The organism is Actinokineospora diospyrosa (assembly GCF_024171925.1).
Lineage (GTDB): Bacteria > Actinomycetota > Actinomycetes > Mycobacteriales > Pseudonocardiaceae > Actinokineospora > Actinokineospora diospyrosa.
Map to the genome: position 1 here is coordinate 55,882 of NZ_JAMTCO010000003.1, position 115,343 is coordinate 171,224.

Below are 115,343 nucleotides of genomic sequence, written 5' to 3' on the forward strand. Positions count from 1 at the left end.
CGGGGTTGTTGTCGACGAAGGCGCGCATGCGGTCGGCGAGCCAGGCGAAGGTTACTTCTTCCTCGCCCCGGCGGGTCTCGAGTTCCTCGATGCCGCGGTCGGTGAAGTACATGGCGGGTCCCCTGGGAATGGAAGGGGCCGCCGGGGTGGAAACCGGCGGCCCCGCTGTCGAACGGGTGTTACTCGAAGGCCTTCTCGATCAGGGAGCGCTGCTCCAGCTCGTGCACCTTGCTCGACCCGGCCGACGGCGCCGACATGGGGCGGCGGGAGACGCGGGTGATGCGGGTGACGCGGTCCGGGAACAGCTCCGGCAGGGCCAGGCCGTAGAACGGCCAGGAACCCTGGTTGGCCGGTTCCTCCTGCACCCAGCGGATGTCGGCGGCGTTCGGGTAGCGGTCGAAGATGGCGCCGATCTTGCGCTGCGGCACCGGGTACAGCTGCTCGACCCGCACCACCGCGACGTCCTTGATGCCGCGCTTGGCCTGCTCGGCGGCCAGCTCGTAGTACAGCTTGCCGGACACGAACAGGATCTTGCGCACGCCGGCCGGGTCCGGCGCGGTCGGGTCGTCGATGATCGACTCGAAGCGGGTGTCGCCGATGAAGTCCTCGACCGGGGAGACCGCGGCCTTGTTGCGCAGCATGGACTTCGGGGTGAACACCACCAGCGGCCGCTGGACGCCGTCGAGGGCGTGCCTACGCAGCAGGTGGAAGTAGTTCGCGGGCGTCGACGGGACCGAGACGGTCATCGAGCCCTCGGCGCACAGCTGCAGCCAGCGCTCGATGCGGCCGGAGGTGTGGTCCGGGCCCTGGCCCTCGTGCCCGTGCGGCAGCAGCACCACCACGTCCGACACCTGGCCCCACTTGGCCTCCGACGAGGAGATGTACTCGTCGATCACCGACTGGGCGCCGTTGACGAAGTCGCCGAACTGGGCCTCCCACAGCACCAGCGCCTCGGGGTTGGCCACCGAGTAGCCGTACTCGAAGCCCAGCGCCGCGTACTCCGAGAGCGCCGAGTCGTAGACCATGAACTTGCCCTGGTCGGCGGACAGGTTCTGCAGCGGCAGGTACTCGCGGCCGCTCTTGCGGTCGATCACCGCGGCGTGCCGCTGGGTGAAGGTGCCCCGGCGCGAGTCCTGACCGGCCAGCCGCACCATGCGGCCCTCCAGGGTCAGCGACCCGAACGCCAGCAGTTCGCCGTAGGCCCAGTCGATGCCGCCCTCGCGCGACATCTTCTCCCGGCGCTCCAGCACCGGCTTGACCCTGGGGTGCACGGTGAAGCCGTCCGGCAGGTTCACGTGCGCGTCGGCGATGCGCTCGAGCACCGAGCGGTCCACACCGGTCGACAGCTTCGCCGGGACCTGCTGGTCGCGCTCGACCGACGGGCTCGGCGAGATCGGGTGCTTCTCCAGCTCGCGCACCTCGTTGAACACGTGCTCGAGCTGGCTGGAGAAGTCCCGCAGCGCCTTCTCGGCCTCTTCCACCGAGATGTCACCGCGGCCGATGAGCGCCTCGGTGTATCCCTTTCGGACACTGCGCTTGGTGTCGATGATGTCGTACATCCCGGGCTGCGTCATCGAGGGGTCGTCGCCCTCGTTGTGGCCGCGGCGGCGGTAGCAGACCAGGTCGACCACGACGTCCTTGTTGAACGTCTGCCGGTAGTCCATCGCCAGCCGCGCCACCCAGTAGCACGCCTCCGGGTCGTCGCCGTTCACGTGGAACACCGGCGCCTGGATCATCTTCGCCACGTCGGTCGCGTACTGCGAGGAGCGCGAGTGCTCCGGCGCGGTGGTGAACCCGACCTGGTTGTTGATGACCACGTGCACGGTGCCGCCGGTGCGGTAACCGCGCAGCAGCGCCAGGTTCAGCGTCTCGGCGACCACGCCCTGACCGGCGAACGCGGCGTCGCCGTGCAGCGCGACCGGCAGCACGGAGAACCCGACGCCGCTCTCGTCGCCCTTGTCCAGCAGGTCCTGCTTGGCCCGCACGATGCCCTCGAGCACCGGGTCCACGGTCTCCAGGTGCGACGGGTTCGCCGTCAGCGACACCCGGGTCTCACCGTCGCCGAACATCCGGAAGTACTTGCCCTCGGCGCCCAGGTGGTACTTCACGTCGCCGGAACCGTGCGCCTGCCCCGGGTCCAGGTTGCCCTCGAACTCCTGGAAGATCTGCGCGATCGGCTTGCCGACGATGTTGGCCAGCACGTTGAGCCGACCCCGGTGCGGCATGCCGATGACGACCTCGTCGAGCTCGTACTCGGCCGCCTTGTCCAGCAGCGTGTCCAGCAGCGGGATGACCGACTCGCCGCCCTCGAGCGAGAACCGCTTCTGCCCCACGTACTTGGTCTGCAGGAAGGTCTCGAACGCCTCGGCCGCGTTGAGCTTGCTCAGCACGTACTTCTGCACCGCGGCGGCGGGCTTCTCGTGCGCGACCTCGACCCGCTCCTGGATCCAGCGCCGCTCGGCCGGGTCGAGGATGTAGGTGTACTCCACACCGACGGTGCGGCAGTAGGAGTCGCGCAGGACGCCGAGCACGTCGCGCAGCTTCATCCGCTCCTTGCCCGCGAACCCGCCGACCGGGAACTCGCGGTCGAGGTCCCACAGGGTCAACCCGTGCGAGCGGACGTCGAGGTCCTCGTGCTTGCGCTGGCGGTAGTTCAGCGGGTCGGTGTCGGCCATCAGGTGGCCGCGGGTGCGGTAGGCGTCGATCAGCCCGATCACCCGCGCGGTCTTGTCGACCGGGCCCTCGGCGAGGTCCGCGGTCCACCGGATCGGCTCGTAGGGGATCCGCAGCGAGGTGAAGATGTCGTCGTAGAAGCCGTCCTCGCCCAGTAGCAACCGGTGGATCTCGCGCAGGAACTCGCCGGACTCGGCGCCCTGGATGATCCGGTGGTCGTAGGTGGAGGTCAGCGTGATGATCTTGCTGATGCCCATCTCGATCAGCGTCTTGTCGCTGGCGCCCTGGAACGGCGCGGGGTACTCCATCGCGCCGACGCCCAGGATCGCGCCCTGGCCGACCGACAGCCGCGGCACCGAGTGGTTGGTGCCGATGCCGCCCGGGTTGGTCAGCGAGATCGTGGTGCCCGCGAAGTCGTCGGTGGTGAGGGTGCCGCCGCGGGCCTTGCGGATCAGGTCCTCGTAGGCCTGCCAGAACTGCTGGAAGGACATCCCCTCGCAGCCCTTGATGGAGGCGACCACCAGGTTGCGGGTGCCGTCCTTGCCGGGCAGGTCGATCGCCAGGCCCAGGTTGACGTGCGCCGGGGTGACCCCCTGCGGCTTGCCGTCGGTCTCGGCGTAGTGCCGGTTCATGTTCGGGTACGCCTCGAGCGCCCGGATCATGGCGTAGCCGATGAGGTGGGTGAAGGAGACCTTCCCGCCCCTGGTCCGCTTCAGGTGGTTGTTGATCACGATGCGGTTGTCCGCGAGCAGCTTCGCGGGCACCGCGCGCACGCTGGTGGCGGTCGGCAGCGCGAGCGAGGCGTTCATGTTCTTCGCGATCGCGGCAGCTGCTCCGCGCAGGGGCTTGCGCTCCTCTTCACCGCTGGCGGCGGGCTTCGCCGCGGGCGCCTTGGCGGCGGGCGGCGGGCTGGCCGGTGCCTTGCCGTTGCCCGAGGACCGCGGCGGCTCCGCTGCCGGGGTGGCCTGCTTGGGGGCCTGCGTCTGCTGCGCGGCCTGCTTGGGCGCCGGTTGTGCGGCTGCCTTCGCTGCGCCCGCGTCGGCCGCGGTCTTGGCCTTCGCGGCACCCTGGGTCGCGGCCCGGGGTGTTGGCTTGTAGTCCGCGAAGAAGTCGTGCCACGCGGGGTCTACTGACGAGGGGTCCGCGAGGAACTGCTCGTACATCTCCTCGACGAGCCACTCGTTCGCACCGAACTGTGACGCGGGACTGCTGCTGGACACGGCTGGCTCTCGCCTCTATCCATCTCGATCTCGACTTGAACACACTCCCCGTCAGGTTAGTCCCCCGGTCAGGACGGTGGTCACTCAACCAACCGGCCGTGGCGCAGCTCATGTGTGGCGCCGCCAACTGAATCGTTTGAGGAACCGATCATGTGCGGTAAGTCGCCCTCGGAACCGGCACCGGCTCCCGCCTGGTGGACCCCTCTTTGGTGCCGTTTCACCCCCTTGAGTGATCGCCGAACGGTCGCCGAGTGGTCCGCGGGCAAACGCCAGACATCCAGGAGCGGAAGCCGAACGGTCACCACCCGCCGCGGGCCGTCCCGCGGGCGCGGGCACCACCGGGTTTCCCCGCCACCGCACCGGAAAACCCCACGCGCAGGTGACTGAACGAGGTGAATAGTCGACCACCCGATCTCTCGCCGACCGTTCCCTTCGCCGACCGGGCCGACCCCTCCGGTCGCGCAGGTGACTGGGCGAGGTGAATAGTCGACCACCCGATCTCTCGCCGACCGTTCCCTTCGCCGACCGGGCCGACCCGGAGAACCGACCCGCGGTTCGGTTCCCACCGGTGGTTCACGGGCCGTGGGTCTGCCCGGTTAACGGGCCCACCGCTGCGGCGGGGGACTGGTGGGGGTCGAGGGTGCCCAAGTCCCAGAGCCGGGCGTAGTGGCCACCGGCGGCGAGGAGGTCGGTGTGGTGGCCCTCCTCGATGATGCGCCCGTTGGCCAGGACCAGGATCCGGTCGGCCTGGGCGGCGGTGGCGAGCCGGTGGGCGACGACGAAGGTGGTCCGGTGGCTGGCGAGGTGTTGGCTGGCCCGCAAGACCGCGGACTCCGTCGCCGGGTCCAGGGCGGCGGTGGCCTCGTCCAGCAGCAGGATGTCCGGGCCGACCAACTCGGCGCGGGCGAGCGCGATGAGCTGGCGCTGACCGGCGGACAGGCCCTGGCCGCGTTCGCCGACCGGGTGGCGGAAACCGCTGGGCAGCGTGGCGACCATCGGTAGCGCGCCGACATCGCGGGTGGCGGACTCGATGGTCGCGGGCGGGGAGTCGGGACGCCCGTAGGCGACGTTGCGGGCTATGTCGCCGGTGAACAGGTGGGCTTCTTGCGGCACGACCCCCAGCCGGGAGCGGTACGCGGAGGGGTCGTAGGACCGCAGGTCGACGCCGTCGACGAGGACGGCACCCTCAGTGGGGTCGTAGAAGCGGGCGATCAGCTTGACCAGAGTGGACTTGCCCGCCCCGGTCGCGCCGACCAGCGCGACCGTCTCACCCGGACGAACCCGCAGCGACACGTCCGACACCGCGGGCAGGTCGGTGCCCTGGTAGGTGAAGGTCACGTTCCGCAACTCCACCGCCCCGGCGAGCCGGTCCGGCACCGGAACCGGGTCGGTGGGCGGCACCACCGAGGTCGGCGTGCGCAACAGGTCGGCGATCCGGCGCAACCCCACCCTGGCCTGCTGGTACCCGTCGAACACCGACGACAGCTGCTGCACCGGCGCGAAGAACAGGCCCAGGTACAGCAAGAACGCCAGCAGCACCCCCGGGCTCAGGTCCCCGGCCGCCACCCGGTTCGCGCCCACCACCAGCACGGCCGTCTGCCCCAGGCCGGACAGCATGGTCACGAACGGGAAGTACGTCGCGATGTAGCGCTGCGCCCGCAGCCTGGTCCGCCGATAAGCGTCGCTGCGCTCGGCGAAGCGGCGCGCCGACACCTCCTCGCGGGTGTACGCCTGCGCCACCCGCAGCCCGGTCACGTTCTCCTGCATGTCCGCGTTGACCGCGCTGACCTGCTCCCGGGCCTGCGTGTACGCGTCCGAGGACAGCCGCTGGAACACCGCCGTGGCCACCGCGAGCACCGGCAGCACGGCCAGCGCCACCAGCGCCAGCGACAGGTCGGTCACCAGCAGCGCCACGGTCACCGCGACCACGGTCACCACGCTGGCCACCGCCGTCGTCAGCCCGGTCTGCAGGAACGTCGACAACGCGTCCACGTCCGTGGTCATCCGGGTCATGATCCGACCGGCCAGCTCGCGCTCGTAGTAGTCGAGCCCGAGCCGCTGCAGGTGGGCATAGCTGCGCACCCGCAGCAGGTAGAGCAACCGCTCGCCGACCCGCGCGGTCAGCACCGTCGTCGCCGCGGTGTTCAGCCACATCACCACGACGAGCCCGGCCGCGAGCGCGGTGACCACGAACAGCACCCCGGTCGCCCCGGTCAGCACGCCCGCGTCGATCCCGTGCCGGAACAGCGCGGGCATCGCCACCGCCGTCACCGAGTCCAGCACGACCAACCCCAGCACCAGCCCCAACGCCCACCGCGCGGGCCGCAGCAGCCCCCGCAGCCGGAACCCGGGATCGGGCGCCGTCGGGTCCTCGCCGCGCAGGTCCGGCACCTCGACCGCCGGTGGCAGCGCCCGGACCGCAGCCAGCAACTCCTCCGTCGCGGGCGTCCCGCTCACGGCAGCGGCGGCAGCACCGCCACCCATCCGCCCCCCGGGCCCCGCCCCGGGCCGCATCACGGACTCGGTCGCCCGGACCGCCGCCGGGGCCTCAGGTGCCGTGTCCGGCCACAGCGCGGGGGTGATCCCGTCCGGGCCCGGCGCCGAGTCGGTGCTGGGCCCGGCGGGCTGCTCGATCGCCTCACCCGGCCCGGCCAGCAGCGACCGGTACAGCGCGCACCGCGCCGTCAGCTCCGCGTGCGTGCCGACGTCGACCAACTCGCCCCCGTCGAGCACCGCGATCCGGTCGGCCAGCGCCAACGTCGACCGCCGGTGCGCGATCAGCAGCGTCGTGCGCTCCGCGGTCACCGCGCGCAGCGTGTCGTGGATCGCCGACTCCGTCAGCGTGTCCACCGCCGAGGTCGCGTCGTCGAGCACCAGCACCCTCGGGTCCGACAGCAGCGCCCTGGCCAGGGCCACCCGCTGCCGCTGCCCGCCCGACAGCGTCAACCCGCGCTCACCGACCACGGTGTCGTACCCGTTGGGCAGCGCCTCGATGAACTCGTGCGCCTGCGCCGCCCGCGCCGCCGCCTCGATGTCCACGGCGGTGGCCTCGGGTCTGCCGTAGGCGATGTTGGCGCCCACCGTGTCCGAGAACAGGAACGCCTCCTCGAACACCACCCCCACCGCGCGGCGCAACGACGCCAGCCGCAGCTCCCGCAGGTCGACCCCGCCGACCCGGATCGCGCCGGACTGCACGTCGTAGAACCGGGGCAGCAGCAGCGACACCGTCGACTTGCCCGACCCGGCGGTGCCCACCAGCGCCACCGTCTCCCCGGGCGAGATCCGCAGGCTCACCCCGGCGAGCACCGGCTCACTGCGCGTGTACCCGAACCGCACGTCTTCCAGCTCGACCGCGACCGGACCGGCGGGCACGTCCACCGCGTCCGGCTTCTCGGTCACGTCCGGCTGCGAGTCGACCAGCTCGAAGACCCGCTCCACCCCGGCCCTGGCCAGCTGCGCGTTCACCAGCAGCCCGGCCAACATCCTGGTCGGCCCCACCAGGTTCGCCACGTACCCGGCGAACGCCAGGAACGTGCCCAGCGTGACCTGCCCGCGCAGCGCCATGTACCCGCCGAGCGCCAGCACCGCCACCTGCCCCGCCGCGGGCATCGCCACCAGCGTCGCCGCGGGCCGCGAGGTGATCCTGGCGCTGCGCATCCGCTCCGCGAACAGCCGCCGCGCCGCCTTCTCCAGCCGGGTGACCTCCTTGGCCTCCTGGCCGAACCCCTTCACCACGCGCACCCCGGTGACGGTCTCCTCGACCCGCTGCGCCACGTCGGCCGCGCTCTGCTGCGCCGACCAGGTCGCCGGGAACAGCCGCTTCCTGCTCCGCGCGGCCACCACCGCCACCACCGGCGTCACCACCAGCGCGACGATCGTCAGCAGCGGCGAGAGCCACAACATCGCCGCCAGCGCCAGCAGCGCGAACACCACCGTGCCCACCGACAGCGGCACCATCATCAGCAGGCCCTGCACCAGCTGCAGGTCGGTGATCGACCGGGACACCACCTGCCCGGTGCGCAGCGCGTCCTGCTTGCCGCCATCGAGGCGCTGAACCGCCCCGAACACCGCTTGCCGCAGGTCGTGCTGCACGTCCAGGGCGAGCCTGCCGCCCAGGTAGCGGCGCAGGAAGGCACTCGCGAAGCTCAGCACCTCCATCGCGACCAGCCCGGCCGCCAACCCGGCCAGCCCGTCGGTGTGCCCGGCCACCGCGCCGTCGACGACGAACTTGACCAGCAGCGGACCCGCCGCCTGGAAGCCGACGCCGACCACCGAGGCGGCCATGGCGAGCAGCACCAGGGTGCGGTGCCGCCAGCAGGCGGCGCTGAGTCGGCGGATCCAGCCGGGGGAGGTGCTCACCTGGCCAGCGTAGGCAGGTGGCCGCCCGCTGCGGGGATGGCGGCTTCGGGCTGTGGGTGGCTCGGGGGGTTGTGGATAACTCCCGGGCCTGATCCGGGGGGCGGTGGATGAGGGGACGGGTGGTGCGTGGGGGTGTGACACACGTGCGGGACCGCGAAGTAGGGCGGGGCCGTGCGTGTGGCTCGATGGGGCGAGCTCGTGGTGCGTGGAGCTCTTATGGCGCCTGCGTGGGCTGCAGCGGTGTGGCCGTGCTGGGGCTGGGAGTGCGGTCGGCTCGGTGGCGCCGAGCATCGACGTGGTCTGCGGTGGTTGCTAGTGCGGTGGGCTCGATGGGGCGAACTTGTTTTGCGCGGGGCCCCTACAACACCCGTGGCAGGTCCGCACAGCAGGGGCCGAAAAGACTGGCCCTGCCGCGAGGAAACGCTACGGGTGTTGTCCCCCCGCGCAAAACAAGTCCGCCCCATCGAGCAGGGGTGGGGTGGTGGGGTTGGTGGGGGGTGTGCACAGCTGCTCTATCGAGCAGGGGGGTGGTGCCGCAGCTTCTAAGCACAACGGTGCCTACCGCGAGCGGTAGGCACCGTTGACCTCGTATAGCCGGAGGGGTGGATCAGGTGATGTCGCGGCGGGCGTTGCGCAGCAGGCCTAGGCCGAACAGCAGGGCGGTCCAGCCGAGGAAGATCAAGCCGCTGATCCACAGGGAGAACGCGCCTGGTGCGCCTGCGATGACCCGCATTGCGGTCTCGATCCGGTCGTGCGCGGTCGCGGTGATCTCGCCGCCGCGGTCGAGCACTAGCGACTGCAGTTGGTCGACCAGCAGTGCCGACGCCGTGGAGCCGGTGAGGCCGTTCGCCGAGCCGTTGGGCAGGATGCCTGCCAGGTGCGGCGCGTCGGTGCTCGCTGCGAGCAGGAGCTCGCCGAAGGGGCCGACGACCAGGGAGTAGACCAGCAGGATCACGATCGCGCCGGTTGTGGAGCCCATCAGCGCGCCGACGCCGAGGCCGATGAGGGTCCACAGCACGATCTGGATGATCCCGGCGAGCACGATCAGGAACCACTGCTTGCCCTCGGGCAGGTAGTTGCTGCTGGAGCCGACCGCGGTGCCCGCGCTGACCAGCAGTGCCACCGCGACGCCGTAGATCAGGCCCCAGATGACGTAGGTGACCGCCTTGGCACTGAGCACCGCGGCCTTGGTCGGACCGGTCAGGAACGTGGTGGTGATCGTGCGGTGCCGCAGCTCGGAGGCGATGCCGATCGCGCCGAAGATCATCGGGAAGATCGAGGCGAGGTTCATCGCCCTGGTCAGCGCGACCACCGACCAGGAGATCTCGTCGATGGACACCCCGAAGCCGCGGAAGGTCGAGTCGTTGGTGACCTCGTCGGCCAGTTCGGTGGCCAGCGCGGCCCAGCCCCACGCGGCCAGGAACGCCACGGCGAGCGCCGGGATCAGCAGCGCCCACCACAGCTTGGTGGTGAGGATCTTGCGGAACTCCGCGGTGATCAAGTTGCCCATCAGGCCTTGCCCCCCTCGCCGGTCGAGTCCTGGCCGGGGGCCTCGCCACTGGGTGTGTCCGGTGTTGTCGGTGGTTGCGCGTCCGGGGGCGGCGGCGCGGGCGCGACCTCCACCGGCTTCGGCTGCTCGGCAACCGCCTGGGTGGGCTGCTCCTCGCTCAACGCGCTCGGCGGCTGCGACTCAGCCGGTGGCGCTACCGGAGCTACTGGCGCTACCGGAGCCTGCGGCGCAGGCGGAGGTACTGGAGCCTGGTAGGGCGAGGTGGGCTGCGGCGCCTGGTAGGGCGAAGTCTGCTGGTACGGCTGCTGCACCTGCTGCTGGTACGGCTGCTGGTACTGCGGCGCTTGCGGCGCCACCGGAGCCTGGTACGCCCCGTACTGCGGAGCCTGCTGCTGGTAGCCCTGCTGCGGGTACCCCTGCTGGTACGGCTGCTGCTGCGGGAACTGCACAGCCTGCGGACCGGCCTGGTAGGGCGAGGCCTGCGGCACCGGCGAACCGAAGCCGGACACCTGCTGCCCGCTGTCGAACCCGGGTGGCGCGTACCCCTGCTGCCCGGTCCACTGCCCACTGGTCAGCCGGAAGAACAGCTGCTCCAGATCGGCCTGCTCCTCCTGCACCCCGTACAGCGCGATGCCCGCCTTGCTGGCGATGTCGCCGACCTGCTGCACCGTGGCGTCCACGACCGCGAGCCGACCATCCGGCAGCGGCGTCACAGCGGTGATCCCGGCCTCTTGTAGCGCGGCCGCGAGGGCTTGAGCGTCAGCGGGCTGCACAAGTACGCGGCTCTGCTGCGAACGCCGCAGTTCGTCGAGGGCGCCGTAGTACACCGTCTGACCGCGGCTGACGATCACGACCTGGTCGATCGTCTGCTCGACCTCGGCCAGCAAGTGGCTCGAGATCAGCACCGTCCGCCCGGTCGCGGCGAAGGACTTCAAGAACGTCCGCAGCCAGGCGATGCCTTCCGGGTCCAACCCGTTGGCTGGCTCGTCGAGCACCAAGACCTGCGGATCCCCCAGGAGCGCGGTCGCCAGTGCCAGCCGCTGCTTCATGCCGAGGGAGAACCCGCCCGCCTTGCGCATGCCCGCCCCGGCGAGGCCGACCAGCTGCAACACCTCGATCGCCCGCTGGTCGGGCAGCCCCATCGCGGCCGCGTACACCCGCAGGTGGTTGATCGCGGAGCGCTTCGGGTGGAAGCCCTGGGCCTCCAACACCGCGCCCACCACGCGACCCGGGTTGCCCAACCGGTGGAAGGGCTGACCGTTGATGGTCGCCTCACCCGCCGTCGGGTTCACCAACCCCAACAGCATCCGCAGCGTCGTCGTCTTACCGGCGCCGTTGGGCCCGAGGAACCCCGTCACCGACCCCGGCTCCACCTGGAAGCTCAGGTTCTGCACCGCTGCCACCTGACCGAAGTTCTTGGTCAGGCCACGCACCACGATGCGGCCACTACCGTCCTGCACAGGCTCCTCCAGCTCGCCGACCCTGTCGTGGCGGACATCTTGCCCCATGCCCACCCCGGCCGGTGACGACCTGGCCAACAAAACCGGCAGACCCGCCCGAACCGTTCACCCAGGTCCGCCCGGACGTCACCCCGCGTCAGCGCGCCGTTCGCCGTGGTGCCCGTCGCGCACAACGGGTATCCGAGCGGTCACCTCGCACGGCGACTCCGGCGGCACCAACCTGGCCTGCCTCGCGAAGGGGTTGCGCAGCGGCTTCTTGCGCTCACGATGCGGGACACCCTCGCCGATCAAGTGTTCGTGGGCCATCCGCCACACCTGGCAGGGCCACCGCTTCCCGCGCAGACCCGCCGGGCACGCCTCGCAGCGGCTCTCCTCGTCCGGCTGGTGCACCGTCAACAACAGCCGCCACCCGTCGGCCAACCTGCTGATCTCCGCCCGCGCCAGCGGCAACAACGTCGTCGCGTCGGCCGAGTCCGCGGCCTCGTCCAGCAACGCCAACCTGCGCAACACCGCGGCCCGCAGCGGATCGCCCCCGTCCTCGGGCGCGCCACCACCCCGCTCGCGGTCGGCACCCCCCGAGCGCCACATGACCCGGATCAGCCCGCCGCGCCGTCGAGCGCCCGGCCCGCCGCCTGGTCCAGGACCAATCCCAACGACCGGGTCTGCTGGGCCGACAACACCGCGGAGGCCCCCGGCGGCGGCACCAGCACGACCCGGTCGTCCTCGACCAGCACGGTCAACGCGCGGTCCCTGCCGAAGGGGTCGTGGCACCCGACACACCACCGAGGCTCAGTCACTGATCAAACATCGACCGAACCCGGCCCGCACCCAAGCCGCCACCGGCGGATTCACCCCATCGCGAGCATTCTCACCCGATGGGGCTCAATGTCGTTCGACAAGTAATCGCGACACACCCACCCCCCGATGCGGCACAACCGGGCGAATGCGCATAAGCTAGGAACCGGTGGCCCGCTCCCAGTGACCCCCAGGCTGGTTGAGCGGGCCGCCTCCACAACAGGCAACCCATGCCCGCGAAGAGCGCGGGCGTGGGTTGTTTCGTCATTTCACCCGGGGGCCGAGCCCCCGGACCCCCACGGTGCGGAAACGGCGCCCAACCAGCGTGGTCCAGGGGGTTGACGGGGGAACCTGTGGGCCCTGGCGGGCCCACGGTTCGTCAGGGGAGAGGGCTGGGGGCGGTGGCCGGGGGGCGGGGAGTGGGGGGCGGGGAGTGAGGGTGGGATTGTCACCCGTGGGGGTGAAATTTGTGTGGGGGTGGGTGGGGGTTGTTGGGGCGGGGGAATGTTTACTTCTGCAAGAGGATGGCGTTTTTCTGCCATGTGTATGCATTGTTTAGCGATCCACTTCCCTGGGGGAAGGGGCGAGGCGGCGTACCGGCGCTCTGATCCCTGCTTGCAGAGGGCCGGTACGCCTCGCTAGCCGACCGGTGGGGTGTTGCTCGGCACCGAGGGCACCGGGGCCGGGCGGCATTGGGGGTTGGGGCACCGTGGCCCGGGGGGCCAGGTGCGGTGGGGGGTGAGAGGGGTGAGGCGGGGTGGTGAAGAGGGAGTGGGTCCTCGGGGGGGGCTCTTAGACGAGGACGGACTCTAGGGGGGTGCTGGGGAGGTTGTGGGCCTCGGCGACGGGGGTGTTGGTGAGGTGGCCCTGGTGGGTGTTGAGGCCGAGGGCGAGGGCCTTGTCGCCGTTGAGGGCCTTGTGCCAGCCCTGGTTGGCCAGCGCGACGGCGTAGGGCAGCGTCACGTTGGTGAGGGCGTAGGTCGAGGTGTTCGGGACCGCGCCGGGCATGTTGGCCACGCAGTAGAAGATCGAGTTGTGCACCGGGTAGGTGGGCTCGGCGTGCGTGGTCGGGCGGGAGTCCTCGAAGCAGCCGCCCTGGTCGATGGCGATGTCGACGAGCACCGAGCCCGGCTTCATCTGCGCGACCAGCGCGTTGGAGATCAGCGTCGGCGCCTTGGCGCCGGGCACCAGCACGGCGCCGATGACCAGGTCCGCCTCCTTGGCCGACTGCTCGACGGCGTACCGGTTGGACGCCAGGGTGCGCACCCGGCCGTTGAACTGCGCGTCCAGCTGGCGCAGCCGGTCGACGTTGGTGTCGAGCACGGTGACGTCCGCGCCGAGGCCGAGGGCGATGGTGGCCGCGTTGACGCCGGACACGCCGCCGCCGATGACGACGACCTTCGCGGGCAGCACGCCGGGCACGCCACCGGGCAGCACGCCGCGGCCGCCGGAGGGCTTCATCAGCGCGAACGCGCCGACCTGCGGGGCCAGCCGACCGGCCACCTCGGACATCGGGGCCAGCAGCGGCAGCGCGCCGTTGGCGGTCTGCACGGTCTCGTAGGCGATCGCGGTGGTGCCCGCGGCCAGCAGCGCCCGGGTCAGCGCCTCGTCGGCGGCCAGGTGCAGGTAGGTGAAGAGGGTCTGGCCCGCGCGCAGCCGCGGGTACTCGACCGCGATGGGCTCCTTGACCTTGAGCACGAGCTCGCCCTCGGACCACACGTCGTCCGCGGTGGCCAGCACCTTGGCACCCGCGGCCAGGTACTCCTCGTCGGTGATGGCCGAGCCGAGGCCCGCGCCCGCCTCGACGAACACGTCGTGGCCGCGAGAGGTCAGCTCGTGCGCCCCAGCGGGCGTCAGCGCCACCCGGTACTCGTGGTTCTTGATCTCACGGGGAACGGCGATCTTCACCGGGGCTGTCCTCTCGGGTCCGTGGCTAGGCCATCTGGGGTGTTGTGTACCACGGTCGTGCAGCGCAGAGCGCCTGTCATCGTTCTGCGGCACCGAGAGTATTCGTGCTCCGTTGTGCTCGCAGCACAATCACCGACGGGCTACCCCGTCCGGTCGGGGATCAGCCCCAGCGCAGCGCGATGAGCTGGATGAGCAACGCCAGCCGGGTGTTCGGGTCACCCAGGTCGACGTCCACCGCCGCGGTGATGCGGGCCATCCGGTACCGCAGCGTGTTCGGGTGGATGGTCAGCGCGGCGGCCGCGGCCCGCGGATCGCCGGGGTGGCGCAACCACTCGTAAAGCGTGTCCAAGTACCAGTCGGCGTCCTCGCGGGAACGCAGGTAGGCCAAGGGCCCCACGTGGGCGACACCCGCTCCGGTAGAGACAACTGCGGTGCGGTGCAAAACCAGCACTGTCCACACTTCGTCGTGCGCGGCGACCGGGCCCGTGACAAGCCCGGCGCGCAACAGGCTCAACGCCTCGTCGGCCTCGGCTCGCGACCGCGCCAAGTCGTTCACCGGCACCGACCCGCCCGCGGCGGCAAGCGGACCGGCCAGCTCAGCAAGGGCCTCACGCAGCGCGCGCCAGCCACCGCGCCCGTCGGTGTCCGGCACGATCGCGTAGAGCACGCCGTGCAGGTCGGCCACCGCCGGACGCCGCCCTACGCCCTCGGTCAACCGCTCTAGCAACGCCAGCCGCACCCCCTCGGCAAGCGGGTCGTCGGACTGAGCGTCGATCGCCACCACCCGGTGCGGCTCGTCGGCGAGGTCCAGCTCGGCGGCGACCAGCCGTGCGCTGCCGGTGCCCTCGAGCACCGAGCGGACCAGTTCGGCCGAGCGCCCGCGGTCGGTGTCCTCGCGGGCCCGCCGCCGCAGCAGGTGCAGCGCCACCACCGGCGCGATGTCGGCGAACGCGGCGGCGCGCTCGTCGGTCACCGGGCCGGGCACGACCGCCCACATCGACCCGAGCAGCTCCCCGCCCATCCGCACCGGCACGATCAGCCGGGGCAGCGTGCCGTCCTTCTGCGCGGGCACGAAGATCGCGGTCCGGCCCCGGCTCAGCTCCCGGAACACCCCGCGCGAGCGGAACCGGGCCAGCACGTCGTCGGGCACCCGGCGGCCCATGATCGTCGACACCCTGGCCGAGTCGGTGCGGTCCTGGCGGGCGGAGTAGGCCAGCACCCGCGAGTTGGCGTCCTCGACGGTCACCGGCGCGTCCACCACGGCCGCCGCGGCGTCGGCGAGCCGGAACAGGTCGCCGAACGGGCCGGGGTTGAGCGCGTCGGTCGCCTCGTCGGCCGCGGCGTCGAGCACCGACCGCAGCAGCCACACCAGTTGCGCCCACGCGGTCGCGGAGTGCACCTCGACCAGGGCGGTCCCGGCCTTCTGCGCGGCGGTGCGGACCGCGGTGCGCGCGGCGTGCGGCGGCTTGAGCAGGACCGCGGCCGCCCCGTGCGCCGCGCAGTGGCGCACCAGCTCCACCGCGTCGGCCGTCGTGCCGACCGCGACGCCGAGCACCAGGTCGCCCGCGGACACCGGGGTCCGCTTGACCGTCTCGGCGATCACCACGTCGGTCACCGCCAGCGCCGGGCCCGCGGCGTGCACGGTGCGCAGCAGCGTGGGACCCATCCGGTCGACCACCCCGGGCACCGTGATCATCCGCGCCACCTCCTGGCGCCACGGTAGCGGCCGGGGCGGGTCGCCTGTGGACTCCTCAGCGCGCGGTGACCGCCGACAGCCAGGTCAGGCCCGCCACCGCGGCCATGCCCGGTTCGTTCGGGTGCATCGGCACCGACGGCGACGCCGGGCGCAGCGGCTCGACCCAGCGGCGGTGCTCGGGCTGGCAGGCGTCGTGGGTCACCGAGAACAGGTACGGGTTCACGAACCGCGCGCCCGCCGCCCTGGCCCGCTCGCCGAGCACCTGGTTGAGCGCCTTCTCGGTGCGGTCGAAGTAGGCGGTGTCCCCGGCGGCGAACGGGACCTGCGGCCAGCAGCCCCTGGTCGGCGGCAGGATCCGCAGGTAGCCGACGACGATCACGGTTGCCCGCGGCGAGCGCGCGCTGACCTGCGCCAACACCTGGTCCACCAGCGTGCCCGCCCGGCCGATCCGGTCGAGCAGCTCGTCCCCGCCGCCCGCGGTGTAGTGCTCGCGGCAGGGAGCGCCAGCCGGGTCCTGCGCGCCGAGGCGGGCACAGGTGCCCAGGATCTCGCCGAACCCCATGTCGTTGCCGCCGATGGTGAGCGTCACCAGATCGGTGTCGGGGCGCAGTGCGTCCAGTTGCGGCGGGTTTTGCCCGTCCTGCACCGGTTGTGGGCGTGTCATGTGCACAGTGGTCGCCCCGCCGCAAGTGACGTCGGTGAAGCGGGTGACGCGCAGCCAGCGGGCGAGCTTGCCCGGGTAGTTCGCTGAGGAACGTCCACAGCCCAATGGGGTTCCGTTTTGCTCGGGGATCCCGGGGCCGGAAGCGTAAGAGTCGCCGAGCGCGACGTAGTGCTGGAAGCTCGGTTTATAGGTCGTCGCCGTCGCGGGAGTCGCGGCAGCACCGACCAATAACAGCGTCAGAGCCAGGGCAGCGGCACGCATGATCCGATCCTCACCCGAGCGGGTGGAATCAGCAACCGTTTCGGATATTCCAGACTGTGGACGGTCTGCCGGTGATCCGGTCGGCGCAGCTAGCTTCCTCCGTACGGCTGTCCGCTAGACGAGCATTCCCGAGGAGACCGAACATGACCGACTCCGCCGCCGCCTGGTCGTTCGAGACCAAGCAGGTGCACGCCGGTGCCGCGCCGGACCCGGCGACCGGTGCCAGGGCGACCCCGATCTACCAGACCACGTCCTACGTCTTCCGCGACAGCCAGCACGGCGCCGACCTGTTCGCCCTCGTCGAGCCGGGCAACATCTACACCCGGATCATGAACCCGACCCAGGACGTGCTCGAGCAGCGCGTTGCGGCGCTGGAGGGCGGCGTCGCCGGTCTCGCGTTCGCCTCCGGCTCGGCGGCCACCACCGCGGCCATCCTCAACCTGGCCGAGTCCGGCGACCACATCGTGTCCAGCCCGTCGCTCTACGGCGGCACCTACAACCTGTTCCACTACACGCTGCCCAAGCTCGGCATCGAGGTCAGCTTCGTGCAGGACCAGGACGACCCCGAGCAGTGGCGCGCGGCGGCGCGGCCCAACACCAAGGCGTTCTTCGCCGAGACGCTGGCCAACCCGGGCAGCAACGTGCTCGACGTGCGCACCGTCGCCGACGTGGCGCACTCGGTCGGCGTGCCGCTGATCGTGGACAACACGGTGCCCACCCCGTTCCTGCTGCGCCCGATCGAGCACGGCGCCGACATCGTGGTGCACTCCGCCACCAAGTACCTGGGCGGGCACGGCACCACCATCGCCGGCGTGCTCGTCGACGGCGGCACCTTCGACTTCGGCAAGGACCCGGGCCGCTTCCCCGGCTTCAACGAGCCGGACCCGAGCTACCACGGCCTCAAGTACTGGGAGGCCCTCGGCCCGGGTGCCTACGCGGCCAAGGCCCGCATCCAGGGCCTGCGCGACACCGGCGCGTCGATCTCGCCGTTCAGCGCTTTCCTGATCCTGCAGGGCATCGAGACGCTGTCGCTGCGCATCGAGCGGCACGTGGCCAACGCGCAGGCGATCGCCGAGTGGCTGGAGCAGCGCGACGAGGTCGAGAAGGTCTACTACGCCGGTCTGCCCTCGAGCCCGTTCCACGCCGCGGCCCAGAAGTACCTGCCGCGCGGCGCGGGCGCGATCGTCTCCTTCGAGCTGCGCGGCGGCGTCGAGGCGGGCCGCAAGTTCGTCGACGGCACCGAGCTGTTCAGCCAGCTGGTCAACATCGGCGACGTGCGCAGCCTGATCGTGCACCCGGCCAGCACCACGCACAGCCAGCTGGTCGAGCAGGAGCAGCTGTCCTCCGGCGTCACCCCGGGCCTGGTCCGGCTGTCGGTCGGCATCGAGAACGTCGAGGACCTCAAGGCCGACCTGGAGGCTGGCTTCCGGGCCGCCAAGGCCGCCCTGTGAGTACCGCTCCCCTTCCCGCCACCGGTGCGTGGCGGGAAGGGGACCCCGCCGGCGGGCGCCGGTGGGTCCCGCTCGACGGACCCGTCCCCGGGGCGCGGATCGCCTACGAGACCTGGGGAACGCTCGCGCCGGACGCGTCCAACGCGGTCCTCGTCGAACACGCCCTGACCGGCGACAGCCACGTCGTGGGCCCCGCGGGCCCTGGCCACCCGACGCCGGGGTGGTGGGACGGGCTGATCGGCCCGGGCCGCGCGGTCGACACCGACCGGTACTTCGTGGTGTGCCCCAACGTCCTCGGCGGTTGCCAGGGGACGACCGGCCCCGCGAGCACCGCCCCGGACGGGAAGGCTTGGGGGAGCAGGTTTCCGTCCGTGGGGATCCGCGAGCAGGTGGCGGCCGAGGTCGCCCTCGCCGACGCGCTGGGGATCACGCGCTGGGCGGCCGTGCTCGGCGGTTCCATGGGCGGCATGCGCGCACTGGAGTGGGCCTTGGCCACCCCGGACCGGGTCGCCGCCCTCCTCCTGCTCGCCTGCCCCGCCGCGGCCTCCGCCGAACAGATCGCTTGGGCCAGCCCACAACTGCACGCCATCCGCGCCGACCCCGGCTGGCAAGGCGGCGACTACCACGACACCCCGGTAGGCCCCTGGGCAGGCTTGGGAGTGGCCCGCCGGATCGCCCACGTGACCTACCGCAGCGAACCAGAACTAGCGACCCGCTTCGGCCGCACCCGCCAACCCGACGGCCGCTTCAGCATCGAGTCCTATCTGGACTACCACGCCGCCAAACTCGCCCACCGCTTCGACGCTGCCAGTTACATCCTGCTCACCGAAGCCATGAACGGCCACGACGTGGGCGCGGATCGAGGCGGAGTGGAAGCGGCCCTGTCCCGCATCACCGCCCGCACCGTGGTGGCAGGCGTGGACAGCGACCGCCTCTACCCCCTTGCGCAACAAAAACTCCTAGCCGACCACATCCCCACCGCAGACTCTCTGCGAATCATCACCTCCCCCTCCGGCCACGACGGCTTCCTCACCGAGACGAGCCAGCTGTCGGCCTTGCTCAAGGAATTGCTCTAGCGGCGGCAGCGCTATCACGGGCAGCGGTTCCGGGTGTAGGTACACGGTGCGACCTCGACCACCAGCACCTCCACGGACGTACCCTCGTCCACTACGGTCCCAGCTCCGGGGACGGTCTTTGCGACCTCGCCCGGTGCGCCGCCGCCCCGCACGCCCGCGCGTCGAACCGGAACCAGGCCGATGCCGTTGAGCACCGCTGCGGCTTCGGCGTAGCTGGTCCGATTCAGAGCCGGGACCGCCACCTGCTGCGCGCAGACGTCCAGCCGGACCTCGCTCTCCCGTTCCACCTCGGCCCCAGCTGTGGGAACCGTCGCGACGACTGTGCCCCGTGTGCAGCCCGCCGGCGGTACCGTGGCCGTTCTCGGCTTCAGTCCCGCGCCGACGACCAGGGCGCGCGCGTCGGCGACCCGCTGGCCGACCACGTCGGGAACCAGTACGGCATCCCCCGCGACAATGGACCGCAGCAGCAGCAAGGAGATCGTCACGGTGGTGGCGGCCGTGATGAGCGTCGCGAGCAACCACAGGCGGACGCGCCCGGCGGTGGCCGGGGTGTCGACAGCGGAGCCCGCAGGCGTGCCCGGACTCCGATCGGTCACCGATGTACCCGTGACCGTGGACCGCAGCGTGAAGGAATCCGCTGCTACGGGCCGGAACTCGGCTTCCGCGAGCAGGAACCGCCGGTACGCCGCGGTGGCGGCCGACCACGCCCGTTGGACATCGCTGTCCGCGATCTCGGTGAACAGCGGCGTCCGTGCCACGAAGCCGTAGGTGAGCACGAGTGGTCTGCCCGCGTGGTCGAGCACGCGGTCCCCGTCGAGCCCGATGTCCGGGGGTGTGATCCTTCTGGTTCGGTAGACCGCGCTCAGTTCCGCGTCCACCCGCACCACGCGGGGTGGTTCGGAGTCCGGCACTGTGGCGTCCACAGTAGACACCAGCGCGCCTGCACTTCCCCCGCGCAGGACGAAGTCGGGCGCCAGCACGACCCGGTATCCCGCGACGCGGCCGCGGGCGACCAGGAACGGCCACCCGACCGTCATCGCACGGCCCGGGTGAGGTCGGAGGACGGGTACTTGATCTTGAGTGCGCTCCCCATCTCCTGGAACTCCTCGATGACCGCGCGCCGGGCCAGGTCCGACTCGTCGGCGGCCACCGTGTTGCGCCCGAGTTGTTCGTTGCGGGCGAACCAGTCGAGGAACATCTCGGCGAGGCGGTCGTTGATGACGTCCACCCCCACCACCACCGCGAGCACCGCGCGCAGCCCCTCGCCCGCCGGGCTGCGCAACAGCTTCTTGGCGGACTTCGCCGCCCGCCCCCGCCCGCGGACACCGCGGTGGCGCTCCAGCCGATCGACGAGGTCCGCGTGGTGCTCGGGCTTGAGCCGGGCCCCCACCTGGGCGAACAGGTCCGGGATCACCATGCACAGCGGGAACTCCACGTTGAACGGTCGGACCTTCTCACCAGGACACTTGGTCATCACCCGCGTGTGCTCGTCGAAGCGGGCGAACCGGCGACCCACGGCGCTGACCGGGATCAGCCGGACGCTCTGGTGGCGCTCGCGGCTCTGGTGGACGAGCCGCCCGATGGCGGGCTGGTCGAGCAGTGCGCCGCGCACCCGCCGGAGCTGGTCCTCGTCTTCGTCCTCGTGCCTGGCGATCAGGTCCCAGCGGCTGACGATGAAGTAGACCGGGCACCCGACGTCCTGCATGCTGTCGACCATCGGCAGGATCACGTGCTGGACGTAGTGCCTGCCCGCTTCCTCTTTGTCGAGGTACTGCCGGATCCGGTAGGCGTCGATGATCCCGAAGACCGCGTCCGCCGCCTTGATGTGCCGGTCCAGCTCTTCCCGCCCCGGCCGCTGGGCGTCGGTGGCGTCGTGCGCGTCGTGACCGCCGTCGACGATCTCGCCCGCGAGGTCGATGAACTCGAACCTGGCGACCGGGTACTCGTTGCCGCCCGCCAACCCCTTGCAGTCGAAGGAGAACTTCTGCAGCGGTCCCAGCTTGGTCGCCTCCGGCCAGCCCGCGTCCGGTGCCGACACGGTGGCCCACACCCGGGTGAGCGCGTTGCCGCGCACCCCGTCGACGGCGCTGAGCCGCAGCCGCTCGCCCTTGTTCCGGAAGTGGTCGAACATCCCTGCCAGCAGGACCGTCTTGCCCACCGCGGTCGCGCCGAGCGTCACGATCCGCAACACCGGCGGCGGCGCGCTCACCACGGTCTTGCGCCGGACGCGGCGGACCATCAGCCCCAGCAGCATTGTCATGATCACGCCCAGTGCGGCCACTCCGCCGAGGACCGTCTGGGTTTCGGTCAACGGCGAAGCCGTCATCGAGGACATGGACCACCTTTTCCGCGCGGGCCGAGAGATCGGCGGCATCGAAACGCGATCCGCCACCCTGGATCGGACCGGTCGTTGATGACCACAGGGTCGCCTAGGACACGCGACGCGTTACGGAGAGTGGTGACGCGCGCCGGAAAGCGACTTCACCGGTCGACCGCCAGGTCGCGCTCTCTACCCTGCCCGCAGCCAAGAAGGCACCGGCAACCCCCGACTCAAGCACTCGTCCGACAACCGCAACGTCCACCGCAGCGCCTGCACCATCAGGGTTGCCATCTCTTCCGGTGCCGCGTTCGTCAGCGCGATTTCGATCTGCGCCTTGGCCCCATCCGTGTCCCCATGCACCTGCGCCAGCAACGTCCGCACGGCGGTACGCACCGGGGGGTCGGCTTCGTCGATCGGGACCTCGTGGCCGTCGTCGTCGTAGACCTGCATCTTGACCGGGGTGGTGCCGCCGGAGCCGAGGGCGGAGACCATGGCGCTGCACTCGTGGAACAGCAGCAGCATGAGCTCGCGCGCGTCGACGTGGCTGTCCGGGGCGGAGCGGACGGCGGCGGCGACCCGGTCGAGGGCGCCGTCGTCCTCGCCCGCGCGCATGGCGGCCAGTGCGCCCGCGGCGGCCTCGGTGAGGCGCCGCTTGCGCGCCGGGTCCGACTCGTCCACGTCCCTCATCCTGCAACAGCGGGCGCTCGCGCGGGGAGATCAGCCGTGCTCGATTCGCTCAGTTGGCGGCGAGCGGTCACCGCCCGGTGATGTCACCGACGCCGCCGGGACCGCCGAACGCGGGGCCCTCGGCCGTGCGGACGCCCTGCTCGGCCCACCAGGTCGCCTCCGCGTGGTCGCGCACGCCGAGCACCCCCACCGACGCCCCGACCGAGCGCAGCGCCGCGATCAGCTCCAACGTCGCCCGCACCGGCACCGCCTCGCGCGGCAACCAGTCCGGCCGCCAGCCCTCGAACGGGTCGGCCAGCAGGACGGTCCGCACGCCGAACCGCTCGACCATGGCGATCTCGCGCGGGCCGCCGGTGAACCCGTGCAGCGCGGTGACCACGCCGATGTCGCTCAGCGTGCGCAGGTTGTCCTGCGCGTCGCCGCGGCCGGTCAGGACCGCGGCGGTGTCCAGGCCGATCTCCAGCGCCCCGGTGGGCACGCAGGTCGAGGTCAGCACGTCGTTCACGGTCGCCGACAGGTCGCCGTCGGCCGACTGCAGCCCCGACAGCAGCACCCGGTGCACCGCCTCGCCCTCCTCGGCGACCGGGCCGAACAGCGTCCGCCAGCGCGGCAGGTGCGTACCGGACTGCGCCAGCAGCCACGGTCCCAGCGGCACCGACAGCCCGGTCGACTCGGCGAGCTCGGCGGTGTCGCGGTCGGTGGGCAGGTGGACCAGCGCCCGCACGCGCACCGGCACCAGGTCCGAGAGCCGCACCACCGGCTGGTAGGCGACCCGCAGCTCGCCGTTCTCCCAGGCCGCGGGCAGCCCGGTGGCGAGCGTGCCGACCTTGCGGGTCGCCCGGTCGGCGTGCCCGTCGAACTCCGCCCACTGGTGGCGGCCCAGCGAGCGGGCGTAGCGGTGCGCGGCGTCGGCGGCCCGGAACAGCTCCGCGCTCGACATCTCCGCCGGGGTGCGGCGCACGGCGCCGACGGTCGCGCTGACCGCCAAGCCGACGCCTGCGTCGTAGTCCGGTTCGGACAACTCGGCCAGCAGCGCGGTGACCAGCGTCGACACCGGCGGCGGGGCGGTGTCGTGCGCGATGAGCACCGCGAACTCGTCGCCGCCGACCCGGGCGACCAGCGCCTGCCTGCCCGCGACCGCCGAGGTGAGCCGGTTGGCCGTGGTCCGCAGCACCCGGTCCCCGGTCGCGTGCCCGTAGGTGGTGTTGACCAGGGAGAACGCGTCCAGGTCGAGGCAGAGCAGGGTGAGCGGGCGGTGCGGCGGGGCCTGCGCGTGCATGGCCTCCAGCCGCGACTCGAAGTGCAGCCGGTTGGGCAGACCCGTCAGCGCGTCGTGCAGGCTCTGGTGGCTGAGCTGGTTGCCCAGCAGCTGCAACTCGGACAGGTCCTGCACCATGGTCACCCGGTAGCGCGCGACGCCGCTGTCGTCGCGCAGCATCGACGTCGTGAGGTACACCCAGGCGGTGTCGCCGCCGGGTCTGACCACCCGGCGCCGGTCGGCCTCGCCGACCGCGAGCGGCGGCTCGTCCTCGTCGGCGATGAACTCGGCCAGGGTGCGGTACCGCAGGTCCTCGGTGGGCCTGCCCAGGATCGTGGCCAGTGCGGGGTTCGTCTCGACAAAGGTGCCATCCAGTTCGGTGATCGCGATGCCCACCGCGGAGGCGTCGAACACCTCCCGGAACCGGCTCTCGGTGGCCCTGCGGTCGCGTTCGGCGCGCTGCTTGGCGGTCAGCAGCGCGAGCTTCATGTTCTCCTGCTGCGCCAACGTGCGTTTGCGCAGCGCGGCGGCGTAACCGGCGGCGACGTAGGCGAGCAGCCGGGCCACCGGTCGCGCCCCGAACCCGGCGTCGGCGAGCCCGTCGGCCAGCACGCCGAGCGAGCCCTCCAGGGTGGTCTCGCCGGTCAGCGCCCCCTCGACCATCAGCTCGCCGACCCGCAGCCCGACCACGACGTCCGGCGGGGTCGCGGTGAGCGCTTCGGTGAGCCTGCGCAGCAGCGACGCGAGCAGGGCGTGCACCTCGGTCGAGGAGCGCGGGACGTAGGCGGTGGCGGCGACCACGCGCAACCAGGACAGGACGAGATCCGCTTGGTCGCCTTCCGGGTCGGGCGGCGCGTCAGACATGGTTCACGGCATCAGTGCTTGCGGCCGACGCCCGCGTAGATGCCCGCCCGGTCCGGGTCGCCGCCGTCGTCGAAACCCGGGTCCGGGCGCCACTTCGCTGTCGGCACGATCCCCGGCTCGACCAGGTCGAACCCGGCGAACAGGGCGGTGATCTCGGCGTGCGAGCGCGGGTACATCGGGTCCCGGCTGGACTTCATCACCTCGACGATCCGGTCCATCTCGGTCGGCATCAGGTCCCTGGTGAACTGCGAGAACGCCAGGTACGAGCCAGCCCCGATGGCGTCGCGGTAGCGGGCCACCAGCCGCGCGGGGTCCTTCTCCGGCGGCACGAAGTGGAACACCCCGGCCATCAGCAGCCCGATCGGGTGGTCGAAGTCGAGCAGTTCGCGGGTCTGCGGGGCGTCGAGGATGTCGTCCGGGCGGGTCAGGTCGGCCTGCACGATGGTCGCCAGCGGGTTGTCGGCGAGCATCAGCGTGCTGTGCGCGTAGGCGACCTCCTCGTAGTCCACGTAGACCACCTTGGCGCGCGGGTCGGCGGCCTGGGCGATCTCGTGCACGTTGCCCACGGTCGGGATGCCCGAGCCGAGGTCGAGGAACTGGCGCACGCCGCGCTCGACCATGAACAGCACCGAGCGGCGCAGGAACGAGCGGTTGTGCCGGGCGATCTCCCTGGCGTTGGGCTGGGCCTTGATGAACCGCTCGGCGAGCTCCCGGTCGTGGGCGAAGTTGTGCGCGCCGCCGAGCAGGTAGTCGTAGAGCCGCGCCGCGCTCGGCCGCTCCAGGTCGATCCCCTCCGGGACCCAGCTGGTCACGTCCGACCGGCCCATGCCAGGCACGCTCACGTCGCCGCCCCGTCCCATCGGTCTAGTCCACGTCCGTCTTCCGCTCGGTGATCGGAAGGTTACTCACCCGGCACGGCGGTGCGACAGGAGCCGAACGTCTTGCGCTGACCGGGACGTTCGGCTTTGCGCGCGGCGTTCGCACGTGCAGTCGACCGTGCCCGTAAGGGCAACTGGTCTGGACCGGTGGACGGAAGCGGGGGGCCTGTCCGGAGTTGGTGGGGGGCGTGCCCGGAACTACCGGGGGCCGTGCCCGAGCGCGCCGAGGGCCATCCCGGCGAGCAGGTCGGCCATCTGCGCGCGGTCGAGGTGCCTGCTGTGCGGGGTGGAGTTGATCAAGCCGAACACCGCGTGCGCCGCGGCCCGCGCGCTGGGCTCCTCGGTCGCCGGGACCGCGCCGCGGATGACCTCGACCCACAGCTCGACGTAGCGGCGCTGCAGCGCGCGCACCTTGCGCCGGTCCGGGTCGGTCAGGTTGCCCAGGTTGCGCTCCTGCACGGTGATCAGCGCCGGGTTGTCCAGCGCGAAGTCGACGTGGAAGCGCACCAGGTCCTGCAGGGTGTCGCCCGCCGCGCGCTCGGCACCGACCCTGGACTGCCCGCCGTCGAGCAGCACCTCGCTGATCGCGGTGAGCATCTCCCCGAGCATCGCGTCCTTGGACCGGAAGTGCCGGTAGAGCGCCGGTCCGGAGATGCCGACGGCCGAGCCGATGTCGTCGATCCCCACCCCGTGGAACCCGTGTCTTGCGAACAGCTCGGCCGCCGCGGCGAGGATCTGCTCCCGCCTGCTCGGCTTGTCGGCGACGGGCTCCGCTGCTGGTGACACGGTTACATCGTATGGCAGGGGTGGCTAGGGGGTTAGCGGCCACTAACCTCACCCGGTTCACCAACTGGTAAGAGGGAATAAGTTACCGGACAGTTCCGTGTTCGCGTTGTTGCTGGTAGTGATGATCCTGTCGGGAATCCCTCCTGCCCCGGAGGCTTGTCATGCGTGTCCCCCACTCCCTCTCCCTGGTCCTTCTCGCCGCACTGGCGGTATTCGGCCTGGCGACCCCCGCCTCGGCCGCCGTCGGCAAGTACGTCGCCCTCGGTGACTCCTACTCGTCCGGCCTCGGTGCTGGCAGCTACGGCAGCAGCGGCTCCTGCAAGCGCAGTGCCAACGCCTACCCGCAACTGTGGGCCAACGCCCACGGCCCGTCCGCGTTCGCCTTCGTCGCCTGCTCCGGCGCGGTCACCCAGGACGTGCTCACCAGCCAGGTCGGATCGATCACCGCCGACACCGCCCTGGTCACCCTGTCGGTCGGCGGCAACGACGCGGGCTTCGCCAACGTCATGACCGAGTGCAACCTGAGCTCCGACTCCGCCTGCGTGAGCCGGAACCAGACCGCGCAGAACTTCGCCCGCACGACCCTGCCCACCCGCCTGGACAACGTCTACCGCGCCATCCGCGACCGGGCCCCGTCGGCCAAGGTCGTCGTGCTCGGCTACCCCCGCATCTACAAGACCAGCGGCTCCTGCGTGGTGGGCCTGAGCGAGGCCAAGCGCGCCGCGATCAACCAGTCCGCCGACGTGCTCGCGTCGGTCACCGCGGGCCGCGCCGCCGCCTTCGGCTTCACCTTCGTCGACGCCCGCACCGCGTTCACCGGCCACGAGATCTGCGCCTCCGGTGCCCGCTGGCTCAACAGCATCACCTGGCCGGTGGAGGAGTCCTACCACCCCAACACCGCGGGCCAGGCCAGCGGCTACTACTCCGCCCTGCGCGCCGTCACCGGCTGACCCGCGGGCTGATCCAGCCAGGTCGAACGGGCCGTCCCCAGTCGGGGGCGGCCCGTTTCGCCGTGCGCTCGAACCAGTGCTCGAACCGGTGGTCGACCCGGCGAACTCGCGCGCGCGGGCGGACGATGGGTTCGGGTGGACCGCGCGTGTTAGTGAGCGCTAACATCGCCGGTGTAGTTAACGGTGACTAACAGCTCGAGGAGCGGGATGGACGCACCGAGGTTGCGCAGTGCCGTGGACCCGGCTGACGAGGCGTTCGCGCGCAACGCCAAGTCGCACGGCGAGCTGGTGCAGGACCTGCGGGACCGGCTCGACCAGGCTGCGCTCGGCGGGCCGGAGAAGGCCAGGGCCCGGCACGTCAGCCGCGGGAAGTTGCTGCCCCGGGACCGGGTGGACGCCCTGCTCGACCCCGGGTCGCCGTTCCTGGAGCTGTCGCCGCTGGCCGCCACCGGGCTCTACGGCGACGACGCCCCCGCCGCCGGGATCATCACCGGGGTCGGGCGGGTGTCCGGGCGCGAGGTCGTGGTCGTGGCCAACGACGCGACCGTCAAGGGCGGCACCTACTACCCGATGACGGTCAAGAAGCACCTGCGGGCCCAGGAGGTGGCGCTGCAGAACAACCTGCCCTGCGTCTACCTGGTCGACTCCGGCGGTGCCTTCCTGCCCAAGCAGGACGACGTCTTCCCCGACCGCGACCACTTCGGGCGGATCTTCTTCAACCAGGCCACCATGTCGGCCAAGGGCGTCGCGCAGGTCGCGGCCGTGCTCGGCTCCTGCACCGCGGGCGGCGCCTACGTCCCGGCGATGAGCGACGAGGCCGTCATCGTGCGCGAGCAGGGCACGATCTTCCTCGGCGGCCCGCCGCTGGTGAAGGCCGCGACCGGGGAGGTCGTCACCGCCGAGGAACTGGGCGGCGGCGACGTGCACTCCCGGGTCTCCGGGGTCACCGACCACCTCGCCGACGACGACGCGCACGCGCTGCGCATCGTCCGCTCCATCGTCTCCACCCTGGGCCCGCGCGCCCCCCGCCCGTGGGACGTCGCCGAGGTCGAGGAGCCCGCGGTCGACCCGTCGACCCTCTACGGCGTGGTGCCGACCGACTCGCGCACCCCCTACGACGTGCGCGAGGTCATCGCCCGCATCGTGGACGGCAGCCGGTTCCGCGAGTTCAAGAAGGAGTACGGCTCGACCCTGGTCACCGGGTTCGCCCGGATCCACGGTCACCCGGTCGGGATCGTGGCCAACAACGGCGTGCTGTTCGCCGAGTCGGCGATGAAGGGCGCGCACTTCATCGAGCTGTGCGACCAGCGGTCCATCCCGCTGCTGTACCTGCAGAACATCACCGGCTTCATGGTCGGGCGCGACTACGAGGCGGGCGGCATCGCCAAGCACGGCGCCAAGATGGTCACCGCGACCGCCTGCGCCAGGGTCCCGAAGTTCACCGTCGTCATCGGCGGCTCGTTCGGTGCGGGCAACTACTCGATGTGCGGCCGGGCGTACTCGCCCCGCTTCCTGTGGATGTGGCCGAACGCGCGGATCAGCGTGATGGGCGGCGAGCAGGCCGCCTCCGTGCTGTCCACCGTGCGCCGCGACCAGATCGAGGGCTCCGGCGGTGAGTGGTCGGCCGAGGACGAGGAGACCTTCAAGGCACCGATCCGCGACCAGTACGAGGAACAGGGCAACCCGTACTACTCGACCGCCCGGCTGTGGGACGACGGGGTCATCGACCCCGCCGACACCCGGCAGGTGCTCGGTCTCGCGCTGTCGGCCGCGGCCAACGCGCCCCTGGAACCTGTCCGCTACGGCGTCTTCCGGATGTGAGCATGTTCTCCAGCGTTCTGATCGCCAACCGGGGCGAGATCGCCGTCCGGGTCATCACCACCCTGCGCCGCATGGGCATCCGCTCCGTCGCGGTCTATAGCGACGCCGACGCGGGCGCTAGGCACGTGCGTGAGGCCGATGTGGCCGTGCGCATTGGGCCCGCCGCCGCGCGGGAGAGCTACCTGGCCATCGACAAGGTCGTCGCGGCGGCTCTAGAGACCGGTGCTGAGGCCGTGCACCCGGGGTACGGCTTCCTCGCGGAGAACGTCGAGTTCGCGCGTGCTTGTGCTGCCGCGGGTCTCGTGTTCATCGGACCGCCCGCGTCGGCGATCGATGCCATGGGCGACAAGATTCGGGCGAAGCTGACTGTTAGCGCTGCCGGGGTACCTGTGGTGCCCGGGCGCACAGAGCCAGGTATGTCTGACGACGACCTGGTAGCCGCGGCAGAGGAAGTCGGCTACCCGGTTCTGCTTAAGCCATCTGCTGGCGGCGGCGGTAAGGGCATGCGGTTGGTCGAGGCCGCAGACGGGCTGCGGGCCGCGATCGAGTCGGCGCGGCGTGAGGCGCGCGGGTCCTTCGGTGACGAGACGCTGCTGATCGAGCGGTTCGTGCTGCGGCCCCGGCACATCGAGATCCAGGTGCTCGCCGACTCGCACGGGCACGCGATCCACCTCGGCGAGCGCGAGTGCAGCCTGCAGCGGCGGCACCAGAAGATCATCGAGGAGGCGCCGTCCCCGCTGCTGGACGCGGCTACCCGGGCGCGGATGGGCGCGGCGGCGGTCGAGGCGGCCAAGGCCGTCGACTACAGCGGCGCGGGCACGGTCGAGTTCATCGTCTCCGCGGACCGCCCGGACGAGTTCTTCTTCATGGAGATGAACACCCGGCTGCAGGTCGAGCACCCGGTCACCGAGCAGGTCACCGGCCTGGACCTGGTCGAGCAGCAGGTCCGGGTCGCCGCGGGTGAGCGGCTCGCGCTGACCCAGGACGAGGTGGTCCTGCGCGGGCACGCCGTCGAGGCCCGGGTGTACGCCGAGGACCCGACGACCGGGTTCCTGCCCACCGGCGGTCGGGTCCTCGGCGTCCGCTCGGCCAGCGCGGACTGGGCGCGGCTGGACTCCGGTCTGCTCGCCGGGTCGGTGGTGGGCTCCGACTACGACCCGATGCTGGCCAAGGTGATCACCTGGGGCGCCGACCGGGCGCAGGCGATCGATCGGCTGTCCGCGGCGCTGGCCTCGACCGCGGTGCTCGGGGTGGGCACGAACATCGCGTTCCTGCGGGCCCTGCTCGCCGACGCGGACGTGCGCGCGGGCAGGCTCGACACGCAGTTGGTCGAGCGCAGGCTCGACGAGCTGACCAAGGCCGAGCCGGTGCCCGACGAGGTCTTCGCGGCGGCCGCGCTCGACGAGTTCCTGTCGCTGCAACCCGGCGCGGGCGTGGTCGACCCGTGGTCGGTGCCCAACGGGTGGCGCGTCGGCCGGGCCGCGGCGATCCCGTTCCGGTTGACCTGCGGTGACCGCGACGTGACCGTGCTGGTGAGCGGGACGCCCGCCGCGGCGCGGGTCCAGGTCGGCGACGAGTCCCCTGTGGACGCTTCTGTGTCGCGTGTGGACGATGAACTGCTGGTCGCCGTCGGCGGCCGGAACTCGCGCTACGCCAGGGCTCTGGACGGGGACACGCTGTGGTTGGCCGCGGGCGGCCGGACCTGGGCGGTCGCCGAGCACTCCGCGCTCGAGGGTGCCGCGGCCGCCGCGGGCGGTGGCGGTCCGGTGACCAGCCCGATGCCCGGCACCGTGCTGGTCGTGAAGGTCTCGGCGGGGGAGCGGGTGGTCGCGGGTGCGCCGCTGCTGGTCGTCGAGGCGATGAAGATGGAGCACACCATCACCGCGAAGGTCGATGGCGTGGTCACCGAACTGCTGGTCCAGGCGGGCAACCAGGTCGCGCTGAACCAAACCCTTGCCGTGGTAACCCCATCGGAGGCCTGACGTGATCGACCTGACCCTTCCCGAGGAGCACGAGGCGCTGCGCAAGACCGTGCAGGAGTTCGCCCGCGAGGAGGTCGCCCCGGTCATCGGCGACTTCTACGAGCGCGAGGAGTTCCCGTACGGCATCGTCGCCAAGATGGGCGCGATGGGCCTGTTCGGCCTGCCCATCGGCGAGGAGTACGGCGGCATGGGCGGCGACTACTTCGCGCTGTGCCTGGCGCTGGAGGAGCTCGCCAGGGTCGACTCGTCGGTCGCGATCACCCTGGAGGCCGGGGTCTCGCTCGGTGCGATGCCGCTGTACCGGTTCGGCACCGACGAGCAGAAGCAGCGCTGGCTGCCCGCGCTGGCCGCCGGTGAGCGCCTGGCCGCGTTCGGCCTGACCGAGCCGGGCGGCGGCTCCGACGCGGGCGCCACCCGCACCACCGCCCGGTTGGACGGCGACGAGTGGGTCATCAACGGCTCCAAGGCGTTCATCACCAACTCCGGCACCGACATCACCTCGCACGTCACCGTCACCGCGGTGACCGGCGTGCGCGACAACGGCCGCAAGGAGATCTCGGCGATCATCGTGCCGCTGGGCACGCCGGGCTTCACGGTGGCCAAGAAGTACTCCAAGGTCGGCTGGAACGCCTCCGACACCCACGAGCTGGCGTTCTCGGACGTGCGCGTGCCCGAGGAGAACACCCTGGGCCAGCGCGGCCGCGGGTACGCCCAGTTCCTGTCCACTCTGGACGAGGGCCGGGTGGCGATCGCCGCCCTGGCCGTGGGTCTGGCCCAGGGCTGCGTGGACGAGTCGCTGAAGTACGTGCGCGAGCGCGAGGCCTTCGGCCGCAAGATCGGCGAGTACCAGGCCATCCAGTTCAAGATCGCCGACATGGAGACCCGCGTCCACACCGCCCGCCTCGCCTACTACGCCGCCGCCGCCAAAATGCTGCGCGGCCAGCCCTTCAAGCGCGAAGCCGCCATCGCCAAACTCGTCGCCTCCAACGCCGCCATGGACAACTCCCGAGAAGCCACCCAAATCTACGGCGGCTACGGCTTCATGAACGAGTTCCCAGTCGGCCGCTTCTACCGCGACGCCAAGATCCTGGAAATCGGCGAAGGCACCAGCGAAGTCCAGCGCATGCTCATCGCCCGCGAACTGGGCCTGGTCTGAACAGCTCCGACCCGCTGAACCACCACGCTCTTCGCCGAGCCCAGGACCCAACACGCTCAATATCAAGGACGCCCCGCCGAGGTGCGGGTGGTCGACGTACCGTGCGCCCCAATCACGCACAAGATCATCGCTGGTTGGGGTTGCTCGACCTATTGACCGGGACTTGGCGTGCAGAACCGCTGATAGCAGGGCATTTCGCGTCGCCTGCGCGGCGCGACACCTGCCAACCTGGTTAGTGAGAGGTGCCGCGGGCAAGAGCAGAGCGAGAGCCTGCGCCGTGGCGCGCCGGACACCGGACCACGGTGACAGGCCCACCGGTGCCGCTCCGCGCATGCAACGCGGTCTTGACCCTATAGAGCCAAACTCGGCAAGGGTGTGAGCGCTAGGATCGCACGATGACCTGGGGCGACCTTAAAGACCTCTCAGCTGTGGTGTTTCCGGCAGCCACCCTAGTTTTGACGATCGTCCTCTTCCGAAGGACAGGGAACAGGCAGCGACAAGACGAGAATTGGAAGGCTTCAAGGTCTCAAGCCGGTGAGGCTTTGAAGATCGTGCACACGATAGAAGACTGTCTGGTTTCGCTGCCATCCAGGACTTTGGTTTTCGCCGAAATATCAGATACTCCGATATCTGACTTGCTTAAAAGTATGGAGCGTGAACTCGGCCTCACCCTAAAGAAGGACGTGGCCCTCTATCAGGTGGTTCAGAACGCGAAACGAGCGCATTCACTCTGGCGCACCACGCCGGTAGGCGGAGACTACGGATTTCGCGGACACATGGAAGCGCTCATCAACTCCCACGCAGCGCTTGTAAAGGCTGATGAAGAAAGCTTCAACGCACGCTACGAAGCGCTCGATAACGCAATTAGATCTACGTACTCCTGGCTGTCGCAGGAGATCAGATCAGGCGCCAGCCAGTATGTCTCGCTCACAAATTTTCGCGAGGCACTTGCTAACCTGAGAAAAGAACTGGAGGCGCGGATCTCATAGGCAGCGGCGTTTGTCACCTACCGGTACCACGGGAGCATCATCAACGCCGACCACAGACCTGCGTCTCCTGCCCGATGCCGTCGAGTGGCGAACGAGTTCGACGGGCCACGACACTGTCTTCCAACCCAGGCTGCCTTGACTCCGCCAAAGCAGCCTGGCCGGGCCCTGAACGTGAATCTGGTCGGGGTTCTGCGGGCCGCGATGCGGAGGTCGTGTGAACAGACCCCGGGTCGCCGTGCGGAACTTGTTGCTACAGCGTTACCTCAGCTCAGAGGACGACTTTCCCAGCAGTCGGCGGGCGACGATGAGTTGTTGGATCTGTTGGGTGCCCTCGAAGATGTCGAGGATCTTCGAGTCGCGGGCCCACTTCTCCAGCAGGGAGTTCTCGCTGTAGCCCAGTGACCCGGTGAGTTCCACGCAGCGGAGGGTGATGTCCGATGCGGAGCGGCCCGCTTTGGCCTTGGCCATGCTGGCCTGCAGGGAGTTCGGCTTCCGGTTGTCGGCCATCCACGCGGCTTCCAGGGAGAGCAGGTAGGCGGCTTCCCAGTCGGCCTCCAACTGGAGGAAGGTGGCGGCTGCGGCGGGTTGGGAGAAGGCCGGGCGGTCGTAGTCGATGGTTATGCCCGCGTCGGTGAGGATGCGGCGGGTCTCTTCCAGGGCGGCCCGGGCCACGCCCACGGCCATGGCGGCCACGAGGGGGCGGGTGTTGTCGAAGGTCTGCATGACGCCCGCGAAGCCCTGGGTGGGGTTGATCTCGGGGCTGCCGAGCAGGTTGTCGCGGTGGACGCGGACGTTGTCGAGGCGGAAGTGGGCGGTGTCGGAGGCCCGGATGCCGAGCTTGTGCTCCAGGCGCACGAGGTCGAAGCCGGGGGTGCCCCGGTCGACCACGAAGGACTTGATGGCGGCCTTGCCGAGGGCGCGGTCGAGGGTCGCCCAGACGACCACGCAGTCGGCTCGTTCGCCCGCGGTGACGAAGATCTTCTCGCCGTTGAGCACGTAGTGGTCGCCGTCGAGCACGGCGGTGGTGCGGATGGCGCCCGAGTCGGACCCCGTGTCCGGCTCGGTGATCGCCATGGCCGCCCATTTTCCTTGGTAGCGCGCCAACTGCTCGTCATTGGCGACCGAGGCGATCGCCGCGTTCCCCAGGCCCTGACGCGGCATCGACAGCAGGAGGCCCACGTCGCCCCAGCACATCTCGATGGTGCCGAGCAGCAGCCGCAGGTTCGCCCCGTTCTGGTTGCCCGCGGCGGCCGCCCCACCCCGGCGCACACCACCGGCGCCCGCACCCCCGCCCGACGCCGATAAACCGTCCAGCAGCGCGGCGAGCATGTCCAACTCGCGGGGGTAGGTGTGCTCGGCTTGGTCGTACTTGCGCGAATGCGGCCGGAAGAACTCCGCCGCCGCCTGGTGGGCTTGGTCGACGAGCTGCTTGAACTTCGCCGGGACCTCAAGGTTGATCATTGTGCTCCTCCCTCAGACGAGGACGATTCCCTCGACCAGGCCAACCGCGCGCAAGTCTCGGTACCAGCGCTCCACCGGGTGCTCCTTGACGAACCCGTGCCCGCCCAACAACTGCACACCGTCGTTCCCGATCAGCATCCCCTTCTCCGCGCACAGCCGACGCGCCAACGCCGCCTCCCTCGCGAAGGACTTCCCCCGCTCGGCCCGTGCGGCGGCGCGATAAGTCAGCAGCCGCATACCTTCCAACTCAATCCCGATGTCCGCCACCTTGAACGCCACACCCTGCCGGTGGCTGATCGGCTCACCGAAAGCGACACGGTCGTTGACATACGGGATGACGTAGTCCAACACGGCCTGCGCGGTACCCACAGCCAAGGCGCACCAACCGATCCGCGCCAACCGCACACACTCAACATAGGCGTCGGCTCCGCCGAGTAGGGCTCCGGCAGGCACCTTGACCTGGTCCAACCGCAACCTACCGAGCCCAGCAGCGCGAAGTCCCATCGCGGGCTCGGACTCCACGGACACACCGGAAGTTCCAGACTCCACAATGAACAGCGCAGGCCCACGACCGTCCACATCGGCCGCAACGATGAACAGCTCGGCCTGCGTCGCCCGAGGAACCATCGACTTCACGCCGTCGAGAACGAACCCATCCGTCGTGCGGTATGCCTTGGTTTGCAAGGAGAACGGGTCGAACAGCGCCCGCGGCTCTTGAATGACCAGGGCGGCCGCCGGGACGTTGGATCCCAGGAATGCAGGGAGATAGGTCGCCTGCTGTTGCTCATCGCCCCAGAGCACCAACGCCGTGCTGACCGCTGCCGGCGCAAGACAAGCCACGGCCAACCCCATGTCACCATGCGCCATCGCTTCCGCGACCAGCACGTTGGTCACGGCAGACCGCTCGTCACCCACACCACCCAGCGCCTCCGGGATGCCGACGAGCGCGACCCCCATGTCTGCGACAGTGGCCAGGACCTCGTCTGGAGCCGCACACCGCGCATCCGCCTCAGCAGCAACCGGCCGCAACCGCTCAGCGGCGAACTCCGCCACGGTGTCCCGGATCATCGCCTGCTCATCAGTGGGCGTCAGGTCGAACAGGCCATCGTCGCCCGCGGGCCTGGGCCGCTGAGGAGCGGACTGCCGAGCAACAACGAACGTCCGACTAGCCGCCCCAGCAGCCGTAAACCCCGCCTTAGTCGCCTGGTAGACGGTGCGCTCGAGCGGTTTCCGCAGCTTGAGCCGGTCCAACACGGCAGTGCTCGCCAACCGGTTGAGGACAGCCAACGCCGCACCCATCGCCCCTCGGCGGCTGCCGTCCACATTGCGCTGATCGCCCGTCATGGTGCTCCTCGGCTGGGTGTCGTCAGCTACCTACTCTAGAGTAGGAACGGGTCCGAGGGCGAGACCACCTGCAGCCGTGGAACCGCGTGGGCGGCCGCGTGAGCGATTGGTTACCGGGAGGTGCGGGTTTTGTCGACGAGGTTGGTGAGGGGGCGGCCGCTTGTGTAGTTGTCCAGGTTGGCCGCGAAGCGCCGGACCATTTCTTCTCGCCAGCCTCGGACGTCGCCTGACATGTGGGCGGAGATCAGCACGTTCGGCATGTCCCACAGGGGGGAGGACGGGGGGAGGGGTTCGTCGGGGAAGACCGTGAAGGCGGCGCCGGAGAGGCGGCCCGCGTCGAGGATGTCGATGAGGTCCGGGGTGACGACCAGGGCGGAGCGGCCGATGTTGACCAGGCGGGCGGTGGGCTTGCAGGCGCGCAGGAGGTCGGCGTCGAACAGGCCGGTGGTCTGGGGGGTGAGGGCGAGCGCCAGGATCAGCCAGTCCTGGGTGGGCACGGTTGCTCGCAGTTGTGACATCGGGACTATGTCGCCCAGGTCGGGGTCACCGGATCGGGCGGAAGGGCCGACAGAAGAGATGTGCACGCCGACGGCCTTGAGGGTGCGGGCGATGGCCCGGGCGATCGGGCCGGTGCCGACCAGGAGCGCGCGGGACCCGGCGAGGCGGTCGGTCTCGCGGTGTTGCCAGCGGCGGCGGGACTGGTCGCGCAGCGTGTTCGGCAGTTCCTTGGCGAACGCGAGCACCAGGCCCAGCACGTACTCGGCCATCGGCTCGTCGAACACCCCGGCCGAGTTGGTCAGCCGGACCTCGCTCTCGCGCAGCGCGGGGAACAGCAGGTGCCCCACCGCAGGACCCGCGACGTGCACCCAGCGCAACCGCTCGGCGGCGGGCCAGACGCGGGCCAGGGCGGTGGACTTGACGTCCCAGGCGAACAGGACGTCGGCGCCGTCGAGCGCGCCGCCGAGGCGGTCCGCGGTGGTGTAGCGCACGGTCGCGGTCGCCTCGATCCCGGCCATGCCCGGGGGGCGGTCGGTGCCGTGCAGGACCACGATGGTCGGCCGTGCGCGGGTGTCCATTCGAGTGATGTTCCCCGTTCGAGTGGTGCAGGGCCGGACAGGTTGGCAACGCTAGGAACCGGCGGGGTGGGGTGTCAAACGACCCGCTGCCGGGGCACGTTTGTGCAGGTCAGCCGGGCTGTGCTGCACGATAGAGTGAAGCAAGCGAGGGATCATGCTCGTCTCTGTAGACCAGTCTTACTCCATTCGTGACGATGACTACCCGAACGGGCTAACGGAGATCGTTACCGTCCAGTATCGCCCCGCGCCCACCTTGATCAAGGTTGCCTCGCCGGCGGGAAAACGACCACCCGATGGAGGTTCCCGGATCGGGGCGTCCCCGCTACAGTACGTCTCACCTGGGGATTTCCCGCAGAATCGCGACCGCGCACCGAGGAGGTCCGCTGAGCGGGCCCGGCGCACGGCGAGCCGGGCTGCTCGGCCAGCGGATCAAGGACGCGCGGCGAATAGGGGCGTTGTGCTCTTACCGCTGTGAGGTTGAATACGAAAACATCGCCCGTATGCAGCAGCGATACCCCTGGTGCACAGCCTCCAGCCCGGCTATCCTCACTCTGCGTCAGGGCCACCATCGAATCCGACTGTTTCGCGGACGGATGGGACGGTGAGCCGCGACAACCGCGCCGTTCCGGACCTCGACGGCGTACCTCCACCACTCGGTGCGCCGCAACATCTGGGGGCTCATGTGACAGCGACAGCTTCCTCGCCCGCGTCGGAGACAGCTCCGCCGCGCATGCCGGGAACCCAGCCCGCCAACCGGAACCCCACGACCGACGCCGTGTTCGCCCGGCTCAAGAGCTCCGCCTTCCACGAGCTCGTCGCGGCCTCGCTGGCCGGTGACCAGGACGCCATCGGCACCCTGTTCACCTGGATCAACCCCGCCATCGTGCGCTACTGCCGCGCTCGCATCGGCCGCACCGGGTCCGCCTTCTCCTCCGCCGACGACGTCGCCCAGGAGATCCTGCTCGCCGTGCTCGGCGCCCTCCCGCGCTACTCCGACGACCGCGAGTCGTTCCTGCCGTTCGTCTACGGCATCGCCTCCCACAAGGTCGCCGACTACTACCGCCGCTCCGGCCGCGACCGCTCCGACCCCGTCGCCGACGTGCCCGACACCGTCGACCACGGCCTCGGCCCCGAGCAGATCACCCTGCGCGCCGAGATGCGCGGGCGCCTCGCGAGCCTGCTCGACACCCTCGCGCCCCGCCAGCGCGAGATCCTCGTGCTCCGCCTGGTCGTCGGCCTCTCCGCGCAGGAGACCGCCGCCGCCATCGGCCTCACCGCCACCGCCGTGCGGGTCGCCCAGCACCGGGCTCTGACCCGGCTGCGCGGCAGCCTCACCGCGACCGACTGGCTCTGAGTACCCGGGTAGCTCCCAAGTAGACCTCTCACCAAAGACCGCTGGGTCGCGTTGTGTGCCGCGACCCAGCGGTCGCTGGTTTTAAGAGGCCCGCGCGCGCAGGTAGAGCTGCACCTCGATCCGACCGGGCTCGGCCTCGGCCTCGAACTCGCGCAGCGACACGTCGGTGAACCCGGCGTCGGCCACGACCTGCCGCAGCTGGTCCGGCGGGTACGCCGACACGGTGGTCGGGGAGCCGAGGAAGTTCACCGGGAACGTGTCGAAGTCGCCCTGCACCATGCTCACCAGCAGCAGCCGGGGCCCGGTCAGCACCGAGTGGATCGCGCGCAGGGTGGACTCGATCTCGGCCTTGGGCAGCATCAGCAGCGCGAAGAACGCCACCACCGCGTCGAACTCGCCGAGCCCGTCGAGCTCGCGCAGGTCCCCGAGCCGGTAGTCGGCACCGGGTGCCTGCTCGCGGGCGAGCTCGAGCATGACCGGGGACTCGTCGACCCCGACCACCGACAGCCCGGCTGCCAGGAGTTGGCGCGCGGTGGGCAGGCCGCTGCCGCAGCCCAGGTCGAGCACGCGCGACCCGGGCGTGAGCCGCTCGGCGAGCCACGCCGCCTCGGCGATCTGGACGTCGCGCTCCACGAAGGACTCGTCGTAGCGCTTACCGATCAGGTCGAACGCTGGGTTCTGGGTAGCCACGCCGCACAGCATGCCGCCGTCGCCGCCGCGTGGTCCAGCACCTAACCGGATGAGATCAACGGCTCACACCCGCGACGAGCTGATGGCCGCCATGAGCTCGGTGTGCGAGACCCGGTTCGGGTGCAGCGGGCTCACCCCCGGCGCGCGGATGCCGTCGAGGACCAGGGCCAGGTACCGCCGCCACAGCTGGGGGTCCGCGGCGCGGGTGGCGTCACCGACCGCGGAGAGCATGACGATCACCGGGCCGATGTCGGTCCCGGTGACGTCCGCGCGCACCTGCCCGGCCGCCTTGGCCCGGGTGATCAGCGCCTCGACCGCGGGGACGTAGTGCGCGGAGATCCGTTCCAAGTGGCCGAAGTCCGCCTTGGTGCAGATCTCGAACACGCCCCGGTCGCCGGACTGGCGCTGCAGCACGTCGGTGATCAGCGCGACCAGGCCCGCCCACGGGTCCTGGTTGGCCGCGTGCCGGTCGACCTCGTCGGTGATCTCGACGACCACCTGGTCGAACACCGCCGACAGCAGCGCCTCCTTGGTGGGGAAGCGCCGGTAGAGGGTGCCGATGCCCACCCCCGCGGTGCGCGCGACGTCGTCGAGGGAGGCGGCGAGGCCGTGCGCGGCGAACACCTCGCGAGCGGCCTCGACGATCCGGCCGCGGTTGCGCTCAGCATCGGCGCGCAGCGGTCGATTCCCGTGCTCGGTGTCAGACGTCACGCTCTCAGCTTAGCGTAGAAGCGGAGGGAACACCTCCGCTTCTGTGTTAGCGTCGCCACGACACCACAGTGGACATCCAGTGCAGGGGGGAACCTTGACTTTGTCGGACCCGGCGGTGCCGGACACCGAACTGCCCAACGCCAGTAAACCCGCGGGCCCGTCCGGGCGGCCACCGGGTCCCGACACCGACCACGGCCACTCGAAGCGCTGGCTGATCCTCGCGGTCATCGCCATCGCGCAGGTCATGGTCATCCTGGACGCCACGGTCGTCAACATCGCACTGCCCTCGGCGCAGAAGGCGCTGCAGTTCACCGACGACCAGCGGCAGTGGCTGATCACCGGCTACGCGCTGAGCTTCGGCAGCCTGCTGCTCATCGGCGGGCGCGTCGCCGACCTGTTCGGCCGCAAGATCACCTTCCTGGTCGGCGTCGCGGGCTTCGCGCTCGCCTCCGCGGTCGGTGGCGCCGCCAACGGCTTCGAGGTGCTCGTCGCGGCCCGCGTCGGGCAGGGCGTGTTCGCCGCGCTGCTGGCCCCCGCCGCGCTGTCGCTGCTGACCACCACGTTCACCGACCCGGCCGAGCGCGGCAAGGCGTTCGGCATCTTCGGCGCCATCTCCGGCGCGGGCGGCGCGATCGGCCTGCTGCTCGGCGGCGTGCTCACCGAGTACCTCGACTGGCGCTGGTGCATGTACGTCAACCTGATCTTCGCGGGCATCGGCTTCCTCGGCGGCGTCTCGCTGCTGGGCAAGGGCGGCGCGACCGAGCGGCCGAAGATCGACTGGCTGGGCGTGGTCACCGCGACCGCGGGCATGTTCGCCCTCGTCTACGGCCTGGGCAACGCCGAGTCCCAGTCCTGGGGCTCGCCGAGCACCTGGGGCTTCCTGGTCGCCGGTGGCGTGCTGCTGATCGGCTTCGTCGCCTGGCAGACCCGCTCGCCGCACCCGTTGCTGCCGCTGCGGATCCTGTTGCACCGCAACCGGGGCGGCTCGTTCCTGGCCATCTTCGTGCTGTGCGCGGGGATGTTCGTGATCTTCCTGTTCCTGACCTACTTCATGCAGGTCAACCTGCGCTTCACCCCGGTGACCAGCGGCCTGTCGTTCCTGCCGATGATCGGCACGCTGATGGTCGGCGCCACGCTAGCCACGACCGTGCTGCTGCCCAAGATCGGGCCGCGGCTGCTGGTGACCGTCGGCATGCTGGTCGCGGGTGCGGGCATCGGCCTGCTCGCGCTGCTGGAGGCCGACAGCACCTACGCCGCCTCCGTGCTGCCCGCGCTGCTCATCGCGGGCTTCGGCATCGGGCTCACCATGGCCTCGGGCATGAACGTCGGCATCGCCGGTGTCGACGCGCAGGACTCCGGGGTCGCCTCGGCGGCGATCAACGCCGTGCAGCAGATCGGCGGCTCGATCGGCACCGCGCTGTTCAGCACCATCGCCGCGAGCGCGGTCACCTCCGCGCTCGGCGACGGCAAGAACCCGATGGCCGCCGCGGTGTCGGGCTACAGCGCCGCGTTCACCTGGAGCGCCATCCTGTTCGCCGTCGGCGGCATCGTCTGCGCGTTCGTGCTGCGCCCCGGCGTGCCCGACGAGCTCAAGACCGCGGGGCCCACTGTCCACATGTGACAGTTAGGCACCGTTTCGCCGCCACAGCGGGCCCCCGGCGCACCAGCCGGGGGCCCGCTGTGTTCCGGGCGGCGCCGCCGTGGACCGCCGGCTACGATCTTTCGGGTAGCAGGCAAGCAATACCGTGGGCCAAGACAGCGCAGTGGGCCAAGACAGCAGAGCGGGCCAAGACAGCAGAGCGGGCGGGGAGGACTGACGTGGCCGAGATCGACCCGGATCGACCGCACCCGGCGCGGATCTACGACTACCTGCTCGGTGGCGCGTGCAACTTCGAGCCCGACCGCGCCTTCGCCGAGCAGTTCCTGCGCGTGATGCCGAGCGCGGCCGACGCGGCCCGGCTGAACCGGGCGTTCCTGCGCCGCGCGGTGCGCTACTGCGTCGACAACGGCGTCACCCAGTTCCTCGACCTCGGTTCCGGCATCCCCACGGTCGGCAACGTGCACGAGACCGCCCCCGAGGCGCGGGTCCTGTACGTCGACAACGACCCCATCGCCATCGCGCACAGCGAGATCGAACTCGCGGGCGTGACCAACGCCAGAGCCGTGCTCGGCGACCTGCGGGAGCCGGACGCGGTGCTGGCCGCCGCGGCCGAGGTGCTCGACTTCGACCGGCCGATCGGCCTGCTCATGCTGGCGGTGCTGCACTTCGTCGCCGAACCCGAGGAGCCGCTGCGGCGCTACACCGAAGCGGTGGTCCCGGGCAGCTTCGTCGCCATCACCCACGGCACCGCCGACGAGGCGCCCGACAAGCGCGAGGACGTCCTGCGCCTCTACGCCAGCAGCGGGTCACCGGCGCACCCGCGCACCCGCGCGGGGGTCGGCGCCCTCGTCGCCGGGCTGGAGGTCGTCGACCCCGGTGTCGTCTGGACCTCCCAGTGGCGCCCCGACACCCCCGCCGCCGCCGACCCGGCCGCGGCGCTGACCTACGCGGTCGTCGCCCGCAAGCCCTAGCCCCGGGCGGCCGACCCGCAGCGCCTCGGCCGTGGTCAGCGCCGCGTGCGCCTGGTCGAGCGGGGTCGTCAGCGGGGACTGGTCCACCGGCAGCCGGATCGGCACGGCCCGCGGGCCCGGCTGGGTCATCGCGAGCTCGCGGCCCAGCAGGATCGCCCGGTGCGCGGGCAGGTAGTAGCGGGCGACCCTGGCCAGCACCCGGGTGTGCTCGCGGCGCAGCCGGGCCTCCCACCGGCGCGCGCGGGTGAGCGAGCGGTCCGCGAGCCGGAGGTTGCGGTCGTTCTCCTTGCCCGCACGGGCGATCACCCGGGTGAGGGACCCTGCCCTCCTGGTCAGCGGCGAGCCGTCGAAGGCCTCCTGCTGGACGATGATCCACGGCGCGACCACGGCGCACCCGGCCAATACCAGACCGAGCGCGGTCGCCAGTCCCGCTTGATCTATTTGGGCCCCCTCGTGCCGCACGCGCAGCAGGATTGACAGCCCCGCGCAGGCACTCACCGCGAACAGCGGCACGGCCGTCCAGGTGATGACGGCGCCACCGGTGCGCGCCACCCGCCACGTCCAGAGCCTGCGGCCGAGTTCCAGCGCGAGTTTCGCCTGGATCCCCGCACCGAATAGCGAGAACGCGACGACCGTGGTCACTTCCGGCGTTGACGTCCAGTTGATGTTCAGCAGCAGCGCGAAAACCGTGAATAGCGCCACCGCGTCAACTGCCAACAACAGGTACGCGATCGCGGATATCAGCCGGCTGCGCGACTGGTGGTGCGCCGTTATCCCCGCCGACACCTCTTCATCTATGCGGCGCAGAGTCTCCGCCAGCAGCGGGCGGGCCTGCCCAGCGGTGATAGCCCAACCTTTCGCGGCGGTCGTATGGTGGGAACCGTCGAGGATTCGGGTCTTGTTCTCCGCGGCCATCGCGATCCGGCAGGAAGCGGTTGCCGCCGCGGCGGCCGTGCACGCCTTCGCGCTCCACCTACCCATACGCCGAGAACGGCGGTGGACGAGCTTGGTGGCTTTGGTCAAGCCCCGGACCTCGTGGGCCAGTTCGCCGTGTTCGGCGCCCTGGGACAAGAAGGTGGCGTTCGCCGAGACGATCGGGTGGCGTAGCCACATCGACAGTGGCAGGTGGCGGGTTCGCATGGCAGATCTCCCTACGGGCGGGCGACAACGAGCTCGACGGACCGGTTGCGTTGCGCGGCGGCGGGGATGAGGGCGCCCGCCGCGTCGCGATCGGCTACCAGGGGGCGGTCGTACCCGAGTCCCTCGACGCTGAGAGACAAGGCAGGCACACCTTGGGCGGTCAAGCCGTCGCGGACAGCGCTAGCGCGTCGCGAACTCAACGCGCGGGCGGACTCCGGCGGGCCTACCGATGCGGTGCGGCCGATGAGGTGCACTTGTGAACCTGCAGGTAGTGCCTTTGCGACCTGTGCGAGCAGCGGCTCGGCCTCCGGTAAGAGGTCTGCGGAGTCCGGCCCGAAGAGGATGTCGCTAGGCAGCTCGACGGGACTGGCTGCTGCTGGGGTTGTGATGGCTGGAAGTTGCGGTACCGGGACGGTGGGGACTGGCGTCGTCGACTTGGGCTCACCGCCGACGACAGGCTCACTGTCTATAGAGCAGTCGCCGCCACCTGCCTGGCAGAAGCGCAACCACATCTGGGCGAGTCGATCGCGCAGCGGCGGCGGTAGTGCTTCCTGCGGCCGGTTGACCTCGCCGATCCCGCTCAGCACCACGCGCTTGCCGCTCAGGTCCGGCACCAGCCCGTCGCGTTTCGCCTGGTCGACGACCTCGGCCGAGCCGACCCGGTCCCAGCCCAGGGCCGCGATCGCCAGCGGGCCCGAGGTCTGCAGCCCGGAGCTGATCACCACCGCCGTGCCGGGGCCCGGCGTCCTGGCGATCACGTCGAGCAGGCCTGCCAGGTCCAGCCGGGGCGCCTGGCTGGCCGCCTCGGCGAGCACCGACTCGATCCGGCGCACTTCGCCGCTGGTCAACTCGGCCCGGCGCGCGGTGTCGTGCTCGACCCGGGCACCCCGGCGCAATCGCAGTTCGCCGTCCTCGAGGACCCGCGGGCGGTCCGCCCCGCTGATCACGATCCGCAATCGGGCCCGATCGGTGCCCAGGGCGCTCGCCACCGCCGCGCGGGCCGTCGAGGTCAGTGTCGGCCGCTGCTCGGTGGCGACCGCGGTGGCCGCCAGCACCAGGGTCGTCGCGCCGCCCGGCTGCTCGGCGCCGGTGCCGCAGCCCACCGCGGCCGCGCCGATCGCGGTGATCATGATCAGCGTCTTCGCGGCTTTCGGTCGTGGTCGGTTCGTCGTCCTCCCGTGCCGTCGTCGTCCGGTCATCGCGCGCTCCCCTCCCGACGGGGCCGCCCGGGCGGGCGGCTACGCAAGTTCGTCTCCAGATTCCGAGATTCAAGACCGTGGCGCAAGCCCTCCATGCACTTGCAAGGAGCAAGTGCGACGAAATTCAGCCACTCGCCGTCGCGTCGTACACCGTTCGGGTCACCCCCGTGTGGGTGTCTTGCACTTGCATGCTGCAAGTCCGCGTGCTTCCGTCCTCAGTGGAGCGAGCCTGGTCGTGACGGGCGGAAACGGGCCATCCGCTGGTCGTGCTGAGTTCAACGAGTGGTACGGTCGAGCATCAGTCCGAACGAGCAATCCCGTTCGGCAATTGCATGGCGCGAGGAGGCGTTGATGCCGTCGCAAACGCCGCTCATCCCGCGGCGCCGCCTGGGGCAGGAACTGCGCAGGCTCCGCGAGTTGCGCGGGCTGCACCTCGAGGACGCGGCCGACCACCTGGAGTGCTCGCCGTCCAAGATCAGCAGGCTCGAGACGGGACAGGGGGTGCCCAAGGCGCGGGATGTGCGCGACTTGCTCGACCTCTACGGGGTCGGCGACCAGAAGTTGCGCGACCAGTTGCTGCGGCTGGCCGGGGACGGCCGCAGGCAGGCGTGGTGGCAGGACCTGGCGGATGTGGTGTCCACCGCGATGGACACGTTCATCTCGCTGGAGTCCGAGGCGTCCAACATCCGCTATTACGTCCAATCGACGTTTCCCGGAATGTTCCAAACGGAGGAGTACGCGCGCGAACTGTTCCGCGCGATCTACCCCCGTGATGACGACATCGAACGGGAAAAGCGGGTCCGACTGCGCCTCAAGCGCCAGGATATTCTCGTCGAGCGCGAGGACCAGCCCAGGATCGGAGTCATCCTCGACGAGGCGACGCTGCACCGCGTTGTCGGCTCGCCGAAGGTGATGGCCGACCAGTTGGCCGCGTTGCTGCAGGCGAGTGAGCGTCAAGGTGTCACCCTGCGCGTCTACCCCTTCGCGGCAGGGCCCGATATTGCCATCCAGTGCACGTTCGTGGTTTTCACGTTCGAGAGCGAGTACGACCGCAACTCGGTCCACATCGAACTCAGCGCTGGTGATCGGTGGCTCGAGCAGGAGAGCGACATCACCCGCTACACGCGGATCTTTGATGACCTCAGCCGGAAGTGCCTCTCCGTGGAGGCGAGCCGGGACTCGATTCGTTCGATGCTGGAACACTATTCGAGCAAGGAAGAAAGACCCCGATGAACACCATTTACCAGCAGAGCAGCTTCTGTTCCACCGGTGGTTGCGTCCAGGTGGCCGTCCTCGCCGACGGCTCCATCTCGCTGCGCGACTCCAAAGATCTGTCCATTCCCGCGCACACCTACACCGTCGAGGAGTGGGTGGCCTTCACCGCGGGGGTCAAGAACGGCGAGTTCGATCTCGTACCTGGTGGATTGCTGGCCAGCTGACGTCCAGGATTTGTCCGCCGGACCCTCCGCGAATGCGCACGCGGGGGGTCCTGGCGCACCCCGTAACCTTACGGTAACCTGGGGTGACAAGATCGCTCGGCGCCACGTGCCGGACCAGGGCAGCGGTGTCGCGGACCATTTCGCACAGCTGAGGCGCTGCCGCGCGCCCACTGCCGGGTGCGGGGTGCCGGGTGGGGGGAGGGGGCGATCATGTCGGCGACCACGCCAGCGGCGCCAACCGGATCAGCCGGGGTGGACCTGTTCGGCTCGGCACCGGGGTTCCGCCGCAGCTCGCGCTGCACCACGGGGGCCTGCGTGCTGATCCGGTTGACCGGGGGCTCGCTCGCCGTGCGCGGCAACGCGCCCGACCGCGGGCTCGACTTCCCCGCCGCCGCGGCGGCGCACCTCGTGCGCGCCATCGCCGCCGGGACCCTCAGACCGGCTGACTGACCCGATCGGGCACTGACCCGATCGCGCGGCCGAACACGCGCCCCCCCGGCCAGTTCCGGGCAAAACACGAACTCGCTGTGACCAAAAGGTCCCGTGGAATCACCTCCCGTGGACGGATGATCGCCCGTCGGTGTGATTCGCTAGTCTCGGCTCCTCCACTCGGGGGGCCCGAGGTCCACGCACGCGAGGAGTACCTGGTCATCGAACAGGGTGAGTTGATCGCCGGGCGCTATCGGCTCGAGGAGCCGGTCGGCAGCGGGGCCATGGGCGTGGTGTGGCGCGCCCGCGACGAGCGGCTGGAGCGGGTCATCGCGCTCAAGCGGCTGATCATCCGGCCCGGTCTGACCTCGGCGCAGGCCGACGAGGCCAGGCGCAGGGCGATGCGCGAGGCGCGCATCGCCGCCCGGCTGCAGCACCGCAACGCCATCGCCATGCTCGACGTGGCCGAGCACGACGGCGACCCCTGCCTGGTGATGGAGTTCCTGCCCTCGCGCAGCCTCTCCGCGGTGCTCGCCGAGGACGGCACGCTGCCCCCGGACCAGGTCGCCGCGATCGGCTCGCAGGTCGCCGCCGCCCTGGCCGCCGCGCACGCCGCCGGGATCGTGCACCGCGACGTCAAACCGGGCAACATCCTGCTCGGCGACAACGGCACGGTGAAGATCACCGACTTCGGCATCTCCCGGGCCATCGACGACGGCACCGTCACCGAGACCGGCATGCTCGCGGGCACCCCCGCCTACCTGGCCCCCGAGATCGCCCGCGGCCACGACCCCAGCCAGGCCTCCGACGTGTTCTCCCTCGGCGCGACGCTCTACCACGCCGTCGAGGGCGCGCCGCCGTTCGGCCTGAACCCCAACCCGTTGGCCCTGCTGCACGCGGTGGCCTCCGGCGAGATCACCCCGCCGCGCGGCGCAGGCGCGCTCACCCCGACCCTGATGACCCTGCTGCGCGCCGAGCCGACCGACCGCCCGACGATGGACGACGCCGCGTCCGTGCTGGCGCTGCCGACCGCGCCGCTGCGGGTGCCCGCGTTCGAGCAGCGCACGGTCCCGGTCAAGCCCAACCCGATCCGCCGCCAGCCCGCCCCGCCGCGGCAGGCGCCCGCCGCCGTCCCCCCGAACGATCCGCCGCCGGGTCCCAAGCGCGGCGTGCTCATCGCCCTGCTGCTCGGCGTGGTCGTGCTCGCCGCCGCGGTCACCCTCGTGCTGACCAGCTCGCGCACCGGCACCCCGACCAACACGGTCACCACCTCCATCGTCACCGTCAGCCAGGACCCGCCCAGCCCGGCGCCCACCACCCCCTCGGCGGCACCGGTGGCCTCGCAGAAGATCACCGACTTCTCCTCGGCCGGGCGCGCGGTCATCGCCTACTACGGCAGCGACAGCGCGCCGCAGGCCCGCTGGGAGATGCTCGGCCCCAACGGCAAGGCGGTCTTCGGCGACTACGCCGGGTTCGAGCGGCACTGGGGCCAGTTCCAGTACATCTCCTCCCGCAACGCCAACGGGGTGACCTCCAACCAGGACGGGTCGGTCAACGTGCCGGTCGACGTCACGGTGAAGGGCGCCGCGGGCGAGGTCGCCGGGAAGCGGACGGTGAAGGTCGTGCTCGTGGGTGGTAAGTACCTCATCGACTCCGACTCGCGCTGAGGTCCACCTGGGACTGATTGCGCGAGCCGGTCACCAGTGGCAGCGTTCGCCGCAGCCAGAGCCGAAGGAGGCGCGGCCGTGCCGCTGATGCCCGTGACCGAGTCGATGTTCCTGCTCGGCGAGTCCCGCGAGCACCCGCTGCACGTCGGCGGCCTGCAGCTGTTCTCGCTCCCGGAGGGCGCCGGGCCGGACTACGTCGGTGAGCTGCACCGCGCGCTGCTGGCGACCACCGACATCAACCCGCTGCTGCGCAGGCGCCCGCGCGGCCCGGTCAGCACCGTCGGCCAGTGGGTGTGGACCGACGATGCCCGGCTCGACCTCGAGTACCACGTGCGGCTCTCCGCGCTGCCCACCCCCGGCCGGGTCCGCGAACTGCTGGAACTGGTGTCGCGGCTGCACGGCTCGCTGCTCGACCGGCACCGCCCGCTGTGGGAGGCGCACCTGGTCGAAGGCTTGCGGGACAACAGGTTCGCCCTCTACACGAAGGTCCACCACGCCCTGCTCGACGGCGTGTCCGCGCTGCGGCTGCTGCAGCGCTCGCTGAGCACCGACCCCGCGGTGCGCGACCCCCGCCCGCCGTGGGCCGCCCGCGACACCGAACCCGCCCCGCGTCCGCGCGGCGCGGGCGTCGGCGCGGTGCTGCGCGACCTGGCGGGCCTGGGCCCGGCGTTCGCCCGCTACGCCAACGAGGTCTTCCGCGCCCAGACCGCGACGCTGCCCTTCGCCGCCCCGCGCTCGATCCTCAACGTCCCCATCACCGGTGCCCGCCGCTTCGCCGCCCAGGGCTGGCCGCTCGCGCGCGTCCGGGCCGTCGGCGACGCGACGGGGTCGACGGTCAACGACGTCATGCTGGCGATGTGCGCCGGGGCGCTGCGCCGGTACCTGCTGGAACTCGACGCCCTGCCCGAGCGCCCCCTCGTCGCCGCCGTCCCGATGTCACTGCGCTCGGACGACTCCACCGGCGGCAACGCGCTCGGCATGATCCTGTGCACCCTCGCCACCGACCGCGCGGACCCGGCCGAGCGCCTGGCCGCCATCGCCGACTCCACCCGCCGCGGCAAGGACGTCTACCGGGGGATGAGCCAACTGCAGGTCACCGCCCTGAGCGCGATCCCGTTCGCCCCGCTGGCCCTGGGCCTGCTGCCCGGCGCCGTGCGGCTCACCCCACCCGCGTTCAACCTGATGATCAGCAACGTCCCCGGCCCGGCGGCCCCCCTCTACTGGAACGGCGCCCGCATGCTCGGCGTCTACCCGGTCTCGATCCCGTACGAGGGCCAGGCGCTCAACATCACGGTCACCAGCTACAACGGCTCCCTGGAGTTCGGCCTCACCGGCTGCCGCCGCACCGTCCCGCACCTGCAGCGCCTGCTCACCCACCTCGACACCGAACTGGCGGCACTGGAGAGCAGCACCTCCGACCACGGCTGAGGCCCTGCTGCCCGGCGTTCTCCGCGCGACGTGGTGGCCACGGGGAGCTCGTCCGGGCGGCGTACCGGGCCCGGACACGGCTGAGGCCCCGCGATCTCGGGTTCGCGGGGCCTCAGGTCGACTGTCGGGGGATCAGCCGCTCTTGCGGCGGAACTGGCGCTTGCTCCCCGCGCGGCCGTGCGCGTCGTGGACCTTGGAGCCCGCGGTGGCGTGGCCTTCGCCGGACTTGCTCAGGGCCTGCTTGCGGGCGAGGGCCTCGCGGAAGCGGGCCTTCACGTCGCCGCTGTCGGCGGTGTCCGCGGCGGCGGGGTCCGAGCCAGGGGCGTCCTCGCCAGGGGGGTCCTCGGTCTGGCGGGGCTGTTCGGACATGGTGCTGACCTCCACGGCGAATCGAGTGGTGGTCCCAGCCTCGCACGTGCGCGGCCAGGGGACGAATCGATTATCCCCGCACGCCCTCGGCGCGGGCCTTGAGGCCCTCGGCCTCCAGCGCCAGGTACCGGTCGGTGAGCCCGGCGGTGAGCTTGGCGACGAGCAGCCCCAGCGGGCCGGTCATCTCCAGCGACAACTCCGCCCGCGCGCCGTCCCCGCGCGGCTCGACCACGTGCGTGGCGACCGTGCGGGCACCGGGACCGCCCGCCACCCAGGTCCACGCCCGGCCGTCGTCGAGTTCGGTGATGGTCCAGACCGTGGCGGGCAGCCGAGGCTGGCGGATCCGCGCCCTGGTCCCGATCCGCAGCGGACCGGGGTCCAGCGCGGTGATCGAGGTCACCGACGCCGTCCACTCCGGCCACCGCTCGATGTCGCGGTAGATCTCCCACACCCGCGCCGCGGGCGCGGCGATGTCAACCCCGGTACCGAACCGCATCGGGTGAGGGTAGCGCCGATGATCAGCACGGGGCACCAGCGGACTATCCTCGGCGGCGGATCTTTCTCGGCGGAGGACGTACGGTGAACCTGCTGGACCACATCGCGGCTGTGGCGGATCTGGCGGAGTGCACCGAACACGACCCGCGCGCGCTCAGCGCCGACGCGGGCCTGCGGTTCGCCTGGTACCGCGCGGCCGACCCCTCCGACGAGGCCGCGTTCCTCGCCGCCGTCCTGCGCGACCCCGACCCGCCCACCGCCACCGCGGCCGCGATCGCGCGCATCGACGACCGGGCCCAGCGCGGCCCCGGTTTCGCCCGCTGGGCCGCCCGGGTACGCCCCGCCGTGGCCGCCGCGGAGCCGGTCGCCGCGCGGCTCGCCGAGTGGTGCCTGCTGCACGACGCGTTCGCGGGCAGGCCCGTCGCCCCCGGCGCGGTGCTGGCCGCTTCCGACTGGGCGCAACGCACACTGGCGACCACCGTCGACGGCGAACTGCTCGCGCTGCTGGCCGAACACGGCCGCACCAGGCGGGTCCGCGCGCTGACCCGGGTGCCCCGCCCGGTCCGCGCCAGGCGCCTCGCCTGCGACGACTGAGATCCCCGGCGGTCCTCACCGGAGCGCGCCGGTGCCGGCACAGTGGAGGTCCCTGGCGAGAGGAGACCCATGTCGTACCTCGGGACAACCGGTGAGCTCAGCGCGCGCTGGCGCCCGGTCGAGGAGATCACCGTGCTCGACCGGCCGCGCACCTCGGCGCACTTCATCGCGCCGGGCAGCCTCACCAATGGCCAGTACGGGATGTTCCGCTGGGACATGGCGCCGGGCGCGAGCGGGCCGCGGCCGCATTTCCACCGGACCTTCTCCGAGTCGTTCTACATCCTCGACGGGGCCGTTCGGCTATTCGACGGGCAGCGGTGGGTCACCGCGACCGCGGGCGATTTCCTGTACGTCCCGGAAGGCGGTGTGCACGCCTTCGGCAACGAGTCCGACGAACCGGCGTCGATGCTGATCCTGTTCGCCCCCGGAACGGCGCGGGAGGACTTCTTCGTCGAACTCGCCGAGCGGTTGGAATCCGGCCGGGAACTGCCCGCCGACGACTGGGCCGAGTTCTACGCCAGGCACGACCAATACCACGTGTGATCGGCAGCATCCCCCGAATGCCGCGCCCGCGGGTGTAGCGCGGCGCTCGTCGGCCGCGATTCCCAGCACATGGTGCGAAGATCGCCGCTGCCCCTGCTCGCGGTGGCCTCGGCGCTCGTGGCGGGCACCGCCTGCCAGGCCGAGGGCGACGACGGGTCCTGCTCGCAGATCCGCTGCGAGGTGACGATCACCGGTTCGCCGACCCTGGAGGTGTTCGACATCCGGTTCAAGGCCGATGTCGGCCCGGACCGGGTGCGGGTGGCCGGTGGTGGGGTCGACGTCACGCTCAACCCGGGGGACGCCGCCGTGGTCGAGGGCGTGCGGGTTGAGCTGCGCGAGGTCGCCCAGGAGCGCGCCCGGCTGGTGCTCGTCCCGGTCGACGCCCGTTTCGCCCGGCTCGACGAGGGGTAGTCCACTGTCGGGAGCACCCCACAGACCCGGCCGTTGACCGCGCCCTTCCGCCAACCCCCCAGGCACGGGCAGCGCGACGGTCGGCCGGGCAGGCCCCGGCAATCCCCCCAGCCGGGGCCTGCCGCTCCCACCTCGTGGGACGCCACCGCGGGGGACTCCAGCTCGGGGAAACCGACCGGGTGCGGCCGTTCGGTGGGAGCGATCCCGGCGCCGACCGCACCGCGACCCGCGGCTGGGGCACCCGGACGCGGCCCCGTTCCCCGTGTCGGCCGCATAATCCGTGGCCATAACATGTGGACCATGGAACTGGAGTTCCGACACCTGCGGATCGTCATCGCGGTGGCCGATGAGGGCAGTATCACCAAGGCCGCCGCGGCGCTCGGCTTGTCCCAACCTTCGTTGACATCTCAACTGCAGCGGATCGAGCGGGCCATGGGCGCGCCCCTGTTCGAACGGGCCAGAACCGGGGTGGTGCCCACCTCCTTCGGGCGCACGGTGCTGGCCAAGGCGCGCTCGGTGGTCAACGAGATGGCCGACCTGCGCGGCGAGGCGGCCGCGGCCACCCCGACCGGCCCGGTCGAACTGAAGATCGGCGGACGGCCGAGCCCCCTGCTCTCCGCCGTCGTGCCGCTGCTGAGCGCCGCCTACGCCGCGCTGCACGGCCCGGACGCGCCACCGCTGGGCGTCCAGGTGCACACCGACCCGTCGGCGGCCGCCCTGCAGGGCCGGGTCCGCGCGGGCCGCCTGGACGCCGCCGTCCTGTGCGACGTCATCGGGTTCGAGATCGGCGCGGCCGAGGGCGTGCGGCGCGAGGTCGTGGTCGAGGTCGAGCCGGAGTTCGTCGCCCTCTCCGAGCGCCACCCGCTCGCCGAGCGCGACGTGATCGACCTGGCCGACCTGGCAGGCGAGAACTGGATGATCGACCCGCAGGAGGACCACGGCGGTGTCGGCCCGCTGCGCGCGGCCTGCCGGGCGGCCGGGTTCGAGCCCCGGATCACCCACGAGATCAGCGACTCGAGCTCGGCCCGCGAGTTCGTCATCACCGGCCAGTGCGTCAGCCTCGCCCAGCCGACCTCCAACGAGGGCCGCGGCCTGGTCGTGCGCCCGCTGGTCGGCGACCCCATCAGCAACCGGCTCGAGCTCGCCTGGAAGGACCTCGGTCCGATCGACCCCGCGGTGCTGCGCGACACCGTGGTCGAGGGCTACCGCAGCCTGGTGGCCCGCAACCCGCACTACCCGAAGTGGTGGGCCCGCCACCACGGGTGAGCGCGGATGGCCGGGGCCGGGCGGCGTCCCCCGATCGGGCCTTAACGCAACAAAGGTTTCTTTGTGGGATGCGCGACTGCCCGTTGGTCCCGATTCGGTCGTCCAACCCCGCCCGAGCGCCCGGATCGTCCGATTCGACCGCGCCGAGTGGCCCGGATGCTGGGCCGAATGAGTGTAGTCGACCGCTCGCCCCCGGTGAGTTAAGAATTTTGATGACCGCTAAGTGATGGACGTCGTTGCCGGATGCCCGATAACCGGGGACCATTGCCGTCGGAACGGTGGACCGCGCCGTGCAGGGTCGGCAGCGGATCACCGTCCGTCCGCATCGCCTCTGCGGTCGCCGCGGCCGGGACACCGCGCACCGCGCCCTCGCGCGATGGGGACGGCGGGCCCCGGAGGTCGGGTGGAGCCGACGCCGGGGCCTGTCACGCATCTTGGGGTGGCAGGCGTGCGGGGCGCTGCGGGGATCGTCGGGGCTTGCGGGTCGGGCTCGCGGCTGCGGGTTTGCTGATGGGTGGGTGCTGGGGCGCCGGGTTGTCCACAACGTCTGTTGCTGTCCACAGGCGCTGGTTGCTGCTCCTGTTTTGTCTGTGCCTATCGGTAGGCTGTATATCGGGGGCTCTTATGGCGGATGATCTTGTGGTGGCCCTTTTGTGGGGTTGAGTTGTCCACAACGTCTGCTGTTGTCCACAGGCTCTGTTCGCCGCTACTGTTTTGTCGGGGTGCGGCGGTAGGCTGTTTATTTGGGGGCTTTCGATCAGGTTGATCTTGACGTCAGCCGTTGCTGGGAGTGCGGAGCAAGAACTTCGGTGCCTCCGCCTTCGGCTCCGGTAGACGGCTCGCCTTCGGCATTGCATCTGATCCGCGATTTTCGAGCTTTGCTCGATGGGGTGGACCTGTTTTGCGCGGGGCCCCTACGACACCCGTGGCAGAACCGCAAAGCAGGGGCCGAAAAGACTGGCCCTGCCGCGCGGAAACGCTACGGGTGCCGTCCCCCCACACAAAACAGGTCCACCCCATCGAGCACCTGGCACCAGCGAGTCCGACTGTCCAGGCGCTGAGTAGGTGGGCTGGGGCGGACCTGACGGCAGGCGAGTTGGCACCGACGGGTCCGAGTGTCCAGGGGCTGGGTTGGCAGGGCCGACGAGGGCGGGCTGGGATGGCACCGGACCTTCCGGTGTCCACGGCTGGTCAGGTGGGCTGAGGCGGACCTGACGGGGCTGGGGTGGCACCGTCGCGTCCGGGTGTCCAAGGGGTGATCAGGTGGTTTGGGGCGGGCCTGACGGCAGCCGGGATGGGTACGGGAGGATCCGAGTGTCTAGGGCGGGTTGGCAGGGCTGACTCGGTGGGTTGGGCTGGCACCAACGGGGTTCCGGGTGTTCAGTGGCTGGCAAGGCTGTCGATGTAGGCGGTGGCAGCACCAGCGCGATCAGCGGGCTGAGGTGGTGTCCTCGGGTTCGTCGTAGTCGCCGTGGTCTCGGTTGCCCCGGGGCCAGAGGGGTTGCTCCGGGGCGTCAGACACGGGGAGGGCTTTTCTGTCCTCTTCGGACTGGGTGTTGAGCCGGGGCCAGCCGACGGCGCTGAGGGTTGGGCGGTCGTCCAGGCGTTCGGCGTATTGGGGGGCTATTTCGGTTTTGGTGACGGCCGCGCTGATGCGGGCGAAGGTGGGGATGAGGTCGGCGGCTTCGCGGACCTGTTCGGGGTGGCGGGCCAGCCACCAGACGACGGCGGTGCCGGGGTCCACCAGGATCTCGTCGGCCAGGTAGGCCCTGGTGCGCTGCTCCAGTTCCTGCTCGTGGTGGCGGACCTGCTTCTCCTTGCGCAGCTGCGTCAACCGGTCCAGGCGGCGGGCGTCCTCCTCCGGTACCGCCAGGCCGACGTTCTCCGCCCAGGTGATGATCTGGCCGGAGCGGTCCTGGGCCATCGCGCCCAGTTCGGCGGCGAGGCGGGTCTGCACGACCTCGGCCTCGGTCGGGGAGCCGGTGACGGTGACCGCGCGGGCGCGTTCGAGGATCGAGTGGACCGCGAGGCCGCGCAGGTTGCCGTGCTGGGGCAGGCCCGCGCTGGGCTGCCAGCACACCGTGCAGGTGAGGATGAACCGGTAGTACGGCTCCGCGCTGTCGACCGGGATGGCTGGCACGTGGTGTTCGGCGTGCGGTGCCGGTTCCGCCTTGGGTTTGGCGCGCTCGCGGGCCGCCTCGGCGCGCAGTTCGCGCTGTTCGCGGTAGAACAGCACCTGCTTGACGACCAGTCCCGCGATGGCGAGCGCGACCAGCATGACCGGGACGGTCACCCAGTTCGCCCAGCCGAGCGCGAGGCCTGCCACGAGGGGGGCGAGCGCGGCCACGCCGAGGATGGCGGCGGGCGCGCGCCAACGCGCTGCAGTGTCCACACCTAGGTGGGTACCTCTTGCGGCTGCCGAGTTGGTAGACCGATCAAGCGGATTCGCTCGAACATACGAACGCCCGGGTGCCGACGGTGATCACCCTGCTCTGGTCAGGGGAACGCCGGTGCGCCCGTCTTGCCCCACCTGGGCAGGCCCGTCCAGCGCACCGCGGGCGCGCCGGTCGTGCCCGGCGCGCAGGCGTGCACGGTCCCGTCGGCCGAGGTGATCAACAGGGTGGGGCCCGCGAAGCAGCAGTCGACGGCGACGGCGTCGGTCAAGCGGACGATCGTGTACGCGACGCCGGTGTGGTCGACCCGGCGGACGGTGTTGCCGCCCGCGACCCAGGCGAACCCGTCGACGTCGACCGCGACGCCGCGGGCGGCCGACACCAGCGGTCTGGCGCGGCCGGTCGTGCCGTTGGCGAGGTCGAACTCGTGGGCGATCAGGCCGCCGTCGCTGACCCGGTACATGGTCCTGGTGTCCGGGCTCCAGGCGAGCCCGCCGGTCGGGCCGTCGAGCACCGTGCGCACGCGCCCGCCCAGGTCGACCCGGTGCAGGCCGTGCTCGGTGCCCAGCCACAGCCGCCCGGCCGGGTCGCACCAGATGCCGTCGGAGGCGGGCAGGTCGAGCGGGGCGACGCGGCCGTCGCGGCGCAGGAACACCGGGTCGCCGCCGACCACCCAGCCGCCCTCGGCCGGGACGGCGCCGACGACGCGGCCGTCTAGCACCAGGGTCGCGATGTGCCGCGGGCCCAGCGATGTCATGCGCCCCAACTGGACCCGGCCGCGCTCGGTGTCCACCCAGGACAGGGTGCGGCCGGTCCAGCGCGGGCCGCTGACCCGTCTGCCGAGCAGCCCGACGCACATCCCGGCGGTCAGCTCGGTCGGCCTGATCATCGCCATGGCGCCCCCTCTTTGGTCTGAACCACTAAGTGGTCTGAACCAATGTGTCCGGCGGCGGGGCAGAATGCAAGGCCCGGATGTCCCCATTTTCCGGCTCGTCCCACCGGTGGCCCTCACGCACGGTAGCCGATGGTGCCGCGCCCGGGGTCGGGTTCGCCCGGAATTCCCGCACCCCGGTGAGCGGGTGTCCCACGTCGAGGGGGACGCGCTAGGCCAGCCGCGCGCGGATCCTGGCCGCGTACTCCTCGGCGGGGTGCTCGGCGTCGTAGGGGTGGCGCGGCCCGAGCCAGAACCGCAGGCCGTCCTTGCGGTGGCGCGGGATGACGTGCAGGTGCAGGTGGGGCACCGACTGGCTGACGATGTTGTTGATCAGCACCAGCGAGCCGTCCGCCCCGAGACCGTCCTCGACCGCCCGCTCGAGCCGCTGCGCCATCCCGAAGAACGGCACGAGCTGATCGGCGGGCAGGTCGCTGAGAACGGTCACGTGCGTGCGCGGGACCAGCAGGACGTGGCCGCGAAAGAGCGGGCGGTGGTCGAGGAAAGCGACCACGTCAGTGTCCTGGTGAACCATGACAGCGGGCAATTCCCCGGTCATGATTCGGCAGAACACGCATGTTTCCGACAAGGATTCCTCCTCCTGGGCCGAACGTCCGAATCCTTCTGGGCACAATGGCCCGCGTGACCGTTCCAGACACGCCCTACCGGGTCCGGCGCACGCCCACCCAGTATCGGGCCAGCCGCCAGATCGAGCGGATCCTCGACGCCGCGGCCAGGGTCGTGGCCACCAAGGGGTACGCCGCGACCACCACCGCGGACATCGCCAAGGCGGCCACCGTCTCGATTGGATCGGTGTACCGGTACTTCCCGGACAAGACCGCCGTCATGCGCGCGGTCGTCGAGCGCAACACCCGCCGCTTCCAGGACCGGGTCCTCGCCGACCGGACCCCGGTGCGCGGCTGGCGCGCCGGGCTCGACCGCGCCTACGCGGTCTATGTGGACATGTGCCGCACCGAGGACGGCTTCCGCGCCATCAGCGGCGCCGGGCTGGCCGCGGGCGAGCTCGAACCGCAGGACGACGCCAAGGACCCGCTCGCGGAGGCGTTCGCGACCCTGCTGGTCCGCCACTTCGCGTTCACCGACACCCCGGCGCTGCGCACCACGCTGCTGCAGTGCGTCACCCTCGCCGACGTGCTCACCCGGCTGGCGTTCCGGCTCGCGCGGACCGGGCACCAGGACACCCTGGAGCGGACGCGGGGCATCATCGAGCAACTCCTCGCCGCGCACGAGCCCGCCGCCCGCGAGCCTGCCGTCGACGGGCCCGCTGTCGACGGGCCCGCAGGCCACGAGACCGCGGCCCAGGAGCCCGCGGTCCCCGAACCGGCCACCGAGGACCGGGTCGCTGTGGATCCGGTCGCGGCTGAACCGACCACCGTGGACCCGGCCACTGGCGATTTGACTGCAGGCGACCCGACTGCTGGCGACCCGACTGCTGGTGACCCGACCGCAGGGGACTCGGCGGAGCGGGAGTCGGCCGCCTGCTGATCGGCGAAAAGCGAAGCGGATTCGGGGAACCCGCGCCGGATCCACCGCCGCCATGGCGAATCGGATTCGGTTCCGGGGGCTGAACGGTGGCCCGCCGCCGAACTGGCGGCGGGCCGGTGCGCCAATTCGCGGTCGCGTTTCGACGGCCGGTCCGCCGTCGTCGCGGACCGCTCATCCTGGGCCCGACCTTTGAGGAGGGTGCGGGATGACCAGTCTGGCCACGGTGGCAGTGCACGCGGGACGCGAAGACCTCGCGGGGCTCGGGGTGCACGTGCCCCCGATCGATCTCTCCACGACCAACCCAATCCCCGACATCGACTCCGGCGGGGCCGCTTACGAGGCCCTCGCCACCGGCGGGTTACCCCCTGCCGAGGGTGGCCTCGTCTACCAGCGACTGTGGAACCCGACCGTCGCCCGGTTCGAGTCGGCTCTAGCGCGGTTGGAGGATGCCGAGCAAGCGGTCGCATTCGGCTCTGGCATGGCGGCGCTCGCTGCCTGCCTCACGGCCACGGTCGCCGCGGGAAAACCCCACATCGTCGCCGTCAGGCCCCTCTATGGCGGTTCTGATCACGTGCTCGCCACCGGCCTTCTGGGAACCTCGGTCACTTGGGCCACCCCGGACGGCATCGCGGCGGCGTTGCGTAAGGACACCGGGTTCGTCTTGGTCGAGACTCCCGCCAACCCCACCCTGGACCTGATCGACCTGGCCTCTGTCGCCGAGCAGGCGAACGGGGTGCCCGTCATCGTGGACAACACCTTCGCCACGCCCGTCTTGCAGCGTCCTCTTGAGCACGGTGCGGCCTTGGTCCTCCACTCGGCGACGAAGTACCTAGGCGGGCACGGCGACGTCATTGGCGGCGTTGTGGCCACCTCCGCGGATTGGGCTACCAAGCTCAGGCAGGTCCGAGCGGTCACCGGCGGGCTCATGCACCCCCTCGCCGCCTACCTGCTCCACCGAGGCCTGCAGACCCTGCCGATCCGCGTGCTGACCCAGCAGGACAACGCCAAGAGGATCGCGGCGTGGCTGTCGGACCACGAGTACGTGCGCGAGGTCCACTTCCCGTCCGGCCCGCTCGTCGGCACCCAGATGTCCGGCCCCGGCGCGATGATCGCCTTCGCCGTGGCGGGCCCGGACGAGGCGGCGCGCACGGTGGCGGGCGTCCGGCTGATCACCCACGCGGTGTCCCTCGGCGGCGTCGACACCCTGATCCAGCACCCGGCCTCGCTCACCCACCGCCCGGTGGCGCCCTCCGCCAAACCGCACGCCGCTGTGCTGCGAATATCGGTTGGGCTTGAGCACCCGGACGACATCCAGGCCGATCTGGACTACGCGCTCAAGGATGCCCACCGCTGACATAGGTTCGGAAGGACCGACCTGCGGCAGAGAGATACGGACACCATGGGCCAGCCAGCCGACATCGACGCAACCGACCTCGCCATCCTGCGCGAACTGCAACGCGACGCACGGGTGCAGAACAAGGAACTCGCCTCCATAGTCGGCGTAGCCCCGTCGACGGCACTAGAGCGGGTCCGGTCCTTGCGGCGACGCGGTGTGCTCACCGGATTCCACGCCACGGTCAGCCTCGCCGCGCTCGGTAGGCCTATAAGCGCTCTGCTGTCCGTCCGGGTAAGACCGCACCGGCAGCGCGTAGTGGAGGAGTTCAAGGCCTTCGTCCTAGAGCAGCCGGAGACGGTGTCGCTGCTGCACGTGGCGGGCCCGGATGACTACCTGATCCAGGTAGCCGTGCCGGACACCACGCACCTCCAGCAGCTGCTCATCTCCCGGCTGCTCAACCGGACGGAGGTGGTCTCGGTGAACACGCTGCTGGTCTTCGAGGCCATCACCAGCCCGGTGCAGACCCCCATCATCTAGAAACTTCCGTCTAAAACGCCGAACGGCCGGACCCGATGGGCCCGGCCGTTCGGCGTTCAACGGACTAGTTGCTGCTGCGCTTGCGGCGCGCGATGACCAGCGCGCCGCCGCCACCCAGCACCAGCAGGCCGCCGATGGCCAGCGGCACACCGACGTTGGAGCCGGTGTCGGGCAGGTCGTTCGGGTTCGGCGCGACCGTGGTGGTCGGCGAGATCACCGTGCTGGCGGTGGTCGGCGCGGTCGAGGACGGCGTCGTCGACACCGTGGTGCTCGGCGTGGTGGTGGTCGTCGTCGAGGTGTTGGTCGGCTTGGTCGTCTCGGTCTTGCACGCCTTCACGTTCTCGACCTCGTGCAGCTCCCAGTCGGGCTTGTTGGGGTCCGGCACGATGTCGACGTCGAAGGTGAGCTTGTGGTCGACGGTGCCGTCGAGCTCCCAGGTCTTCTTCTCGAGCGCGCTCTTGAACGTGGTGTCGAGCAGCGTCTTGTCGCCGTCCTTGACGACCGCCTTGTTCGTGACGTCCTTCGAGTCCTGGTACGAGTCGGCCTTGATCCAGACCGTGAGCACGCCGGTCTCGCGGTCGCAGTTGACCCCGTAGGTCGGGGTGTGCGCGCTCGCGCTGCCTGCGAACAGCGACAGGGCCGCGGCGGCGAGGGTCGTGACAACGGCGACGCGGCCCGCGGAGCGGAGCCAATCGCGGGAGAGGGACGTGCGCAAGGGGACTCCAACCTCAGCAGGGGGCGACTGCGGCGCCGACACGAACGAATGACGGTCGAGCCACCGACGGTGGTGCGGCGTGAGAGTAGTCACCCCTTTGGGTGGAACTTTCGGCGGGTAGGCACTGTTTGTGTCGCGGTTACCCAGCTGATACCTCGCGACCATCACCTGCAGGTGTGAACCCCATCGATATGTGTCCTGTTTGTGTCAGTGACATCACTCGTTACCCATGACTCATTCGGGTGATGTAGACAGGCGGTACGAGCACAACGTGTCATCGACAGTCGAGTCCGCTCGGCGGTGGCACCGGCCAATCGGGTGATCACGATGAGCCAGCCTTGCCAACAGTCACATCCGTCCGACCCGGCAGACTTGTCGGATCCCGCAGACTTGTCCGACCCCACAAACCTGCGCGAGATCGATGACCTCCTGCGCGCGGTCGTCGCGGACGGCTTCACCGTGTTCCTGTGCGGTGGGTCCGACCAGCCGGAGGCGATCGTGGCCACCTACGCGTGGGAGACCCACGTCGACTACGTGGTCATCAAGGACGCGCACGACGTCACCGCGGCGAGATCGCGGCTGGTGCGGGACTGGGACGTGTTCACCGCCGAGTCCGTGGTCTGGTCCTACCAGGGCCACGCCCGCTGGGCGCTGCGCGCGATCCTCGACCTGCTGCCCCCCGAGCACCCGAACGCCCCGGGGGAGGACTACCCGGCGCCCGCGGGCCTGCGGGTCGAGCCGGGGTTCTTGACCTCGGTGTCGGTCCGCACGCCCCGCCCCGGCCTGGTCGCCCGCCGCGCCATGCGGCTGCGCCTCGCCGCCCGGGAGCGCTAGGCACCGGGAGCGCTGGTCACCCGGTGCGGGTGGGATCGCGAGGGGTCTGAGAGCGCTCACAGGCTGCCGCGAGGATTATCAAGGGATGAAACGAGTCCTGACCGCGCTAGCAGTGGCCGCCGCGGCTGCCTGGGTCGCCTGGGATGTGCCTATCGCGCTCGGACGCCGACCCCGTGGCGAGAGGGTTACCCGATCGCCCCAGTACCGGGATGGCGCCTTCCGCAACCAAGCCACGCCCAAGCCGGTGGAGCCGGGTGCCATGCGCAACACGCTGCGCACGCTGGTTCGCGAGAACGCCGGGCGTAAGCCCGCCGGTCCGATCCCGGTCGTCGGGCCTCTAGCGCCCATCGACACCGGGCTGCACATCACGTGGCACGGACACGCCACTAGCTTGATTGAGCTAGACGGCGCCCGGGTGCTGCTGGACCCCGTGTGGAGCGAGCGCGTCTCCCCGTCCCGGTTGGTCGGGCCGCGTCGGTTGCACCAACCGCCGCAGCCGATCGAGGCACTACCCCGCCTGGACGCCGTAGTCATCTCGCACGACCACTACGACCACCTCGACCTCGGTGCCATCCGTGCTCTCGTGCGCACTCAAGAGGCGCCGTTCGTGGTCCCGCTCGGCATCGGCGCGCACCTGGAGCGCTGGCGGGTGCCCGCGAACCGGATCATCGAACTCGACTGGCACGAGTCCGTCGAGATCGGCGCGGTAACCCTGACCGCGACCCCCGCGCAGCACTTCTCCGGCAGGGGGTTCAAGCGCGACGGCACCCTATGGGCCTCTTGGGTGATCAGTGCTGAGCAGAAGGGCGGCCAAGAGAACGGCGGCCAGGAGAACAACGTCTTCTACACCGGCGACTCCGGCTACTTCGCGGGTTACCGGGAGATCGGCGCCCAGTACGGCCCGTTCGACGCCACCCTCGTGCAGATCGGTGCCTACGCGCCGGGCTGGCCCGACATCCACATGACACCGGAAGAGGGCGTCGCCTCCCACGTCGACGTGCGTGGTGGGTTGCTGATCCCGGTGCACTGGGCGACCTTCAGCCTGGCTCCGCACCCGTGGACGGACCCCGTGGACCGCCTCTTGGTCGAGGCCGACAAACAGGGCGTCACGGTAGCCATACCGAAGCCGGGCGAGCGGGTAGACGTATCGGCCCCGCCCAAGCTGGACTACTGGTGGAGCGACTGCTAGCTCGACGGCTAGATGGTGACGCCCAACCGGACCAGGGCCCGGGCGTAGGCGTGCTCGCCGCTGTAGGACCACGGCAGCGATGACGGCCGGTTGCCCACCTTGGCCAGGTGCCACCGCGCCCGGTCGAGGTCACCGGACTCCAACATCGCCCAGCCGAACAGGTTGTGGACCTCTTTCGCGAAGACGCCGGAGGCGGACCCCTTGGTGTCCGCCTCCGCCAACTCCGCCTTCAACCGCGGGGTGAAGTACCGGGCGTTGAGCTTCACGTACGCCCACGCGCTGCCCTCGGCGATGAACCTGTCGCCCTCGTTGAGCAGGTACTCGGCGTGCGCGATAGGCAACATCGCCACCAGAGGACTGCCGGGCGCCGCCTTGGCCACCGTGTCGCGAGCGAAGGACAGCATCTCCTCGTGCGAGCCACCCCACTTCAACGCGAGCGTCTGGAGCCGCCCGACGTGCGCGGGGTAAGAGGTCGGGCAGCGTTGCATCGCCTCTAGCCAGACGAAGTCCCGCTGCGGTTGGTCGAGCCGCATCCCGCGCGCGTACCGCTGCAACTCCACCCACGGGGTCGCGTCCTCAGGAGCCAACCGGGCGGAGGCCATCAGCGGATCGCGAGCCTCGCGCAGGCGGGAGAAGAACAGCTTCAACCGCTCCTCGCCGACCGTGCGCGCCCAGCGACCGCCGCGGATCTCCCACGCCTCGGCGATCAGCGTGCTGCCCAGCCACAGCAGCACGTCCGCCGCCTCGCCCTGGTCGAGTTCGTCGGTGGTCAGCAGTTCGCGGATCTCGGTGGACTGCCCGATCGCGGCGTCGGCGAGCGCCCGGACCCGCAGGGTGCGCGCCTCGTGGTCGTCGCGGCACTCGCGCAGCAGGGCGAGCGCGGCCTTGCGGTGCCCGTCGGTCACCGCGTCGACCCCGATGTCGAGCGCGAAGTCGTCCCAGCACCGGTCCAGGACCAGGTGCTCGGCGAGCGCGGCGGCCTCCGCCTTGGCCTTCCTGCGACCGAACAGTCCCATGCGGGCAGCGTAGTCACTCAGAAATACGCGCTAGGCACTGTCCGGCGAGTCCGGCACGCGCTATCCGCGCTCACCGATCCCACGCACCAGACCCACCGGACAGCGCCTAGGCTCGGTTCGTGCTCTCCTTCCGCCGCGCCACCCTCGACGACGTCGACGCCTTGGTACCCCTGGTCGAATCCGCTTATCGCGGCGACGCGAGCAGGCAGGGCTGGACCACGGAGGCCGATCTGCTCGACGGCCAGCGCACCGACCCGGACGGGGTCGCCGAGGTCATCACCGCCGACAAGAGCGTCGTGGTGATCGCCGAGCAGGACGGTGCCCTGGTCGCCTGCTGCCACGTCGCGCAGGAGAACGGCGCCGGGTACTTCGGGATGTTCGCCGTGGACCCCGGGCGTCAGGCGGGCGGGGTCGGCAGGCTCACCTTGGCCGAGGCGGAACGCGTCGTCGCCGAGGAGTGGGGCCTGCCGGAGATGCGGATGAAGGTCCTCACCGCACGTGCCGACCTCGTCGCCTGGTACGTCCGCCGCGGCTACACCCAGACCGGCGAGCTCATCCCCTTCCCGTACGGGGATGACCGGTTTGGCCTACCGCGCCGCGATGACCTCGCCTTCGAGCTCCTCGTGAAGAAGCTGGTCTGATCGGCACGTGTCCGACGCGTCGCGGTGAGTGTCGGATGCGCGCGCGACAATGGGTGCGTGCCCTCGATCCACGATCACATCGCCGGTCACCTCGATCCCAGCGGTCGCGGCCTGCTCCCCGGTGGGGACGTGCTGCCGGACGCCCAGATCGACCACCGGCAAGGGGGCGGTCTGGTCCCGTGGTCGGACGGCACCGCGCTGACCCACCACCCAGCGGACGTCACCACGGCGCTGCCCGCTTTGGTCGCCGCTGCGATCACCGACGGGGACTACGGCGCGCTCTACACCGCGTTGTGCGAGCGCGAGGTCCTCGCCGAACTGGATGACGTCTTGTCCGGAGTGCGGTCGTTGGGCCTGCCGGACGCCGTGCGCGCGCTCGGCAGGCGGTTGGCGACCGAGGCTGAACACCGCGCACCGGTGAAGTTCGGCATTGCGCTCTTGAGCCTGGGTGCGGACGCCGACGACGTAGATGTCGTGCTGCGGTTGGGCAGGCATGAAGAGTTCACCCTCTACGCCTTCGCCACTGTGCAGGCCACTCAAGTCGACCCCGAGCCTGCCTTGCTCGCCTTGGTCAGTGGGGTCGAAGGGTGGGGTCGGATCGGTGTGGTGGAACGGCTCGGTGACGCTACCGGCCCGCTCTTGCGGGATTGGTTGCTGCGCGGCGGTTTCCGCAACACGGTCCTCGACGGCTACCTCGCCCACCGCGCTGCCACCATCGGCGGCCTTGTCCCCGCGTTGTCTGCAACGGACGTCGACGACGAACTGCTCGACGCCGCCGCCGACATCATCTGTGCCCTGATCGAAGGCGGGCCTGCCGAGGACATCGACGACTACGACGATGCCCCCATCGCCCTGTCCCTTCTGACCGGCCACCTAACCCGCCGCGCGCACAGCCTCCGACACTTCGTGGCCACCGCCCGCATAGAGGAGTTCCTCGCCAGCCCGGGTTGGGAGCGGCGGTACGCCAAGGGCTGGGACCTGAGCCGCCACGAAACCCTGGTGCGGCGCTGCCGAGACCTGATGGCCGAGCCGCGCTGGCCCGCGCTCACCGTGCGCGATCTCGAGTCCGCCGACGACCGCACCTTCCACGACGCCGCGTACGCGGCCGCGGTGCTGGGCATCGACCGCTTCCCGGCCTCCCTGCGCCGGGTCCGCGCCGACGCCTCGCCCGCGGCCTGGGCGGGCCTGGTCGCGCAGGCCACCGAGGAGCGGCTGCCGCAGATCCTCGACACCGCCTCGGCCGTTCTGCGGCTGTCGGACCTGGGCACCGGGCCCGGCGACATCGCCGGGATCGGCGCCAGGTGGAACGACCACGCCGTGCTCGACGTCGTGGTCACCGCGCTGCGCGAGTTCCCCGGCCGCGGGGTGGAGTTCGTGCTGACCTCGCTGCGCTGCCCGGTGGTCCGCAACCGGGTGATGGCGGTCCGGACGCTGACCGGCTGGGGGCCCGAGACCTGGCAGCCGGACGTGCAGACCGCCCTGCGCGCTGCGGTGGCCCAGGAGCCGGACCCGACCGTGCGGGAGAGCATGGCGCAGCTGCTCACCCACTAAGCGGCACGTCACCACCGCCCACCACCCACACGCGTGTACCGGCGAGTAACATGTACGCCATGACGACGCGGCAGGTGAGTGACAGCAGGGTCGTGGGCGCGCCTGCTCAGGTGATCTTCGGGATGCTGGTCGACCCGGCGCAGCACCCGCTGATCGACGGGTCCGGCACGGTGGTGGCCGCGCGCTCCACCGGACCGCGGCGGCTGGAGCTGGGGTCGCGGTTCGGCATGGACATGCGGATCGGTCTGCCCTACAAGATCCTCAACACCGTGGTGGAGTACGAGGAGGGCGCGCTCATCGCCTGGCGGCACTTCTACGGCCACCGCTGGCGCTGGCAGCTGCGCGACCTCGGCGACGGCCGCACCGAGGTGACCGAGACCTTCGACTGGTCGACCGCGCGGATCGGGTTCCTGCTGGAGCTGGTGCGCTTCCCCGGCAAGAACCTCAACGCGATCCGGGCGACCCTGGACCGGCTGGTGCAGCGCTACCCGGTGCCCGGCTGAGTTGTCAAGCGGCCATCACCCGGTGGTGCGACCATGGGTGCATGACAGTTCCGCAAGAGCCCGACCCGAGGCGCACCCACGCCTTACCGGCGGACGACCAGTACGTGCGTCCCGCCAGTGAAGAAGTGGTCAGCGAGCGGGTCGAGGACAGCTACGCAGGCCGGGTGCGCACGGTGCGCATGGTGTGCTCGGCCATCACCTTCGTGGTCAGCCTGTTCGCCGTCGTGCTGGTCGCGCAGATCATCCTGGTCCTCGCGGAAGCCAACCCCCGCAACGGGTTCGCCTCCTTCGTGGACGGCTTCTCCGGCGGGGTCTCGCTGGGCTTCGACGGCCTGTTCACCCCCGACTCGGAGAAGGCGGCCGTGCTGTTCAACTACGGCACCGCGGCCATCGTGTGGCTGCTCATCGGCGCCGCGCTCACCTACCTCATCCGCAAGTTCGCGCTACCCGGCCCCCGACGGGAGGTCCGGTACCGCCGCACCGTGGAGTGATCCACCGGTGCGAGGTCTTGGCCGTGTCCCGCACGACACGGCCAAGACCTATGTCACGAGCCGGTTCGCGACCTCACGACACCCCGACGATCGCGAACGTGTTGCTGGGCAAGGTCAAACCCGTCGCCGAGGCGGAAACTCCTTCGGCGGCCAGCAGGACCGATGTCGCCCGCAGCGGCAGTGTCACCTCGGAGCCGCCCAGGTTCACCGCGACCCTGAGCCCCGAGCGGTGCAGCACCAGCCAACCGTCCGCGTGGTCGACCTTGAAGCGGTCCAGCCGGGGGTCGGCCAGCTCGGGGTGTCCGCGCCGCAAGGCGATGAGCGCCCGGTAGGTCCGCAACACCGACCGGTGGTCCGGCGCGTCCAGCTCGGTCCAGTCCACAGTGGAGCGGCGCACGGTCTCCGGTGACATCGGGTCGGGGACCTCGGCCTCGCCCCAGCCGTGCTCGGCGAACTCCCGCCGCCTGCCCGTGCGCACCGCCTCGGCCAGCTCGGCGTCCGGGAAGGACGCGAAGAACTGCCACGGTGTCGACGCGGCCCATTCCTCGCCCATGAAAAGCATTGGTGTGTAAGGGGAGCAGAACACGATCGCCGCACCGCACAGGACGCGGGGCCATGGCACCGTCGCGGTCAGGCGGTCGCCGGTGGCGCGGTTGCCGATCTGGTCGTGGTTCTGCAGGTAGGCCAAGAACCTGTGCCCCGGCGTCGTCAACGCGTTGACCGGCCTGCCATGCGTTCGGCGGCGGAACGACGACCACGTGCCCGCGTGGAAGAACGCTGACCGCAACGTTTTCGGCAGCGCGCCCTCGAAGTCCCCGTAGTACCCGGAGGTGTCCCCGGTCAGGGCGACGTGCAGCGCGTGGTGCAGGTCGTCGCACCACTGCGCGTCCAAGCCGTAGCCGCCCGCCGCGCGCGGGGTCACGTGCTTGGGGTCGTTGAGATCCGACTCCGCGATCAGCGACAGCGGCCGACCGAGACCCGCGGAGAGCGCCTCGACCTCGACGGCCAACTCCTCCAACAGGTGCGTGGCGCGGGTGTCCACCAGGGCGTGCACCGCGTCCAGCCGCAGGCCGTCGACGTGGAAGTCGCGCAGCCAGCCGAGCGCGTTGTCGATGACGTACCGGCGGACCTCGTCGGAGTCCGGCCCGTCCAGGTTGAGCGTCGGACCCCACTGGTTCTTCCCCGCGAAGTACGGGCCGAACCGGTCCAGGTACGCGCCCGAGGGCCCGAGGTGGTTGTAGACGACGTCCAGGATCACCCCGATGCCGCGCCCGTGGCAGGCGTCCACGAACCGCTTGAACCCGTCCGGCCCGCCGTAGGGTTCGTGCGCGGCGCCCCACAGCACGCCGTCGTACCCCCAGCCCGCGACACCGTCGAAAGCGTTGACCGGCAACACTTCCACGAAGTCCACACCCAGGTCGACCAGGTGGTCCAGCTTCTCGAGCGCCCCGTCGAACGTGCCCGCCGCCGTGAACGTCCCGATGTGCAGTTCGTACACGACCCGACCCGCCAACGCGCGCCCGGTCCACGCGGCGTCGGTCCACTCGAACGCCCGGTGCTCGTAGCGCCGTGACGGCTCGTGCACCCCGTTCGGCTGCCACAGCGACCGCGGATCCGGCAGCGGCTTGTCGTCGTCATCGAGCAGGAACGCGTAGTCGGTCCCCGGGCCCGCGCCGGGAACCTCCGTGTGCCACCACCCGCGGTCGTCGCGGGCCATCTCGTGCCGCGCGCCCCCGACGGCCAACCGCACCCGGGAGCGGGACGGGGCCCACACGCTGAACGGCTCGGCCATCACGCGCGCACCAGCAGTGCGACCGGGTAGTCGGCCAGCATCGCCGCGACCCCGCCGTCGGTCGGCCGGTCGGTCAGCTGGTCGACCCACTCGCCGTCGGGCAGCGGCAACACCGTGTCGCCCCATTCCCGCAGTGCCACGGGCAACCGCGTCGCCACCGCGATCAACCCGGTCCGCTCGAACGCCACGACGTGCCGGGCGGCCTGCCCGTCCGCGTACACCGGTCGGTACCCGGTGAACAGCGCGGGCCGCTCCCGTCGCAGCCGCAGCACCGTCCGCACCACGTGCAGCTTCACCGCGCCCGTCTCGTCGATCGGCGGCGGCCACCCGGACGCGAGCTTGCTCAGCAGGTCCGCCCGGTCCGCGAAGTCCACCGGGCGGCGGTTGTCCGGGTCCACGAGGGACAGGTCCCACAGCTCGGTGCCCTGGTACACGTCCGGCACGCCGGGACCCGCCAGCTGCAACAGCTTCTGCCCCAGCGAGTTCGACCACCCGTGCGGCGCGATCCGGGCGGCGAACGCCTCGACCTCGGCCAGCAGCCCCGGGTCGCCGAGGACCGCGCGCGGCCACGCCCGCACGGTCTCCTCGAACTCCTCGTCGTGCTCGGTCCACGACGTGCGGACCTTGGCCTCCTTGGCTGCCTTGTCCAGGTACGCCGCGAGCCGGTCCGGGTTGATCGGCCACGCGCCCAGCAACGTCTGCCACGCCAGCAGGTTCAGGCACGGCTCCGGCAGACCCCGGCGCTCGGTCCACCGCCGCACCGCGTCGGCGAACTCGTCCGGCAGCTCCGCCAGCACGGCCATCCGCGCCCGCACGTCCTCGGAGCGCTTGGTGTCGTGCGTGGACAGCGCGGTCATCGCGAGCGGGTGCGTGGCCTCGCGTTCCGCCTGCGCCGCGTGGAACTCGGCGACGCCCACCCCGAAGTGCGACGGGTCGCCGCCGACCTCGTTGAGCGCGGCGAACCGGGTGTAGCGGTAGAAGGTGGTGTCCTCGGTCCCCTTGGCCACCACCATGCCGGAGGTCTGCTGCAACCGCGTCGCCAGCTCGCCACCCGCGCGCACCTGCGCGTCGACGGCGTCCAGCGCCTGGCCGAGATCCGGCCGCTCGCGCCGGACCCGCCCGATCGCGGCGGCCAGGTACTCCGCGCCCTCCGGCAGGTACGACCGGTACACCGGGAACGCCACCATCAGCTCCGCCACGGCCTCCCGCGCGGCAGCGGGGTCCACATCGGACACATGGGAGGCGATCCTGCGCACCTCGGTGGCCAGCGAGGTGGTGGTGATCAACCGGCGGCACTCGGCGCGCACCGCGTCGAAGTCGGTCGGCACGCCCAGCGAGTCCGCCAGCGCCGTGAACGCCTCCTCGGCGCCCTGGTCGACGAACACCCCGCACACCTCGCGCAGGGCGTCGTACCCGGTCGTGCCCGCCACCGGCCAGGACCGGGGGAGCTCCTCGCCGGGTTCCAGGATCTTCTCCACCACGATCCAGCACCGCGCCCGCTCCGCGAGCCGCCGCGCGTACCCACCCGGGTCCGCGAGCCCGTCCGGGTGGTCGACCCGCAACCCCTGGACGTCGCCCTCGCCGACCCACCGCAGCACCTCGCCGTGCGTGGCGTCGAAGACCTCCTCGTCCTCCACGCGAACACCGGCGAGCGTTGTCACGTCGAAGAACCGCCGGTAGTTCAGTTCCGCGCCCGCCCGCCGCCAGTCGATCAGCCGGTAGTGCTGCTGGGCGAGTGCGTCCGGCGCGTCCGAGGTCCCCGGCGCGAGGGGGAACGCGTGGTCGTAGTACCGCAGCACGTCCCCGTCGACGGTCACCTTGTCGATGTCCTCATCGGACCCGAGCACCGGCAGCAGCACCGGGAACGACTCGATGTCGAAGTACCGGGCGTAACGCGATCCGGGTCCGTGCGCCAGCACGTCCCACCACCACGCGTTCGCCGAGGGCACCTCGACCGACATGTGGTTCGGCACGATGTCGACCACCATGTCCAAGCCCGCCGCGCGCAACCGGTCCACCAGCGCCCGCCGACCGGTCTCCCCGCCCAGTTCCGGGTTGGCCCGGCTCGGGTCCACCACGTCGTACCCGTGCGAGGAGCCGGGGGTCGGCGTGAGGATCGGCGAGGTGTAGAGCGCCCCCACCCCGAGCTCGGCCAGGTAGTCGACGATCGCGGCGGCCTCGGCGAACCCGAAACCCGGCCGCAGCTGAACGCGGTAGGTCGACCGCATCACTGGCTCCCGGTGCGTCGCAACACGATGAGGGACCTCGAGGGCAGGACGAGCTTCGTCTTGCCCGAGTACTTGGCGGGCACCGCGGCGGAGACCTCCCCGGTCGCGGTGTCGAGCACGACCTCCCACTCGGCACCGTAGTCGCCGTCGGGGACGACGGCCTCGATGTCCTCGTGGTGGGCGTTGAAGCACAGCAGGAACGAGTCGTCGGTGACCCGCTCGCCGCGGGTGTCCAGGTCCGGGATGCCCTCGCCGTTGAGGAAGGTCACGATGCACCTGCCGAAGCCGGATTCCCAGTCCTCGTGCGACATCTCCTGCCCGGCGGGGGTGAACCAGGCGATGTCGCGCAGCTCGTCGCCGCGCCGGATCGGGCGGCCCGCGAAGAAGCGCCGCCGCCGGAACACCGGGTGCCGCGCGCGCAGCGCCACCACCCCGGCGGTGAAGTCGATCAGGTCGGCGTTGGTCTCGGCCAGCGACCAGTCCACCCAGGACAGTTCGCTGTCCTGGCAGTAGCCGTTGTTGTTGCCGTCCTGGGTGCGGCCCATCTCGTCGCCGTGCAACAGCATCGGCACGCCCTGCGCCAGCATGGTCGTGGCGATCATGTTGCGCCGCTGCCGCGCCCGCAGCTCGTTGATCCCGGCGTCCTCGGTCGGGCCCTCGGCACCGCAGTTCCACGACCGGTTGTCATCGGCGCCGTCGCGGTTGTCCTCGCCGTTGGCCGCGTTGTGCTTCTCGTTGTAGGACACCAGGTCGTTGAGGGTGAACCCGTCGTGCGCGGTGACGAAGTTGATGGAGGCGAACGGTTTGCGGCCGTCCTCCTGGTAGAGGTCGGAGGAGCCGGTGATGCGCGAGGCGAACTCCCCGAGCGTGGCGGGCTCGCCGCGCCAGAAGTCGCGCACCGTGTCGCGGTACTTGCCGTTCCACTCGGTCCACAGCGGCGGGAAGTTGCCGACCTGGTAGCCGCCCGGCCCGACGTCCCACGGCTCGGCGATCAGCTTGACCTGGCTGATCACCGGGTCCTGCTGCACGATGTCGAAGAACGCCGACAGCCGGTCCACGTCGTAGAACTCCCTGGCCAGGGTGGCGGCCAGGTCGAAGCGGAACCCGTCGACGCGCATCTCGCTGACCCAGTACCGCAGCGAGTCCATGATCAGCTGCAGCGTGTGCGGGTTGCGCACGTTCATGGAGTTGCCGGTGCCGGTGTAGTCCATGTAGTAGCGCGGGTCGTCCTCGACCACCCGGTAGTAGGCCTCGTTGTCGATGCCGCGCATGGACAGCGTCGGCCCGAGGTGGTTGCCCTCGGCGGTGTGGTTGTAGACCACGTCGAGGATCACCTCGATGTTGGCCTCGTGCAGCGTGCGCACCATCGCCTTGAACTCCGCGACCTGCGCGCCCTGGGCGGTCTGCGCGGCGTACTCGGCGTGCGGGGCGAAGAAGGCGATCGTGTTGTAGCCCCAGTAGTTGCGCAGCCCGCGCTCCTGCAACCCGTGGTCGTGCAGGAACTGGTGCACCGGCATCAGTTCGATCGCGGTCACGCCGAGCCGCTGCAGGTGCTCGATGACCGCGGGGTGCGACAGCCCGGCGTAGGTCCCGCGCAGCTCCGGCGGCACACCGGGGTGCTGCATCGTCAGCCCGCGCACGTGCGCCTCGTAGATGACGGTCTCGTTGTACGGGGTCTTCGGCGGCCGGTCGTTGGCCCAGTCGAAGAACGGGTTCACCACCACGCCCTTGACCGTGTGCGCCGCGGAGTCGTCGTCGTTGCGCTGGTCCGGGTCGCCGAAGGTGTAGCCGAACACCGACTGGTCCCAGTCGACCGCGCCAGCGACGGCCTTGGCGTACGGGTCGAGCAGCAGCTTGGTGGGGTTGCAGCGCTGCCCCTCGGCGGGGTTGTGCGGGCCGGTGACCCGGTAGCCGTAGTGCTGCCCGGGCAGCACACCGGGCAGGTAGCAGTGCCAGACGAACCCGTCGACCTCGGGCATGCGCACCCGGTGCTCGGTCCCGTCCTGGTCGAACAGGCACAGGTCGACCCGGCTCGCCGCCTCGGAGAAGACCGCGAAGTTCGTGCCCGCGCCGTCGTATGTCGCACCGAGCGGGTAGGGGGTTCCGGGCCAGGGCCGCACACGTTCTCCTCGGTCATGCCCGGCCGCGGGTACGGCGCGAGGCGGTCACATCTCGGGGTGGCTGTCGCGCGCGTCCCAGCCTATGGGGATCAGGGGTGTGCCTGCAGGATGGCGTGCTGTGCCCGGCATCACCGCGCCCGGCAGTACCGCCGCCCCGCTCAGCCGCCGGAGCCCCAGTCCCAGCCGCCCGGGTAGGGCGGCCACGGGAAGCGGGGCCGCTGCTGCTCGCGGGTGATCGTGACGACCTTGGTCTGCACCGTGGGCACCTCGATGACCCCGGTCGCCGCGCGGACCGGCAGCGGCGCCATCCCCTGCGTGGTGGTCGGGGCCGCGGTGGTGGTCGGGGTGACGGCCACCGGCGAGGGGGACGGTTCGGCGCTCGAGGCACCGGTCGACAGCAGCGCGGCGACCCCGCCGATCAGCAGCGCCCCGGCCATCAGGCCCGCGTGCACCAGTCTCGACGGTCGAGGCTTCTCGGTCGGGAAGTCCACCGGCGCTTCGGTGGTCAGGTGGGCGACTTCATCGCGCGGCGCGGCTGTCGGCGCCGCCTGCGTGTCGGTAGTGAGCGCACTCAGGAGCCGGGCGCACTCGGCGGCGTCCGGGCGGTCGGCGGGGTCCCGCCGGGTCATCGCGGTGATCACCTCGGTCCACGCGGCGGGCAGCCAGTCGGGGATGTCCGGGTCCTTGGTGAGCCGGGCGACCGCGGCCTCGATGTCGGAACCCTCGTACGCCGTGGCCCCGGTGAGGCACTCCAGCAGCACCAGCCCGAGCGAGTAGATGTCGCCCGCGGGTCCGGCCAGTTGACCGCGCACCTGCTCGGGGGAGAGGTAGGCGGCCGTTCCCACGCAGTGCCCGGTCGAGGTGAGCCTGGCGCCGCCGAGCGCGCGGGCGATCCCGAAGTCGGCCAGGTAGACGCCCTCCTCGTCGACCAGCACGTTCGACGGTTTGACGTCGCGGTGCACGATGCCGCGCGAGTGCACGTACCCCAGGATGTCGGCCAGCCGCACGCCGAACCCGGCCACCTCACCGGCGGGCAGCGGGCCGTCGTTCAACCGGTCCCGCAACGTCCCGCCCCCGATGAGCTGCATGACCAGGTACGGGCGCTGGTTGTCGACCGCGACGTCGAACACGCGGACCACCCCCGGGTGCGACAACCCCGCCAGCAGCCGCGCCTCGGTGTCGAGCCGGTCCACGGTCGCGCCATCGGCCCTGGGGTGGAACAGCTTCACCGCGACCGGTCGCCCCAATCGGGTGTCGACCGCCCGGTGCACCTCAGCCATCCCACCCGAACCGATGAGCTCGCCGACCAGATATCGGCCGTCGAGCAACGTCGGCGTCCCCATCGCACCTCCCGCGCGTCACGCCCTGAGTGGAGGTACCCAGCCCCTCAGCGGGCAAACGTGACGCTCGATGGGTGGACGACCCGCATGGTTTGACCCGATCGGGGGTACCAGAGCGGTGACTCCCACCACGAGCTGAGCCTCACGAGAGTCCGGCCCCACGGGGCCGATCCCCAGGACGAGGAGGAGCCATGTCTCTCGAAGACGACGACATCCGCAGCGGCCACACGGCCGGGTCCGACGGCGGCGCGGACGGCGGTGCCGACGGTGCGGCGGGCACCGCCGACCACGGCGCGTCCGGCGTGCCCGGCGGCCACGACGGTGGTGCCGATGGCGGTGCCGACGGAGGCGCTGACGGGGGCGCGGACGGCGGTGCCGACTCGGGTGCCGGGTCCGACCACGGTGCCGCCGACGGCGGGGGCGATGGGGGCGCGGACGGCGGTGCCGACGGCAGCGCCCGATGACAGCCGTCGTACCCCCGGCCGGGCGGTCCAGCACGGACCGCCCGGCCGTCCGGCGTTGCGTGGGTGTCGAGCCGGACGAGTTCGCCGCGCGGTACTGGGGAGCGCGGCCGCTGCTGACACCCAGCCTGCCCAAGGGCTTCGACGACCTGCTGACCCTCGACGACGTCGACGAGCTGCTGTCGCGCCGAGGTCTGCGCACCCCGTTCCTGCGGGTCGCGAAGAACGGCGCGGTCATGTCGTCCGACCAGTTCACCCGGGGCGGCGGGGTCGGCGCGGAGATCACCGACCAGGTCGCCGACGACAAGGTCGCCCGGCTGTTCGACGACGGCGCGACCGTGGTGCTGCAGGGCCTGCACCGGTTGTGGCCGCCGCTGGTCGAGTTCGCCGGGCAGCTCGGCGTCGACCTCGGCCACCCGGTCCAGATCAACGCCTACATCACGCCACCCTCCTCGCAGGGGTTCTCCGCGCACTACGACGTGCACGACGTGTTCGTCCTCCAAGTGGCGGGCCAGAAGTGCTGGCGGATCCACCCGCCGGTCCACCAGGACCCCCTGCGCAGCCAGACATGGGACCAGCACGAGGCCGCCGTGGCCGAGCGCGCGCGGGACACCCCGTTGATCGAGGAAACGCTCAACCCCGGTGACGCTCTTTATCTGCCGCGCGGCTACCTGCATTCCGCGACCGCGCTCGGCGAGGTCTCGGCGCACCTGACCGTCGGCGTGCACGTGCTCACCCGCTACACCCTGGTCGAGGCCCTCCTCGCGTTGGCGGGCCGCGACACCGACCTGCGGACCACGCTCCCGCTCGGCATCGACGCCGCCGACCCCGACCAGGTGGCGCCGCACCTGGCCGCCACGGTCGAGGCGCTGGGCCGGGTGCTGCGCGAGACCCCCGCCGCCGAGGTCGCCCGCCGGGTCCGCGACCGCGTGTGGCACGGCACCCGACCCGAGCCGCTGTCCCCGCTCGCCCAGGCCGCCGCGGTGCGTTCGGCCGCCACGGGATCGGTCGTGCGCAAGCGGACCGGGCTGCGCCACCGGCTGTGGACCGACGGCGACCGGGTGATCCTGGAGGTGCCCGGGGACGAGCTGTCGCTGCCCGCCTCCACCGGTCCGGCGCTGCGCGCGCTGCTGTCCGGTGACCCCAAGGTGGTCGGTGAACTGCCGGACATCTCGGCGGCAGATCAGGGGGTCCTCGTGCGCAGGCTGCTGCGTGAGGGGATCCTGGTCCCCTGTGACCGTTGAAGTGGAGCGCTGCGCCGAGGGGTGCCTGCGCCGGGGGGACCCGCTGGGCGCCAGCGCGCCGCCGGTTCGGCACTGGGTCCTGATCGAGCAACCGGGGCCGTGGGGGCCGGACCCGTGGCGCGAGTCGTCGCTGCCGGGCGAGGTCGTGTCCAGCATCGCCGAGCAGGCTTCCGCTGTCCACGCCCGGGTTCTGCTCATCCGCCGACCTGGTCGGGCCCAGCCGGGGCCCCGCCGCTGGGCGTTCGTCGACTCGGCCCCCGGGCGCGAACGCGTGTGGTGGCACCGGTTCGACGACCCGAGTGAGTTGGTGGACCTCGGTCTGCCGGAACCGCGAGGAATCCCGTCGACCGACCCGGTGTACCTGGTGTGCGCGCACGGCCGCCACGACCCCTGCTGCGCGATCCGCGGCAGGCCACTCGCCGCCGCACTGGCCGCTGACCGTCCACAAGAGACCTGGGAGTGCACGCACGTCGGTGGCGACCGGTTCGCGGGGAACCTGCTCGCGCTGCCGCACGGGCTCTACTACGGCCAAGTCCCACCGGAACGCGGGATCGAGGTCGCCCAGCGCTACGAGTCCGGGCTCATCGACCCGGCGCACTTCCGCGGGCGGTCGGCGTTCACCGCGCCGGTCCAGGCTGCCCAGGAGCTGGCCCGGGCGCGGTCGGGGGAGTTCGGTGTCGATTCATTCCCGCCGGTGCGGGTCCAGCGCAGCGGCCACGAACTGTGGGATGTCGAGCTCGATGGCGCCGCGTTGGCCGTGCGAGCCGTGTTCGCCCGCAGCGACAGCCCGCTGACCTGCTCGGCGACGGTGCCTGCTGCAGTGCGCCGGTTCGAACTCGTGCGGTGGCTCGACGATCACTGAGCCTGAGCGAGCGCGTGCGCCCTGGTGACCTGCTTGCGCGCCATCACCCGGAACACGACCAGGTGGATCGGGTACACCGCGCGCCAGTAGACCCAGCCCAGCAGGCCCTTCGCGCGCAACGCCCCGACCTGCTGCAGCGTCGTCCCGCTGATCCGGTAGCCGAGCCACGCCTCGCCGCAGAACCACTTCTCCGTGCGCAGGACGATGTGCCGGTCGCCGAACCCCTCGACCGTCCACCAGTCCACAGTGGAGCCGAGCTCGACCCGCCGCGGTCGGTGCAGGCCCAGCCGTTCGCCGAACAGCCTGCCGAGCACGATCCGCAGCCACCACGCCCACGCCCAGCCGTACCAGCGCAGCGAACCGCCGCACCGGCGCAGGTCGAGCCGGGCGGCCGGGGTGTCCGACGGCGGCAGGTCGACGGTGGTGGTCAGCGTGAACACGCCGTCGCGCACGCCATTGGTGAAGTCGAACGCCGCCGCCGCGATCGCGTCCCGCTGGTCGTCCAAAGTGGACCTGATGGCCGCGGCGACCGGCGTCGGCTCGATCCCGAACACCGGACTGGGCCGGGTGACCACGACATCGGTGGTGAGGCTGTCGATCAGCGACCGGCTGACCGCCCGGTCGACCGGCGTGACCAGGTTGACCCAGTGCGCGGACAGGCCGGGGGTGAGCAGCGGGACCCGTACGATCCGCCGCCGGGGCAGCCCGCGCACGGACGCGTACAGCTGCATCAGGTCGTGGTAGGTCAAGACATCCGGACCGCCGATCTCGTGCACCCCGGCGGGGACGTCCGCGTCGGCGGCGCGCACCAGGTGTGCGACCAGGTCCGCCTCGCCGATGGGTTGCACCAGGGTGTCGACCCACCGCGGGCAGATCATCACCGGCAGCCGCTCGGTGAGGTACCGCAGCATCTCGAACGAGATGCTCCCGGCGCCGATGATCACCGCCGCGCGCAGCTCCACCACCGGGACGCCCGCCTCGGCGAGGACCCGACCGACCTCCTGCCTGCTTGCCAGGTGCCGCGACAGCGGCTCCTCGCCGAGTCCACCCAGGTAGATGATCCGCCCGACCCCCGCCGCTTTGGCCGCTCGCGCGAACGAGGCGGCTGCCACCCGGTCGCGGTCGGCGAAGTCGGCTCCGGCCGCCATGCCGTGCACGAGGTAGTACGCGGTGTCGACGCCGCCCAAGGCCTCGGTCAGCGCGGCCGTGTCGTTGACGTCGACGGCGACCTTGCGCACGTGCTCGCCGTCGGGCAGCGCGTCGGCCCGCCGCCCCAGGGCCAGCACCGGTCGGTCGAGCGCGGTGATCAGCTTGCGGCCGACGTACCCGCTCGCCCCGGCGACGGCGATCATGCCGGGACGGGCAGGTGCCGGGTGAAGCCGCGCACCGCGTCGACCAGGCTGTGCGGGTCGAACCCCGGGCGGCTCACCAGGTCGCGCCAGGCGGCGTGGCGCACCGCGTCGTGGATCGTCCAGGGGTCCGCGTACGGGGTCAGCGCCGCCACCACCCGCGCGACCACCCGGGACCGGGAGCGGTCGTCGTCGAGGTCGGGTTGGTCGAGCAGCGCGGCGACGAGGTCGACGGTCACCTCGCCCGCCAGCAGCCGGTCCGCGACGCAACCGCCGACGCAGCGGTAGGTGAACGTGAGCAGACGGTCGTGCCTAGGACCCCACTGCACGCTGACAACTCCCTTGCCTACCCGGACGACCTGCGTGACGGTATCCCGGCGCCAGGGTGGCCGCTATTCGACGAAGCCGACGGCCACCAGGGCCTCGCAGGTCCGGGCGACCACCGCGGCCGCGCACCGCTGCGCGTGCGTGTGGTCGGGCGACTCGGTGAGCGCGTGCCAGCGCAGGTAGGCCTGGTAGGGCTCACCGCTGAGGGCCAGCCTGGTGGCGGGCGCCGTGCCGAGCCCGCCGAGCAGGTGCCGCGCCTCCCCGTCGCGCTCGCCGAAGGTGACCCGACCGGAGTCCAATTCCGCGAGCAGGCGCAGTTCGCGGGGTTCGTGCGCGCTGGTCAGGACCCGCTCGACCTCGGCGGCCAGCGGGTGCCCGCGCACCACCGGCAGCAGCGCGCCGAGCGCCGCGCGCGCCCGCAGGACCGCGGGGCGCGCCAGGAAGTGCGCGTCCACCGCGGCCAGCAGGTCGGGGACCCCGCTGAGCTGGATCAGCCCGGCGGGCACCGCGGCGCCCCGGCGCACCAGCTCGACCGCCGCCCGGACCCCGAACACGCCCAGCTTCGCTGGCAGCTCCGGCCCCACGTGCGCGGTGAGCCGGTCCACCGACAGCAGCGCCTCCGGCTTGCTGGCCAAAGTGGATAGTGCGGTGGCGTCCGCCCTGGTCAGCCGCAGGCCGCCGACGGCGGGCAACGCCGCCACGGCCACCACCGCCTGGCAGTGCTCGCCGACGTCGCCCCGGGCGTGCCTGGCCGCGACGGCCCGCGCCCCGTCCACCGCGCCGATCCGCCCGCCGCCCAGCTCGTCCGCCCGCGACAGCACGACGATGGTCGACACGGCGTCGCCGCCGCTCACCTCGTCCGGGCGCCGGACCAACCGCAGCCGCACGTCACCGCCGCTGCCGACGGTCTCGAACGGCGCGCCCGCCAAGGCCTCCACCAGCGTCGAGCGCCCCGAACCCGGTTCCCCGACCACCTCGACCCGCAACGGCCCGTCGAACCGCGCGGCCCACTCGGCCGCGACACCGGCGATCGGCTGGGCCTCGTGCGCGGCCCGCGCCAGCAGGTCCCACGCCGCGTCGGCGAGCGTGCTCACCGGGCGGCTTCGATGCGGGTCCGCAGCGCCAGCAGGCGTTCCAGGTCCCGGCGGACCTCGGTGAGCCTGCTCGTGCGCCGGGCCGCCTCGGCCTCCAGTTCGGTCTTGATCGTGCGCGCCGACTCGGCAGCCGCCTCGCGCAACGAGTGGGCCACCTCGATGCAGCGGTCGCGCAAGGTCCGGTGCACCACGCGGGTGGCGTCTTTGGCCTCCTTGCCGTAGCGCAGGAAGAAGTCGTCGACGTGGCGCTGCGCGGCGGTCTTCGCCACGGCTTGGCGGCGCTTGAGCCGGGCACCGCGCTCTTCGAAGACGCTGCGCGCACCGAACGCCGCGCCCGCGCCGAGGGAGATCGGGTTGATCAGCGGCAGCCCGGCCAGCGTCGTGGCCAGCCCGGACATCAGCAGACCGCTGTAGGAGCCGCGCAGGCCCACGAACACCTTCTGCGCCGGGGAGAACCGCTCGATGTTGGGCCGCCGCATGTCCTCTTGCCACCGCGCGCCCAATTCGCCCAGCAGCGCGGACCCGACCACGTCGGCGTCCGGCAGCGCCTTGCGGGCCACCCGGGCGGCGATCCACTCGAACCGCTGCACCAGCCACCCGGAGTTGACCTCCGCGACCGAGGTGAGCGAGTCGTGCATCCAGTCGGTGAACTCCGGCCACACCTTGCCCGGGTCCGCGGCGTCGAAGTAGTCGTCGACCTCGCGCAGGATCCGCCTGGTCCGCTCGCGCAGGTCGAAGTCCAGGTCCGACACCAGGTCGGCGACGTCGTCGGCCAGTTGGGTCTGCCAGCGCGCGCTCTCGCGCTGCAGCCGCTCCACCCGCCGCCCCGCCGCCTGCCACTCGGCGAGCGCCCGGGTGTCGGTCGGCGCGACCCCGGCGTCGAACTCCGCGCGCAGCGGCGTGATCAGCTGCTCCAGGGCCAGCCCGCTGGTCGCCGCCGCGGCCCTCGCCGCCACCCGGGCCGGGTCGGTCAGCACGTCGCGGCGCAGCACCCCGATCAGGTCGGCGAAGCCGGATTCCCGGTTCAGCTCGGTGTCCTCGGCCTCGACCGCGGCCGAGCGCAGCACCGAGGACACCGGGACCAGCGTCGCGCTGACCCCGACCTCGGCGAGCCTGCCCCGGTCGGCGTCGGCCACCCGGCGCCACCCGGGCACCAGGTCGATCTTGGTGAGCGCGACCAGCACGGTCGGGCACAGCCTGCTGACGTGGGTGAGCAGTTCCAGTTCCAGCGGGGTCAGCTCACCGGTGGCGTCGGTGACCACGAGCACCGCGTCCGCCTCGGCCAGCGCCGCGAGCGCCCGCGCGGTCCGCGGGCAGCCCGGCGCGCCGAAACCGGGGGAGTCGACCAGGACCAGCCCGGCGCCCAGCAGCGCGCGCGGCAGCCCGACGTCGCGGGGGGTCGTGCTGTCGGCGGCGGCCACCAGCGGCGTCGGTCTCTCCGCGTGCCGCACGACCGTGGCGACCTCGGTGGTCAGGTCGGTGCCGACCGGGCACACCTCGGCCCCGACCAGCGCGTTCACCAGGTGGCTCTTGCCCTTGCCCGGGTACCCGGTGACCACCACGCGGCGGCCCGGCTCCAGCAGTCCAGCGCGCCGGTCGAGCAGGCGGTCGACCAGGTCGTGGCGCTGGTGGGCGGCGCAGGCCCGGATGGTGTCGTCCAACAGGCCCAACCAGGGCGGTGCGGTCATCACCCTTTTGAGGATGCCGTGTTCCCCCGGATAGGTGAAGAAGGCGGGGCCCGTCCCGCGGACAGACCCCGCCTCCACCGCGGGTCGGCTCAGTGGCCGAGGTCCAGGTCACCGGTGAGGCCGCCCACGTCGAGCAGCCCGTGGTCGCCGAGGCCGCCGTCGGTCAGGCCGCCCACGGAGTGGGACACCTGGCTCGCCACGTCGGGCAGCGGGTTGGCCACCGGGAGGTCCGGCACCTCGACCGGGAGGTGCGGCAGGTGCGGCAGGTCGACCGGGAGCTCGGGCAGGTGCGGCAGGTCGGTGGGCAGGTGCGGGAGGCCGCCGGGCAGGTCGACCGGGAGGTGACCGGGCAGGCCGGGCAGACCGCCGGGCAGGTGCGGCAGGTCGGACAGCTCAGGCAGCTCGGGCAGCGCGCCGGTGTCGACCGGGAGGTGCTGCGCGGGCTCCGGCGCGGGGACCGGCTGCGGCAGCGTGGCCCGCAGGTGCTCGCTGATCTCCTCGACGTCCTCGAGCGGGGAGGCGCCGGTGAGGAAACCGCCCAGGTTCGCGGTGGCGCCGTTGAGCAGCTCGCCGCCCGCGCTGACGTAGTCGGCGACGGTGCCCGCGGCGAGGTCCGCGCCGCGCAGCGAGTCGGAGTCCAGCGAGTCGGAGTCCAGCGCGCCGGTCGGGTCCAGCTCGGGCAGGTGGAACTGGTCGGTCAGGCCAGCGGTGCTCAGCGCGCCCGCGCCTGCGGCGGAGACCTCGACCTCGGGCAGCGCGACGCCGTCGAGCAGCGCGGTCGGGTCCGAGAAGTCCACAGTGGACGCGAAGCCCGCCTCGGCCTGGAAGCCCGCCGCACCAGCGGCGACGGCCGCGCCGGAGGAGGTGGCCGCCGCGGCGACCGTGCCCAGGTCCGAGCCGGCCGCCGCGGCGAAGCGGTCTTCGGCGAACGCGACGTGGCCCTGGCTGGTGACCTGCTCGGACTCCAGCGCGTAGGCGGCGAGCAGGGAGTCGTCGCCCGCGGTGAGGTCGGCGGCGTAGCCGAGGTCGTTGGTGGCGCCCGCGGTCGCGCCGTGCAGGCCGTCGACCGCGTCGAGGGTGCTGGCGCTGGTGAACCAGTCGCTCCCGGTCTCCAGGTGACCGGCCGTGGCGGCGGGGTTGAGGCCGCCGGTCACCTCGGTCGCCGAGGTCAGCGCCTCGGTCACCGCGCGCAGGTCGGCGGCGGGGGCGTAGTCGGCGACGAACGGCAGCGCGTCCTGCAGGTCCTGCACCGAGAACTCACCCAGGCCCGCGGCGGTGAGCGAGCCGTGCGGGTCGGCGGCGAAGGCGGTGCGGGCGGCGTCGTCGGTGAGCAGCGAGAGGGCGAACTCGTGCAGGGTCTGGCCCTCGGCGGGCAGGTCGGTGCCGGTGGGGGCGGTGACCTGGGTGGGCTGAGCAGGCGCGGTGGCCTGGGTGGGCTGGCCGGAGCCGGAGCTGGACAACGGGTTCTCCTCGGGGGGACTGGGGTGTTCGGCGCCGCTCGGGGACCGGGGGCATCGACCGGAGCGGATGATCAACAACGCTAGGCCGAGTGGCGCAGGCTGCCATCGGGGATCACTCCCTGTCTCAATCCCCCACCGAAAGCCTGACGGGTATTCACCTATTAGGGGGTTAGGGAGTGTTGTGCGTACCACTCGGGGTTGCTGACGGGGGTTGGTCGCCTGGTACGAACAGGGGCACCCGTGATCACCCCGTGACCGAGAGGACCGCTCGCATGCCCCCGTCGTACCTGCTCGGCGTCGACGTCGGCCGCACCCGGTGCGCCGCCGCCGTGCGCAGGCGGGTCGGTGCCGGGTTCGACCAGCCGGACGTGGTCGCGCTCGAGGGCTCCGCGCGCTGGCTGTCCTCGGCGATCTTCCTTGGCGCGCAAGGGGATCTGCTGGTCGGCGCGGCGGCCGAGCTGGCGGCCGCGCGGCAGCCGGAGCGGTTCGCCAGGGCGCTGCTCGACCGGGTCGGCGATGACGTCCCGGTGCTGCTCGCAGGCGAGCTGTACCCGGCGGAGAACCTGGTCGCCGCGCTCGTCGGGTGGGTCGTCGACGTGGTTGCCGAGGCCGAGGGCGGCGCGCCCGAGCGCATTGCCGTCACCCACCCACCGGAGTGGGGGACATACCGGCGTGGCTTGCTGCACGACGCGTTGGCCGACGCCGGTCTGCCCGGGGTGGTGCTGCTGCCGACGGTCGTCGCCGCGGCGGAGGCGCACCACGCCGAGGTCCCGGTCGAGACCGGGACGCCGCTGGTGGTGACGCTGCTCGGCGGGCACCGCGCGGACCACGCGCTACTAATGCGTAACCCAATCGCGTTCGACGTCGTTGCACACCACGTGACCCCCCGAGCGGGCGCCGCGGTCGACGACGCCCTGTACCGCCACGTCGTGGCCGCCGTCGCGCCACCGCCGCCCTCGATCGCGGGCTCCAGCGACCTCGAGACCACCGCCGTGCTGCCCGCGCAGCCGGATTGCGCGCTGCTGAGCGCCTTCCGCACCGCGTGCGCGACGGCCAAGGAGCGCCTCTCCTCGGCGGCCGAGGTCCGCGTCCCCGTCCCGCACCTGCGCACCGATGTCACCATCACCCGCGCGGTGTTCACAGAATTGGCCGCCCCCGTGCTGTTGCCCGCCCTGGCCACCACCCGCGCGCTGCTGGGCGGGGCGCCGACCGCCGTCATCGCGGGCGGCACCGCCAAGATCCCGCTGGTCGCCCACCTCGCCCCCGGTCCCGTGCTCGACGACCCGGCCGCCGCCGCGGCCCGCGGCGCGGTACTGGCGCTGGCGCCGATCGCGCGGCCCGCGCTGCCCCCGACGGCGGTGCCGGACCCGGAGAGCGCGCCGAGCCTGATGCCGGTCCTGCGGTCCGATGTGGACGGTCTGGAGGGCGTGGCTGGCGATGTGGTCGAGGAACCGCCGCCCAGACCGCCGGTCGAGGTCGTCGCGCTGGAGCCGCCGCCGCGCCGCTTCGCGCTGGCCCGCCGGGGCGCGCGGTGATCCCCGGGCACGCCAGTCCCGACGAACTCGTGCTCGACGAGCCGACCAGCAGGCTGTGCGCCGCCATCACCGGCGGCGGGCTCACCCCGGTCCGGCTCGCCGTCATCGCTCCGGCAGGCTACGGCAAGAGCGCCCTGCTCGACCTGCTCGCCACCGCCGACGGCGCCAACCGCCGCGGCGGCTCGGGCGGCCTGCTGCTGGTCGACGACGCGCACCTGTTGTGCGACGGGGACTTCGCCGAACTCGAGGCGCACCTCGCCGACGAGTCCGCCGGGTTGGTCATCGCCGCCCGCCCGCGCCCGCGACCCCCCGGCCTCACCGCCCTGCTCGGTCGCCTGCGCGGCCAGATCGTCCTGCGCGCCTTCGACGTCAACCGCACAGCCGCGTGCCTTTCGGCGCTGGGTGCTGATCCCCGGCAAGCCGCGTTCGTGCACGCCCAGACCGGTGGCGTCCCGGGGTTGGTCCACCGGCTCGCGCCGCACCTGTGCCCGGACCACGACGTCGTGCCGCCCGCGGCGGTCGAGGAGTTCCGGCTCGACCTCGACCGGCTGACCGGCGAGCAGGTGCAAGCCCTCCTCGCGGCCGAGGTCAACGCCGACACCACGTTGCTCGCCGACCTGCTGGACAAGGCCCCGACCGCGACCGCCGCCCTGGTCGACGAGGCCCGCGCCACCGGGTTGCTCGCCGCCGACGGCACGCTGCTCCCGCTCGCCGCGACGGTGCTGCGCGCCATCGTCCCGGCCGACCAGCGCACCGCGGTGCTCGGCGGCCTGGCCCGGCTCCGGCTGGCCCGCACCGGACCGACCAGCGACTTCGCCGCCGCGCTGCTCGCCGCGGACGCCTCCGGTCCCGCCGCTGGTGCGGTCTACGCCGCCGCGGCCGCCGAGGCCGAACCCGACTTCGCCGTCCGCCTGCACCAGGCGGCGGAGAACGCGGGCCACCCCGTCGACGAGGTCGGCCGCGCCGAGGCCGAGGCCCGCGCCGGGGACCTCGACACCGCCCTGCGCCGCGCCGACGCCCTCCTGGTCGCGGGCGATCCCCGGGCCGCCCACGTCGCGGCGGCCGCCCTGGCCCACCGCGGTCAACCCACCCGCAGCGCGGAGCTCTACCACTGGGCCGGAGCGGGTGCCCTGGCCGCGATCGGGTTCGCCGCCACCGGCCGCCTCCCCGAGGCCCGCGCCGCATTGACCACTGTGGACAGTGTGGGTGGGTCAACCGAACCTCCCACGCTGTTCAGCACGGCCACCACCCTCGCCGCCCGCGGCGTCCTGGACTCCATCGCCGGTGACGCGGCTGCACTGTCCACAGTGGTCAGGGCGGCCGAGGTGCTGGAACCGGTCGGCCGCGCGGCCCTGCTCCCCGATTCCCCCGCTGCCCTCGGCGCGATCCTCGCCCTGCACACCGGCGCCACCGGCATCGCCGAACCCCTGCTGGCCCGAGCGGCGACCGCGGGCACCGGGGGCGAACTCCTGCGCGCCAGGCACGCGCTCCTCGCCGCCTGGCCCGCCCTCCTGCGCGGTGAACCGGTCGAGATCCCCACCCCGCGGACCCCGCGCGACCACCTGTTCGCCATCGGCCTGGCCGTGGGCACCGCCCGTCGAGCGGGCGACCTGGCCGCGCTCCGCCGGGTGTGGGACCAGGCGCACGAAGCCGTTGTCCGCCACGAGGTCGACCTGTTCACCCTGCTCCCGTTGTGCGAGTTCGCCTTGGCCGCACCGCGCCTCGGCGACCAGGACCGATTCGCTCCCTTCCTCCGCCGCGCCTGGACCCTCCTGGACTCCCTGGGAAACCCGCCCGCGTGGACGGCTCTCCCGCACTGGTACGCCTTCCACGCCGAACTGGCGTCCGGCAACCCCAACCCGGCTGCGCACATCGAGGCCCTCGCCGCCTGCGCGGACCCCTTCCCCAGCGCGCTCGCCGAAGCCGCCCGCTGCTGGCTGGAGGTCCTGTCCGGCACCATCACCACCCTCAAGATCGAGTCGGCCGCCCGGGCCCTGCACGCCACCGGCCTGCACTGGGACGCCGCCCGGCTCGCGGGCCAGGCCGCCACCCGCACCACCGACCGCAAGCGGATGCTCGCCCTGCTCGACTGCGCCCGAACCCTGCAGGCCGGGTCGATCCGCGAGGAATCCGCCACCCCCACCGGGACTTCACCGCTCAGCGGCCGCGAACTGCAGGTCGCTGAACTGGTTCTGGCTGGCCTCACCTACAAACAGGTCGGCGACCGCCTCTTCATCTCCTCGAAGACGGTCGAACACCACATGGCCCGCATGAGATCCCGTCTCGGCGCCACCAGCCGGGGCGACCTCCTGGCCCAACTCCGAGACCTCCTGGCCACGGCTTCCCCTGGCTCCTAGCGCCCTGATCTTGGTGGTTACGCTGCCCGCGGTCGTGTTCCTCGTGCCAAGGGGATGGTGTGAACAGCTCGGGAGCTACGCCGGAGTCCGTGGCCGAGGCCGACCTCGGCGCGCTGGGAGCACAGCTCGGCAGCGGCGGCCACACGACTCTCCACGAGTTGGTCCACTATGCGATTGCGGGCTGGAACGGGCCGCTGGTCTACAAGAAGTACCGCGGACCAGACGAAGATCCGCGACGGCTGGAGCAGATCGTTCAGCTGCGCGGGCAGTTGACCCCTGCCCGCCGCGCCGCCCTCGACCAGATCGCGGCGTGGCCGCGCCAGGTGGTCCACGACCGGGCGGGCGATGTCACCGGGGTGGTATTGCCACGCATCCCGGACGAGTACATCGCGACGATCGTGAGCCCGACCGGCAGGCAGTTGGTCACACCGCGGGAGCTCCAGTACCTGCTCATTGATCCGAGCCGGTCGAAGCGCCTCGGGTGGCCAACTCCGAACCCGCAAGAGCGGCTTTTCCTGTGTCGCGATTTCGCCGGCGCCCTGTCGCTCCTGCACGACGACCTCGACGTGGTGTTCGGCGATATCAACCACGTCAACGAGCTGTTCAGATTGCGCCCCGAAACCGGCGTCTACCTCGTCGACTGCGATGCCGTCCGCCCGCGCGGGATCGAAACCCCGCACAAACAACTCAACACCCCCGACTGGGTACCCCCGGAGGGCGGCGAACTCTGCCTGGCGACAGACCGGTACAAATTGGCTCTATTCGTCCTGCGAACCCTTGTCCCCGGCGCGGCAACTCAAACCGATCCCGCTCTGGCGGCTCGCGCGCTCGACGGGGCCGGAATGGTCCTCCTGCGCCAAGCCTTGGCCAACGACCCCGCCGTCCGCCCCACAGCGGCCGAGTGGCACCGCTACTTCACCACCCTCCTCGGCGGACACGAACCACCACCGCCAAGCCCCGAAGACGCCTTCTTCCGCCGCCCGCCAATTCGCTGACCGCGCTCAACGGTGCGTCAAGCGTCCAGAAGGGACTGACGGATCGGATGGCGAAAATCCGCGACTCGTGAGCGATGTTCAGGTGTGTCACCTTTTTGGCAGATGATTTCCGGGCGCTTTCCTGCCAGATGGCGTAACGATCGCCCGCTGTCCTCGATACCCTCGACAGTCGTGCGCGCGGCGGCCGGGAAGTGCGAGCCGCGTGGCGGTGGTCGACGTAGGTGAATGATGTCGTGTCTGGCGGACGCGGTTGTTTGCCGTACACGAAAAAGGGGATACCGGGTGACTCCGTCGGGGATGACGCCAGTGTCGGTCGCCGAGTCCGATCTCGGCACTCCGGGGCGGGAGTTGGGCAAGGGCGGCGAAGCGGCCGTGTACGAGTTGCCGCACTACACGCTCCCGGACCGGCGCGGGCCGCTGGTCTACAAGAAGTACCGCAAACCGCACGAGGACGCGCAACGGTTGCGGCGGATCGTCCGGCTGCGCGGGCAATTGGCGCCGCCGCGGCGCGCTGAGCTCGACCAGATCGCGGCGTGGCCGTGCAGGCTGGTCGAGGACGTGAACGGCGATGTCATCGGGCTCGTGCTGCCGCGCATCCCCGACGAGTACATGACGACCGTGGTGAGCCCGACCGGTACCCGGTCGACCAACCCGTGCGAGGTCCAGTACCTGTTCGTCGACCCGAGCCGGGCGAAGCGCCTCGCACTGCCCACTCCGACCGCCGACGAGCGGCTCACCCTGTGCCGGGATTTCGCTGGCGCGCTCGCGTTCCTGCACGACGAGCTCGACGTGGCGTTCGGCGACATCAACCACGCCAACGAGCTGTTCAAAGTGCACCCCAAGACCGGCGTCTACTTCATCGACTGCGACGGCGTCCGCCTGCGCGGGACCATCACCACGCACCAGCAGCTCAACACGCCCGACTGGGTCCCCCCGGAGGGGAACGCGCTCAGCCCGGAGACCGACCGCTACAAGCTGGGCCTGTTCGTGCTGCGCTGCCTCACCCCGGGCGCGTCGACCTCCGGGCGGATCGATCCCTCCGCCGCGGCCAGCGTGCTCGACCAGACCGGGTTGGACCTCCTGCGCCAAGCCGTGGACGACGTCCCCGCGGCGCGACCGACGGCGGTGCGGTGGCGCCGCTACCTCAACGCCGTGCTCGGCCAGTTCGAGGACCCGCCGCGGATCACCCGCGCCGAGGTGACCCGGCCGTTCGTGCTGCTCGGTCAACCGGTCGAGATCGCCTGGGCCGCCGACCACACCACCCGGATCGAGGTGTCGGCAGGCGGGCGCACGGTCACCGCCGACGGCGGCCTCGGCCACGGCACGGTCGCGATCGACCTGCCCGCCTCCGGCTTCGTGCAGGTGCGCGCCACCAGCACCCTCGGCGCCGACGTGGTGCAGGTCGGCCCGGTCCCGGTGATCGAGCCGCCCAAGCAGGTCACCATGCCGATCCTGATGCCGCCGGTGGTGTTCCCGCAGCTGGACCACCTCATCCCGGTGGTGGACCTGCCCGAGCCGCCCCGGCTCGCCGGGGTGCCCGCACCCGAGGTCACGGTGGCGAGCCCGCCGCCGGGCGATCCCCTGCGACTGCACGTCGCGATGGCCCCACCGATCGCCCTCGACGAGGTCATCGGCGCGGGCCCTGTCTTCTCCTTCGACCGATCCACCCCAGCGGAAGAGGCCTGATGCGCGTCGCGCTCCTGCTCGCCCGGTTGGCGGGCGCCCGTCCCCCCGTCCTGCGCAAAGCCCCCGGCGACCTGATCCGGCACGCCGCGATGGGCGGCGTCCTGCTCACCACGGCCGGACTGGCCGGGGTGTCGGCCTTCTTCGCGCTGCACTCGGCGCTGGGGCTGTCGATCGCCGCGAGCGTGGCGGCCGGTGCTGGCTGGTCGGTCATCGTGCTCAACCTGGACCGGATGCTGGTCATCGGCATGGGCTCGGTTTCCGGCGGCTGGCAGCGGTTCCTGCTCGCCCTGCCCAGGATCGCCCTCGCCCTGGTGATCGGCGCGGTCGTGTCCACCCCGCTGGTCCTGCGTATCTTCCAACCGGAGATCACCGCGGAGCTGATGAGCATGCGGGCCGAGGCGCTGGAGGAGGGCAACCGCAAGCTCGACGACGCGTTCAAGGCGATCGATGAGCTGACCAAGCAGGAGAGCGGGCTGCGGGCGGTCATCGAGGGCCGCGAACTGCCCGCCGCCTCGCAGGACGCGGACGTGATCAGGGCCCAGCAGCGCTACGACGCCGCCGAGGCCACCTACCGCAAGGCCCAGGCCGAGGCCGAGTGCGAGCTGGACGGCACCTGCGGCACCGGCAGGCCGGGCGTCGGCGACTCGCAGCGGCAGAAGCAGCGCGAGGCCGACGAGGCCAAGGCCGACCGGGACCGGGCGCTCGCCGAGCTGAACCGGACCATCGAGGAGGCCGAGCAGCGCATCCGCGACGGCCAGGCCAGCGCGGTGGAGGCGGCGAAGGCGAAGCTCCCCGGCGTCCAGCGGGACCTGCAGGTCGCCCAGGAGCGCAAGCGGATCGCCGAGACCGAGACCGCGGACGCCGAGAACGGCAACACCGGCCTGATGGCCAGGATGACCGCGCTGGACCGGCTCAGCGACAAGAACGCCGCCGCCGCGCAGGCGCAGCTGTTCCTCTTCCTGCTGTTCCTGTGCATCGAGATCCTCCCGGTGCTGGTCAAGCTGATCACCTCGGTCGGCGCCAAGTCCCTCTACGACCGCATGGTCGAGCGCGCCGACGACGACGCGGACAACGTCGACGAGCGGCAGGTCGCGAGCGAGCGGGCGGTGCGGGACATGGAGGACAAGGCCAAGACCGACCTGGCCCAGCAGCGCGTCGACGCCCAACTCGAGGTCGGCAAGCGCGCCACCGACGAACTGGTCGCCCGCCAGACCGACATCGCCCTGCGCTCGGTCACCGTCTGGGCCGAACTGGCGATGCTGCGCACCGACGAGCAGCTGCAGGAGTGGTACCAGCGCAACGTCACCCACCTCAACGGCTTCGGCCCCACCGGCCCCCGCCCCAGCTCCTCGACCGGCCTGCCCACCCGCCCCAACCCCCTAACCGGCCCACCCACCCCCGCGGCACTGCGCCCCGGCACCTCCCCAACCGCCGCCCTCCCACCCTTTGGCCCCCAAGCCGCCTTGCCCGCCTCCCCGCTCCCACCCACCGCCACCTCAACCCCCAACGGTCAGCCCGCCACCCCACCGAACCCAGCTGGCCAGGCAGCCACAACCGTCGCGATGAACGCCATCTCGCCCGCCGCCCGCCCGAACTCGAACGGCCAGGCCACGCCGCCCGCTTCGCCGACTTCGGCTGGCCAGGCGTCCGCGATGAACGCGGTCTCGCCGAACTCGAACGGCCAAGCCACTCCGCCCGCCGCCTCGCCGAACCCGGCTGGTCAGGCGACTGCGACCGCCGCGATGAACGCGGTGTCGCCGCTGGCCCCGCCCGTCGCCCTGTCCACCCCCAATGGCCAGGCCACCCCGCCCGCTTCCCCGGCCCAGACCGGGGCAGCGCCCCTTCCGTCCGGCACCGCGCCGAACCCGGCCACGTCCTGGCAGACCCCGTCGACCCCGGCGGTGGCCCCGTCGCCCGCAGCAGGCACCGCACCCAAGCCGACCGCGTACCTGCCGGACCCGAACGGCCCGCTCACCGCCGCGTCGAGCCCGGCGCCGCTGCCCAGCACCACCCCAAAGCCCACTGCACCAAAGCCCACTGCACCGAAGCCGACCGCACCGAAGCCGACCGCGCCGAAGCCGACCGCGGCGATGCCGAACATGTACGCCCCGCCGACCCCGGCGCCCACCGCCGTCCAGCCCGAGCCTGCCGCGTTCGACCCGACCGCCACCGTGCCGAACCTGACCGCGGTGTTGCCCGCGGCCGCTCGGGCGCGGCGGGGTGCGAATGGCGAGTCGACCACCCCCATGCGGCCCGTGAACGGTGCCGCCAGCCCGAAGTCCCACCCCTAGAAGGAGCGACATGGAGTCCGAACGCGGGAAACTGCTCCCGTTCTACCTGGTCGTCGACGTCTCGTACTCGATGCAGGGCAAGAAGCTCGACGCGGTCGGGCGGATCATCCCGACCATTGTGGACGCGCTCGCGAAGGCGCCCATCCTGTCCGACAAGGTGCGCTTCGCGATGATCGACTTCGCCGATGACGCCCAGGTCCGGTTGCCGTTGTGCGACCTGCTCGACGAGCACATCGTGTTGCCGTCGCTGGCTACCCGGGGTGGGACCGCGTTCGGCGCGCCGCTGCGGCTGTTGCGCACCGAGATCGAGTCCAACATCAAGCAGCTCAAGGCCGACGGGTTCGCCGTGCACCGGCCCGCGGTGTTCTTCCTCAGCGACGGCGAGCCCACCGACCCCGGTGCCTGGGAGTCCGCCTTCACCGACCTGACCTACTACGACAAGGAGAAGCGGCAGGGCTTCCCCATGTACCCCAACGTGATCCCGTTCGGCGTCGAGGGCGCGGTCCCGACGACCCTGCAGCGGATGATCCACCCGGCCACCGGGTCCAAGCCGATGCGCATGTACCTCGCCGACCACAACCAGGACCCGGCGGCGGCGATCACCACCATGGCCGAGATCCTGATCTCCAGCATCCTCAAGTCCGGCCAGAGCATGGCGATGGGCAACTCGGGCATCCTGCTTCCACCGGACGAGGACCTCCCCGGTGGGGTCAAGTCCTTCGGCGCCGATGACGACTTCGTGTGACCGGGATGTCTGCAGAGGACATGACGCAGCAGTGCGTCCCGCGCTACGTCATCGGTGAGCCCGGTCGCGCGGCGGCGCTGGTGGTGCCCCGGCCGAGCGCCGACCTGTGGGGCCGCAAGGACACCGTGCTCGACGGGTTCCAAGTGGACAGCCCGAACGGCGCCGCGCTGGCATACGTGCGGGCTGCGAGCGTGCGCGGGTTGTCGCACCGCGCGTACGCCAAGGTCCGCCAGGACGCCTACGGCGTGCGGGTCACCGGCGACGGCCGCTACCTCGTCGTCGCCGTCGCCGACGGGCTGTCCGCCGGGGCGCTGTCGCACGTCGCCGCCGACACCGCCGTCAACCGGGGGATCAGGCGGCTGAACGCGCTGCTCACCGGCGCGGACCAAGCCGCGGTCGAGTGGGCCCCGTTCTTCCGCGACCTGGCCGCCGACGTCGAGCGCGACTGCCGCGACGACCTGTTCGACCGCGGGGTCGCCGACGCCAACTCCCGGACGCTGCCCGAGATCGCCGCGACCATGGCCACGACGGTGTCGTTCGCGGTGCTCGACCTCATCCCGTTCGACAGCGGGCACCGGGTGGTCATGGGCACCGTCGGCGACACCTCCGTCTGGGTGCTCGGCGACGGCGGTTGGCAGCCCACCCAACCGGTGAAGAACGACGGCGCCGACCTGCACAGCTCCGCGACGCACGCGCTCCCACTGCCCGCCGAACCGGTGCGGGCGGCGGGGTGGGTCCGCCCCGGTGAGGCGCTGGTCGTGATGACCGACGGCGTGGGGGACCCGCTCGGCCACGGCACCGGCGAGGTCGGGGCCCGGCTCGCGCAGCTGTGGCGGACACCCCCGCACGAGCTGGAGTTCACCGCCCAGGTCGGGTTCGCCCGCAAGACCTACGACGACGACCGGACGGTCGTCGCCGTGTGGCCCGCGCGAGGATGAGCACCACGGTCTCACCGTCGTCGCTCGGGCGGCTCGGCCCGATGATCGGCAAGGGGGGCCAGGCGCAGGTCTACCTCGCCCCCGCGGTGGGGTTCCCGGACGTGCCGTCGGTCGTCTACAAGAAGTACCGCCCCGGCCACAGCCCGCCCGGCGGGCTGGACCAGCTCGTCGCCCGCAGGCTGCGGCTCGACCCGGCCACCCGCGCCCGGCTGGACAGCCTCACCGCCTGGCCGCTGCGGGTCGTCGCCGACGACGCGGGGGTGCACGGCGTCCTCGTGCGGCTCATCCCGGACTCCTTCTTCCAGGACCGGGTGCTGCCCGGCGGGGACGCCGTGCGCTCGCTGCGGGAGCTGCAGTTCCTGCTGATCGACCCGGCGCGGGCCAGCAGGCTGGGCATGCCCGCGCCGACCACGGCGCAGCGGGCGCTGGTGTGCCGCGACTTCGCCGCCGCGGTGCACCTGCTGCACAAGCTGGACATCGTCATCGGCGACATCAACCCGACCAACGCGGTGTTCCGGCTCGACCAGCGGCCGACCGCGATGCTGGTCGACTGCGACGCGGTGCGGGTGCGCGGCTCGGCGGCCGTGGTCGCCCAGCTCGACATGCCCGACTGGGAGGCACCGGAGCGGCTGCCCAGCCAGGCGACCGACCTGTACAAGCTCGGCCTGGTCGTGCTGCGCTGCCTCGCCCCCGGCGCGGGCGGGTCGGTCTCGCGCGACCTCAGCAGGGCGGCGGATGTGCTGGACCGCGAGGGGCGCGGCCTGCTCGCCGCCGCGCTGGGCCGCGACGCGGCAGCGCGGCCCTCCGCCCAGACCTGGGGCCGCTATTTTGACCGGGTCCTGGCCGGGGTCTCCGCGCCCGTGCCGGGGTCGACCACCTCGGCGTGGCGGCGTGGACCCGGCGGAACGTGGATCGAGGTGGCCAGGTGACGCTTGCCTGCACGGTGTGCGGTGGTGAGCCGTTAGGCACGTACGAGTTGTCCATGCACGAGGAGGCGACCTGCGCGTCCCACCCGGTCGCGGCCCGGTGCACCCTCTGCGGCAGGCCGGCGCCCGACCCGCGCGCGCCCGGGTGGAGCAGGTGGGGAGCCGCCGCGCGGTGCCCGCGCTGCGCACTCGGCGCGATCGAGACCCAAGAGGACGCCCGCGGCCAGATCCCCGAGGTCCGCGCCGCCATGGCCGCACTCGGCATCGAGCTGACCCGCCGCGTGCGGGTCACCCTCGCGGGCCACGGACCGCTGTCAGTGGAGACCACCGGCCGTGACGGCGTCCTCGGCATCACCCACCAGCAGTGGGGCCCCGCGGGCTACGCCGCGGTGTCCATCGAGATCGCGGCGGGCCTGACCCCCATCCACTTCGGCGCGACCCTGGCCCACGAACTCGGCCACGCCTGGCTCGCCGAGCGCAAGTCGGGCCCGCTCCCGCTGCCGCTGGAGGAAGGCGTGTGCGAGGTGTTCGCGGGCGCCTGGCTGAAGAAACAAGGCACCCCCATGGCCACCCGCCTACGAGCCTCCATGGAAGCCAACCGCGACCCCATCTACGGCGACGGCTACCGCATGGTCCGCGCCGCGATCCTGCACACCGGCATAGAGTCAGTCCTGACCAGCGTCATCAAAACCGGCGCCCTCCCCCGCCCCGGCGGCTGAAGGCATCCGCTGGCCCGTTGGTGCCTCGGCCGCCCATCCGCGCGAAGCGCGACATTGTCGTTGAGCTGACCTCCAACAACACCAACCCACTAACTCTGCTCGATGCGGTGGATTTGTTTTGCGCGGGGGGACAACACCCGTAGCCTCGTTCGGCGGCTGCTGGGCCGTCCCTTGGCCCCCAGCTTTGAGCCCAGCACGGGTGTTGTAGGGGCCCCGCGCAAAACAAATCCACCGCATCGAGCACCCCCACCCGAAACCACGTCAAGCGGGCCTCTCAAGCCCCACCCACCCAGCCGCACCTAACTTGTGGAGCCCACCCAACCGGCACCTGAAACAGTCCCCGCTCAACCGCACTTCAAGCAGGCCCCGCACACCTCACCCCAACCGCACGTCAAGTCAGCCCCCAGGCAAGACCCGCGTCGACCACACTCCCTCAGTGATCACGCAAGATGATCAAGTCCGCGATGGCCCGCAGCTCCGCCTCCGCGCGTTCCCCCGGCAACGCCGCCGCCAGGTGGTCCACCGCGTCCCCCAACAGCTCACCCGCGCGCGTCCTGGCCCAAGCCCGGCCCCCCGCCGACTCGACCAGGTCTGCGGCGCGCACCAGCTCCGCGGCCGTCAGCGCCTCGGTCCCCGCGTACAGCTCCCGCAACTCCCGCGCCGCCGGGGTGTCCGTGGTCAGCGCGGCCACCACCGGCAGCGACTTCTTGCGGTTCTCCAGGTCCGAGTACACCGGCTTCCCGGTGGCCGTCGGGTTTCCCCAGATCCCCAGCAGGTCGTCCACCAACTGGAACGCCACCCCCAGCCGCTCCCCGAACGACCGGAACTGGTCCACCTGACTCGGCGCCGCGCCCCCCAAGAGCGCACCGAGCGTCGTGGAGCAGGCCAGCAGTGCCCCGGTCTTGCCCTCGGCCATCCGCAGGCACTCCGCCAGCGTCACGTCCGCGCGCTGCTCGAAAGCCAGGTCCGCGGCCTGCCCCTCCTGCACCGCGAGGACACCGGCGGACAGCACGCGGGCGGCGGGCTGTGCGCGCGGGTGGTCGCTCGCGGCCAGCACGTCGAAGGCGAGGGTCAGCAGGGCGTCGCCTGCGAGGATCGCGGGGCCCAGACCGAAGACCGTCCACGCGGTCGGGCGGTGGCGGCGGGTGCGGTCACCGTCCATCACGTCGTCGTGCAGGAGGGTGAAGTTGTGCACCAGTTCGACGGCGACGGCCGCGGGCAGGGCCTCGGTGGGTGACCCGCCAACGGCCTCGGCGGCGGTCAGGACCAGGGCGGGGCGGATCGCCTTGCCCGCGTCGGCCTCGGTCGGCCTGCCGAGCTCGTCCCACCAGCCGAAGTGGTAGCCGGAGATGTGCCGCATCGCCTCGGGCAGCGAGTCCACCGCGGCGCGCAGGGCCGGGGCCAGCACGGCGCGGCTGTGCGACAGGACCTCCCTGGCCGACCGGTGACCGGCGGGGCGGCGGGTGCCTGGGACGTGGACGGTGGGGTTGGTGGACACGGGCCGGTCCTCGATTCAACGGGAGGGGACGGGCGGTCGTGCCCGCGGGGGAGCAAGCGGTGGCCCGCGCGCGGAGCACGGGCCACCGGGTTCATCTCACAGTCCGATTTGGACGTTCTCCAGCACGCCGAGCGCGTCCGGGACCAGCACCGCGGCGCTGTAGTAGGTGCTGACCAGGTACGACATGATCGCCTTGTCGTTGATCCCGGTGAACCGCACCGACAGGCCCGGCTCGTACTCGTCCGGGATCCCGGTCTGGTGCAGGCCGATCACGCCCTGGTCGGACTCGCCGGTGCGCAGCACGATGATCGAGGTGATCCCGGTGTCGCTCACCGGGATCTTGTCGCACGGCAGCAGCGGCACCCCGCGCCAGGACTGCACCTGCTTGCCGTGCACCTCGGTCGTCGGCGGGTACAGGCCGCGCTTGGTGCACTCGCGGCCGAACGCGGCGATCGCCCTGGGGTGGGCCAGGAAGAAGTTCGACCTGCGCCGCCGCGCCAGCAGCTCGTCGAGGTCGTCCGGGGTCGGCGCGCCCTCGCGGGTGTGCAGCCGCTGGCGCAGGTCGGCGTTGTGCAGGAAGCCGAAGTCCCGGTTGTTGATGAGCTCGTGCTCCTGGCGCTCGCGCAGCGCGTGGATGGTCAGCCGCAGCTGCTGCTCGACCTGGTCCATCGGCTGGTTGTAGAGGTCGGCCACCCGGGTGTGGATCTTGAGCATGGTCTGCGCGACGGACAGCTCGTACTCGCGCGGGCTGCCCTCGTAGTCGACGAAGGTGCCGGGCAGCTCGTGCTCGCCGGAGTGCCCGGAGGACATGGCGATCTCGGCCTCGCCGTGCTTGTTCGTCCGGTTGGGCGGGCTCGCCCGGAACTCGTCCACGTGCTGGCGCAACGCGGCCGAGCGCTCCTGCAGTGACAGGAACTCCGAGCGCGACAGCGACATCACGATGCACGCGGTGCTGGCCTTGGCGGTGAAGTCCCAGGTGGCGTCGGCGTCGATGAGCCCGCGGTCGCCGAAGAACTCGCCGTCGGCCAGGACCGCGAGCACGGCCTCGTCGCCGAAGTGGCCCTCGGTGTAGGTGGTGACCTTGCCGTGCGCGATCAGGTGCACCGCGTCGGCCGGGCGCCCGCGCTCGACGATCGTGTCGCCCGCGCTGAACTCGCGCTGGGTGAACCGGTTCGCCAGCTCGGTGAGCGCGCCGACGTCGGCGAGGCCGCGCAGCAGGGCCAGCTCGCGCAGCTCGGTCGGCACGATGTCGACGTCGGCGCCGGTGTTGGTGAAGGTGACCCGGCCGTCGCCCAGGGTGTAGCTGAGCCTGCGGTTGACCCGGTACACCGCGCCCTGGGCCTCGACCCACGGCAGCATCCGCAGCAGCCAGCGCGGGCTGATCTCCTGCATCTGCGGGACGGACTTGGTGGTGGTCGCGAGGTTGCGCGCCGCCTTGGTGCTCAGGCTCTGCTGGTCCTGCTCGGAAGCGGTGTCGAGTAGCTCGGTCACGCCGATGACCCCCGGTGGTGGGTGGAACTTTGTGGGTGAAGGAGTGGGTGAAGGAGTGGGTGGACGTGGTGCCCCGCGCGGACGCGGGGCACCACGAGGGGGTTAGAGACCGATCTGGACGTCGTCGAGCACGGCCAGCGCGTCGGGCACCAGCACCGCGGCCGAGTAGTACGCGGTGACCAGGTAGGACAGGATCGCCTTGTCGTTGATCCCCATGAACCGCACCGACAGGCCCGGCTCGTACTCGTCGGGCAGCCCGGTCTGGTGCAGGCCGATGACGCCCTGGTTGTCCTCACCGGTGCGCAGCACGATGATCGAGGTGGTCCGGGTGTCGCTGATCGGGATCTTGCTGCACGGCAGCACCGGGACCCCGCGCCAGGACGGCACGTGGTGCCCGCCGATCTCCACCGAGGCCGGGTAGATCCCGCGCTTGCTGCACTCGCGGCCGAACGCGGCGATCGCCTTGGGGTGGGCGAGGATGACCGAGGGGTCCTTCCACACCTTCGCCAGCAGCTCGTCGAGGTCGTCGGGGGTGGGCGCGCCGGTGCGCGCGTGCACCCGCTGGCGCGGGTCGGCGTTGTGCAGCAGGCCGAACTCGCGGTTGTTGATGAGCTCGTGCTCCTGGCGCTCGCGCAGCGCCTCGATGGTCAGCCGCAGCTGCTGCTCGACCTGGTCCATCGGCTGGTTGTAGAGGTCGGCCACCCGGGTGTGCACCTTGAGCACGGTCTGCGCGACCGAGAGCTCGTACTCGCGCGGCGAGACCTCGTAGTCCACAAAGGTCTCCGGCAGCTCGACCTCGCCGGTGTGGCCCGCGGCGAGGTTGATCGGGACCTCGCCGTCCTGCTCGTGCGCGCCGCTGGCCAGGTACGCCTCGACGTGCGCGCGCAGCGTCGGCACCCGCTCGAGGAGGTCCTGGAACTCGTTGCGGCGCAGGGAGAGCACGGTGACCGCGGTGGCGGCCTTGGCGGTGAAGTCCCAGATCTTCTCCTGCAGCAGGCCCCACTGGTCGAAGTACTCGCCGTCGGTGACCACGCCGACCACGGTCTCGTCGCCGTACTGGCCCTCGGCGCGCTGCTCGACCCGGCCGTGCGCGATGACCAGGAACCGGTCGGCCGCGTGCCCCCACTCGACGAGCGTGTCGCCCGCGGCGTAGTCCTCCTGCCGGAACAGCCCGGCCAGCGCGGTCAGCGCCTCCTCGTCGTCGAAGTCGCGCAGGAAGGACAGTTCGCGCAGGTCCCCGGAGACCACCCGGGGCTGGGCGTCGGCCCGGTTGACGGTGATCCGCCCGTCCCCGACGACGTAGTCGATCGCGATCCGCCCGTCGCCGACGACGTAGCTGCGGCGCTGGTTGACCCGGTAGGTGCCGCCCCCGACGTGGGTCCACGGCAGGACCCGCAGCAGCCAGCGGGAGGTGATCTCCTGCATCTGCGGGACGGACTTGGTGGTGGTCGCGAGGTTGCGCGCCGCCTCGGTGGTGAGGCTCTGCTGCGGGGGCGCTTCGCCGCCGACAGGGCGCAGGGTCTCGGTCACGGTGCTACCGCCAATCGCTCATCCTGGAAAGGGAAGGTCGCGTGGGACAATGCGGGCGACACCGAAAAACCGCGATGGCGGAAAGCACCTCACTTTCATGTTCGCACTGGTGAGGGCCCCGGTGTCCGCCTCGAACGTCGCTTCGCCATTGTCGACGGCGTTGAAGCTAGCACCGCGAATTCGTGACAGTACAGTCCCCGAATCGGCTGGTTATAACCCAAGAGAACCGACCGGATTCAGCGATAAGGCAGACCGCGAGTAGTCATGTCGGGGCTCGATCACTCGATCTTGCGCCCGATTGGGCCGGACGTGACGCAGGGATACCTCGGATGGACGTAGCGTGAGCGCGGCACACTGGTGGGATGAGCGGTGTGGTGGTCGTCCTCGGCGGGCGCAGCGAGATCGGACTAGAGGTGGCGCGCCTGCTCGCGCCCGGCCGAACCCTGGTCCTGGCCGCCAGGAGGTCCGGTGATCTTGATCACCAACGCGCCGCCCTGACCGCCGTGGGCGCCACCGCCGTCCACCCCCTCGAGTTCGACGCGGACGACCTCACCACCCACCAGTCGTTCGTTCAGGGCATCGTCGACACCCACGGTCCGATCGACACGGTCATCGTGTCCTTCGGCATCCTCGGCGACCAATCCCGCGCCGAGACCGACGCGGCCCACGCCCTCTCCATAATCCACACCGACTACGTCGCCCACGTATCCGTCTTGACACACCTGGCGACCCTGCTCCGAGCCCAGAACTCCGGCACCCTCATCGTCTTCTCCTCCGTGGCGGGAGTCCGAGTCCGCCGAGCCAACTACGTATACGGCTCAGCCAAAGCAGGCCTGGACGGCTTCGCCAGCGGCCTGTCCGACGCCCTAGCAGGCTCCGGCGCCCGCCTACTCCTGGTCCGCCCCGGCTTCGTAATCGGCCGCATGACCGACGGCATGCCCCCCGCCCCGTTCTCCTCAACCCCACCCCAAGTCGCCGCCGCCACAGTCCGGGCGCTGCGCAAGGGACGAGGAGAGGTCTGGGTCCCCGCAATCCTGCGCCCCGTCTTCTTCTGCATGCGCCTTCTCCCTCGCCGGCTATGGCGCAAGCTCCCCCGCTAAGGGGAGTGAGAAGCAGAGCAGAAGACAGACGGGCGACTTGATGCGTATCGAGTTGATATGTATGCAGTCGAGTCTGCGGGCATATGTGTTTCGATAACGCGCGATCTCGCGTAGCTGCCCTATTTCACCTGGTCAACCCTGGACAGTCGGACCCGGCGGTGCCAGCCCAGCTGCCGTCAGGACCGGCCCCAGCCCACCTACCCAGCCCCTGGACACTCGGAACGGCCGGTGCCATCCCAGCCCGCTCTCGTCAGCCCACCTTCCCAGCGCCTGGACAGTCGGACTCGCTGGTGCCAACTGCTCGATGGGGTGGACCTGTTTTGTGTGGGGGGGACGGCACCCGTAGCGTTTCCGCGCGGCAGGGCCTGCTTTTGGGCCCCTGCTTTGCGGTTCTGCCACGGGTGTCGTAGGGGCCCCGCGCAAAACAGGTCCACCCCATCGAGCAAAGCTCGAAAATCGCGGATCGGGCCCGATGTTGCCGCCAGGCAACGAGGCGTCCGATCCGGTGGCCGAGGTCGCCGCTAGGCGACGAGGCCGACCGTTCTGGGTCGCGACGCCGCAGGCGAGCCGACCCCAGCCCCCGCCTACATCAAGTCCACCGACCACTGCCAAACGTATCCTGCCCCGCCCTCAACACCGCCCTCAACTCCATCCGCCGGACCTTCCCCGTCCCCGTCCGCGGAATCTGCTCCCACGCCAACACCACCGGCTCCGCCAACGCAGGCAGATCACGCAGCGCACTACGCCACAACACCGGGTCCAGGACCCCGTCCCGCGTCACCACCACCGGCTGCGGCAACTTCCCCGGCGTCCCCAGCACCACGCACTCCACCACGTTGGGTACCCGTTCCTCGAGCACGTCCTCCAGCTCCACACAACTGGCCCCGGGAAGGACATCCACCTCCCGGTCCAGCATCAAGTACGCCCCCCACCGGGTGCGCATCCCGACGTCCCCGGTGTTCCACCACTCGCCATCGGTCTTCGCCGACCACCGCGAGTGCTCACCCACGTAATCAACGCACTGGGTCGCGGAATCAACCAGTACCAGCCCGGGAGTTCCCCGCGGCACCGGCAAGAACGTGTTCGGGTCGACCACGCGCAGGCGCGTCCGTCCCGGTGCCGGGCGGCCGAGGTTGCGGGTGGTGGGGTGGCGGGCGTCGCGGCGGGACAGGGAGCGGCGGGTGAGGAAGCGGAAGGTGAGCGGGCCGGTCTCGCTCTGGCCCCAGACCTGCACCCACAGCGGGCGCCTGCGGGTGCCGTGCAGGAACGCGCGGACCGTCGGCGGGTGGACCGCGTCGAAGGTGCTGACGAACACCCGGACGTCGCGCAGCGGGTGGTCGGGGCGTTCGAGCAGGGGGCGCCAGCGGACGAACGTGGACGGCAGCGCCTCCAGGGTCGTCGGCGGGTGGGCGCGCAGCAGGGGCTCGGCTTCGTCGGCGGTGTCGACGATCAGGATTTCGCGCGGGGCCAGCCACAGGGCGCTGACCGTCCACGGCACCGCGCGCCCGTGGCTGAACGCGATCGCCGAGCAGACCGTGTCCCGCTTGCGGGCCGACACGATCGGCAGCCGGGTGCACTCGCCGCCCGCCAGGCCCAGCACCAGCGTGCGGTTGGTGTGCACCACCAGCTTCGGCACGCCCGTGGTGCCCGAGGTGTGCACGATCAGCAGCGGCTCGTCGTCGTCGCGGGTGACCGGGGCGGGCGGCTCGTGCCCGGTGAGCCGCTCCAGGTTGATGGTGTCCGGGTAGCGGCCCTCCAGGGTGACCGTGCGCGCCGCCCGCGAGATCAGCGTGATGCCGTGCGCGCGGGCCGTGTCCAGCACCGCGCGGGTGGTGATCAGCAGGGCCGGGTCGAGCCGCTCGAGCAGGACCTCCAGCGCGTGCGGTGCCAGCTGGTCCGACAGCAGCGCTGGCACGGCCCCGATCCGGACCGCGGCGCAGGCCAGCAGCACGTAGTCCCAGTGGTTGCGCTTGACGATCGCCACCCGCTCGCCGGGGCGCACCCCGGCGGTGTGCAGCCACCCGGCCGCGTTGCGCACCAGGGCGGCCAGCGCCGCGACGTCGTAGCTGGTGCCGAAGTCGGGCGCGATGTCCAGCGGCCGGGCGAGCCGGACCACGGTGCGGGTCCGGCGGGTCACCAGCTCGTCGAACAGGGTGCCCAGGTCACGCGGCTTGCTCATCGCCGCCCTTCCGGCCGGTCACCGCGATCATCACCTGGGACAGCCAGCGCACCCCGGGGTCGGCGAGGTCGGCCAGCGCGGCGGCCACCTCGGCGTCGGAGACCAGGCCGCGGCCCACCATCGCCGGGCGCAGGTGCTCCAGCCACAGCGCGAACCAGCGCCCCTGCGGGGTCCCGCCGGTCACCACCTCGGCCCGCCCCTCGGCGCGCACGTCGAGCAGCCCGGCCGCCAGCGCGAGGTCGACGTCGAGCAGGCCGCAGCGCGGGTGGTAGCCGGACTCGGCCATCACCGCGTACGCCGCGTCGCGCACCCTGGGCCGCAGCACCCCGTCCGCGGTGGCCAACGTCGTCGCCGTATCGGTGTCCTCGAGCACGAGGTGCCCGCCGGGGCGCAGCGCGGCGACCATCCGCCGCACGGCGGACTCGCGGTCCGCCAGGTGCTGCACCACCAGCCGCGCGTGCACCACGTCGTAGCCCGCGCCGGGGAGCCCGTCGCGCAGGATGTCGGCCTCGTGCAAGGCGATCCCGTGCTGGCGCAGCCACAACGCGCGCGAGATGTCGATGTCCACCGCCGTGACGCAAGCGCCCTGCTCGGCGAGCCACCCCGCGATCGAACCGTGCCCGGCGCCGACCTCCAGGCACCGCGTCCCCAGCCCGATCCCCAGCGCCGCCAAGCGACTGCGCGTGCCCGGGTCCCAGAGCCGCTCGCCGACCGAGAGCCGCTCCTGCTCGCGGGCGAAGGAGGTGCCGAAGACGTAGCTGATCGCCGGGCGGCCGGAGACAACCTGCTCAGCCACGGGCCACCGCCGGGGAGTCCGCGGTCGACAGCCGCTCGGCCACCAGCTCGGCCGACCGGACCGCGGCCTCGCTGCTGGGGCGCAGGGTGTACCAGTCGCCCACGTACTCGACGGCCGCGGGCGCGCGGTCGGCGAACTCGGCGCGGGCGGCGAGCGCGGCGGCGGTGGGCATCGGCAGGCCGTGCTCGAACCGGGTGACCGCGGTGTCGCGCAACGCGTGCGCGAGGCCGGGCAGGTACTGCTCGGCGTGCGCGACCAGGGTCCGGCTGATCTCGTCGTCGCTCGCGCCGATCAGGTCCCGCACCGCGCCGGGGCTCACCACCAGGCTGACCATGCCCCGGCCCGCGGGGACCCGCCCGAGGTGCTTGCGGTCGTCGAACACCACACCCGCGAGGACCTCGTTCTCCACCTCGGGCACGGCGAGCGCGAACGAGCCGGGCAGCGCGTCCAGCGGCCGCGACAGCGGGCAGACCACCTTGATCATCGGGCGGTACCGGCACAGCCGCACGTACTCCGGGGCGCCCGGGTGCAGGTCGGCGGCGACCGGGGCGGGCACGGCGAGCACGACGGTCCGCGCGGTCAGCGGGGTGCGGTCGGCGACCAGACGGGCGCCGGTGCCGGTGGTGGCGACCTCGCGGACCGGCACCCCGGTGCTGACCTCGACCTGCTCGGCCAGCCGCCGCGCCAGGGTGTCCATGCCCTCGCGGTAGGTGCGGAAGGTCTTGGTCGCGCCGACGGCGAGCAGGTGGCTGACGAACGGGCCCGCGCACGCTTCGGCCGTGTCCCAACCGAAGTAGCCACCCGCCAGCGGTTGCAGCAGGTAGTCGTGCAGGTCGCCGTGGCTGATCTCGGCGATGGTGCGGGTGCCCAGCGGGGTCGCCTCGGGGGCGTCCACGTCGTAGGCCCTGCGCCGGGCCGCCGCGCCACCGAGCAGGGCGATCAGGTCGAGCCGGGCCGCGACGCCGAGCCCGGCGCCGGTGAGCAGCGCGCGCGGGTCGCCGACGTGCCGGTGCGCCCGGTCGTCGCGCCACATGGCCAGGTCCGCGCCGATCAGCGGGATGTCGTCGTGGCACAGCCGCAGGTCGTCGATCAGCCGCCAGGTCGCCGGGTAGCCGGTGGTGCCGATCATCTCGGCGCCGGTGTCGGCGATGAACCCGTCGCGGTGCACGGTGCGCATGCGGCCGCCGATGTCCTCGGCCGCCTCGAAGACGTGCACGGACCTGCCTTGCGCGCGCAGGCGGAACGCGGTGGCCAGGCCGGCGATCCCGGCTCCGACGACGGCGACATCCAGATCTGGGCTCACGAACCGGCTCCAACCAGGAGGATCAGGTTGACCGCGATCAGCGTCGCGGTGGTGCTGCGGTGGGCGCGCAGGCCGAAGGACCGGGCGGCGAGCAGGTCGCCGAGGCCGACACCGCGGCGCAGTTGCGCGACCCGCACGCCCATGGCGGGCAGCATCGCCAGCCCGAACCACCAGGGCGCGGGGCCGAGACCGGCCGCGGTGACCACGAGGGACACCTCGGCGACGGTGAGACCGGCGATGAACGCCTTGTTCCCCAGGGGACCAAGGACCGCGGCGACCGTGGGGCGCCCGACGGCGGCGTCGCCCTCGGCGTCGCGGGTGTTGGAGTACACGCCGAACAGCAGCGGCCCGAGTCCGAAGAGGACAGCTTGGACCGCGCCGAACCCGGTGACCCCGCCGGTGCTCAAGCCGGTGCCGACGAGGACGAGCCCGGCGCCGAAGCCCACCAGGAACACCTCCTGCCAGCCGCGGTAGCTGATCTTGAGACCCCAGGAGTACTGGACCGAGGAGGCCAGGCACACCGCGGCGACCAAAATAGTCCACAGTGGAGCGAACGGCGCCACCGCGAAGGCGAGCACCCACAGCCCGGCTCCGGCACCCGCGGTCAGCCAACCGAACCGGATGGCCTCCGCCTCGCTCAGTTCCCCGGTGAGCAACGGCTTCCTGGCCAACTTGCGGGCGGGCGCGTCCGGGCCGTAGTTGGCGGCGTCGCTGCCGTCGCGGTAGCCGGTGACGTCGTCGAAGGCGACCGACCCGGCCACGACCAGGACCGTGCCGAGGCCGAAGACCAGCAGCGGGACCAGGGCCGACGGGCGGAACCCGGCCAGCGACCAGGCCAGCGGCAGCGCCAGGTAGTAGTCCCAGACGTCGAGCTTGGCCAGTCTGGCGTAGGCGCCCAGCCGCAGCCGGATGTCGACCGGGGCGAGCGGCCCTTGGGAGAGCGGCATGGTCATCGGGGACTCCCGGGGAAGTCGCAGACCGCGTCGGCGATGTGTTCGACCTGGGCGTCGGTCAGGTGCGGGTAGATGGGCAGGGCGAGGGTGCGGGCGCTGGCCAGTTCCGCGTGCGGCCAGTACTGCCCGGGGCGGGCGTAGGGGGCGAACGCGGGCTGGGCGGGCAGCGGGGCCGGGTAGTAGACGTGGCTGCCGACCCCGCGGGTGGCCAGGTGCCGCTTGAGGTCGTCGCGGCGGTCGGCGAGCAGCGAGTACACGTAGAAGCAGCGGCCGTCGCGCCCCGGCGGCGGTGGCTGCACGCCGCGCTCGACCAGCGGGGCGAACCGCTCGGTGTAGTAGTCGGCGATCTCGGCGCGGCGGCGCAACCGCGCGCCGAGGCCGGGCATCCGGTGCAGTTGGAAGTCGGCCATGACCTCGTCGAACCGGCTGTTGTGGCCTACCACGTGGTGCACGAACCGGGTGTGCCCGTCCTGGCCGTGGTTGCGCAGCATCCGCACCATCCGCCCGAGTTCGGGGTCGTCGGTGACCACCGCCCCGCCCTCGCCGATCGTGCCGAACGTCTTGACCTGCACGAAGGAGAACACGCCAGCGTCGCCCCAGCGGCCAGCGGGCAGACCGGCGAGCACACCGCCCTGCGCCACCGCGGAGTCCTCGACCAGCCGCACCCCGTGCCGGATCGCCAACTCGCGCATCGTGGGCATGTCGGCCATCACGGAGAACATGTGCGCGGGCATGATCGCCGCGGTCCGGCCGGACATGGCGGCCTCGACCTCGTAGGGCTCCACGACCATCGTCCACGGGTGCACGTCGGCGAACACCGGGGTCGCCCCGACCGAGATCACCGACGACGCCAGCGGCGCGCAGCCGAACGCGGGGACCACCACCTCGTCGCCCGGCCCGACCCCCATCGCCCGCAGCACCAACGTCAGCGCCGTCGTCCCGCTACCGCAGGCGACGACGTCCGCCGCGCCGATCTGCAACCGCAGCGCCTGCTCGAAAGCCGCCGTGCGGTCGCCGAGGATGAACCGCTGCCCCGGCGCGGTCCCGATGCGGAACACCGTCTCCAGGACCACATCCCGCTCGTGGTCGAACAGGTCCGGCGGGAAGAACGGGAGCGTCACGCGCCACCCCCGCCGTAGAAGGCGCGGACCAGCGAGCACACCCGGTCCACTTGGGTCTCGGTGAGGTCGGGGTAGAGCGGTAGCGCCAAAGCGTTCGCGCAGGCGGCCTCGGCGTTCGGGAACTGGCCGCGGCGGTAGCCCAGGTGGGCGAAGCAGGGCTGCAGGTGCAGCGGCACCGGGTAGTACGTCTCGGTGCCGACGGAGTGCGCGGCCAGGTACGCCGCCAGTGCGTCGCGGTGGTCGACCTCGACCAGGTAGACGTAGAACACCGGGTTCGTGTCCACCTCCCGCTCGACGACCGTCGGCAGGCGGCGCACGCCGGGGCACCCGCGCAGGCCGTCGGTGTAGAGCGCGGCGAGGCGGCCGCGCCGCGCGATGTCGGCGTCCAGGGTGCCCAGCTTGGCCAGCAGGACGGCCGCCTGGATGTCGTCCATCTTGCTGTTGAGGCCGGGCAGCGTGGTCTCGGTGGAGATGCCGGGGAAGTTGTCCAGGGTGCGCCCGAACCGGCCGTGGTGGCGCAACGCGGCGGCGGTCTCGGCGATCCGGTCGTCGTCGGTGATCACCGCGCCCGCGTCGCCGAGCGCGCCGAGGGTCTTGGTGGGGAAGAACGAGAGCACCCCGCCCGCGCCGTGCAGACCGGCGTGCCTGCCGTCCCAGCGCATCCCGATGGCCTCCGCGCTGTCCTCGACCACGGTGAGCGCGTGCCGCTGGGCGAACGCGGCCACCGCGCCGAGGTCGGCGAGTTGGCAGAACAGGTGCACCGGCATCACCATCCGGGTCGCCACGGTGACCGCCGCGCTGGACAGGTCGACGCCGTAGCTCACCGGGTCGATGTCGGCGAAGGTCGGCGTCCCACCCGCGAGCACCACCGACGAGGCCGAGGCGACGAAGCTGAACGCGGGCACCACCACCTCGTCGCCCGGCTGCAACCCGGCCGCGCGCAGCAGCAGCACCAGCGCGTCGGTGCCGGAGTTGACCCCGATCACGTGCCCGGCGCCCAGGTGCTCGGCCAGCGCCCGCTCGAAGCGCTCGACCAGCGGGCCGTGCGAGTACTTGCCCCGGTCGACCACCGCGTCCAGGTTGTCCTTGATCGACGGCCACAGCGCGGTGAACGACGCCGCCTGGGTGAAGAAGGGGACCGCGGGCGCGGCCGCCGTCCCCCGGTCCGCGACTACCGCGGCGTGCTCCATGCCTGTCCCCGCTACTTGTCCCTGCGCGGCGTACCCGCGTCCGCTGGTCCGCCGCCGACCCGCGCCAGACTCCACTGGCGACCCGACACCCGCCCCAGGCCCGGCATCGGGTCCAAACTAGGCGGTCGACATCCTTTGCGCGGCAACACAAACAAAAGATCACACGGTCGTGTGGCGGTCGGGGGTCCGCGTTGACACACCCGCGTGGGGGACACCAGGGTTGGCGCGTTCCAGGAGCCAGGAGGAGGCACGCCACCCATGCTGGGCACGCTCGTGGTCGGGCTCGGCCGGGCAGGCGCGGGCCTGCACCTGCCGGTGCTGCGCAAACTCGGGCACGGCGGCGGCAGGCCGTTCGGCCGTCCCCCGATCACCGTCTACGACCCGGGGCGCGCGCCAACCGACGGCGCCGACGGGACCGACCTCGGTGACGTCGCGGTGGCGCACTCGCTGGCGCACGCGGCCACGCTGCTCGACCCGGCGCGGACCGTGGTGCACCTGTGCACCGGTCCCAGCGCCCGGTTGCGGCCGCTGACCGAGCTGGCCGACCTGGGGTTCCGCCGGTTCCTGGTGGAGAAGCCGCTGGCCGCCGACGAGGTGGAGCTGCGCGAGATCCTGCGGCTGCGCGACCACGGTGGCCTCGACCTGCTGCCGGTCGCGCAGTGGCGCTGCAGCGAGCTCACCGCCCGGATCCGGGGCGTGCTGACCGGGGGGCGCCTCGGGCACCTCAAGTCGATCGAGTTCACCCAGTCCAAGCCCCGCTTCGCCCGCACCCTCGCCGGTGACGACCACCCGAGCGCCTTCGACGTCGAGGTGCCGCACTCCCTCGCGGTGGCGCTGTCGCTCGCCGGTCGGGCCGAGGTCGTCGGCGCGGGGTGCGCGGACATGCTGCTCGGCGACGCGGTGTTCCCGGCGATGGGCAGTGCCTGGCTGCGGCTGCGGCACGCCGACGGGGTGCACACCGACATCCGCGCCGACCTGACCTCCCCGGTGCGCGAGCGGCGGGTCACCGTTGAGCTCGAGGGCGGCACGCTGGTCGGGCACTACCCGATCAGCGCGGCGGACGAGTACGCGCAGCTGTCGGTGCGGACCCGCGGCGGCAAGGTCGACTCGGTGTTCCGCGACGACTCGCTCGCCGCCTTCCTGGCCATGGCGTACCGGCACTTCGACGGCGCCGAGCCGATCGCCGACGAGCCAGCCACCGGCGCCGCCGTGGTGACCATCCTGTCCGAGGCGAAGCGGTGGGCCGGGTTGCGCGCGCCGGTGGGGGCGCAGCGGTGACCGTGCTGGCCGGGATCGGCGACGAGGCGGGGACCGGGCTCGCCGAGCAGGTGGCGGCGATCGCGGCGCTGGGGTGGTCGGCCATCGAGCTGCGCACCGTGGACGGGGTCGCGCTGGCGGAGCTGACCGACGAGGCGTTCGACCGGGTCGCGGGCACCCTCGCGGAGTTGGGGCTGCGCACGGTCTGCGTCGACTCGCGCATCGGCGACTGGTCGACCGCGATCACCCGCGACTTCGGGCTCGACCTTGCGGAGTTGCGGGTGCTCGCCGACCGCTGCGGGCGATTGGGCACCCGGTACGTGCGGGTGATGTCGTACCCGAACGACGGGCTGCACCCCGACGAGTGGGAACACCGGGCGCTGCGCCGGATGCGGGAGCTGGCCGCGCGCGCCGAACAGGCGGATCTGGTGCTGCTGCACGAGAACTGCGCCGGGTGGGCCGGGTCGGACGCCATGCGCGCGGTGCGGATGCTGGAGGAGGCCGACAGCCCGGCGCTGCGGCTGCTGTTCGACACCGGCAACGGGATCGCTTACGGCTACCCCGCCGTGGACTACTTGCGGCCGCTGGTCGAGCACGTCGCGCACGTGCACATCAAGGACGGCGTCGCCACCCCGAACGGTCCTGAGTGGACTCTCCCGGGCGCGGGCAACGCCGATGTGGCCGGATGCCTGGCGATGCTCACCGAGCACGGCTACCAGGGCGCGCTCTCGATCGAGCCGCACCTGGCGCTGCGCCCGCACGAGCAGGAGCGCGGCACCGGCTCGGCGGACGGGTTCATCGCGGCCGGGCGCGCGCTGGAGGCCCTGCTGGCCCCAGCGGGCCGGTGACGTGACCGCGTTCACCGACGCCGACGCGGCCCTGCTGCTGCGGCTGATCAACCTGCCGACGGCGGGCCCGTTGGAGGGGGTCGAGCCCGCGTTGCTGCGGGAGGCGCAGTACCTCTACGCGGACGCCGCCGGTGACTTCTCCGTCGAGCACCACGCGCCAGCGGATCAGTCCGATATGGACCTACCGGGGGTCCCGCAGGTGGTCCGGACCGCCGCGCGGGTACCGAGTTTCCTCGCCGGACAACCGAACCTGGTACTGCGCCTCGGGCCGCGGGACGCCCCGACGGTCATGTTCAACGTGCACCTGGACACCGTCGCCGGGCACGAGCGCGGCCGCTACGACGGGACCGCGGTCCACGGCCGGGGCGCGGTCGACGCGAAAGGGCCCGCGGTGGCGCTGCTGGCCGGGGTGCGCGCGGCCCGGCGGCTGGATACCAGGGTGGGTACCGAGATCGCGGTGCTCATCCAGGCCGTGTCCGGCGAGGAGGGCGGCGCGATGGGCACCTTCGGCACCCGCCCGCTGGTCCGGGCCGGGTACTACGGCGCCCTGAACATCTTCTGCGAACCGACCGGCGGCCGGTACCTGCCGAGGGCCACGGCGTCGGCGACCGCGCGGGTCCGGGTCACCGGGACCGGGTCGATCGACGACCGCCCCGGCGACGGGCACAACGCGACCGTGCTGCTGGGCTTCCTCGCCCAGCACCTGGCCGGGCAGTTGGCAGGCGAGCAGGCGTGCATCGCCGGGCTGCACACCGGGACCAGGCACAACCGCGTCTACGGCAGCGGCGACCTGCTGGTCAACCTCGCCTACGCCGACGACGGGGCGGCGCTGACCACCGCGCTGGACCGGGCCGTCGCCGACGGGGTCGCCCGCTTCGGCGAGACCTTCGCCCGGGTCCCCGAGCTGGCCCGCACCGCGGCCGACGCGCACCGGGTGACCACAGTGGACTGGCTCAAGCGCGGCCTGCCCGCGCTCGCCGGCGCCGACCCGTGGCTGGACGCGGTGATGGCCGCCGCCGCGGTGCCCGAGTGGCCGCCGACCGAGCCCGCGTTCACCTGCGACGCCATCTGGATGGCCGGGGTCCCCGGCGCCGCCACGGCCGTGCTCGGCCCCGGTGACCTCGCCGCCAACAACGCGCACGCCGAGGGCGAGTTCGTCGCCGTCGCGGACCTGTCCGCCTTCGCCGAGCAGGTCTCCCGCGTGCTGCGCGCGTTCGCCGACGCCCCGAGAAGCACCCCGCCACCCGCCCGGCAACCCGCTCAGCAACCCGCCCCGCCACTCACCCAGTCACCCGCCCCGCCACCCACCCCACCGACCAGAACGGCACGGCAATGACCGAACTGGCCCCACCCCCCACCGCCAGCCCGTCCGCGCACGGCGTGCGCGTCGCCCACGACGACCTGCTGCGGTTCACCGCGGCGGTCTTCACCGCGCACGGCATCCCGCCGGAGCGCGCCAAGGCCGCCGCGACCGCCCTGTGCCACGGGGACATCACCGGTACGACCTCGCACGGCCTGGTCAACCTGACCCGGATCTACCTGCCGCTGCTGACCACCGGCCGCGCGCGGGCCGACGCCGAACCCAGGGTGCTGGCCGACCGGGGTGCCACGGTCCTGCTCGACGGGCAGGGCGCGCTCGGCCTGTGGCTGGCCGGTGAGGCGATGGACCTGGCCACCCGGCGGGCGGCGGAGTACGGGATCGGCCTGGTGTCGGTGCGCGGCGGCACCCACTTCGGCTGTGCCGGACCGCACGCGCTGCGGGCCGTGGCGCACGGCATGGTCGGTGTGGTGGCGGCCAACTGCGGGCACCAGCGGATCGCGCGCCCGCCGGGCGGCCGGGTGCCGATGCTGGGCACGAACCCGCTCAGCGTGGCCGCGCCCGCGGGCGCGAACCCGCCGTTCCTGCTGGACATGAGCACCACGACCGTCCCGACCGGCAAGGTCAGGGCCGCGGCGCGGGCGGGGGACCCGGTCCCCGAGGGCTGGCTCGCCGACGACGCGGGCGCGCCGGTCACCGACCCGGCCAGGTTCGACGACGGCGAGGCCCACCTGACCTGGCTCGGCGGGGCGGGACCGGGGCAGTACAAGGGTTTCGGGCTCGGGTTGATGGTCGAGGTGCTGGCCGCGCTGGTGCCCGGCGCGGGCCTGGGCCCCTCGCCCGCCGCGCTGTCGGTGGACGGGGCGCCGGACGACGACATCGGCTACCTCGTCCTGGCCATCGCGCCCGCGGCGTTGCGGCAGCCGGGCATCTACCAGCGCGAGGCCGGGTCGCTGTTCGGGGCGCTGCTGGCGTGCCCGCCGATCGAGCCGGGCGGCGAGGTGTCCTACCCCGGTGTCCCGGAGGCCCGGCACGCGGAGCGGTCCCGCCGCGACGGTGTCCCGGTGGGCCGCGAGCTGTTCACCGAGTTGTCCGCGCTGGGCGAGCGGCTGGGCGTGGCGCCACCGGGGGTGTGCTGATGCGCATCGGCGTGATCGGCCTCGGGGTGATCTCCCGGTACTACCTGGCCGCGCTCGGTGAAGGCGGCCCGCTGCGCCTGGCCGCGGTGTGCGACGTGCGCCCGGAGGCGCTGGCGCCCTACCGCGACGAGGTCCCGTGCTGGCGCGACCACCGGGACATGATCGCCGCGGGTGGCCTCGACGGGGTCGTGGTGACCGTGCCGAACGACCAGCACGCGCCGGTCTGCGCCGACCTCCTGGACGCGGGACTGCCGGTGTGCGTGGAGAAACCCCTGGCGACCCGGCTGCGCGACGGCGTGGCGCTGGCCGAGTTGGCCGCCACCCGCGGCGCGGTGCTGTTCACCTCGTTCCACCGCCGCTACAACGCCCGGGTCGGCGCCCTGCTGGAGGGCCTGCCGCGCGGGGTGCCGGTGGAATCGGTCCGGGTCCGCTACCTGGAGCGCATCGAGGACCACGTCGGCACCGACGGCTGGTACCTCGACCCGACCCGCTGCGGCGGCGGTTGCGTGGCCGACAACGGCCCCAACGCCTTCGACCTGGTCCGGATGCTGCTCGGCGCGCTCAAGGTGTCCGATGTGGACATAGTCAGGGACTCCCTCGGCGTCGACCGCCGCGCCCTGGTGGAGCTGTCCGCGGAAGGCGGCGCCTCGGCGACCGTGGAACTGGACTGGGACCACCCGGGCGAGACCAAGGACATCGAGGTCCGCCTGGCCGACGGCACCGTCCACCGGACCGACATGCTGGCGGGCTTCGCGGGCTTCAAGCAGTCCCTGTGGCACGAGTACGCCGGGGTCCTGCGCGCCTTCACCCTGGCCATCCACACCGGCGGCGTCGACCGCGACGGCCTGGCGGCACTCGCGCTGGTGGACGCGGCCTACCGGGCTGAGCAGTGGTCGCGGCCCGCATTGATCGGCGAGGCAACGTGATCGGGTGGCTGTGTGATCGGGGACGGCTGTGTGATCGGGGACGCGGCAGTCGCGTTGGTGGGCGCGGCGTACCGGGCTGAGCAGTGGTCGCGGTCCGCGCTGATCGGGGAGTCGGCGTGATCGGGGTAGCGGTGTGATCGGGGAGCCAAGGTGATCGGGGATGCGCTGTGATCGAGGACGGTAGCAAGCGGACGGTGTCCGGGGTGCTGGTGAAGGTGCTGGTGCACCGGCGCGAGGACCGGGGGATGCGGTTGGAGGAGTTCGCCAGCCGGTGCGTGCGGCAGGGGGAGGTGCACGAGCTGGTGACCACCGACCACGGTGTCGGGGACGGCAGCATCGACCGGGTCGGGTTCCTCGGGTTCGCCGAGATCCGCGACGGCGGGGTGATCGACCGCGGTGACGAGGTGCGCATCGGCGGGCAGGTGGTCGGCACCGTGCTCGGGTTCGACGCGTGCCACTTCCCGAACCACTACAACATCCTGATCAGCCGGGAGGTACCGGTGACCGGCGAGCAGATCGCGCTGTCGCCGGAGTCGACCGTCCACTTCGTCCAGTCCGCCTCGTGAAGCGGGCGGTCGTCGCGGGCGGCAGCGTCGCCGGGTTGCTCGCGGCCCGGGTGCTGCGCGAGTGGGCCGACGAGGTCGTGCTCGTCGAGCCGGACCTGTTGCCCACCGGCCCGTTCTCCCGGCCGGGGACCGCGCACGCCGAGCAGTTCCACGTGCTGCTGGGGCTCGGCCAGGAACTGCTGGCGCACTGGTTCCCCGGCCTGCTCGACGACTTGGTGGCCGCCGGGGTGGTGGTGTGCACACCCGGCCGGGACGGGCGGATGTTCGTCGACGGGCAGCCCCGGCCGGTGGTGGCGGGCGATGTGCTGGTGCCGTTCTACCGGCCGTTGCTGGACTGGCACATCCGCGAGGCGGTGCTCCCCACCGTCCGGCTGCTGCCCGACCGGGTGGTGGGACTGCTCGGCGGGTCGCGGGTCCAGGGCGTCCGGTTGGCCTCGGGGTCCGTTGTGGACGGTGCGGACCTGGTGGTGGACGCCACCGGTCGCGGGAGCCGGTTGGGCACGTGGTTGGCCGACGAGGGTTTCCCCGGCCCACCGCGCACCCGGGTCGAGCTGGACCTCGGGTACGCCACCGCGCTCTACCACCGCACCCCCGACCAGCGCCTCGACGACCTGCTCGCCGTGCACTCGCTGCGCTCGCCCGTCTCGGCCCGACCGGGGGTCAGTTGCATCGCGCCGCTGGGCCCGGACCGCTGGATGTGCACCATCTCCGGCTACGGCGACGACCGCCCCACCCGCGACCCGGACGAGTTCACCGCCCGCTGCCTGCTCGAACCCGCCGACGCGTTCGCCGCCCTCGCCCGCACCTGCGAACCCGCGGGCCCCGTGCGCACCCACCGCTTCCCGCACAGCCTGCGCCGCGACTTCCACCTGGTCGCCGACTTCCCCGAAGGCTTGGTCCCGGTCGGCGACGCGGTAGCCTCTTTCAACCCGATCTACGGCCAGGGCGTCCCCTCCGCCGCCCTGCACGCCTCAGCCCTGTCCGCCTGGCTGGCCACCGGCGAACCGACCACCGGCTACTTCCGCCGCCTCAAGGTCATCGTCGACGCCGCCTGGCAGACCAGCACCACCGAAGACCTCCGCCTCCCGCACGTGACCGCGGCCCGCCCGCTCACCTACCCGTTCCAGCGCGCCATCTCCAGCGCGATCGACCACGCCGCCATGACCGACCCCCTGGTCGCACAGCGGTTCGCCGAGGTGATCAACATGCGCATCCGCCCGGTCGACATGCTGACCCCGGCCGTCCTCGGCCGCACCCTGCTCGCGACCCTGCGCAAGCCCTAGAGGCGCTCCACTAGAGGCGCTCCACTAGAGGCGCTCCACGTTGTCGCCGTCCATGATGCCGCGGGTGTCGAGGACGGCCTTCGCGGTGCGGGCG

Annotated in this window: 95 protein-coding genes and 1 pseudogene (2 of these 96 only partly in view); 48 read left to right on the plus strand and 48 right to left on the minus strand. The window is 71.7% G+C overall.

Features of this window, described 5'->3' with window-relative positions; translation table 11 throughout:
- The 10 genes and pseudogenes from LV75_RS05475 to LV75_RS05520 all read right to left on the minus strand — a co-directional run.
- Positions 1-112 carry the 5' portion of a DUF6104 family protein gene (locus tag LV75_RS05475; RefSeq protein WP_253885548.1) on the minus strand. 68 nt of this gene lie to the left of the window's left edge, so only the first 112 of its 180 coding nucleotides appear in the window; it begins with the start codon at positions 110-112; its stop codon lies off the left edge, out of view.
- A gap of 67 nt (positions 113-179) precedes the next feature.
- Positions 180-3,893 (minus strand): multifunctional oxoglutarate decarboxylase/oxoglutarate dehydrogenase thiamine pyrophosphate-binding subunit/dihydrolipoyllysine-residue succinyltransferase subunit, encoded by a 3,714-nt coding sequence (locus LV75_RS05480; protein ID WP_253885549.1) that lies wholly within the window; start codon positions 3,891-3,893, stop codon positions 180-182.
- A gap of 573 nt (positions 3,894-4,466) precedes the next feature.
- A complete protein-coding gene (locus LV75_RS05485) occupies positions 4,467-8,252 on the minus strand; it encodes an ABC transporter ATP-binding protein (protein ID WP_253885550.1) in 3,786 nt (1,261 codons plus the stop codon).
- Between the two features lie 607 nt (positions 8,253-8,859).
- Positions 8,860-9,762, minus strand: coding sequence for a hypothetical protein (locus LV75_RS05490; RefSeq protein ID WP_253885551.1), 903 nt, complete (start codon positions 9,760-9,762; stop codon positions 8,860-8,862).
- Between the two features lie 299 nt (positions 9,763-10,061).
- A pseudogene (locus tag LV75_RS05495) lies at positions 10,062-11,222 on the minus strand (ABC transporter ATP-binding protein); the annotation flags it as partial.
- Between the two features lie 126 nt (positions 11,223-11,348).
- Complete coding sequence (locus LV75_RS05500) at positions 11,349-11,810, minus strand: hypothetical protein (RefSeq protein ID WP_301318741.1); 462 nt, start codon at positions 11,808-11,810, stop codon at positions 11,349-11,351.
- 8 nt (positions 11,811-11,818) lie between these two features.
- Complete coding sequence (locus tag LV75_RS05505; RefSeq protein ID WP_092778259.1) at positions 11,819-12,019, minus strand: hypothetical protein; 201 nt, start codon at positions 12,017-12,019, stop codon at positions 11,819-11,821.
- Between the two features lie 790 nt (positions 12,020-12,809).
- Entirely contained in the window at positions 12,810-13,925 is a 1,116-nt protein-coding gene (ald, locus tag LV75_RS05510; RefSeq protein WP_253885552.1) for an alanine dehydrogenase, read from the minus strand.
- Positions 13,926-14,085: 160 nt separating this feature from the next.
- The gene (locus LV75_RS05515; RefSeq protein ID WP_253885553.1) at positions 14,086-15,621 is read right to left on the minus strand and encodes a PucR family transcriptional regulator; all 1,536 of its coding nucleotides are present in this window, start codon (positions 15,619-15,621) and stop codon (positions 14,086-14,088) included.
- 55 nt (positions 15,622-15,676) lie between these two features.
- Positions 15,677-16,546, minus strand: coding sequence for an SGNH/GDSL hydrolase family protein (locus tag LV75_RS05520; RefSeq protein WP_253885554.1), 870 nt, complete (start codon positions 16,544-16,546; stop codon positions 15,677-15,679).
- 143 nt (positions 16,547-16,689) lie between these two features.
- Between LV75_RS05520 and LV75_RS05525 the strand changes: the two genes are divergently transcribed.
- Positions 16,690-17,997 (plus strand): bifunctional o-acetylhomoserine/o-acetylserine sulfhydrylase, encoded by a 1,308-nt coding sequence (locus tag LV75_RS05525; RefSeq protein ID WP_253885555.1) that lies wholly within the window; start codon positions 16,690-16,692, stop codon positions 17,995-17,997.
- Positions 17,994-19,073, plus strand: coding sequence for a homoserine O-acetyltransferase MetX (metX, locus tag LV75_RS05530; RefSeq protein ID WP_253885556.1), 1,080 nt, complete (start codon positions 17,994-17,996; stop codon positions 19,071-19,073). Before LV75_RS05525 ends, metX begins: the two co-directional genes overlap by 4 nt.
- A gap of 14 nt (positions 19,074-19,087) precedes the next feature.
- Here the strand turns inward: metX and LV75_RS05535 are convergent, their stop codons facing one another.
- From LV75_RS05535 to LV75_RS05560, 6 genes are all read right to left on the minus strand, one after another.
- Positions 19,088-20,110: a PASTA domain-containing protein gene (locus LV75_RS05535; protein WP_253885557.1), complete on the minus strand. Its 1,023-nt coding sequence runs from the start codon at positions 20,108-20,110 to the stop codon at positions 19,088-19,090.
- Positions 20,107-21,408 (minus strand): P-loop NTPase family protein, encoded by a 1,302-nt coding sequence (locus LV75_RS05540; RefSeq protein WP_253885558.1) that lies wholly within the window; start codon positions 21,406-21,408, stop codon positions 20,107-20,109. The genes LV75_RS05535 and LV75_RS05540 overlap by 4 nt, the downstream gene beginning before the upstream one ends.
- A gap of 174 nt (positions 21,409-21,582) precedes the next feature.
- Positions 21,583-22,080 (minus strand): hypothetical protein, encoded by a 498-nt coding sequence (locus tag LV75_RS05545; protein ID WP_372504142.1) that lies wholly within the window; start codon positions 22,078-22,080, stop codon positions 21,583-21,585.
- A 67-nt stretch (positions 22,081-22,147) separates the two neighbouring features.
- Positions 22,148-24,202, minus strand: a complete 2,055-nt coding sequence (locus LV75_RS05550) for a diguanylate cyclase domain-containing protein (protein ID WP_253885559.1) — start codon at positions 24,200-24,202, stop codon at positions 22,148-22,150.
- A gap of 11 nt (positions 24,203-24,213) precedes the next feature.
- Complete coding sequence (locus LV75_RS05555; RefSeq protein WP_253885975.1) at positions 24,214-25,029, minus strand: SAM-dependent methyltransferase; 816 nt, start codon at positions 25,027-25,029, stop codon at positions 24,214-24,216.
- Positions 25,030-25,278: 249 nt separating this feature from the next.
- Complete coding sequence (locus LV75_RS05560) at positions 25,279-25,866, minus strand: SACE_7040 family transcriptional regulator (protein WP_253885560.1); 588 nt, start codon at positions 25,864-25,866, stop codon at positions 25,279-25,281.
- Between the two features lie 161 nt (positions 25,867-26,027).
- On the opposite strand from LV75_RS05560, the gene LV75_RS05565 reads away from it, so the two are divergent.
- From LV75_RS05565 to LV75_RS05585, 5 genes are all read left to right on the plus strand, one after another.
- Positions 26,028-26,816 carry an SGNH/GDSL hydrolase family protein gene (locus tag LV75_RS05565; RefSeq protein WP_253885561.1) on the plus strand — a complete coding sequence of 263 codons (789 nt, stop codon included), beginning with the start codon at positions 26,028-26,030 and terminating at the stop codon, positions 26,814-26,816.
- Between the two features lie 207 nt (positions 26,817-27,023).
- Positions 27,024-28,637, plus strand: coding sequence for a carboxyl transferase domain-containing protein (locus LV75_RS05570; protein ID WP_253885562.1), 1,614 nt, complete (start codon positions 27,024-27,026; stop codon positions 28,635-28,637).
- 2 nt (positions 28,638-28,639) lie between these two features.
- Positions 28,640-30,619 carry an acetyl/propionyl/methylcrotonyl-CoA carboxylase subunit alpha gene (locus LV75_RS05575; protein ID WP_253885563.1) on the plus strand — a complete coding sequence of 660 codons (1,980 nt, stop codon included), beginning with the start codon at positions 28,640-28,642 and terminating at the stop codon, positions 30,617-30,619.
- A 1-nt stretch (position 30,620) separates the two neighbouring features.
- Positions 30,621-31,775 carry an acyl-CoA dehydrogenase family protein gene (locus tag LV75_RS05580; protein ID WP_253885564.1) on the plus strand — a complete coding sequence of 385 codons (1,155 nt, stop codon included), beginning with the start codon at positions 30,621-30,623 and terminating at the stop codon, positions 31,773-31,775.
- Between the two features lie 395 nt (positions 31,776-32,170).
- A complete protein-coding gene (locus tag LV75_RS05585) occupies positions 32,171-32,764 on the plus strand; it encodes a hypothetical protein (protein WP_253885565.1) in 594 nt (197 codons plus the stop codon).
- Positions 32,765-33,022: 258 nt separating this feature from the next.
- Here LV75_RS05585 and LV75_RS05590 read toward each other — a convergent pair whose 3' ends face one another.
- The 3 genes from LV75_RS05590 to LV75_RS05600 form a co-directional block, all read right to left on the minus strand.
- Positions 33,023-34,225, minus strand: coding sequence for an acyl-CoA dehydrogenase family protein (locus LV75_RS05590; protein ID WP_253885566.1), 1,203 nt, complete (start codon positions 34,223-34,225; stop codon positions 33,023-33,025).
- Between the two features lie 12 nt (positions 34,226-34,237).
- The gene (locus tag LV75_RS05595; protein WP_253885977.1) at positions 34,238-35,524 is read right to left on the minus strand and encodes an acyl-CoA dehydrogenase family protein; all 1,287 of its coding nucleotides are present in this window, start codon (positions 35,522-35,524) and stop codon (positions 34,238-34,240) included.
- Between the two features lie 155 nt (positions 35,525-35,679).
- Positions 35,680-36,645 (minus strand): D-2-hydroxyacid dehydrogenase, encoded by a 966-nt coding sequence (locus LV75_RS05600; RefSeq protein WP_253885567.1) that lies wholly within the window; start codon positions 36,643-36,645, stop codon positions 35,680-35,682.
- 730 nt (positions 36,646-37,375) lie between these two features.
- Here LV75_RS05600 and shbA point away from each other — a divergent pair.
- Positions 37,376-37,999, plus strand: a complete 624-nt coding sequence (gene shbA, locus LV75_RS05605; protein ID WP_253885568.1) for an RNA polymerase sigma factor ShbA — start codon at positions 37,376-37,378, stop codon at positions 37,997-37,999.
- 81 nt (positions 38,000-38,080) lie between these two features.
- Here shbA and LV75_RS05610 read toward each other — a convergent pair whose 3' ends face one another.
- Positions 38,081-38,689: a class I SAM-dependent methyltransferase gene (locus LV75_RS05610; protein ID WP_253885569.1), complete on the minus strand. Its 609-nt coding sequence runs from the start codon at positions 38,687-38,689 to the stop codon at positions 38,081-38,083.
- A 63-nt stretch (positions 38,690-38,752) separates the two neighbouring features.
- Positions 38,753-39,400 carry a TetR/AcrR family transcriptional regulator gene (locus LV75_RS05615; protein WP_253885570.1) on the minus strand — a complete coding sequence of 216 codons (648 nt, stop codon included), beginning with the start codon at positions 39,398-39,400 and terminating at the stop codon, positions 38,753-38,755.
- 130 nt (positions 39,401-39,530) lie between these two features.
- Between LV75_RS05615 and LV75_RS05620 the strand changes: the two genes are divergently transcribed.
- The gene (locus LV75_RS05620) at positions 39,531-41,021 is read left to right on the plus strand and encodes an MFS transporter (RefSeq protein ID WP_253885979.1); all 1,491 of its coding nucleotides are present in this window, start codon (positions 39,531-39,533) and stop codon (positions 41,019-41,021) included.
- A gap of 197 nt (positions 41,022-41,218) precedes the next feature.
- On the plus strand, positions 41,219-41,971 hold the full coding sequence (locus LV75_RS05625) for an SAM-dependent methyltransferase (protein ID WP_253885571.1): 753 nt from the start codon (positions 41,219-41,221) through the stop codon (positions 41,969-41,971).
- Positions 41,972-43,122: 1,151 nt separating this feature from the next.
- On the opposite strand, the gene LV75_RS05630 is transcribed toward LV75_RS05625, so the two are convergent.
- A complete protein-coding gene (locus LV75_RS05630; protein WP_253885572.1) occupies positions 43,123-44,310 on the minus strand; it encodes an OmpA family protein in 1,188 nt (395 codons plus the stop codon).
- Positions 44,311-44,661: 351 nt separating this feature from the next.
- On the opposite strand from LV75_RS05630, the gene LV75_RS05635 reads away from it, so the two are divergent.
- The 5 genes from LV75_RS05635 to LV75_RS05655 all read left to right on the plus strand — a co-directional run bounded on the left by LV75_RS05635 (position 44,662) and on the right by LV75_RS05655 (position 49,273).
- Positions 44,662-45,543, plus strand: a complete 882-nt coding sequence (locus tag LV75_RS05635; protein WP_253885573.1) for a helix-turn-helix domain-containing protein — start codon at positions 44,662-44,664, stop codon at positions 45,541-45,543.
- Entirely contained in the window at positions 45,540-45,749 is a 210-nt protein-coding gene (locus LV75_RS05640) for a DUF397 domain-containing protein (protein WP_253885574.1), read from the plus strand. The genes LV75_RS05635 and LV75_RS05640 overlap by 4 nt, the downstream gene beginning before the upstream one ends.
- Positions 45,750-45,959: 210 nt before the next feature.
- Positions 45,960-46,199 (plus strand): hypothetical protein, encoded by a 240-nt coding sequence (locus tag LV75_RS05645; RefSeq protein WP_253885575.1) that lies wholly within the window; start codon positions 45,960-45,962, stop codon positions 46,197-46,199.
- Positions 46,200-46,414: 215 nt separating this feature from the next.
- Positions 46,415-47,845, plus strand: a complete 1,431-nt coding sequence (locus LV75_RS05650) for a serine/threonine-protein kinase (protein WP_253885576.1) — start codon at positions 46,415-46,417, stop codon at positions 47,843-47,845.
- A 78-nt stretch (positions 47,846-47,923) separates the two neighbouring features.
- The gene (locus LV75_RS05655; protein ID WP_253885577.1) at positions 47,924-49,273 is read left to right on the plus strand and encodes a WS/DGAT/MGAT family O-acyltransferase; all 1,350 of its coding nucleotides are present in this window, start codon (positions 47,924-47,926) and stop codon (positions 49,271-49,273) included.
- Between the two features lie 132 nt (positions 49,274-49,405).
- On the opposite strand, the gene LV75_RS35820 is transcribed toward LV75_RS05655, so the two are convergent.
- Both LV75_RS35820 and LV75_RS05665 read right to left on the minus strand, forming a co-directional pair.
- Positions 49,406-49,642, minus strand: a complete 237-nt coding sequence (locus tag LV75_RS35820) for a DUF5302 domain-containing protein (RefSeq protein ID WP_301318742.1) — start codon at positions 49,640-49,642, stop codon at positions 49,406-49,408.
- 70 nt (positions 49,643-49,712) lie between these two features.
- Positions 49,713-50,138 (minus strand): SRPBCC family protein, encoded by a 426-nt coding sequence (locus LV75_RS05665; protein WP_253885578.1) that lies wholly within the window; start codon positions 50,136-50,138, stop codon positions 49,713-49,715.
- An 83-nt stretch (positions 50,139-50,221) separates the two neighbouring features.
- Here LV75_RS05665 and LV75_RS05670 point away from each other — a divergent pair, with 83 nt between their 5' ends.
- From LV75_RS05670 to LV75_RS05685, 4 genes are all read left to right on the plus strand, one after another.
- Complete coding sequence (locus LV75_RS05670; RefSeq protein ID WP_253885579.1) at positions 50,222-50,731, plus strand: hypothetical protein; 510 nt, start codon at positions 50,222-50,224, stop codon at positions 50,729-50,731.
- A 69-nt stretch (positions 50,732-50,800) separates the two neighbouring features.
- Positions 50,801-51,274 (plus strand): cupin domain-containing protein, encoded by a 474-nt coding sequence (locus LV75_RS05675; protein ID WP_253885580.1) that lies wholly within the window; start codon positions 50,801-50,803, stop codon positions 51,272-51,274.
- 69 nt (positions 51,275-51,343) lie between these two features.
- Complete coding sequence (locus tag LV75_RS05680; RefSeq protein ID WP_253885581.1) at positions 51,344-51,685, plus strand: hypothetical protein; 342 nt, start codon at positions 51,344-51,346, stop codon at positions 51,683-51,685.
- 300 nt (positions 51,686-51,985) lie between these two features.
- On the plus strand, positions 51,986-52,951 hold the full coding sequence (locus LV75_RS05685) for a LysR family transcriptional regulator (protein ID WP_253885582.1): 966 nt from the start codon (positions 51,986-51,988) through the stop codon (positions 52,949-52,951).
- A 1,429-nt stretch (positions 52,952-54,380) separates the two neighbouring features.
- Here LV75_RS05685 and LV75_RS05690 read toward each other — a convergent pair.
- From LV75_RS05690 to LV75_RS05700, 3 genes are all read right to left on the minus strand, one after another.
- Positions 54,381-55,343: an MFS transporter gene (locus LV75_RS05690; protein ID WP_253885583.1), complete on the minus strand. Its 963-nt coding sequence runs from the start codon at positions 55,341-55,343 to the stop codon at positions 54,381-54,383.
- Positions 55,344-55,447: 104 nt separating this feature from the next.
- Positions 55,448-56,239 (minus strand): SMP-30/gluconolactonase/LRE family protein, encoded by a 792-nt coding sequence (locus LV75_RS05695; protein ID WP_253885584.1) that lies wholly within the window; start codon positions 56,237-56,239, stop codon positions 55,448-55,450.
- Positions 56,240-56,447: 208 nt separating this feature from the next.
- Positions 56,448-56,834, minus strand: coding sequence for an HIT family protein (locus LV75_RS05700; protein WP_253885585.1), 387 nt, complete (start codon positions 56,832-56,834; stop codon positions 56,448-56,450).
- Positions 56,835-56,917: 83 nt separating this feature from the next.
- Between LV75_RS05700 and LV75_RS05705 the strand changes: the two genes are divergently transcribed.
- The 3 genes from LV75_RS05705 to LV75_RS05715 all read left to right on the plus strand — a co-directional run bounded on the left by LV75_RS05705 (position 56,918) and on the right by LV75_RS05715 (position 59,654).
- Complete coding sequence (locus tag LV75_RS05705) at positions 56,918-57,781, plus strand: TetR/AcrR family transcriptional regulator (RefSeq protein ID WP_253885586.1); 864 nt, start codon at positions 56,918-56,920, stop codon at positions 57,779-57,781.
- A gap of 205 nt (positions 57,782-57,986) precedes the next feature.
- Positions 57,987-59,135, plus strand: a complete 1,149-nt coding sequence (locus LV75_RS05710; RefSeq protein WP_253885587.1) for a trans-sulfuration enzyme family protein — start codon at positions 57,987-57,989, stop codon at positions 59,133-59,135.
- A 45-nt stretch (positions 59,136-59,180) separates the two neighbouring features.
- Positions 59,181-59,654 (plus strand): Lrp/AsnC family transcriptional regulator, encoded by a 474-nt coding sequence (locus LV75_RS05715; RefSeq protein ID WP_253885588.1) that lies wholly within the window; start codon positions 59,181-59,183, stop codon positions 59,652-59,654.
- A gap of 64 nt (positions 59,655-59,718) precedes the next feature.
- Here the strand turns inward: LV75_RS05715 and LV75_RS05720 are convergent, their stop codons facing one another.
- Complete coding sequence (locus tag LV75_RS05720) at positions 59,719-60,369, minus strand: LAVTG motif-containing sortase-dependent surface protein (RefSeq protein ID WP_253885589.1); 651 nt, start codon at positions 60,367-60,369, stop codon at positions 59,719-59,721.
- 390 nt (positions 60,370-60,759) lie between these two features.
- Here LV75_RS05720 and LV75_RS05725 point away from each other — a divergent pair, with 390 nt between their 5' ends.
- Both LV75_RS05725 and LV75_RS05730 read left to right on the plus strand, forming a co-directional pair.
- Complete coding sequence (locus tag LV75_RS05725; protein ID WP_253885590.1) at positions 60,760-61,203, plus strand: hypothetical protein; 444 nt, start codon at positions 60,760-60,762, stop codon at positions 61,201-61,203.
- Between the two features lie 85 nt (positions 61,204-61,288).
- Positions 61,289-62,392 carry an MBL fold metallo-hydrolase gene (locus tag LV75_RS05730; RefSeq protein ID WP_253885591.1) on the plus strand — a complete coding sequence of 368 codons (1,104 nt, stop codon included), beginning with the start codon at positions 61,289-61,291 and terminating at the stop codon, positions 62,390-62,392.
- 8 nt (positions 62,393-62,400) lie between these two features.
- Here the strand turns inward: LV75_RS05730 and LV75_RS05735 are convergent, their stop codons facing one another.
- A complete protein-coding gene (locus LV75_RS05735) occupies positions 62,401-63,408 on the minus strand; it encodes a hypothetical protein (RefSeq protein ID WP_253885592.1) in 1,008 nt (335 codons plus the stop codon).
- A gap of 119 nt (positions 63,409-63,527) precedes the next feature.
- On the opposite strand from LV75_RS05735, the gene LV75_RS05740 reads away from it, so the two are divergent.
- From LV75_RS05740 to LV75_RS05755, 4 genes are read left to right on the plus strand one after another with little or no spacing between them, the layout of a single operon-like run.
- The gene (locus LV75_RS05740; protein ID WP_253885593.1) at positions 63,528-64,049 is read left to right on the plus strand and encodes a GNAT family N-acetyltransferase; all 522 of its coding nucleotides are present in this window, start codon (positions 63,528-63,530) and stop codon (positions 64,047-64,049) included.
- A gap of 57 nt (positions 64,050-64,106) precedes the next feature.
- Positions 64,107-65,600, plus strand: a complete 1,494-nt coding sequence (locus LV75_RS05745; RefSeq protein ID WP_253885594.1) for a hypothetical protein — start codon at positions 64,107-64,109, stop codon at positions 65,598-65,600.
- Between the two features lie 59 nt (positions 65,601-65,659).
- The gene (locus LV75_RS05750) at positions 65,660-66,103 is read left to right on the plus strand and encodes an SRPBCC family protein (protein WP_253885595.1); all 444 of its coding nucleotides are present in this window, start codon (positions 65,660-65,662) and stop codon (positions 66,101-66,103) included.
- Between the two features lie 41 nt (positions 66,104-66,144).
- Entirely contained in the window at positions 66,145-66,594 is a 450-nt protein-coding gene (locus LV75_RS05755) for a hypothetical protein (RefSeq protein WP_253885596.1), read from the plus strand.
- Positions 66,595-66,667: 73 nt separating this feature from the next.
- Here LV75_RS05755 and treZ read toward each other — a convergent pair whose 3' ends face one another.
- From treZ to LV75_RS05775, 4 genes are all read right to left on the minus strand, one after another.
- Entirely contained in the window at positions 66,668-68,386 is a 1,719-nt protein-coding gene (treZ, locus tag LV75_RS05760) for a malto-oligosyltrehalose trehalohydrolase (protein WP_253885597.1), read from the minus strand.
- Entirely contained in the window at positions 68,386-70,614 is a 2,229-nt protein-coding gene (gene treY / locus LV75_RS05765) for a malto-oligosyltrehalose synthase (RefSeq protein ID WP_253885598.1), read from the minus strand. The genes treZ and treY overlap by 1 nt, the downstream gene beginning before the upstream one ends.
- The gene (gene glgX / locus LV75_RS05770) at positions 70,614-72,734 is read right to left on the minus strand and encodes a glycogen debranching protein GlgX (RefSeq protein WP_253885599.1); all 2,121 of its coding nucleotides are present in this window, start codon (positions 72,732-72,734) and stop codon (positions 70,614-70,616) included. Before glgX ends, treY begins: the two co-directional genes overlap by 1 nt.
- A 158-nt stretch (positions 72,735-72,892) precedes the next feature.
- Entirely contained in the window at positions 72,893-74,077 is a 1,185-nt protein-coding gene (locus LV75_RS05775; protein ID WP_253885600.1) for a serine/threonine-protein kinase, read from the minus strand.
- A gap of 188 nt (positions 74,078-74,265) precedes the next feature.
- Here LV75_RS05775 and LV75_RS05780 point away from each other — a divergent pair, with 188 nt between their 5' ends.
- From LV75_RS05780 to LV75_RS05790, 3 genes are read left to right on the plus strand one after another with little or no spacing between them, the layout of a single operon-like run.
- Complete coding sequence (locus LV75_RS05780; RefSeq protein ID WP_253885601.1) at positions 74,266-74,538, plus strand: hypothetical protein; 273 nt, start codon at positions 74,266-74,268, stop codon at positions 74,536-74,538.
- On the plus strand, positions 74,535-75,779 hold the full coding sequence (locus tag LV75_RS05785) for a cupin domain-containing protein (protein ID WP_253885602.1): 1,245 nt from the start codon (positions 74,535-74,537) through the stop codon (positions 75,777-75,779). The genes LV75_RS05780 and LV75_RS05785 overlap by 4 nt, the downstream gene beginning before the upstream one ends.
- Positions 75,769-76,641, plus strand: a complete 873-nt coding sequence (locus LV75_RS05790) for a ferredoxin family protein (RefSeq protein WP_253885603.1) — start codon at positions 75,769-75,771, stop codon at positions 76,639-76,641. Before LV75_RS05785 ends, LV75_RS05790 begins: the two co-directional genes overlap by 11 nt.
- On the opposite strand, the gene LV75_RS05795 is transcribed toward LV75_RS05790, so the two are convergent.
- From LV75_RS05795 to LV75_RS05815, 5 genes are all read right to left on the minus strand, one after another.
- On the minus strand, positions 76,635-77,993 hold the full coding sequence (locus tag LV75_RS05795) for a DUF2867 domain-containing protein (RefSeq protein WP_253885604.1): 1,359 nt from the start codon (positions 77,991-77,993) through the stop codon (positions 76,635-76,637). The genes LV75_RS05790 and LV75_RS05795 overlap by 7 nt on opposite strands.
- Positions 77,990-78,319, minus strand: coding sequence for a hypothetical protein (locus LV75_RS05800; RefSeq protein WP_253885605.1), 330 nt, complete (start codon positions 78,317-78,319; stop codon positions 77,990-77,992). The genes LV75_RS05795 and LV75_RS05800 overlap by 4 nt, the downstream gene beginning before the upstream one ends.
- Before the next feature lie 63 nt (positions 78,320-78,382).
- The gene (locus LV75_RS05805; RefSeq protein ID WP_253885606.1) at positions 78,383-79,411 is read right to left on the minus strand and encodes a hypothetical protein; all 1,029 of its coding nucleotides are present in this window, start codon (positions 79,409-79,411) and stop codon (positions 78,383-78,385) included.
- Positions 79,408-81,099 carry a dynamin family protein gene (locus tag LV75_RS05810; RefSeq protein ID WP_253885607.1) on the minus strand — a complete coding sequence of 564 codons (1,692 nt, stop codon included), beginning with the start codon at positions 81,097-81,099 and terminating at the stop codon, positions 79,408-79,410. The genes LV75_RS05805 and LV75_RS05810 overlap by 4 nt, the downstream gene beginning before the upstream one ends.
- An 89-nt stretch (positions 81,100-81,188) precedes the next feature.
- On the minus strand, positions 81,189-82,559 hold the full coding sequence (locus LV75_RS05815) for an IniB N-terminal domain-containing protein (RefSeq protein WP_253885608.1): 1,371 nt from the start codon (positions 82,557-82,559) through the stop codon (positions 81,189-81,191).
- Between the two features lie 272 nt (positions 82,560-82,831).
- Between LV75_RS05815 and LV75_RS05820 the strand changes: the two genes are divergently transcribed.
- The 9 genes from LV75_RS05820 to LV75_RS05860 all read left to right on the plus strand — a co-directional run bounded on the left by LV75_RS05820 (position 82,832) and on the right by LV75_RS05860 (position 94,751).
- Positions 82,832-84,094 carry an Hsp70 family protein gene (locus tag LV75_RS05820; RefSeq protein WP_253885609.1) on the plus strand — a complete coding sequence of 421 codons (1,263 nt, stop codon included), beginning with the start codon at positions 82,832-82,834 and terminating at the stop codon, positions 84,092-84,094.
- Positions 84,091-86,451 (plus strand): LuxR C-terminal-related transcriptional regulator, encoded by a 2,361-nt coding sequence (locus LV75_RS05825; RefSeq protein ID WP_253885610.1) that lies wholly within the window; start codon positions 84,091-84,093, stop codon positions 86,449-86,451. The genes LV75_RS05820 and LV75_RS05825 overlap by 4 nt, the downstream gene beginning before the upstream one ends.
- A gap of 89 nt (positions 86,452-86,540) precedes the next feature.
- Positions 86,541-87,446 carry a protein kinase family protein gene (locus tag LV75_RS05830; protein ID WP_253885611.1) on the plus strand — a complete coding sequence of 302 codons (906 nt, stop codon included), beginning with the start codon at positions 86,541-86,543 and terminating at the stop codon, positions 87,444-87,446.
- Positions 87,447-87,728: 282 nt separating this feature from the next.
- Positions 87,729-89,132, plus strand: coding sequence for a hypothetical protein (locus LV75_RS05835; RefSeq protein WP_253885612.1), 1,404 nt, complete (start codon positions 87,729-87,731; stop codon positions 89,130-89,132).
- A complete protein-coding gene (locus tag LV75_RS05840; protein ID WP_253885613.1) occupies positions 89,132-91,423 on the plus strand; it encodes a DUF4407 domain-containing protein in 2,292 nt (763 codons plus the stop codon). The genes LV75_RS05835 and LV75_RS05840 overlap by 1 nt, the downstream gene beginning before the upstream one ends.
- A 10-nt stretch (positions 91,424-91,433) precedes the next feature.
- Positions 91,434-92,168, plus strand: a complete 735-nt coding sequence (locus LV75_RS05845) for a vWA domain-containing protein (protein ID WP_253885614.1) — start codon at positions 91,434-91,436, stop codon at positions 92,166-92,168.
- 5 nt (positions 92,169-92,173) lie between these two features.
- Positions 92,174-93,106 (plus strand): protein phosphatase 2C domain-containing protein, encoded by a 933-nt coding sequence (locus tag LV75_RS05850; RefSeq protein ID WP_253885615.1) that lies wholly within the window; start codon positions 92,174-92,176, stop codon positions 93,104-93,106.
- The gene (locus tag LV75_RS05855) at positions 93,103-94,035 is read left to right on the plus strand and encodes a serine/threonine protein kinase (protein WP_253885616.1); all 933 of its coding nucleotides are present in this window, start codon (positions 93,103-93,105) and stop codon (positions 94,033-94,035) included. Before LV75_RS05850 ends, LV75_RS05855 begins: the two co-directional genes overlap by 4 nt.
- Positions 94,032-94,751: a protein DA1 gene (locus LV75_RS05860; RefSeq protein WP_253885617.1), complete on the plus strand. Its 720-nt coding sequence runs from the start codon at positions 94,032-94,034 to the stop codon at positions 94,749-94,751. Before LV75_RS05855 ends, LV75_RS05860 begins: the two co-directional genes overlap by 4 nt.
- A gap of 433 nt (positions 94,752-95,184) precedes the next feature.
- Here the strand turns inward: LV75_RS05860 and LV75_RS05865 are convergent, their stop codons facing one another.
- The 3 genes from LV75_RS05865 to LV75_RS05875 all read right to left on the minus strand — a co-directional run bounded on the left by LV75_RS05865 (position 95,185) and on the right by LV75_RS05875 (position 99,270).
- Positions 95,185-96,249 (minus strand): family 2 encapsulin nanocompartment cargo protein polyprenyl transferase, encoded by a 1,065-nt coding sequence (locus LV75_RS05865; RefSeq protein ID WP_253885618.1) that lies wholly within the window; start codon positions 96,247-96,249, stop codon positions 95,185-95,187.
- Positions 96,250-96,345: 96 nt separating this feature from the next.
- Entirely contained in the window at positions 96,346-97,740 is a 1,395-nt protein-coding gene (locus LV75_RS05870; protein WP_253885619.1) for a family 2B encapsulin nanocompartment shell protein, read from the minus strand.
- Between the two features lie 102 nt (positions 97,741-97,842).
- Entirely contained in the window at positions 97,843-99,270 is a 1,428-nt protein-coding gene (locus tag LV75_RS05875) for a family 2B encapsulin nanocompartment shell protein (RefSeq protein ID WP_253885620.1), read from the minus strand.
- A gap of 362 nt (positions 99,271-99,632) precedes the next feature.
- Between LV75_RS05875 and dprE2 the strand changes: the two genes are divergently transcribed.
- Positions 99,633-100,370, plus strand: coding sequence for a decaprenylphospho-beta-D-erythro-pentofuranosid-2-ulose 2-reductase (dprE2, locus tag LV75_RS05880; RefSeq protein WP_253885621.1), 738 nt, complete (start codon positions 99,633-99,635; stop codon positions 100,368-100,370).
- Between the two features lie 589 nt (positions 100,371-100,959).
- On the opposite strand, the gene LV75_RS05885 is transcribed toward dprE2, so the two are convergent.
- From LV75_RS05885 to LV75_RS05910, 6 genes are read right to left on the minus strand one after another with little or no spacing between them, the layout of a single operon-like run.
- Positions 100,960-102,549, minus strand: a complete 1,590-nt coding sequence (locus tag LV75_RS05885) for a class I adenylate-forming enzyme family protein (protein WP_253885622.1) — start codon at positions 102,547-102,549, stop codon at positions 100,960-100,962.
- Positions 102,533-103,345: a class I SAM-dependent methyltransferase gene (locus LV75_RS05890; protein ID WP_253885623.1), complete on the minus strand. Its 813-nt coding sequence runs from the start codon at positions 103,343-103,345 to the stop codon at positions 102,533-102,535. Before LV75_RS05890 ends, LV75_RS05885 begins: the two co-directional genes overlap by 17 nt.
- The gene (locus tag LV75_RS05895) at positions 103,338-104,648 is read right to left on the minus strand and encodes a protoporphyrinogen/coproporphyrinogen oxidase (protein WP_253885624.1); all 1,311 of its coding nucleotides are present in this window, start codon (positions 104,646-104,648) and stop codon (positions 103,338-103,340) included. The genes LV75_RS05890 and LV75_RS05895 overlap by 8 nt, the downstream gene beginning before the upstream one ends.
- Entirely contained in the window at positions 104,645-105,601 is a 957-nt protein-coding gene (locus LV75_RS05900; RefSeq protein ID WP_253885625.1) for a UbiA family prenyltransferase, read from the minus strand. Before LV75_RS05900 ends, LV75_RS05895 begins: the two co-directional genes overlap by 4 nt.
- Entirely contained in the window at positions 105,598-106,722 is a 1,125-nt protein-coding gene (locus LV75_RS05905; protein ID WP_253885626.1) for a DegT/DnrJ/EryC1/StrS family aminotransferase, read from the minus strand. Before LV75_RS05905 ends, LV75_RS05900 begins: the two co-directional genes overlap by 4 nt.
- Positions 106,719-107,912 carry a DegT/DnrJ/EryC1/StrS family aminotransferase gene (locus LV75_RS05910; RefSeq protein WP_253885627.1) on the minus strand — a complete coding sequence of 398 codons (1,194 nt, stop codon included), beginning with the start codon at positions 107,910-107,912 and terminating at the stop codon, positions 106,719-106,721. The genes LV75_RS05905 and LV75_RS05910 overlap by 4 nt, the downstream gene beginning before the upstream one ends.
- A 258-nt stretch (positions 107,913-108,170) precedes the next feature.
- Here LV75_RS05910 and LV75_RS05915 point away from each other — a divergent pair, with 258 nt between their 5' ends.
- The 7 genes from LV75_RS05915 (at position 108,171) to LV75_RS05945 (ending at position 115,249) form a co-directional block, all read left to right on the plus strand.
- A complete protein-coding gene (locus LV75_RS05915) occupies positions 108,171-109,190 on the plus strand; it encodes a Gfo/Idh/MocA family oxidoreductase (RefSeq protein ID WP_253885628.1) in 1,020 nt (339 codons plus the stop codon).
- Positions 109,187-110,017 (plus strand): sugar phosphate isomerase/epimerase family protein, encoded by an 831-nt coding sequence (locus tag LV75_RS05920; RefSeq protein ID WP_253885629.1) that lies wholly within the window; start codon positions 109,187-109,189, stop codon positions 110,015-110,017. Before LV75_RS05915 ends, LV75_RS05920 begins: the two co-directional genes overlap by 4 nt.
- A 1-nt stretch (position 110,018) precedes the next feature.
- Entirely contained in the window at positions 110,019-111,353 is a 1,335-nt protein-coding gene (locus LV75_RS05925) for a M20/M25/M40 family metallo-hydrolase (protein ID WP_253885630.1), read from the plus strand.
- Positions 111,350-112,474: an Ldh family oxidoreductase gene (locus LV75_RS05930; protein ID WP_253885631.1), complete on the plus strand. Its 1,125-nt coding sequence runs from the start codon at positions 111,350-111,352 to the stop codon at positions 112,472-112,474. The genes LV75_RS05925 and LV75_RS05930 overlap by 4 nt, the downstream gene beginning before the upstream one ends.
- Positions 112,474-113,400, plus strand: a complete 927-nt coding sequence (locus LV75_RS05935; protein ID WP_253885632.1) for a Gfo/Idh/MocA family protein — start codon at positions 112,474-112,476, stop codon at positions 113,398-113,400. The genes LV75_RS05930 and LV75_RS05935 overlap by 1 nt, the downstream gene beginning before the upstream one ends.
- A 167-nt stretch (positions 113,401-113,567) precedes the next feature.
- Complete coding sequence (locus LV75_RS05940; protein WP_253885633.1) at positions 113,568-113,966, plus strand: DUF6917 domain-containing protein; 399 nt, start codon at positions 113,568-113,570, stop codon at positions 113,964-113,966.
- Positions 113,963-115,249 (plus strand): NAD(P)/FAD-dependent oxidoreductase, encoded by a 1,287-nt coding sequence (locus LV75_RS05945; protein ID WP_253885634.1) that lies wholly within the window; start codon positions 113,963-113,965, stop codon positions 115,247-115,249. Before LV75_RS05940 ends, LV75_RS05945 begins: the two co-directional genes overlap by 4 nt.
- Before the next feature lie 24 nt (positions 115,250-115,273).
- Here LV75_RS05945 and LV75_RS05950 read toward each other — a convergent pair whose 3' ends face one another.
- Positions 115,274-115,343, minus strand: partial view of a nucleotide sugar dehydrogenase gene (locus tag LV75_RS05950; protein ID WP_253885635.1) — the final stretch only. The gene runs 1,175 nt beyond the window's last position; the window shows 70 of its 1,245 coding nt (coding positions 1,176-1,245); its start codon lies beyond the right edge, outside the window; the stop codon is at positions 115,274-115,276.

Bases quoted from the DNA above. Each gene is read 5' to 3' on its own strand.
- LV75_RS05500 (WP_301318741.1), bottom strand. From the start codon at position 11,810: ATGTGGCGCTCGGGGGGTGCCGACCGCGAGCGGGGTGGTGGCGCGCCC.
- LV75_RS05850 (WP_253885615.1), top strand. From the start codon at position 92,174: ATGTCTGCAGAGGACATGACGCAGCAGTGCGTCCCGCGCTACGTCATC.
- LV75_RS05820 (WP_253885609.1), top strand. From the start codon at position 82,832: ATGCCCCCGTCGTACCTGCTCGGCGTCGACGTCGGCCGCACCCGGTGC.
- LV75_RS05885 (WP_253885622.1), bottom strand. From the start codon at position 102,549: ATGAGCAAGCCGCGTGACCTGGGCACCCTGTTCGACGAGCTGGTGACC.
- treZ (WP_253885597.1), bottom strand. From the start codon at position 68,386: ATGGCCGAGCCGTTCAGCGTGTGGGCCCCGTCCCGCTCCCGGGTGCGG.
- LV75_RS05735 (WP_253885592.1), bottom strand. From the start codon at position 63,408: ATGGGACTGTTCGGTCGCAGGAAGGCCAAGGCGGAGGCCGCCGCGCTC.
- dprE2 (WP_253885621.1), top strand. From the start codon at position 99,633: ATGAGCGGTGTGGTGGTCGTCCTCGGCGGGCGCAGCGAGATCGGACTA.
- LV75_RS05535 (WP_253885557.1), bottom strand. From the start codon at position 20,110: ATGACGGTCGGGTGGCCGTTCCTGGTCGCCCGCGGCCGCGTCGCGGGA.
- LV75_RS05695 (WP_253885584.1), bottom strand. From the start codon at position 56,239: ATGGCGATGATCAGGCCGACCGAGCTGACCGCCGGGATGTGCGTCGGG.
- LV75_RS05910 (WP_253885627.1), bottom strand. From the start codon at position 107,912: ATGGAGCACGCCGCGGTAGTCGCGGACCGGGGGACGGCGGCCGCGCCC.
- LV75_RS05520 (WP_253885554.1), bottom strand. From the start codon at position 16,546: ATGCGTGCCGCTGCCCTGGCTCTGACGCTGTTATTGGTCGGTGCTGCC.
- LV75_RS05785 (WP_253885602.1), top strand. From the start codon at position 74,535: ATGACAGCCGTCGTACCCCCGGCCGGGCGGTCCAGCACGGACCGCCCG.
- LV75_RS05700 (WP_253885585.1), bottom strand. From the start codon at position 56,834: ATGACCGGGGAATTGCCCGCTGTCATGGTTCACCAGGACACTGACGTG.
- LV75_RS05935 (WP_253885632.1), top strand. From the start codon at position 112,474: ATGCGCATCGGCGTGATCGGCCTCGGGGTGATCTCCCGGTACTACCTG.
- LV75_RS05845 (WP_253885614.1), top strand. From the start codon at position 91,434: ATGGAGTCCGAACGCGGGAAACTGCTCCCGTTCTACCTGGTCGTCGAC.
- LV75_RS05685 (WP_253885582.1), top strand. From the start codon at position 51,986: ATGGAACTGGAGTTCCGACACCTGCGGATCGTCATCGCGGTGGCCGAT.
- LV75_RS05630 (WP_253885572.1), bottom strand. From the start codon at position 44,310: ATGACCGGACGACGACGGCACGGGAGGACGACGAACCGACCACGACCG.
- LV75_RS05795 (WP_253885604.1), bottom strand. From the start codon at position 77,993: ATGATCGCCGTCGCCGGGGCGAGCGGGTACGTCGGCCGCAAGCTGATC.
- LV75_RS05565 (WP_253885561.1), top strand. From the start codon at position 26,028: ATGCGTGTCCCCCACTCCCTCTCCCTGGTCCTTCTCGCCGCACTGGCG.
- LV75_RS05775 (WP_253885600.1), bottom strand. From the start codon at position 74,077: ATGGGGACGCCGACGTTGCTCGACGGCCGATATCTGGTCGGCGAGCTC.
- LV75_RS05715 (WP_253885588.1), top strand. From the start codon at position 59,181: ATGGGCCAGCCAGCCGACATCGACGCAACCGACCTCGCCATCCTGCGC.
- LV75_RS05575 (WP_253885563.1), top strand. From the start codon at position 28,640: ATGTTCTCCAGCGTTCTGATCGCCAACCGGGGCGAGATCGCCGTCCGG.
- LV75_RS05540 (WP_253885558.1), bottom strand. From the start codon at position 21,408: ATGTCCTCGATGACGGCTTCGCCGTTGACCGAAACCCAGACGGTCCTC.
- LV75_RS05635 (WP_253885573.1), top strand. From the start codon at position 44,662: ATGCCGTCGCAAACGCCGCTCATCCCGCGGCGCCGCCTGGGGCAGGAA.
- LV75_RS05600 (WP_253885567.1), bottom strand. From the start codon at position 36,645: ATGGACACCCGCGCACGGCCGACCATCGTGGTCCTGCACGGCACCGAC.
- LV75_RS05710 (WP_253885587.1), top strand. From the start codon at position 57,987: ATGACCAGTCTGGCCACGGTGGCAGTGCACGCGGGACGCGAAGACCTC.
- LV75_RS05640 (WP_253885574.1), top strand. From the start codon at position 45,540: ATGAACACCATTTACCAGCAGAGCAGCTTCTGTTCCACCGGTGGTTGC.
- LV75_RS05755 (WP_253885596.1), top strand. From the start codon at position 66,145: ATGACAGTTCCGCAAGAGCCCGACCCGAGGCGCACCCACGCCTTACCG.
- LV75_RS05585 (WP_253885565.1), top strand. From the start codon at position 32,171: ATGACCTGGGGCGACCTTAAAGACCTCTCAGCTGTGGTGTTTCCGGCA.
- LV75_RS05525 (WP_253885555.1), top strand. From the start codon at position 16,690: ATGACCGACTCCGCCGCCGCCTGGTCGTTCGAGACCAAGCAGGTGCAC.
- LV75_RS05840 (WP_253885613.1), top strand. From the start codon at position 89,132: ATGCGCGTCGCGCTCCTGCTCGCCCGGTTGGCGGGCGCCCGTCCCCCC.
- LV75_RS05645 (WP_253885575.1), top strand. From the start codon at position 45,960: ATGTCGGCGACCACGCCAGCGGCGCCAACCGGATCAGCCGGGGTGGAC.
- LV75_RS05545 (WP_372504142.1), bottom strand. From the start codon at position 22,080: ATGAGGGACGTGGACGAGTCGGACCCGGCGCGCAAGCGGCGCCTCACC.
- LV75_RS05680 (WP_253885581.1), top strand. From the start codon at position 51,344: ATGGTGCGAAGATCGCCGCTGCCCCTGCTCGCGGTGGCCTCGGCGCTC.
- LV75_RS05590 (WP_253885566.1), bottom strand. From the start codon at position 34,225: ATGATCAACCTTGAGGTCCCGGCGAAGTTCAAGCAGCTCGTCGACCAA.
- LV75_RS05595 (WP_253885977.1), bottom strand. From the start codon at position 35,524: ATGGGTGCGGCGTTGGCTGTCCTCAACCGGTTGGCGAGCACTGCCGTG.
- LV75_RS05515 (WP_253885553.1), bottom strand. From the start codon at position 15,621: ATGATCACGGTGCCCGGGGTGGTCGACCGGATGGGTCCCACGCTGCTG.
- LV75_RS05930 (WP_253885631.1), top strand. From the start codon at position 111,350: ATGACCGAACTGGCCCCACCCCCCACCGCCAGCCCGTCCGCGCACGGC.
- LV75_RS05550 (WP_253885559.1), bottom strand. From the start codon at position 24,202: ATGTCTGACGCGCCGCCCGACCCGGAAGGCGACCAAGCGGATCTCGTC.
- LV75_RS35820 (WP_301318742.1), bottom strand. From the start codon at position 49,642: ATGTCCGAACAGCCCCGCCAGACCGAGGACCCCCCTGGCGAGGACGCC.
- LV75_RS05780 (WP_253885601.1), top strand. From the start codon at position 74,266: ATGTCTCTCGAAGACGACGACATCCGCAGCGGCCACACGGCCGGGTCC.
- LV75_RS05855 (WP_253885616.1), top strand. From the start codon at position 93,103: ATGAGCACCACGGTCTCACCGTCGTCGCTCGGGCGGCTCGGCCCGATG.
- LV75_RS05675 (WP_253885580.1), top strand. From the start codon at position 50,801: ATGTCGTACCTCGGGACAACCGGTGAGCTCAGCGCGCGCTGGCGCCCG.
- treY (WP_253885598.1), bottom strand. From the start codon at position 70,614: ATGCGGTCGACCTACCGCGTTCAGCTGCGGCCGGGTTTCGGGTTCGCC.
- shbA (WP_253885568.1), top strand. From the start codon at position 37,376: ATGCCGGGAACCCAGCCCGCCAACCGGAACCCCACGACCGACGCCGTG.
- LV75_RS05915 (WP_253885628.1), top strand. From the start codon at position 108,171: ATGCTGGGCACGCTCGTGGTCGGGCTCGGCCGGGCAGGCGCGGGCCTG.
- LV75_RS05490 (WP_253885551.1), bottom strand. From the start codon at position 9,762: ATGGGCAACTTGATCACCGCGGAGTTCCGCAAGATCCTCACCACCAAG.
- LV75_RS05750 (WP_253885595.1), top strand. From the start codon at position 65,660: ATGACGACGCGGCAGGTGAGTGACAGCAGGGTCGTGGGCGCGCCTGCT.
- LV75_RS05810 (WP_253885607.1), bottom strand. From the start codon at position 81,099: ATGACCGCACCGCCCTGGTTGGGCCTGTTGGACGACACCATCCGGGCC.
- LV75_RS05555 (WP_253885975.1), bottom strand. From the start codon at position 25,029: ATGGGCCGGTCGGACGTGACCAGCTGGGTCCCGGAGGGGATCGACCTG.
- LV75_RS05570 (WP_253885562.1), top strand. From the start codon at position 27,024: ATGGACGCACCGAGGTTGCGCAGTGCCGTGGACCCGGCTGACGAGGCG.
- LV75_RS05665 (WP_253885578.1), bottom strand. From the start codon at position 50,138: ATGCGGTTCGGTACCGGGGTTGACATCGCCGCGCCCGCGGCGCGGGTG.
- LV75_RS05900 (WP_253885625.1), bottom strand. From the start codon at position 105,601: ATGACCATGCCGCTCTCCCAAGGGCCGCTCGCCCCGGTCGACATCCGG.
- LV75_RS05730 (WP_253885591.1), top strand. From the start codon at position 61,289: ATGAAACGAGTCCTGACCGCGCTAGCAGTGGCCGCCGCGGCTGCCTGG.